Below are 114814 nucleotides of genomic sequence, written 5' to 3' on the forward strand. Positions count from 1 at the left end.
GTCTCGACCTGCACTGTCAAAAAGGGAGATACCATATTTTCACTGGCTGACAGGTATCAGGTCAGCGTGGAGGACTTGATGATGGCCAACCACAATATTGACCCGGAACAACTCGCGGTCGGTGAAGTGCTGATCATACCCGTCCGGGAAAATGAAACCGTGGCTATGGCCAATTCACCCTCACGAGGATTAATTCAAGCTGTAGTTTTGGGTTGGCCATTGGTCGGCAGAATCACTTCTGAATACGGGTGGAGAAAGTCGGGCTATCACCATGGGATCGATATCGCCAAAGAGATCGGCACCCCGATCAAAGCGGCAGATGACGGTACGGTGGTCTTCAGCGGAACCAAGTCGGTTTATGGCAAAACCGTTGTGATTCGGCACAGCGATGGCAAGGAGACCCTATACGCTCATGCGCAGAGCATTCTGGTCAGCAAAAACCAGAAGGTGCGTAAGGGGCAGACCATCGCATTGGTTGGCGTTACGGGCAGAACCACCGGTCCTCACTTGCATTTTGAAGTTAAAATAAATGGCAAGACCATCGACCCTATGAAATACCTGCAGTAAAAGACGCCCCCATAAGGGGGCTTTTTTTATGGGCAATTATAAGTTAGGCTATTACTAGTCACAACCGCCAGAGAGGTATTAGTCAGTATATGTATTATATGATGTACAGCAATGAGAATGGGGAGTGGATGGAAAACCCACATTACACCATGTTGGGGAGGAGCGGCAACAGTTGGGTGATCCCGGAGCGCAGCGAAATGATGCTTCTGCCCAAAGGATCTTCATTGGTGACCATTCCCGGTTTTTTCCCGGTCGGCTTAGGCACTGACAATCAGGTTATTTGCCTTAATAGTGACCCCTATTCTCCGGGCAAGCGGGCTGATGTTGTGGCCGCTCTGCTTCCTCAGGGTTTTACCCGCACACTGCTGCCGGCCTGCATTCCCCGTTCACAAGCGCAGCACGTTCCCCTGCTAGGATACACTGCAGTCGGCTTTAAGAGCGGCAAAGTATATGCGGCAGCGGTGCAGAACGACCGCCATCATTCCTGGCACCCGCGCTATTATAATACCGAAAAGCTCAGCAGCCGCATCTATCGCATGTTGAGGAGATTTCCCCGCAACCGCATCCTGAGGCAACTGGCCAAGTGTTCGCTGCAATATGGGTGTTTCACCGCCCAAAACCTTTTTTATCAGCGCTGGGAAGCGGGGATTCCTACCACCCCGGTCTGCAATGCCGATTGTCTGGGGTGCATTTCTGAAAAGCACGGTGAAGTTGATTCTCCACAGCACCGCCTCGATTTTATACCCACTTCCGAGGAGATCGTAGAACTGGCCGTCGATCATCTGCAAAACGCTCCTCAGGCTATCATCAGTTTTGGGCAGGGGTGCGAGGGTGAGCCCTCTCTGAACGCTGCTCTGCTGGCTCCGGCCATCGGGGAAATCCGCTCCCGGACCGAAAAGGGCACGATCAATATAAACACTCACGGAGGCAATTATCAACAGCTCATCAAAATGTTTGCTGCTGGCCTGGATGCCATCAGGGTGACCTTATTCTCTGTGGTGGAAGAACATTATCAATTGTACCACCGCCCCAGCAACTACAACCTGAGCCAGGTGGGCAATACTGTCAAAGCCGCCCTGGACCGCAATATACAGGTTTCGCTAAATCTGCTGGTTCTGCCCGGGTTTACCGATCATCCCCGGCAAATTGAAGCTTTGTTGAACTTTGTGAGGGAAAATCCTCTGCATATGATACAATTGCGCAATCTCAACATTGACCCCGCAGTGATCGATCGCAACCTGGGGTTCGAAAGCGGGGCTGTGGGCATTACCACCATGTTAGGAATTCTGCAAAAAGAAGCCCCACAGGTAAAACTAGGTTCATATACCCATGGAGTTAAAAGATAATGTCACGAAAGCGAGGTACATCCAGTGAGCATCCCCGGGCCGTATAAAAGTAAACAAGTGGGAGAGTTGCCTCCAGGTTCAAAGTTCTGGGGCAAGTTCCTGGTTAGTGAGAAGAACCAACGCAAGACCCGCAACGGCGGGGAATTAATTAATCTGCGCCTGGCTGACCAGACCGGATTTCTGGAGGTGGTGGTGTGGGACAATTGCCAGCTGCAAGGGGAGTTGCGCAAAGGGGTTGTGATCGGCATGCAAGCCGACACCAGCCTATATAACAACCGTCAGCAGATCACCGCCAGGCGCATCCGGATATTTGATGAAGACCCCGCTCCCTATATGCAGGTCGCTCCCGTACCACGTGAAACCTTGACTGAAGAACTGCTGCAACTGGTACAGTCAGTCACTGATCAACACCTTTCCAGGCTGCTTAAAACCATATTGACCCCGGAATGTATCAGCCAGTTGAGCACCACTCCAGCCGCCAAACGCATCCATCATAATTACCTGGGGGGGCTTTTGGAGCATACCCTGGCTGTAGCCCGGATGTGTGATAAAGCTGCTCAACAATATCAAGATTTAAACCGCGATCTCCTGATAACGGGAGCCATATTGCATGATATCGGCAAAATAAAGGAGTTCGAGCTGCAGGTCACCCCGGAATATACTGTGGAGGGAAAACTCCTGGGGCATATCGTGATCGGTTATCAACTGCTCGACCAGGCTATCGAAAAATTGCGCCGGGAGGGTCACGACTTTCCGCCCCTGTTGGAGAACATGGCTAAACACCTCATCCTCAGCCATCACGGCAGCCTGGAGTTTGGTTCACCAGTCAAACCACTCTTCCCTGAAGCCTTTTTACTGCATGTGATGGATAACCTGGATGCGAAAATGTTTGTATATTTCGAGAAAATGGTTTCAAAGGAAAACATAGAACAATTCGTTACCCCTTATGACAACTTTCACCAGCAGCAATTCTTTACCTACCGCTACCGCGCTAAAGATGAGGCAGGGCCGCAATGAGTGTTATTGCTGCTTGTGTTTTTAGATCAGAATTGATATAATCGTTTCTGCAGCTATTAGGGTTGCTACTATCGGTTACCCGAAACGAGGTGAAACCATGAAAGACAAAATTCATCCCCAGTTTGCGAAAACCACCGCTAGATGTGCTTGCGGAAATGAATTTGAAGTAGGCTCCACCAAGGCCAATATCAGAGTGGAGGTTTGCTCCAAGTGTCATCCTTTTTACACAGGCAATAAGAGTCGGGTGGTCGACACCACCGGCCGAGTGGATAAATTTAAGAAGAAATATGGTTTAGGATAATAGCAAGTAGCAGAGACGGAGTTCTCTGCACTTTTTTATGTCACATCAGAGCCAATTGAGGCTCTGATTCTGTTCTCAGCAAGGCCAGGTGGTATTAAAAATGGAAAGAAAATTCCCCTATGGAGGGATGGCGGTAATCGAAGGGGTAATGATGCGGGGTCCTGCCAAAACCTCTATTGCTGTACGCAAAAGCGATGGCAGCATAATATTGGACGAACAGCCCAATAGTGATTGGTCCAAACGCTTCCCCTTTCTCAAGTGGCCGTTTATCCGCGGCACCTTTGTTATGATCGAGTCGCTGGTAGTAGGCATGAAAATGCTCAATTACTCAGCTAATATGGCCTTGGATGAGGATGAGGAAGAACTGAGCTTCTGGGAGATCCTGATCACTATGGTGGTCGCTTTCGGATTAGCCATACTGCTATTCATGGTCTTGCCTACTGCCATCGTGCATTATCTGCACGGCTATCTGACCGGACCCTGGGTGCAGAACCTGGTTGAAGGCTTTATCCGCATTGCCTTTTTCTTCCTGTATGTGGCCGCCATAGCCAGGATGCCTGACATCACCAGGGTATTCATGTACCATGGTGCAGAGCATAAGACCATCTTTGCCTATGAAGCCGGTAAAGCGCTCACCCTGGATAATGTGAGACAGCATTCTACGCTGCATCCGCGTTGTGGCACTTCATTTCTGCTCATAGTTATGGTCATATCGATAGTGGTTTTCGCGCTTCTGGGCGAAGGCACTTTGTGGTATCGCATATGGTCGCGCCTGGCCGTCCTGCCGGTGGTGGCCGGTCTCGGTTACGAATTCTTAAAACTAAGCGGAAGATATTATGGACAGGGGTGGCTCAATTTTCTGATAGCCCCGGGATTATGGATGCAGCGCCTGACTACTCGTGAACCCGATGATGGTCAGATAGAAGTAGCTATCGCCGCCTTGCAGCGCTTGCTGGATGAGGATTGTCAAAGCTCGCTGCCTAAACCGCAGGTGGGCGGCGTGGTAGGATAAATATAGCATAGCTTTCTTCAGGAGGTATGAGTGTGCTTTCCAAGCTGGATAACCTGGAAGATAAATATAACCAACTAACTGAACTGCTCAGCTTGCCTGAGACCATTTCTGACCAGCAGAAATATCAGAAAATAGCCAAGGCTCATGCTGACCTTACCGAAATCGTCTCAGCTTATCGGCAGTATAAATCGGTTTGTTCCCAATTGGCGGAGGTCCAGGAGCTGCTTGGCGAAGAACACGATCAGGAATTTCAAGCCCTCTTGGAGAGTGAACTGGAAGAACTCAAAACAGCCCAGACCGAACTGGAAGATGCATTGAAAATCCTGCTACTCCCCAAGGATCCCAATGATGACAAGAGCGTTATCATGGAAATTCGGGCAGGAACTGGTGGAGAAGAGGCGGCTCTGTTTGCTAATGACCTGTTCCGTATGTACAGCCGTTTTGCCGAGGAACAGGGCTGGAAGATAGACATCATGGATTCGCATTATACCGACATCGGCGGCATTAAAGAACTAATTTTTGTAATTGATGGGCAGGGAGTGTACAGCAAACTGAAATATGAATCCGGAGTGCACCGCGTACAGCGGATACCTACCACAGAATCGGGGGGGCGCATCCATACTTCGGCCGCCACAGTGGCGGTTTTGCCCGAGGCTGAGGACGTAGAGGTGAACATTGATCCCGCCGAAATCAGAGTGGATGTGTACTGCTCCAGCGGACCGGGAGGCCAGTCGGTCAATACTACTCAGTCTGCGGTGCGCATTACCCACCTTCCTACCGGTTTGGTTGTGACCTGCCAGGATGAGAAGTCTCAGCACAAGAATAAGGCCAAGGCTCTAAGGGTTTTGCGCGCCCGGCTCAAAGAGATGCTGGAGGAAGAAAAGAACGCTGAATACGCCGGCACCCGCAAAAACCAGGTGGGAAGCGGAGACCGCAGCGAGCGTATCAGAACTTATAATTTTCCCCAGGGCAGAGTCACCGATCATCGTATCAACCTCACCCTGCACAAATTGGACATTATTTTACAAGGACAGCTCAAGGAGATCATTGAGGCCTTAGTCGCACACGACCAGGCTGAACGCTTGAAACAGGTGGAATAAGTGGCCCAGGAATGGACAATCCAGCAGCTATTATCTTGGACCACCCGGTATTTTCAGGACCGGGGCATCGCCGCAGCTCGTCTTGAGGCCGAGATTTTGTTGGCTTTGGCCCTGGGGGAAGACCGGGTTTTTTTGTATACTCATTTTGATGCCCCGGTAAACCAGGTGGAAAGGGAAAGGTTTCGCAGTTTCATCCAAAGACGGGCAGCTCATGAACCTCTGGCTTATATCACCGGCCAACGGGAATTCATGTCCCTGAGTTTTTGGGTCGGGCCGCAGGTTCTGATACCGCGGCCGGAGACGGAATTGCTGGTCGAGACCGCTATTGCCTGGTGTGGCGACCGGGATGTGCGCATATGTGATATGGGGACTGGCAGCGGGGCTATCGCGGTCAGCCTGGCCTATTATCTACAGCCCAGACAGGTGATTGGTGTTGATATTTCCACGGCCGCGCTGGAAATGGCCCGGCGCAATGCGGAGCGGCATGGGGTTAAGGTTGAATTGCACTGCAGCGACCTTTTCAATGACATTGACCCCTATTGGGACTTCGACCTCATCACCGCCAACCTGCCTTATATACCAGAAGAGGAATATATCACCCTACCGGAGGATGTTCGTGCCTATGAGCCCAGACAGGCACTGTTGGCAGGTGGGGACGGTCTCGATATTTACCGGCGGCTACTGCCACAGGCCATAAAACGCCTTAGGCGGGGAGGATGCCTTATGTTGGAAATAGGCGCAGGGCAGGGATCTGCTGCTGTCAAACTAACCCAGGAGTTCGGTTCCAGCCAGTTGGTGACTGACCTGGCCGGAAGGGACCGCCTGCTCATCATCAGAAAGGAAAACCAGCATGGAAACCAAGCGCTGGATAATTGATAAAGATTCTCCCCAGAAAGAGTTTATCGATGAGGCGGCTGCCCTGCTTAGCAGGGGAGAACTGGTGGCTTTTCCTACCGAAACAGTCTATGGCCTGGGGGCTTGTGCCTTTAACCCCGAAGCGGTAATGCAGATTTTCGAGGTAAAAGGTCGTCTGCCGCAGAGCCCGCTCTTAGTTCATGTCAGCAATCAGACTCAGGTCAAGACATTGGTTACCGCGATCCCGGCCCCAGCAAGACTATTGATGGAGCACTTTTGGCCCGGCCCCCTGGCCTTAATACTGCCAGCCTCGGCTCAGGTTCCCGGTGCGGTGCTGGGGGGCAAGACTACCGTGGGCCTGCGCATGCCAGCCCACCCGGTGGCCCTGGCTCTTATCGAAAAGGCCGGACCGATAGCCGCCCCCAGCGCCAATTTGAGCGGCCGGCCCAGTCCGGTTTCTGCCCAGCATGTACTGGATGACTTGGGAGGCATGATTGCTGCCATACTAGATGCAGGACCTACTGGAGCGGGGCTGGAATCAACTATTATCGACCTCAGCCTGGACAGGCCTGAAATACTGCGCCAGGGAGGGTTGCCGGTAGAAGAATTGGAAGCACTGCTGGGATGCGGATTGAAGGCTTGGTCCAGTGCTAAACCGGCTTATAAGACCGGGGACATGGAGATCATCCTGGGCGAAGATGGAGGGCTATGGATGAGCTTGATGACGGAAGCAGACCGGGATGAGACGGCAATAGTGCATTATGGAGAAATCCCTGCTCTGGGTATGGCACATAGTATCAAAACATATACATTGAATTTAGAGGGGCAGGGCCAAAACCTATTTGCCATAATCCGTGAAGCCGAAGCAAAGGGGTATAAAAAACTGATCTTTGCCCCGCTGCCGTCCGCTCTGAGTGGAGTTGGCCGCGCTTTGGCAGAACGCATCAGGCGCGCTGCAGGAAGACAATAATTTTACATAAGGAACGGTAGATTATGGCCGAGCAATTCGTCACCGTGGCTTTAATTGCGGTGGTGCTAGGAATGGATGCCTTCTCCCTGGCCCTGGGTTTAGGGCTAAAAGGGGTAAGCTATAGGTATGAAATCAAATTTTCCGCTATAGTGGGATTGTTTCATATTTTTATGCCGCTTATCGGTTTATATCTGGGAGTGGTGTCAGGCAGGTTTCTAGGTGTATGGGCGCAGCGCTTGGGTGCTGTAATACTGGTATATATTGGCATTAATTTTTTGCTTAAAGGATTGAAAGAAATCCGTCCCCAGAGTTATTCTTTTTCATCCGCAGCTATGCTGCGCAACCAGGCTGAGCTCAGCACTATGAATAACATGTGGTTGCTGTGCGGCTCGGTCAGTATGGATGCTCTGGCAGTTGGATTCGGCTTAGGGACCTTTCAGATGCCTCTTCTGGCCACGGTCCTGACCATGGGCTCTATCGCCGCGGTCATGACCTGGTTGGGGTTTCTGGGGGGGCGGATCTTAAATCTCTTGGTGGGCAGCTACGCCCAGATAATAGGCGGCCTGGTTTTGATCGCTTTGGCTGCCAAACTGTTATGGTTCTAGGGGTGATGAAATCGTGAAAATCCTACTGGTTTGTACCGGCAACACCTGCCGCAGTCCGATGGCAGCGGCAATGCTGCGGCAGATTCTTGAAGAAAGAGGAGCCGATTCAGAACAATACCAGATAATCACTGCCGGGCTGGGAGCGGGGACAGGCTGGCCAGCCTCTCCCGGGGCCATATATGCCATGCAGCTTGAAAACCTGGATATAAGTCATCATCGTTCCCAGGCCCTGAACCGTGATATGGTGAAATCGGCCGACATGGTTCTGACCATGACCGCCATGCAGCGTCAATGCCTGGTGGACAAGTATCCGGACCATATGTTGAAGATAAATACCCTGGCGCAAGTGGTCGGGGAGCAGGGTACAGATATCCTCGACCCCTTTGGACAAGATGCGGTAAAATATGTGGAGAGTGCCAGGGAAATCAAAAGGCTGTTGCTGAAGTTGGCCGACTTGGTGGTGGATATATAAACAGGAGATGATGTTATGCAAGTTGTAATAGGCAGCGACCACGCCGGGGTGGAGTTAAAGGCGGACTTGATAAAGATGCTTGCTAAGAGCGGAATCGAAACCCACGACTGTGGCGCCTACAGCAGTGATTCAGTAGACTACCCTGATATCGCCGAACTGGCAGCGCATCGAGTATTGGAATTGAACTGCTTCGGCATACTGATTTGTGGAAGCGGAATCGGCATTGCCATGGCCGCTAACAAGATACCTGGAATTCGGGCTGCCTTATGTCTGACCCCGGAGATGGCGAAGCTCTCCAGGGAGCATAATGATGCCAATATTGTAACCATGGGGGCGCGCCTGTTAAATGTTGAAACGGCGGAGGAGATTGTAAATACATTCTTGTATACTCAGTTTCAGGCAGGTAGACACCAGAGACGGGTAGAAAAAATACATCAATTGGAACAAAAATGCCGAGAGAGGAGCTAATCACAGTGGATTATATCGAAAAGTACGTCAAGGAGATTGACCCGGAGATCGCTGCAGCCATCTCTGCGGAGGAAAACCGGCAGGACCAGAAACTGGAACTGATCGCATCAGAAAATTTCGTTTCCCGGGCGGTAATGGCTGCTCAGGGATGCGTGATGACCAATAAATACGCTGAAGGCTATCCCGGCAAAAGATATTATGGCGGTTGTGAGTTTGTCGATGTGGCCGAGGAATTAGCCCGCGAAAGACTTAAAACCCTGTTCGGCTGTGAGCATGCCAATGTGCAGCCACACTCTGGTGCCCAGGCCAACACTGCGGTATATTTTGCGGCCTTAAAGCCAGGCGATACTGTTATGGGCATGAACCTTAGCCACGGTGGGCATTTGACTCATGGCAGCCCGGTGAACCTCTCCGGTAAATACTTCCGCTTCGTGGATTATGGCGTTTCACCACGAACTGAGACCATAGACTATGATCAGGTGCGGGAACTAGCCCAACAGCACCAGCCCAGAATGATCGTAGCCGGGGCCAGTGCCTATCCGCGCAAGCTGGATTTCGCCGCCTTTCGTGAGATTGCTGACGAGGTGGGAGCCTACCTGTTCGTGGATATGGCTCATATTGCGGGCCTGGTTGCCGCAGGCTTGCATCCCTCTCCGGTACCCTACGCCCATTTCGTCACCACCACTACCCACAAAACCCTGCGCGGTCCCCGCGGCGGTGTCATCTTATGTGGAAAAGAGTGGGCACAAAAGGTGGACAGCGCGGTTTTTCCCGGAATTCAAGGCGGCCCTTTGATGCATGTAATTGCAGCCAAAGCAGTATGTTTTAAGGAAGCTTTAAGCCAGGAATTCAAAAAATACCAGGAGCAGATCGTTACCAATGCCACTGTTCTGGCCGAGTCGCTCTCCGCTTACGGCCTGCGGCTGGTTTCGGGCGGCACTGACAACCACCTCATGTTGGTCGATGTCCGGCCCAAAAAACTGACCGGCAAAGCCGCACAGGCTATATTGGAAACGGTCAATATAACTGTCAACAAGAATACCATTCCCTTTGACCCTGAAAAGCCGATGGTTACCAGCGGTATTCGTGTCGGTACTCCGGCCGTCACCAGCCGGGGGATGGACCACGAAGATATGAAGCTGATTGCTCGGGCCATCGCCATAGCGCTGGAGAAACCCGAGGATGAGAAAACGCTGGACGAGGCTCGGAGTATTGTGGCTGGACTCTGTCAGAAGTATCCGCTCTATAAATAGCGGGGTCCGAGTCATATGGAAGCGAAAACACTTTCTCTGCCTAAACTGAATCAGCTTAAACCGACCCTTGAATCCACCGCTCTGAAATTGATGGAAGAAGCCGGAGAGTTGGCCCAGGTTATCGGCAAATTCCGGGGACTGTCCGGGGAGACGGTTCATCTCGATGAAGAAACCATAGTACGCGAGATTGCCAAAGAACTGTTGGATGTGGCTCAGACTGCGGTCACCATGATGTTTGTAATGGAGGAGCAATTCGATCTCAATATCGAATCTCTCTTGCAGGAACACTGGCAGAAGATGGAGCGTAAAGGTTACCTCTCGCCTTAGAGGTCGAAAAAAATAATAATCCCGAACATAAATATTGGGGAGGATTTTGTGATAGCAGTCTCGAAATAAATGGATACTTACTGACAGACAGTAACTGAAGATAGAAATACCAGGCCTTCTATTCGTAGATGTAAAGATCTGACCCAATCTGGATAAAATTAAAAATGAAAAAGGAATTTGCCTATTAATGACGAATAGAGAAAAAGGATGGTTCGTCTACTTAGGCAACTGAGGGAGAGCCAATGACAGACAAACCCAAGTATGCATGGGCTAGGAGTCTGAGCGATGCCATCAATCTGGCCACCACAGCAGCTGCTGCAGTAGGTATCTGCTTATTTGTAGGCTGGTGGCTTGACCAGCGCTTCGGTACCGAACCCTGGTTCGTAGCTCTGGGAGCCCTCTTGGGGGTGGCAACTGCCATCAAGTCTATGTGGGACAAAATGATGAAAAATACCAAACGCCGACAAGGATTAGACCGAAAAGATACACAGAGAGATAGAGAGAACTAAGGCGGTTATAGAACAAAAGAGATCTGCCTTACATGTGAGTTCCGCATTTCAAGAGAGAAATATAATTCCATTAATAGCATATCCACTAATTGTTAGTATTAGTTTTTGAACCTGGCTGATCAATCGAACGGCTTTCAAAAACTCGACAAATTTAATAAGGGAAGGGGGGAAATAAAGAATGTTATTTGGAATGTGGGATGGTGTCTATTTCCATCTCGGACCGATCCCGGTTGATCATCTGGTGGTAACCGAGTGGGCGATTATAGCCCTGGTCGGTATCATCTCCTTTATGGCTACCAGGAAAATGCAGTTGGTTCCAACTGGCCTGCAGAACGGTTTTGAAGCCATCATATTGTTCACCTATGATTTCTTCACACAATTGATGGATGAAGAGCATGTGGCCAAGAAGTGGGCACCTCTGCTTACTTCGTTCTTCCTGTTTATCCTGATCAGCAACTACAGCGGCCTAATACCCGGAGCAGCCCATGTACAAGGTTTCCAGCCGCCAACCAGTAACTGGAATGTTACCATGACCCTTGCTATAATCACCTTCTTTTCAGTTCATATCGCCGGGTTCTCCGAACATGGAGGACATTATCTTCACCACTTCGTTAGCCCAAGCCCACTGATGTTGCCATTGAATCTAGTTGAAGAAGTGGCCCACCCATTATCCCTGACAGTCCGTCTTTTCGGCAATATTTTTGGGGAAGAAATGGTTCTGGCTTTCCTGTTGTTCCTGGCACCATTTATAGTCCCAACCGCAATTATGGGTTTGAGCATGCTGCTAGGAGCAATCCAGGCAGTAGTCTTCACTCTGTTGTCAGCCAGTTACATAGGGGCGGCAGCAGGCAAAGGGCACTAAAAATAGCTCCGATGTAGATATCATTAGAGCTTGAAAGGAGGGAAAATGTAATGGATATGTTAGCATTAGGTGCTGGTCTTGCCGTATCAATCTCCGGTATCGGCGGTGGTATTGGTATGGGTATCGCCGGTGGCAAAGCGTTCGAAGCTATTGCACGGCAGCCCGAGGTAGGTGGAGACGTAAGAACTCTACTCTTCATCACCCTGGCCTTTATCGAAACCTTGACCATTTACGGTCTACTGATTGCATTCATGTTGGTTAGTAAAATTCAGTAATTATACGGTGGACTCAGATTTGCGGGCGATGGAGCTTCATTAATTGAATAATTTGGCTTCATCGCCCCAAAAACTATTTGCTCTAAGAGATTGGAGGTAGCACATCCGTGATTAGGAACAGAAGGTATACGTCATTGATCCTCCTTTTTGCCATGATTATGGTAATGGGATTTGCCACCTTCTGCATGGCCTCTAGTGAAGGACCGGCAGTGCCGGTTCCGGCACCGTCCGGAGCAACACCTGCCTTTGGGAACTGGTATGTGATCGGCTGGTCAGCAGTCAACTTTTTAATCCTGCTGGCTTTGATCTACAAATTCGGTTATGGTCCCATCAATGCCATGCTAGAAGAACGTTCGGCAACCATCGAAGGCTCCCTCAAACATGCTGAGGAAGTCAAGACCGAAGTAGAACAGATGCGCAAGGAAATGCAGGCCAACCTGCAGGATTCGCGTCGTGAATCCCAGGAGATCGTTGCCCGCGCCACCAAGGCGGCTGAAGACGTCAAGAACGAGATGATTGCTAAGGCGCAGGAAGATGCCACCAGCATTAAGAACAAGGCTCATGCCGAAATCGCAGCCGCAACCGAGCAAGCCAAGGCGCAGCTTAAGGACTCCGCAGTTGTACTGGCCATTTCTGCGGCTGAAAAGGTTTTAGGTCGGGCTATCAATGAAGACGACCACAAGCGCATGGTTAAAGATTTTGTCAATGAGGCGGGCGATCTATTATGTTAAATAAGAGCGTCGCTAGGCGCTATGCTGAAGCATTTTTCAGTATTGCCCGGGAGGCCGGCAAAGTTGATGAGTACCAGCAGGAATTGGAATTGGTGGTACGAACCGTCGATGAGTCCGAACTCTTACAAGAATATTTCGCTCATCTGCTTATCCCTGCCAAAGAGAAAAAAGAAGTGGCCAACAAGATTTTTTCCGGAGATATTTCCCAGGCCACACTCAATTTTATTTCCATCATAATCGACAAGAAGCGTGAAGCCTATTTGGCCTTAATAACTGAACAGTACACTGAAATGGCCGATGAGCAGAGGAATATACTTAAAGCCGAGATGTATTCGGCGCGCGAGATCCCGGAAAGCGATGTCCAGGATCTGGCCGAAAAACTCTCTGCCTCGACCGGTAAGACTGTGCAATTGAAGCCCATGGTTGATCCGAGTCTATTGGGGGGAATAAAGGTCCGAATTGGCGACCAGATAGTAGACGCGACGGTTGCCAAAAAGTTGGAAATGTTAAAGAACGCCATGAAACAAGCCAAGATAAGTTAAATCGATAGGGGTGACACATAAATGAGTATTAGACCGGAAGAGATTAGCGCGATTCTAAAACAGCAGATCGAGCGCTACCAATCCGAGGTCGAGGTCAGCAATGTGGGCTCTGTAATATTTGTCGGTGACGGTATCTCCCGTGTATACGGACTACAGGGTGCAATGGCTGGCGAGTTGTTGGAATTCCCGGGTGGAACCGTAGGTATGGTTCTAAACCTTGAAGAAGATAATGTCGGTGCAGTTTTATTAGGTGAATACGGACATATCAAAGAAGGCGACGTTGTAAAAGCTACCGGAAGAATAATGGAAGTGCCCGCCGGCAACGCCATGCTAGGCCGTGTAGTAAACGCTTTGGGACAGCCTATTGACGGCAAAGGTCCCATCGATCCCGACGCTTACAGACCGATTGAGAAGGTGGCCCACGGCGTGGTTACCCGCTCACCGGTTGACACTCCGATGCAGACCGGCCTCAAGGCTATCGACTCCATGGTTCCGATCGGCCGCGGGCAGCGCGAATTAATTATCGGTGACCGCCAGGTGGGTAAAACCGCTATAGCTCTGGATGCCATCATCAATCAGAGAACCAAGAAAGACATGATCTGCATCTATGTGGCCATCGGTCAGAAGCAGTCCAGTATAGCCGGCATCGCCGCCAAGTTCGAGGAAATGGGCGCTATGGATTACACCGTAATCGTAGCTGCGACCGCCGCTGAGCCGGCACCGTTGCTGTACATTGCCCCCTATGCCGGGGTTGCTATAGCCGAAGAATTTATGGAGGCCCAGGGCAAAGACGTTTTGATTATCTATGATGACCTGTCCAAGCACGCGGTGGCCTATCGCGAAATGTCATTGCTGCTTCGCCGTCCTCCCGGACGTGAAGCATATCCCGGCGACGTTTTCTACCTGCACTCCCGCTTGCTGGAGAGAGGTTGCAAACTGAACCAGTCCATGGGAGGCGGCTCGATTACCGCACTGCCGATCATTGAAACCCAGGCAGGCGACGTTTCAGCTTATATACCCACCAATGTTATTTCCATCACTGATGGCCAGATATATCTGGAAACTGACCTATTCTACGCTGGCCAGCGCCCGGCCATAAACGCCGGTCTGTCAGTCAGCCGAGTCGGCGGCGCCGCACAGACCAAGGCCATGAAATCAGTTGCCGGGCAGCTGCGTTTGGACCTGGCGCAATATCGTGAATTGGCTGCATTCGCGCAGTTCGGCTCCGACCTTGATAAAGCTACTCTATCGCGGTTGATACGCGGCGAGCGGGTTACCGAGGTATTAAAACAGGGTCAGTACAAACCAATGCCGATGGAAGAACAAGTTGTCTCCATCTATACTGGGGTAAATGGCTACCTGGATGAGCTGCCCAAAGACAGAGTTTTGGAATTCGAGGCGGATTTCCTGCAATATGTGCGCAGCAACTACAGCGATATTCTTTCATCAATCCGGGATTCCGGTAAAATCGAGAGCGCTATTGAGGAAAAACTGATCAAGGCGATAAATGAATTCAAGTCCACGTTTGCAGTTTAGGGTGGTGAAATAAATGGCAGGAGCAGGTATAAGAGAATTTAAGCGCAGGATCCGCAGTGTTAAAAACACACAGCAAATCACCAAGGCGATGAAAATGGTTTCTGCTGCCAAACTGCGCCGGGCTCAAGAAGCCGCCGAAGCTTCACGTCCCTACAACGAGACATTGAGAGACACCTTGGCCAGACTGGCAGCGGTCACTTTCGATGTACGTCATCCTCTCTTGGCCAAGCGGGAAGATGTCAAAAAAGTAGGCTATGTTGTCATCACCGCTGATCGGGGGCTTTGTGGCGCATACAACACCAACATAATACGCGCTGCTAATGCCGCCATTGAAGAGGATGAAAGAAAGGTCGAGAGTGGTATTGTAGCAGTAGGCAGAAAAGCCAGGGATTTCTATCGGAAACGTTCTGGTCTGGATGCCGAATTTATCAACCTGGGCGACAATATCTCCTACGCGGACGCAAGAGAAATCGGTCAGTATATAGTCAATGCCTACGAGAACGAAGAAGTTGATGAAGTATATCTAGTATATGCCAGATTTATCAATGTTCTTCGTCAGATTCCCACGGTAACTCAGTTGCTTCCCATCCAGCCTCCGGAAAAGGATGAGGAAGAAAAGGATATCGTGATTGACTATCTGTATGAACCGAGTGCCGATGAGATCCTTTTGGCCTTGCTGCCGCGGTATATTGGAAGCCAGATATTCAACGCATTACTTGAAAGTAAAGCCAGTGAGCACGGCGCTCGAATGACGGCAATGGGCAACGCCACCGAAAACGCGGGCGAAATCATTGATAGCCTTACCCTGGCCATGAATAAGGCCAGACAGGCTGCCATAACCGACGAAATACTGGATATTGTCGGCGGCGCCGAAGCTCTCAATAAAGGAGGAAAATAGAGGATGGCGAATGTAACATTTGGAGAGGTAACCCAGGTTATAGGCGCTGTTGTTGACGTTCGCTTTAAACCCGGTGAACTCCCTGACTTGATGAGTGCTATCACCATCAAAGCCTCAGAACAGGAGGCAAATTATAAGGGACCAGAACAGATAAATGTGACTATGGAAGCGATGCAGCACCTGGGCAATGACACGGTCAGATGCGTGGCCTTAAACCCCACTGACGGTGTTTCCCGGGGGATGAAAGCCGTCAACACTGGAGCTGCCATTAAGATACCGGTAGGCGACAATTGCCTGGGCAGAATACTCAATGTTTTAGGTGAACCGGTCGATGAAGCCGGCCCGGTGGAAGCCGCTGATTTCTGGGAAATCCACCGCAGGCCTCCGGAACTGGTAGACCAGCTTCCGGCCACAACTATACTTGAAACCGGCATTAAGGTCACCGACCTGGTCTGCCCCTATGCTAAAGGCGGTAAGATCGGTCTGTTCGGCGGTGCCGGAGTCGGTAAAACTGTTATTATCCAGGAACTTATACGCAATATAGCCTATGTCCATGGCGGATATTCGGTGTTCACCGGTGTTGGTGAAAGAACCCGCGAAGGCAATGACCTCTGGGGTGAGATGGTGGAATCAGGTGTTATTGAAAAATGCGCCCTGATATTCGGCCAGATGAACGAGCCTCCGGGAGCAAGACTTCGGGTTGGCTTGACCGGATTGACCGTTGCGGAGTATTTCCGTGATGTAGGCGGACAGGACGTGCTGATATTCATCGACAACATCTTCCGTTTCGCTCAGGCCGGTAACGAGGTGTCAGCTCTATTGGGCCGCATGCCTTCTGCGGTTGGTTATCAGCCTACCCTGGCAACTGACATGGGTAATCTGCAGGAGCGCATAACCACCACCCGCAAAGGTTCAATTACCTCTGCACAGGCGGTATATGTGCCAGCTGACGACTTAACCGACCCCGCGCCAGCTACTACCTTCGCTCACTTGGATGCAACCTTGGTTTTGGCCCGGTCCATTGCTGAAAAAGGCATCTACCCTGCGGTGGATCCCTTGGATTCAACCTCACGTATCTTGGACCCGCAGATATTGGGTGAAAAGCACTATTTCACCGCTCGCGGCGTTCAGCAGATACTGCAAAGGTACAAGGAATTACAGGATATAATCGCTATACTGGGTATGGACGAACTGAGTGACGAAGACAAGATCATCGTAGCTCGGGCAAGAAAACTTGAAAGGTTCCTGTCTCAGCCCTTCCACGTGGCAGAGCAGTTCACAGGTCAGCCCGGTATCTATGTGCCGGTTAAGGATACTGTGGCCTCCTTCGCTGAAGTGCTGGAAGGCAGGCATGACAATCTACCTGAAGCAGCCTTCCTGATGGTGGGGAGCGTTGAAGGAGCGGTGGAAAAAGCTAGAAGACTGGAGGGTTAGTCTATGGCAGACAACACCTACATGCTGGAGGTAGTGACGCCTGAACGCGTGCTTCAATCCAATGAGGTTTCTTTTACGGTCGTGCCCGCTATTGACGGTGAACTCGGGGTAATGAAAAACCACGCCCCCCTGGTGGCAGCTCTAAACATAGGGGTATTACGCTATGTGGACGCTGCCGGCAGTGAAAAACGCATTGCAATTAGCGGCGGCTTTATTGAAGTCCTGGATAACGAAGGCCGGATTCTGGCTGAAACTGCTGAGCACGGTCATGAAATTGATGTACTTCGTGCCAAAGCGGCCCGCGAAAGGGCTGAGAGAAGGCTGGAACAGCGTGCCGAGAACATTAATTATGTGCGTGCTGAACAGGCCTTAAAAAGGGCCATCGCCCGCTTGAAAGCGGCCGGAGCTTACTCTGACTAATACCAGTAAATGGCAACTGGTAAAAGCCGGAAGGCATTATTAAGTGCTTTCCGGCTTATTTTCTTAATATTCGCAGAAGATATTAGTGAGCATTTTGTATAAAATAAAATCATAAGCTATAGGGTTATAAATAGTTTTGAGGGTGCGCCATGAATGATGTGGTAAGGTTATTGATCATAATAGTCCTGGTCTATTACCTGGTGAAGGGCTTACTTTACCTGTTATTCTGGCAGGCCGCACTCAGGACTGAGGCACGTGGTCTCGAAATGAAGCGAAAACGCATGGAAGCACGCGAGCGCAAAAAACAAAGGCGGGCCCAGGAGAGAAATAAGGAAGAATAACTCATCCCCGTCTGTGGTTCGAAAAAAGGGGGTGTCAGGGTGTACAGGGCACTGCTCATCATAATTGGTCTAGTATTTATATTGACCTTGGCTTTTGCATTGTTGATATGGTATCAGCTGGGGAAATTTGCGGAAAAGGCCTTGGCGGCCAAAAAAAATCAGGAAGCCTACCTGGCTGAACTGAATGCCAAAGATCCCGACCATCCGGCTATTATCAGGACAGACCCAGGCTGGGATGACCCTGATGATGAGGACCGCTCCGGATGGATCTAAAACGATCCCAGTTTACCAAAAGGAAGCCCATAAGGCTTCCTTTTAAAATGAACCGGGACCAGAATCAGGAGATTTTGACGATGCTACAGGACATAATCACCATTAAGTATTCGTCTGCGGAAATAAAAAAGCAGCGGGAGCATATCGGCATGCTCTTAATGGACCGGTCATCATCGATCAGTAGCACGGATCTCGGTAAAATAAGTGTTGCAGACCTAAAAATGTTGTATGAACTGTATGAACAAATATTTTTTAAAGGTTGGATAAAACAACATTGGAAGGGTAAACTGCAGTTCGCCATCTCCCGCCAAATGACTAAAACTGCCGGAAAAACGGTGTGCTTCAAAAAATCTGCTGACAACTGTGACCTGGCGCTGGAAGTCAGGATAAGCCTCCCTATCATAGCCAATTATGGAACCATCGAAGGTCACGACCTGGTGGGGGGTATCAAAAGCGGCAGCAGGCTGGAAGCCTTGCAGCTTATTTTTGAACATGAGCTGGTTCATGTGGTAGAGTTTATATGTTTCGGCAGCTCGAACTGCAAAGGCAAGCGTTTCCAGGCTCTGGCAGAAAATCTTTTCGGACATCACAACAACTACCACCAACTGCCCACCAATAATGAAATCGTCCGCCATAGGCTCGGGTTGGCACCCGGCGTGTGGGTGGAATTTGATTATCAAGGTGCTGTGCTGAAGGGGATAATCTCTCACATCCGGAAGCGGGCCGGGGTAATGGTCGAGGACAAAAATGGGGCCTACCAGGACCGCCAGGGCAAGCGCTACAGCAAATACCTGGTGCCCCTGCAGCTTCTGCGTACGCTCAACAACTTGCAGAAATGAACCAGCGTGGAGTTGATGATAATGCAATACAAGTTGGATATACAGACCAGCGAACAGGCCCAAATGGTAGACATTACCCCGCGAATCAGGGAGTTGTTGAGTAAAGCGGGAGTCAGTGAGGGTGTTCTGCTGGTATACTGTCCCCATACCACGGCAGGGGTGACCATTAACGAAAATGCTGATCCCAATGTGGTCCGCGATCTATTGAATCGCCTGCAAGAGATGGTACCATTCAAACACCCTGCCGACCGTCATGCCGAGGGCAACTCCGCCGCCCATCTCAAAGCCAGCATGATGGGTTTTTCCCAGTTGATTCCGATAAATATGGGTCGCTTGATGTTGGGAACCTGGCAGGGGATATACCTGTGCGAATTTGATGGCCCCAGAAGGCGCACCTGCTACATACAGATACACTCCCAAGCCACTGTTTAATAGGGATCAGCACCGTCACAAGACGCAGAAGCGGCCCGGTTATGAATACCATTTCATAACCGGGCTGATCTTATTTGATAGAACCTGCTTGAAGCAGGCAGGGGTATGCAGTGCAATACAAATCTATGATGTTAATGCAGAATTTACCTGCACTCTGATAATCCTGCTGAGGGGAATAAATGCTCTCGACTGCGGCAAGAATCATCATAGCACAGCAAGCTTATGGCGGGGGGAGAAACATGAAAAAAATTCTGTTTTATGTGATTATTTTTATGGTTTGTGTGGCCTTCTTAGAACAACGCATCGATTATTATACCAGCGGAAGCCTGACTGCGCGTTCTCCAATTGCACTATCTTTTGCATCATTCGGTGCAATTTCCTTCGAATCTCGGCTGGATAGTTGGGCCAAAATAGATTCAGCAGCTTCTCCGCAGGAACTAGAACAGATCACCAAAACCATCCTGAATAACCTTGATTTGAATACTACCAGGGTTAGAAGTGAGGATTCTGCCCAGATTTCTCGCTGGGAATATCAAGTTGAACAGAAGAACGGCTGGCTTAAGCTGAATGTGGAAGCCGATTATCAAAAAGACCAGACTAGTATAGTCTTTGCTTATAGCAGTGTGGACCCAGAAGTTCGACTTGATGAATGGGTGCTTAAACTGGAAGCCCTGCCCGACTGGGATTGGCATCATTATTATCTTTACAAGGCTTATTTGCCAGGTACAGTCGATGCAGCAGGGAGACAAGAATTGGCGGAGAAGGTGATGGCCAAACTTGAGGCTAAAACCAAAGAGGTTTTTACTGATGAAAGGATCGAGACCCGGTCGGGTTACAGCAAAGCGCTCAGCCAGATGGCAGACCCGGTATGGGTGGGGAATCACCAGGTGAACGTACAGAGCGCAGTGCGCAGCCAAACTGATGGAAAGACGCTGTTGCTGGTAGGCAGCCCGTTGATTTTAGGAGATTATTAACATGGTAGGAAAGATTGTTTGATGAGTTGATTCGGAGGTTGAAGATGTGAAAATACTGGTGTCCGGGTCCACCCGGCTGCAAGGCCAAATAGCAGTGAGTGCTTCAAAAAACGCTATACTTCCCATATTAGCCGCCAGTATGCTCAGCAGTGGTACGGTTATCGTCCGTCAGGTCCCGGCCATACGTGATGTTCAGATTATTTCGGCCTTGATACACCAAATGGGTTTAAAAGTAGAGCATGAGCAGGATCGGTTGATAATTAACGGGTGCCCAAGCCATAATGTGCCGGATTATGAATTGTCCCGGCAAATCCGGGCTTCTTTTCTGTTAATGGGTCCGTTATTGGCAAGGCGCGGTCAGGTGCAGATCTCGCTGCCGGGGGGATGTGCTATAGGAACCCGTCCCATAGATCTGCACCTCAAAGGTTTCGAAGCTCTAGGGGCTAATATCACCATGACTGGTGGGTGTGTGATTGCCACCGCGCGCCGCCTCAAGGGAAACCACATCTATCTGGACTTCCCCAGTGTGGGCGCCACGGAAAACATAATGATGGCGGCAGCCTTGGCTCATGGTACTACCTATATTGAAAACGCCGCTCTGGAACCCGAAGTAGTTGACCTGGCCGGTTTTATCAACAGCATGGGCGGACATGTCAGTTCGGCTGGCAGCAATGTTATAAAAGTAGAAGGAGTCAATTCCCTGGGGGGAACTACCTATACTCCCATTCCTGACCGCATCGAAGCCGGCACCTATATGGTAGCGGCGGCAGCCTGCGGTGGCGACGTAATCATTAATAATGTCATCCCTGAACACATAAAGGCAACCACCGCTAAATTGCTCGAAACTGGTGCGCGCATTGATGAGCAGGCTGATGCGGTTCGCGTTTCGCGCTGGCAAGAGATCAGGCCGGTTTACATCAAAACTTTGCCTTACCCGGGTTTTCCTACAGATATGCAGGCCCAATTCATGGCCTATTTGTGTGCCGCCCGGGGCAGCAGCATAATTACCGAATCGGTTTTCGAGAACCGCTTTATGCATGTCAACCAGCTCCTGCGTATGGGCGCACAAATAACCACTGAGGGAAGGACCGCAGTAATAAGGGGCATACCGCAGTTGAGTGGCACCACCGTCAAGGCTACCGACCTACGAGCTGGAGCAGCTTTGCTAATAGCGGCCATGACTGCCAACGGTGAGACTATCATCGAAGAGAGTGAACACATAGATCGGGGATATGAGAATATAGTCAGCAAATTGAATAACCTGGGAGCAAAAATTTACCAGCTATAAGTTCTATTTTTTTAGCCCGGTCATAAGAATAGAATATGAGAGTATGTGGCCGCAGAATTAGAAATAAAAGGCTTATTTTTTTTGCCTTGATAGTCGCGCTTTTGTTAAGCTCCATTATTTTTTTTCAGAAAACCAGGACGCCTGATATAGAGGAAGAACCCCGCATCACACTTTACCTCTCTGCTCAACAACGTGTGGTCGAATTAGGCCTGGAGGAGTATCTAACCGGGACAGTAGCAGCAGAGATGCCGGCCGGATTTGGGGTGGAGGCCCTTAAAGCCCAGGCGGTATGCGCACGTACTTATGCTATACGGAAAATAATCGAAGGGCGCAGCTATCCCGGCGGAGCGCAGCTGTCCGATGATATCAACAGCTGCCAGGCCTATGTCTCTCCACAGGAGTTTGCCCGTCGCAACCCCTCTCATTATCGCGAACTATGGTCCAAAATAGAGACTGCCGTAAAAGAGACCCGGGGAATGGTAATGGTTTACCGCGGAGAGCCTATTGATGCCCTGTATCATTCCACCTGTGGCGGTAAAACCGAAAGCGCAGTAGCCACAACCGGCAGGGAGATAGCTTACCTGCGTTCGGTTGATTGCGGCTATTGCCAGGCATCCCGCTATTATCAATCGCAACAGGTTTTCAGCCCGCAAGACCTGGCTCCCCTCTTCAAATCAAGCTCCCCAGGCCAGAAAATCAACCTCAAAGTGCTGGCCCGCACCGGATCGGGGCGGGTTTCCCGCCTGGAAATAAACGGCCAGTCCTTCTACGCTGAAACCATGCGCCGCACCCTCAACCTGCCTTCCACCTGGTGGGAGTTGTCTAACCAAAATGGCGACCTGATCATTAACAGCCGCGGATACGGGCATGGACTGGGATTATGCCAGTATGGGGCTGGGGGTATGGCGTCTCAAGGCAAAAGTTTTGAAAAAATATTAAAGCACTATTATCAAGACATCCAGCTCTTGACATTAAAGTATTGACCGACTGTATTTTTTTACCCTCAGTCCTTTGTTCTCGACCTCTTGACTTGTGAATATACTTTAACAATTCTCTAGTCGGGAGGTTTGACATGCAAAACTACATTAGGAAGCGAGCGGTCAAGATAGCACAATACATTCTCCAAACTTCCAGCACAGTCCGACAAGCAGCAGAGGTATTCGGAATCTCGAAAAGCACGGTGCATAAGGACGTAGCTGAGAGACTACCGCGGATTGACGAAAAGCTGGCTGATCAAGTGAAAGGGGTTCTTGACAAAAACAAGGCTGAAAGGCATATCCGTGGTGGAGAAGCCACCCGGCAGAAATACGCCTCCTCGCACCTTAACGGCTGATTCTCCTGTAAAATCATAGCAATCCCCGAAGATAACAGTTAAAATGTTTATAATTGATTATTATTTGCCGTAGGAGGGTATTGCTTTTCATGTGGTTTGCCGGAGAAGATATAGGAATCGATCTGGGTACTGCCAGTGTTCTGGTTTTTAAAAAGGGCAAAGGGATTGTACTCCACGAACCGTCAGTAGTTGCCATCGACAGAAACACCAACCGCATTATCGCCGTCGGAGAAGAGGCGCGCCAGATGCTGGGCAGGACGCCTGGTCATATCGTTGCTATCCGGCCTTTGAAAGATGGGGTCATCGCCGATTACGATACAACCGAAAAGATGTTGGCCTATTTTATTCGCAAGGTGATTGGCCGCAGGCTGTTTTTTAAACCCCGGGTAATCGTGTGCATACCTACCGGGGCCACGGATGTTGAGGAACGTGCTGCCAGCCAGGCCACTCTGGCCGCAGGGGCTAAGCAAGCCTATATAGTCGAAGAGCCGCTGGCTGCCGCTCTGGGAGCGGGGGTAAATATAGCGGATGCCACCGGGAATATGGTGGTAGACATCGGGGGAGGCACTTCAGATATTGCCGTTCTTTCCCTGGGCGGGATCGTTTGCGATACTTCGCTTCGGGTCGGAGGGGACAAGTTCGATGAGGCCATCATCCGTTTTGTGAGACGGGAACATAACCTGTTGATCGGTGACCGCACCGCCGAAGACATCAAGATTGAGGTGGGGACTGCATATGTAACCCCGCAAAATCAGGACCGGTCTGTGGAAGTGCGGGGCCGAGACCTCTTGACCGGCCTCCCCAAAAACATCACCATCACTTCAAAGGAATGTTACCGGGCTTTACAGGAGCCTATCGACACCATTGTTGACGGGGTTAAAAAGGTTCTGGAAATAACTCCACCGGAACTGGCAGCCGATATTGTCAATAACGGCATCGTTATGACCGGCGGGGGTTCGCTCCTGAATGGCCTGGATGAACTCCTTACCCGGGAGACCAATCTCCCCGTACATGTAGCCGAAGATGCCATATCCTGTGTGGCCAGAGGCACTGGTAAGGCCTTAGAAGAAATGGCCGCCCTTATAAGAACCAAAAGGGGCCGTGGCCCTAAACGGTTAATGTAGTAAAGTATATCCCCTCACATGCCGATACATTATTAAAGTATGTTGTTACATGCAGTATTGGAGCGGGGGGATGGTTTTTTGGTCAAGGGTATTTACAGTGCAGCTTCAGGGATGATGCTGCAGCTTGCCAAACAGGACGTGGTTGCCAACAATATTGCCAACAGCAATACCAACAGCTTTAAACGCCAGTTAGCCGTCAGCTCTGCCTATCCGGTAATGCAGATTTCGAGGCTGGAGGGAAACCGAGCTGAAGCTTTAGGCATTTTGGGCAGCGGTGCCTTGTTGGGCGGAATATACACCGATTTCAGCTCTGGCAGCATGATACAGACTGGCAATGAGGCCGATTTAGCATTGGCAGCAGAGGTGTTTTTTGTGGTCGAGACCCCGCAAGGGGAGCGTTTTACCCGTAATGGCAGCTTCAAAGTAAATTTTGACGGACTGCTTTCCACCAACCAGGGTTATCCGCTGTTGGACGAGAATGGGGATTATATATATGTGGAACCCGGCTTTGCGGTAGACCGCCAGGGTAATGTTGCCGTGGATGGCATCACGGTACACAAATTGCAGCTAGTGACATTTGATGAAATTGGCGATCTGGTCAAGGATGGGGAAAACCTATATACCACCGACGGTAATTATAAAGAGGCCGCTGACCCTCAGTTGATGCAGGGATTCCTGGAACAGTCCAATGTCAAGGCAGTTGAGGAAATGGTGACTCTGCTGGAAGCGGTGCGGGTCTACGAAATGCTGCAGAAGGTAGTCCAGGCTGAGGATGAATTGACACAGGTGGCCATCGATAAAGTGGGAGCATTAGGATAACAGCAGTACCGGACCCCGCCCTAAGGGCGGGTTTTTCTATTTATGAACTCATGCAGGAATAAACCGACTTTTCTCTAAATACTTAATTGGGCAAGATTAAGATGGTGAATGAAGCATGACAAAACGTGAAATTAGTATACTGGGTTGCAAGCTCCATACAATCAGCATGGCACAATGCCTGGACATTATCGGTTCACATATTACCAAACGCCAGAGCATGCACGTCATAACCCTCAATGCGGAAATGGTCTATCAAGCCAGAAGCGACCCGGAACTGTTAAGAGTGATCAATCAATCCGATCTGGTCACCCCGGATGGCATCGGAGTGGTATGGGGGGCACGTTATTTGGGGCATACAGTGCCGGAGCGGGTAACGGGAATAGATCTGATGTATAGTCTGGCGGAAAGAGCAGCCGGGCAGGGATGGGGAATATATCTGCTGGGAGCAGCCCCCGGGGTAGCCCGTGAGGCGGCAAGGCAGTTGCAGCAGCGCTGGCCGTCTCTTATCGTAACAGGCTATCATGACGGCTATTTCACCGCCGAACAGATACCGCCAATCTTGGACCAGATCAATACCAGTAGTGCCGAGATATTGTTTGTGGCTCTAGGTGCTCCCAAACAAGAGTATTGGATTAAAGAGCACCGCCAACAGTTGCAGGTACCGGTTATGATAGGAGTGGGCGGCAGTCTGGATGTGATCGCCGGAACCAAAAAAAGGGCTCCGCAGTTTTTTATCAGGTTCAACCTGGAATGGCTGTACCGCCTGCTCACGGAACCGAGCCGCTTAAGGCGGCAATTGGTCCTGCCCCTTTTCGTAATCACTATCCTTCTGGAAGGATTCAAAGCTAAAAAATAATGATCCATTACTACACAAAGGATGATTGGTGTGGAACAGCAGACTATATTTGCTCTGGACATCGGAACACGTAAAATCATGGGCGTGGTCATGCAGAAGCAGGGCGACTGTCTAGAGGTCCTGGACAGCGAAATGATCGAACATAGCACCCGGGCGATGATGGACGGCCAAATCCATGATGTGGATGCGGTTGCACGCACCATCCGCAGAATCACCGACACCCTGGCAGAGAGGCTGCAGATCCCGCTGACATCCGCCGCAGTAGCAGCGGCCGGGCGTACCCTGCAAACATCGAGGGGCACGGCGGCTGCCAAGCGCGGATTACTGCAAGAGATTAGCGCTGATGAAGTACTGGCCTTAGAGATCGAAGCGGTGCAGCAAGCCCGCATTGCACTCTTGCAGGAACAGGCCGATCACGATGGGGCTATGCAATATTTTTGTGCCGGCTACAGCGTGGTCTACTACCGCCTTGAGGACCAGTCAATTCAGAATCTGGTGGGACAGGTGGGGGGATATATGGAACTTGAAGTTATCGCCACCTTCTTGCCGCGGGTGGTGGTGGACAGCCTGTTCTCAGCTCTGAAACGCTCTGGTTTGGAGTTGTTGAGCATGACCTTGGAGCCCATAGCAGCACTGTCGGTTGCTATTCCTCCCGGGTTGCGCCTGCTGAACCTGGCCCTGGTGGATATCGGCGCTGGTACATCTGACATCGCCATTATCAAGGGAGGCAATATCAACGCTTATGCCATGGTGCCGATGGGAGGAGATGAACTCACCGAGACCCTGGCTGCTCATTACCTGCTGGATTTCCACCATGCCGAAGAGGTCAAGCGCAAACTGGTATTTGAGGAGACCGTACAGGTTGAAGATATATTGAAGAATAAGTATACAGTAGAAAGCCAGATCATGCAGGATGCGCTCCAACCCATGACCAACGAGATAGCCTTGCAGGTGGCGAGCCAGATTTTAAATCTCAACCAGAAAGCCCCTGATGCTGTAGTGTGTATTGGTGGGGGAAGTCTCACCCCCAACCTGATCCAGACTCTAGCCGATTACCTGGAATTGCCCCGCAACCGCGTGGGAATACGCACTGCCGAAGGCTTTGAAGCCATACGCTGCCAACAGCCAGACCTGCAGGGGCCCCAGGGAGTGACGCCGCTGGGCATCGCCTATCATTCCTTCCTTTTCCCGCCTCTGCCGTTTATCAACGTAACCTTGAATCAAGCCCAGCTCATGCTGTGGAACGTAGGAGAACTGACTGTCGGCAATGCTTTGCTCAGTTCGGGATCATCATTGGCCAGTATTTACGGTCGGCCTGGTTTGGGCAAAACTATGACCATCAACGGCCGCGTCCGGTCTTTTCCGGGTACGCTAGGGACCGCTCCGTTGATCAAGGTCAACGGTGAAGAGGCTGCCCTGGACACCCTGCTGCAGAATGGTGATAAGATAGAATTTGTACCCGGTTCTAGCGGTGTGGATGCCCGGGTTTTTGTAAAAGATCTATTCGACCTGGAAGCCGGACAGGTGACAGTCAACGGAAAGCTATTGCGGCTCAAGCCTTATCTACGGGTCAATGGACAGGAGGCCGACCCTGATATGGAAATACCCGACCGCGCCCTGGTCGATTATCAGCAGTCCAACTCACTGAAGCACATCCTGCAGGAATATGGGGTCGCCGAGCATCAAATGCAGCCTCGCACTTTCCATTTTGTAGTGGATGATGAACCTGGACAGCTGTACTGGATGCCTCTCCAGGCTGAAATCGACGGACGGACGGCCCATCTGGATGATGAGGTTCCCTGGGGGGGCCAGGTCAACTTCAGCCTTCTACCGACCCAACCCACTTTGCAGGAGGCCTTGCAACATACCGATGCTTTGCGTCTGCCAGTCTATGTCAATGATCAGCCAGTGATAATAAACGCTCAGGGTGCAGGCGTATTTTTGGACGGTCAGCCGGTGCCCTTGACCCATGAACTAGTCGAGGGCAGCATCATAACCCTGGACCACAGCGCCAGCAATGCGATTTTAAGCGATATATTCCAGGTTTACGAACTCAAGCCCAATTTATTGGCCAGGCTGGTTTTGAAAGTTAATGGCGATGAAGCCGGCTTCACTACTCCCATTAAGGCCGGTGACCATATCCAGGTATACTGGGAGGAATAAAAGCAACAGAGAGAGTTATTCCCCTCACTTCACCCGATAGGAGATCTGTGCCGCCAGGTTGCCCAATAGACGCATAGGGATTATACGAGCCAGCCAAGCAGTCAGTGGCCCGAATTTACGGTAGAGCAGATTAAACAAAAGATACGATTTTCGTTGCGCTCTATGTTGTGGCATACGGCGTAAGATATTGCGAAATGAATAAAACTCCCTGTAAATCCACAAGTAGCCCTGATACAGTTCGGAAGCTGTCATCCCATGGGGCTGGAATACCACATGGGCGGTATTGTAATTGGACAGTTCATCGTCGGTGATACGACCGGCATCCAACATTCGTGTATATAATTCTGTGCCCGGGTAAGGGGTGAGAATATGCGAAGTCAGGGTTTCGATTTTGTTCTTGACCAGCCAGTCAAGGGTTCGGGCAAAAACATCCCCTTTATCCCCGTCCAAGCCAAAGACCATGCTGGCATTGAGCATGATCCCCCGCCGGTGGATGTCATTAGCCAGCCTTTCATAATTTTCGAAGTGATTGTCCTTGTTTACCCCCTGCAGAGAAGAATTATTAATGGACTCAAAGCCGATAAAAAGGCTTTGACAGCCAGCCTCGGCCATCAGATCCAGCAAGTCAGGATGGTCAGCTATTTTGGTTGTCACTGCGGCACTCCATTTCAGATTCATACCTCGCAATTCATGAAGGAGTTTTCGGGTGTAAGACGGTACGCCGATAAAATTATCATCAACAAACAGCACATGCCGGGTGTCTAGAGCAGCGATATCGCTTAATACAGCCTCGATCGGACGGCGAACATAAATACGATTTTGACAACTATTGTAGCAAAAATCACAGCGGTTGGGACAGCCGCGACTGGTGAGGACAACATTGCTGTAAAGATAGCGGTCTTTATCGATCCGCTGGTAGGCCGGGGAAACGATCTCATCCCCACGGAAATCTTGCATATCATGGTAAACCTGCTGCAGTTTGCCATGTTCCGCGTCTTTGATCAACCGCGCCCATACCCGCTCGGCAGGGCCAATACAAATAGCATCGAAATATCTGCTGCAATTCTGGGGACTGCAGGTGACGTGGATACCGCCTGCCACAACCGGAATACCCGACCGACGGAAGGTAGCCGCGATCTCCACAGCCCTGGGCAGGACATCCAAAGTGATGGTAATGCCCACCATCTTCGCATCCCTATGATCACCTATTTCCTCCAGATTTTCATTGATAATGATGACTTCATGGCCCGCAGGGGTGAGACTCACCAAAGTGAACAGTGCCAGGGAGGGAGACATCCGGGTTTTAAGGTCGGTATCCATGGGCCGCTTATTCATTTTTGGCTGAATCAGTATGATTTTCATATCCTATCCCAACGACAAACCAGTACATAACCCAGGTCCGCTAGCACCACCGTTGTCCAGTGGATCACGATGAATAGGGTGAATTTTTCGATAATACCATTCGCATCGCTCAATATCATAAGGTATAATACGGCAATCGCAGCCAGGGTGAGTATGGTGGCGATTGCCAGGCATTGGATAAGGACGTCCGCATGATACTCATCATAGGGATGTCTGCGCAACAGCAGCATCATTACAACTAATATCGATATAGCGATGAGACCATAGGCGATGTAAGCATGAGAACCGGAAGCCAGAAAACCGCTCCAGGCGGTCCAAAAGTACTGGTCAGCCGCTGCCCGGTTGTAATACAACAGACTATTGAACTCTATATGGCCGGAAGTAAAAATAAATATAAACCCATAAAAGGCTGTAAAAATGCTAAGCCCCAAGGCGTTTACGACCGGGTTCTTAAGTAAATGCTTCATTTCCTATCCTCCTCCTTGAATAGAAATAGATCTTCAATGGATACCCCGAAATACTGAGCCAAATCGTAAGCCAGCCAGATGGAAGGATCGAACTTGCCCACTTCTATGGCATTGATGGCTTGGCGAGAAACGCCGACTCTTTCTCCCAGTTCTTTTTGGGTCAGCCCCTGCCCTTCCCGAAGCCGCTTAACCAGGTTTTGCACGTTATGGCCTCCCTTTTGGTGTAAGGTTTACCTTACGCCAAGCTTAACAAGATAGCCCCGCGGTGTCAAGTAAACCTGACACGATTCCATATCTTCCTGCCTATAAGCACGTTCAACATGAAGGGAGATGCTTTTCTCCTGCAAAGCTTGTTTAAGCAAATAGCTCGCTTTGGAATAAAGCCTGCAAAATAGCAGACTATAATCGACAATTGCATCAACCTGGTATTCATCAGCCATACGAAGAATATCATTGATACGACCCTGCTTATCGAAAAAACCGGCGCAGTTAGTTTGCATATAAGGGCGCGCCAAGGCCAGGACCTGATTTTTAAAGATCGGTTCCGCTTTCATCAAACACTTTTTCATAATAGTGGGAAACCGCTACAAGACTCTTCAAATAGCTCTCCTTTGGGTAGTTCTAGGCCTGGTTATGCTATAAAACCGCATAAACGGCAACAATAGATTTATCCCACTGTGAACATTTTAGGGAATGGTGATTTGCATTTGGGTTTTGGTGTGTTATTATAAAAATATCTAAAGGTCAATAATAGTCAAAGGGGTAGAAGGCGTTGAAAAGAAGCATCAGCGACCGTATTGAACAGTATATTAAAGTACTGATCAGCCGCAGCGATGCGCAGCAGATAGAGATACAGAGGGCTGAACTGGCTGAAACCTTTTCCTGCGTGCCCTCTCAGGTGACTTATGTATTGTCGACCCGGTTTAACGGTAAGGATGGTTATATAACCGAAAGCAGACGGGGGGGCAAGGGGTTTGTGCGCATCACCCGCATCAGTTCGTCTTCGCCGGACTGCACTCGTCTGCAGAACGACCTGGAGGAAATGATCGCTCATATGCTGGAAGAGCAGCACTTGCAGGAATCAGAGGCTCAATTGATTAATTATCTGCTCTCGGCCTTGTCTGAAGATCTTGACGAGGAACAGCGGCATTTGGTTCTGTCCAGGATGGTCAAGGCTATAGCCCGATATAACAGCCTGCACAGTAAATAGGGGGAATTTGACTATGAATTGTGATGAATGTAAACATAACCTGGCTACGGTACATTTGACCGAGATGTATAACGGACAGAAGAACGAGATGCATCTCTGTGCCTCTTGTGCCGCCAAAAAGGGGGCTATGATGTTTGATCCCAGTCAGTTCAACATGCCCAACCTTTTGGGGGGATTTCTGAGTGGACCCCAGGCGGTGCAGGGTTTCGCCAATACCACGCCGATGGCTGCCTGCAAAACCTGCGGAATCAGCTTTTTGGACATACGCAATACGGGCAAATTAGGCTGTCCGGACTGCTATCAAGCTTTTGCTGAAGAGCTGGAGTCTTCCTTGAAGAGGATACACGGCAACAGCCAGCATACTGGCAAAATACCGTTGCGCAGCGGGGAGAATACTCGGGTGAAGCGGCGCATCGAAGAATTGAAAGAACAGCTGCAGTCTGCCATCATGGCTGAGGACTACGAAAAAGCTGCGGAAATCAGGGATATGATGAAAGAAATTGAAAAAAAGCTGGATTAGAGGTGATACCCAGATGGGAATCGATCCTTTGTTGTACAGTACCCATGTAGGTTGGATGGAAACTAAAGCCGGAATTGACGCGGATGTAGTCATCAGCAGCCGGGTCAGGCTGGCTAGGAATATCGATAACATCCCTTTTCCCCATCTATTGAATGAAAACAGTGGGAAAGGCGTTATCGAGCTGATCACAAAGGCTTGTGAGCAGAGCGGTTACGAGCCGCTGCGGGCAATGCAGCTGGTGACCTTTGACCAACTCTCCGAACTGGACCGGATGATACTGATGGAAAAGCATCTGATCAGCCCTCAGCATGCTCGTTTTAACAGCAGTCATCGCGGGCTGATGGTCAACTCTGACGGGGCTCTGTCAATTATGATCAATGAAGAGGACCACCTGCGCATTCAGGGCTTGCTGCCCGGCCTCGCCCTGGAGGAATGCAGTCGTCAGGTGCAGACACTGGATGATGAACTGGAAAAACAATTGACCTGGGCTTTCGATGCCCAGCGTGGTTATCTCACTGCCTGCCCTACCAATGTAGGAACCGGAATGCGGGCTTCGGTGATGCTGCACCTGCCGGGAATGGCGATGACCGCCCAGATCAACCGCATCTTTCACAACATTGGACAACTGGGCATGACAGTCAGAGGCCTGTATGGAGAAGGTACCGAAGTTCTGGGGAATTTTTATCAGCTTTCCAATCAAGTAACCCTGGGGCTCAGTGAAGAAGAAATCTGCCATAACCTCTTCCTGATGACCAGGCAGATCATTGAGCAGGAGCGTATGGTGAGGGAGAGTCTCAAGCAGGGCATGATATATCAGCTCCATGACAGAATCGGCCGTGCTTACGGGCTTTTAAGCCATGCCCGCATTATGAGCTCCAACGAGGCCTTGACCTTGTTGTCCGATTTGCGCCTGGGGGTGGACCTGGGGCTTATCACCCACATTCAGGCCAGTGCCATCAACGAACTCATTGTGGCTATCCGTCCGGCTCACTTACAAAAAAGAGCCGGGCAAGATATGGATGCCTTTGGGCGCGATATTAAGAGGGCTGAAATCATTAAAGAGATCTTATTTCGAAAAAATACTCAGTCTTAAGGCTGATAAAAGGAGGACTAGTGATGTTCAGGAAATTTACGCAACGTGCCCGCAACGCGGTGCTGCATGCCCAGGAAGAAGCCAAACAGATGAATCACCCCGCCATCGGCACCGAACATATATTGTTAGGTCTGCTGCGAGAGGGTGAAGGAGTTGGAGCCAAAGCCTTACTCAGTCTGGGTATGGACTTGGATAAATTACGAGAAGAAGTTACGAAAGTGATGGGAGAGAGCAGTACTGCGCGTGAGCAGCAGGCCGGAGATCTGCCCATCACTCCGCGGGCGAAAAAGGTATTCAACCTGGCCTTTGACGAGGCAAGGTTGCAGGGGGTCAACTATGTAGGCACCGAACACCTCTTGCTGGCTCTGCTGCGGGAGGAAGAAGGAGTGGCCGGACAGGTTTTGATATCCATGTCGCTAAAGCTGGATGAGGTCAGGGAACAGGTGATTATCCTTTTAGGTGGCGAGACTACTTCCAACCAGGGCGGGCCGTCTTACAATGAACAACCCCCCAGCCCGGTTCCACCGCAGGCCAAAAGAAAGGGCAAGAGCAAGACCCCGACTCTGGACCAATTTAGCCGGGACCTGACCCACGATGCCGGTGAAGGCCGTCTCGATCCGGTAATCGGCCGCAACCAGGAGATAGAAAGGGTTATCCAGGTTCTATCCCGCCGAACCAAGAACAATCCAGTCTTGATCGGAGATCCCGGGGTGGGCAAGACTGCTATAGTAGAGGGCTTGGCTCAGCGCATCATCGAGAACCGGGTGCCGGAGATCCTGGGTAACAAGAGAGTTGTGACCCTGGACCTGTCCTCAATGATTGCCGGCACTAAATACCGCGGAGAATTTGAGGATCGCCTCACCAAAATCATCACCGAGATCAAGAGTGCTGGGGATATTATTGTTTTCATCGATGAACTGCACACTATCGTGGGGGCCGGAGCTGCGGAAGGTGCCATCGACGCTGCCAACATATTGAAGCCTTCGCTGGCCCGGGGAGAATTCCAATGCGTGGGTGCCACCACCTTGGATGAGTACCGCAAACACATCGAGAAGGATGCCGCTTTGGAGAGGCGCTTCCAGCCCATACTGGTGGATGAGCCCAGCCAGGAGGAGAGCATTGAGATACTAAAAGGTCTGCGCGACCGTTACGAAGCTCATCATGGGGTGAAAATCAGCGACGAGGCCATAGAGGCTGCAGTACGCTTGTCGGCTCGCTACATCACCGATCGCTTCCTTCCCGACAAGGCTATCGATTTGATCGATGAAGCCTCTTCTAAGGTAAGGCTGATAAATTACATCGTGCCGCCGGAACTTAAGGATAAGGAAGCCCGGTTGGAAGAATTGATTAAGGAGAAAGAGGAAGCCATCAACGCGCAGGAATATGAGAAAGCCGCTTTCATGCGCGATGAAGAGCAGCGCCTTAAAACTGAAATAGAAAACGATCGCAAGGAATGGGTCAATCAGCGCAACCTTACGGTCGGTTCAGTGGGTGAAGAAGAGATTGCCAGCATCGTTTCCAACTGGACCGGGGTGCCGGTGAGCAAACTGGCTGCCGAGGAGAGCGAGCGGCTGGTGCATTTGGAAGAGGTCCTGCATCAGCGGGTGATTGGCCAGGATGAAGCCGTTGAGGCCATTTCCCGAGCGGTAAGACGCTCCCGGGCCGGATTGAAGAACCCCAAGCGGCCTACCGGTTCGTTTGTCTTCTTAGGACCGACCGGGGTGGGCAAGACGGAATTGGCCCGGGCACTGGCGGAGGCCATGTTCGGCACCGAAGAGGCCATGATCAGGCTGGATATGTCAGAATATATGGAGAAACATGCGGTTTCTAGGATGATCGGCTCCCCGCCCGGCTATGTGGGCTACGATGAAGGCGGACAGCTCACTGAAAAGGTGCGTCGCAAGCCGTATTCAGTCATACTCTTGGACGAAATCGAAAAGGCTCACCCGGATGTTTTCAACATTCTGCTGCAGGTCCTTGAAGATGGGCGCCTTACCGACGGACAGGGCCGCACCGTGGACTTTCGCAACACTATTCTTATCATGACCTCCAATGTGGGGGCACAGATGATCAAGAGTGGCAATAAGGTAGGGTTTAGCACTGCTATTGATGAAGCTGAAAACTATAACCGCATGAAAGACCGTATTATGGAGCAGCTTAAACACACTTTCCGCCCCGAGTTCATCAACCGGGTCGACGAGTTAATAGTGTTTTCAAGCCTATCCGAAGAAGAATTGCGGCAAATCGTAGAACTGCTCCTAAAGGACTTCTTTAAGCGGGTGGAGGAGAACGGATATCAGATGCAGATCAGCGATGAAGCCAAAACCATTATTATGAAAGAAGGCTTCGACCCTGCTTATGGAGCCCGCCCTTTGAAAAGGGCTTTGCAGAGGCTTATTGAAGACACCGTTTCCGAGGAGATCCTGAAAAAGACGGTAGAGCCCGGGGATACCATTCTCATCGACGCCGAAGACGGCCGTATAGTGGTCAAAAAGCTATAAATATTGTGGCCGGGGAGCATGGTTTTCCCGGCCTATACATAAAAATAGCGCCTGCTGCAGCGTCCCTCTTTATACTGGTACGAATTGGTATATAATATTTCTGTAAGGAGCGTTCGTACTTTGAAAATATCAAACCTTTATATATGCAGCAATTGCGCCTATGAAAACAGCAAATGGCTGGGGAAGTGCCCATCCTGCGGGATGTGGAATACTCTGCAGGAAGAGATCCGCACCAATAAGCCAGTCTCTTTGGCCAGAACCGGCGTGGAGGCAGTTTCTCTGCAGGACATTCCCCTGGAAGAGGTCAGGAGGACCGGCAGCGGGATCGGTGAGTTGGACCGGGTACTGGGAGGCGGCATGGTGCCGGGTTCGGTGATATTGCTGGGTGGCAACCCTGGCATCGGCAAATCCACTCTGCTTTTGCAGGTGGCTCAGGCTATCGCCCGACAGGGGGAGAAGGTGCTCTATCTGTGTGGAGAAGAATCCTTGCAGCAGATCAGGCTCAGGGCTATACGCCTGGGGGTGGACAGCCCGGCTATTTTCCTGGTGGCAGAACAGAACATCGAGCTCCTGGCAGGATACATTGAGAAGATAAAACCTTCCACAGTAATAATAGATTCTGTACAGGCGGTATACTGCAATGAGGTTTCATCCATACCGGGCAGTATAGTGCAACTGCGGGAATGCACCGCCCGCATCACTGAAATCGCCAAGAGGCGCGGCATAACCTTTTTTCTGATCGGCCATGTGACAAAAGAAGGAGTAATCGCCGGACCCAAGGTGTTGGAACATATGGTGGATGTGGTGCTGTCCTTTGAAGGGGAGAAGAGTTTCTCTTTCAGGATACTGCGAGGGGTGAAAAACCGCTTTGGTTCTACAGACGAGGTTGGCCTTCTGGAAATGGGTGCGGACGGTTTAAGTGAGGTCTTGGATCCTGCCAGCATATTCCTCAGTGCTGAGGCGGTGCTAACCTCAGGGACGGCTATCACCACCAGCGTAGAGGGCAGCCGGCCTTTATTGATCGAGGTGCAGGCCCTGGTTAGCGCCTCCGGGCCTGGTTATCCCAAACGCATGGCGGCTGGCATCGACCAGAATCGATTGGCCCTGATCACGGCAGTACTGGAGAAACGCCTGGGGTTCCATCTATCCGCTTGTGATGTGTTTCTCAAAATTACCGGCGGGGTTTTTCTGCGAGATCCATCGATAGATTTCGGCATTGCCGCAGCCATAATATCCAGCCATCTGGATTTGGTTATACCGGCACATACCGTTTTTATAGGGGAATTGGGGCTTTCCGGGCAGATTCGGCCAGTGCCCTGCCTGGAACTGCGTTTGAAAGAGATCGCCAAAATGGGTTACTCCCGGGTGGTGATCCCCAAACAGGGGCGGATACCGGCAATGGCTGATCTGAGTTGCATTGAAGTGCAGACCATAGAAGAGATCCTGGAGCTGATAAGGGAAGGATGATGGGGTTGGAAGACATTTATCAAGGAGCGTTCAAGAAATACCTGGAGATGCTGGCGCCGGGGACGGTGTTTCGCATCGGGGTGGAAAACATCCTCCAGGCCAACACCGGAGGGCTGATCGTGATGGGAGATTCTCCCGAATTGATGGCCATCGTTAACGGTGGATTCCATATTGACTGCGAATACAGCCCGGCTCGCATCTACGAGTTGGCCAAAATGGATGGTGCCATTATTACTAATCATGATGCCTCCCGGATACTTAAGGCCAATGTACAGCTTTCTCCTGATTCCGCTCTGCCCTCCAATGAGACCGGCATTCGCCACCGCACTGCGCAGCGGGTGGCCCGGCAGACCGGCGAATTGGTGGTAGCCATCTCCCAGCGGCGCAAGCAGGTTACCCTTTATCAGGGCAACATCACCTTCCGCCTGCGCGACCTGAACTCCATCCTGGTCAAGGCTAACCAAGCCTTGCAGACCCTGGAGAAACACCGTAATGTTCTGGGGCGGGAACTGCACCGCTTAAGCGGTCTGGAATTTGAAGATATGGTAACCGTTACTGAAGTATGCGAGGTCTTGAAACGCGCTATAAAGGTCTTGCGCATCGCGCGGGAGATCGAGTGTTACATCGTGGAATTGGGCGTGGAAGGACGATTGGTAAAAATGCAATTGGATGAGATGGTGGCCAATGTTGCCGAAGAGGCGGTTTACATCGTACAGGATTACTACCATCATCTGGGCAAATCTCCCCGCGACATTGTGGCCGATTTGCGCAGAGCTTTTGAGGAAGATCTCTCCGATACCCTGTATATAGCGCGTGTCCTGGGGTTGGGCAGCGCCAGCAGCCATCTTGAGCAGCAGGTGGCACCGCGCGGCTACCGCATGCTGCAACGCCTGCCGCGCATCCCCGGTTCGGTCATAGCCAACCTGGTCGAGCGTTTCGAACTATTATCCAATATATTGCGGGCTACCATTGCCGAACTGGATGATGTTGAAGGCATCGGCGAGGTGCGGGCGCGCTACATCAAAAGCGGCTTGAAGCGCATGCAGGAACAGCTCTTAATGGAATACATGGTATAAAAAGCGGCCCGGAGGCATGGGGACGGTTCTTTTGCCTTGTTTTTCAACGAAAAACAAGGCAAAAGAACCGTCAGACTGTGTGAAAACTAGTCCGCAGAAAAAGGAAAAAAACATATAAAAGTCGAATGATAGGGTGATAGCGAGGTGGAATAATGGCCTACATTAAGGGCGAAGACCGCATGCAGATCACCCTTTTTCCTGAAGCGGTCGATGACTATATATCAACTGATAATCCAGTTAGGGTAATTGAAGCATTCGTTAATTCGTTGTACATGAAGGACCTCGGGTTCCAAAAAGCGGAGCCGAAAAATACTGGTAGACCTCCATATGATCCTAGGGACTTGTTAAAGCTCTACTTGTATGGTTATCTAAATCGGGTTAGATCATCTCGGAGGCTAGAGACCGAAGCCGGTCGGAATCTTGAGTTGTTATGGTTATTACGGAAGCTAAAACCCGACTTTAAGACAATAGCTGATTTTAGGAAAGATAACCCCAAAGCCCTAAAAGGAGTCTTCAAACAGTTCACCCTGTTATGCAAAGACTGGGACTTGTATGGCAAAGAGGTCATAGCTATCGATGGTTCCAAGTTCCGAGCCAGCAATTCCAAGCGCAATAATTACAACCAAAAGAAGTTACAAAGACACTTAAAATATATTGACGAAAAAATTAACGGCTACTTTAATGAATTAGATAGCAACGACCAGGACGAAGCCGATATCCATATCCCCAGTGCTGAAGAGATCCAGAGGCGCATAGAAGAACTAGAAAGCCGTAAAGGTAAATATACCGCCATGAAACAGCATATGGAGCAAACCGGGGCTACAGAAGTATCGACCACTGATCCAGATGCTCGGCTAATGGCTGTTAATAATAACGGAGTAGAAGTCAGCTACAATGTACAAACGGCGGTAGACCAAAAGCATAAGCTAGTGGTAGACAGTGAAGTCATAAACAATCCAGCTGACCAAGGGCAGCTAAGCAATATGGCTAAGCAGGCCAAAGAAGTATTGGAAGTAGACCAAATTAAAGTATTGGCCGATAAAGGATACTACTCAACCAATGATCTAATCGAATGCGAGAAAAACCACATAGAGACCTATGTAGCCAAGCAGAGATTTACCGGTAATATAGCCAACACCGACTTTCAAGCTGACAAATTCCAATATGACCAAGAGCAAGACGTTTACCTATGCCCCGCAAAAGAGATTCTCTATCCAGGCAGAATAAGAGAAGTCAACGGAGTAAAATATCGAACCTACAAAAACTACCGGGCCTGTAAGGGCTGCCCCTTAAAGGATCAATGCACCAAAGCCCAGAAGGGCCGAACAATTAGCCGCAACCTAGCCCAGCCATTACTGGATGAAATAGACCGCCGGACCAAGGAAAATCGAAAACTGTATGTACAAAGGCAAATGATCGTAGAACACCCATATGGAACCGTAAAAAGGGGCTTGGGTTATAGTTACTTTTTAACCAGGGGATTAGTGTCTGTAAATACGGAAAACAAGTTACATATGTTGGCCTACAACATGCGAAGAGTAATCAATATTCTGGGAGTTGAAGAAATAGTAAAAAGGCTGGCCTCAGCATAAACTGCACCAGCCTGTTTTTTATCAAAATATCACTAGTAATACTAAATGACCAGTAAAACCTATCACGTAGTTTTGGGATCTCATCGAAAGTTCTCACACGGTCTGCCGTCCCCATGCCTCCGCCTCGGTCTAGGTCATATTAAATACCCCCAGGGTGTTGGCCTTTTTATATTCCTTGAGAAAAACATCGTACATATTGAGGTTGAGGGTGTTGCACAGAGCGGCGGAGTAGAAGAAGAGCTTGCCCAGTTCGGTAGTGATAACATCTTCGCAGTTGGCACAGAGTGAACCGCGCAGGTGGTTGTCGAGGTATCCTTTTAAATCGTCGAAGGATTCGATACAGTCTGGTAGATTCAATTTGTTAGCCTCAATAGAAACACATCCACAATCAGTAACGGATTTGATGAGAGCCCGGTTTACCCGACATGAAGACTCGGAAAGCTTGGAGAGGATATCGCATATGCTGCGGTGTCTGATCAACAAATCCCCCACAACATTCTGGAATTCATCACAAATCAAGTCCTTCACAATGAGACTTGCCCCCTTCTGTTTGTGATTTGTTTAATTATAGACCGACTCTAAAATGTATGTCAATGCGGCCAAATCAAAGCCTGCGGGGCTTTAAGCTAGAAGAAATTTCTAACTGCCGTATAAATCACCTCCTGGCATATCAGAATAAGAATATGGAGGTGAAGAATATGTATAGAAAACCAAAAATTAACACCGCCACCTTAATTGCCGCACTTTTGGCAGTCATTTGGACGGTTCAGCTGGCTGGCCTGTGGAACCGGGGCTCGGGTCTTTGACAGTTGAATAGTAGAAAAAGGTTAGAGAAGCCCGAAAAGGGCTAATTTTTTCCTGACTTTTGCAAAATAGAGGAAGAAGAAAGCTCTCCGCGCCCCTAGATGATAGGCAATTGAGAGCTTTTCTTTTAATTGTAGGATTGTATATCTAAGCTTTGCGGATGTCTTTCAGTTTACCATACGGTAAGATTTCAGGAAGTTGTAAAGTACTTAGGATTGCCGAAAAGTCTTCATTTGATTGGTTCTTTAGATAATATGAGCTGTTGCTTTTTGCATCATCAATAACAGTAAGATTAGCACTTCGAAGAGCATCTTGGATCTTTTCGGTAGACAACTCAAGTTTTTCTTTTCTGAGTTTGTATTCTAGATACCGCTGGATTACCAAAGCCAGGTAGCACATTACGAAATGGCCGCGAATACTCGATTCTGTCCAAACAAAGATGGGTCTGGCCTCTAAATTGCTTTTCATAACCCTGAAGCTCTCCTCAATCTTCCAAAGGCCTTGATAGATCCCTATCACCTGCGCCGCTGACAGGCTTTTGTCCGAGCTTTGAATTCCATAATATCCATCGAATTGTGCATCCATTTCAACCTGATTTTCGTTGAATGAAACGTGATCGTCATCAAAAATGGCCAGTTGCACATACTTTTTGCCACCCTTTTTCATTTCTGCTTTGAGACTGGATTTGGAGTCCACAAGGCGCCGGGACTTCTCTATCAATCGTTCGCGGTCTCTACGGTCTTTCTCAGCACGTTTAGCTGACCAAGTTATCACCATATTGTCATCGAGCAAGACTTTTTCGCCATTAATCTTAACACTGTTCTGAAAATTGCAGACCTTCCATTTAAATTGCGGGCTCTCCACAGTGTAGCCCTCGTCCCCAAGAACTAGGTTCTTAATTGCTTTACTTGCAGATCGGATTTTGTATGCCATGACATAATCAAAACCTTTTGACCTGAGGTAGGCCAGGTTCTGTTTAGAATTTAGCCCACGATCAGCGGTTATTATAATCTTCTTTATGCCATAGGTTTCCCGTAAGTATTCCATAACTGGCACCAGCGTCTTAAAATCATTGGTATTTCCGGGGAACAGTTCATAGCTAATTGGGATGCCCTCATCGTCAATTAAGAGCCCCATTACGACTTGGACCTGATTTACTTTGTTGTCTTTAGAATAACCGAACTTCTTAAGTTCATCGGCTCTGACTGACTCAAAGTAATAAGTGGTAACATCGTAGAAAGCAACTCCAAGGTTGCGTGTCATTTTAAGTGATAGCTGCTTGTTCAAGTGCCTTTCCAGAGATTTCTTTTCATTGGCAAGAAAAGAAAGACTCCGGTATATTTGTTCTAAATTCATTTCCTTGGAGTTGATAAAGAACTCCTTTTGTTCAAAGCTCTTTTTCTTTGATGCCGGTTTTAGCAGCCGGAAGTAAACGAGCATAGATGTCGTATCTTTGACTTTGAACTTAAGGTTGGAATCACGCTTCTGGCGATAATCGAAGAAGTAATCAAGTTTCAATTCATCCCAGATACTCTCGTATACCTTAACGCCGTAATTACGAATAGGAAAGCCTTTAGCAGCGTCGTTATCAGATCCTTCCAGGTAATGCTGGATATCTTTAAATATTGCTTCTTGTTTAAGACTCTCGTTGAAAGCCCTGGACTCCCGGCATTCTCTGCGCAAACGATTCAGAATTCCAGGCTCCTGCGCTTCCAATTCGTCTGCACGCCCTAATACCTTAAGTACCCTGGTCTTGGGCTTCTTATTAACTGGATCCCGATAAGACTCCACGATTCTCACATATTTGATCCCTCGGCTGTTATATACCTGTAGACTGCTCATGCCTGCACCCCTCGTATGAACCAAGTATAGTATAACCATATTATAACATACATACGTTAGATATACAGTAGAGGGATATAAAAAATACCCGATAAATACTAATATTACAGCATTTACACGGGTATTCTTTTCAGCTTATCTGCAAAAGTCAGGAAAAATTAACACCGCCACCTTAATTGCCGCACTTTTGGCAGTCATTTGGACGGTTCAGCTGGCTGGCCTGTGGAACCGGGGCTCGGGTCTTTGACAGTTGAATAGTAGAAAAAGGTTAGAGAAGCCCGAAAAGGGCTAATTTTTTTGTCAATTGTTACACTTTTGTATTGAGTACTTTTGAGTAATGTGTCATAATATAGGGGATGGGAGGTGTTTTCTATGCGGCTAAAAATCTCTAGGTCAAAAAATGCTGCTTCGCTTTATGTCATAAAGTCCACCTATGTCAATGGCGTTCATTCTTCCAAGATTGTTGAAAAGCTTGGTACATATGATGAACTTAAGAAAAAATTGGGCGGGCAAGACCCGATCGAGTGGGCCAAGGAGTATATTGCCAAACTTAACGAGGAGGAAAAGCTTAACAAACGCGATGTCCTAGTTAAGTATTCCCCGATCAAGACTATTGATAAAGGCCAGCAGCGCTTATTCAACGGCGGATACCTCTTTTTGCAGAAGATATATCACGAACTGAAGCTTGATAAAATGTGCAGAGCTATCTCTAAGAAGTACAAGTTTTCTTACGACCTGGACTCCATCCTATCCAGACTTATCTACGCCAGGATTATCTACCCTTCCTCTAAGCTTTCTACATTCCAACTTTCCTCAAGGTTCATAGAACAGCCATCGTTTGATCTCCACCAAATCTACCGTGCGTTGGAGATAATTGCCAAAGAGGCTGACTCTATCCAGGCGTCTCTTTATTCCAACAGCCTGGCTGTGTCAGAGCGGAACACGCGGGTGCTGTACTATGACTGCACCAATTACTTCTTCGAAATTGAGCAGGAGTCAGGCATCAAGCAATACGGCTACTCCAAAGAGCACCGCCCTAACCCCATTGTCCAGATGGGGCTTTTCATGGATGGGGATGGGGTGCCTTTAGCCGTATATATTGGCAAAGGCAATACTAACGAGCAACTGACGCTAAAACCGCTGGAGAAGAAAATACTGTCTGACTTTAACTGCTCCAAGTTCATCGTCTGCACCGATGCAGGGCTCGCTTCCAATAGTAACCGTCAATTCAACAACCAGGGCGAGCGAGCTTTCATCACTACGCAGTCGGTCAAGAAGCTGAAGAAACACCTAAGAGAATGGGCATTAAGCCCTGAGGGCTGGCGCCTCCCGGGCGATACCTCCGTATACAGTCTGGACAAGCTTGATGAAAACAAAGACATGGAAAAGACTTTTTACAAGGAGCGTTGGATTGTGGAGGATGGGCTGGAGCAGAAGCTTATTGTGTCTTTTTCGCTCAAGTACCAAGATTATCAACGCAAGGTCAGGAACGCCCAAATTGAGCGTGCTCGCAAAGTCCTTAACACGAATTTGGGGAAACTTACGAAGGTGAACCAAAACGACTACAAACGTTTTATCAAGAAAACCAGCATTACCCCTGAGGGTGAGGTTGCCAGCAAGGCGGTATATGAAATCGATAACTCTGTCATCCAGAAAGAGGAGGCTTTTGATGGTTTCTACGCGGTTTGCACTAACCTTGACGGCGACGCCGCTGCTATCCTTGCGGTAAATAGGAGGCGCTGGCAGATTGAGGAGTGCTTCAGGATCATGAAAAGCGAGTTTAAGGCTAGACCGGTATACCTTAGCCGCGATGACAGGATAATGGCGCATTTTATTATATGTTTTATCGCGCTGGTGATCTACCGACTCTTGAAGAAGACGTTAGGTGAGCAATACACCTGCAGTGAGATCGTTCAGGGGCTGCGTGACATGAATTTCTATGAGGTCAAAGGGGAGGGTTTCGTCCCCACCTATATGAGAACGGACTTCACGGATAATCTTCATGATGTGTTTGGCTTCCGTACTGACTACCAGATTCTCCCCATGCGACAGATGAAAAAAATTTTTAAAGCTACTAAGTCTTAGACAAATAGTACTCACTTTTTACTAACACGTGAAAAGCTCGCAACCCCCTTGTTTTAGGAGTTTACGAGCTTTTTTCTCTTCACTAAGTGTCAAAGACGGGATTATAGACCGACTCTAAAATGTATGTCAATGCGGCCAAATCAAAGCCTGCGGGGCTTTAAGCTAGAAGAAATTTCTAACTGCCGTATAAATCACCTCCTGGCATATCAGAATAAGAATATGGAGGTGAAGAATATGTATAGAAAACCAAAAATTAACACCGCCACCTTAATTGCCGCACTTTTGGCAGTCATTTGGACGGTTCAGCTGGCTGGCCTGTGGAACCGGGGCTCTACTCTGCAGGTGACTGCATTGTCAGCAGGCGGGGTATTGGTCTCATACCTGATGTTAAATCGCTTGGTAGGTTATTTCCGCAAAGCCATTCAAAAGTTCAATGAAATGCTGGAGACAACCTCTATCGATATCCTGATGGGCGGTGTTGCCGGTCTTATGCTGGGCATTATGGTTGGTGTAATGAGTACTTATCCATTGTCCATGTTGAGAGGCTGGGGTAATTACCTGATTATTGCTGTATTTCTGGGATGCGGTGCCCTGGGGGTCAAAATTGGTACCAGCCGGGCCAGCGAGTTGATGAGCTTCTTGCCCGGAAGGGTCGCATCGGCAGCCTTGCCTCTGGTAGAGACTCCGGAGGCGAAAGTTCTGGATACCAGCGCCATCATCGACGGACGTATCTACGATGTCTGCCAAAGCAATTTTCTGGATGGCAGACTGGTGGTCCCCACTTTCGTCATTGAAGAGCTGCAGCACATAGCCGATTCGTCAGACAATCTGCGCCGCAACAAAGGCAGGCGAGGCTTGGAATTATTGTCGAAAATGCAGAAACACGCACAGATAAAAATTGATATAATTGAAGCAGACATTCCCGAGGAAAGAGATGTCGATGCCAAGCTGGTCAAACTGTGCAAACGCATTAATGCCAGTATAGTAACCAATGATTTCAACCTCAATAAGGTTTCGGAATTGCAGGGCATCAAGGTGTTAAATATTAACGAGCTGGCCAACGCGGTTAAGATGATCGTCTACCCCGGGGAAAATATGCATATCAGCATAATCAAAGAAGGCAAGGAGTCTGGCCAGGGGGTGGGATATCTGGAGGACGGCACCATGGTGGTAGTGGAAGATGCTCAGAATGACATCGGACGCGACCTTGACGTGGTGGTCACCAGTGTGTTCCAGACTGCGGCGGGACGGATGATCTTCACCCGCAAGAGCAGGGAAGAACATCAGCATCAGACTCATCAGGTGGAGAATCAGCTTCAGTCAGTACGAGAGGTGAATTTATATGGATAACAACCTGCGGGTTGTTATAGCAGCAGCAGGGGTTGGACGCAGGATGGGCGGGGAGATCAACAAACAATACCGGCCGCTTTTATCCCGGCCGGTATTAGCTTATTCCATAGATGTATTTGAGGCTCTTGCTTATGTGGACGAGATCGTGGTAGTCGCCCATCCCGATGAAGTAAACTATTGCCAGTCTGAGGTCATTGAGAAATATGGTTACCGCAAGGTGAGCAGGGTCATACCCGGCGGAGCCGAGAGGCAGGATTCGGTTTGGGCAGGGTTAAAGAGTCTGGGGCCTGATACCGATTATGTGGCCGTGCATGACGGCGCGCGCCCTTTAGTGACCCGGAATTTGATCGACCGCCTGCTGGCAGCTGCCTCTGAGTGGGGGGCTGCCATTCCCGGAGTGATGGCTCGGGACACGTTGAAAATGGTCGACCGGGATGGATTTGTGGGGCATACTATGGACCGCTCGGTGGTAGCCATGATTCAGACCCCACAAATATTCCAGTATCAGGAATTATTGAAGGCTTATGATTGCGCTTACCAGGACGATCTATTAGGAACCGACGATGCCAGTCTTTTTGAAATATACATCGGACGGGTCAAGGTGGTTCCCGGAGAAGTCAACAACATCAAGATGACTACTGCGGAGGACCTGCTGATCGCTGAAGCCCTGTTGCGGATGATCCGGGTCTGACCATTGGAGGAGGATAACATGCGCATCGGTACCGGCTACGATGTCCATCGCCTGGTAACAGGGCGCCAGCTCATTCTGGGCGGGGTGAACATTCCTCACCAGACCGGACTTTTAGGGCACTCAGATGCTGATGTGCTTTTGCATGCCATCTGCGATGCGCTATTAGGCGCTGCCGCACTGGGTGACATCGGGCATCATTTTCCCCACGAGGATACAACTTACAAAGATATCAAGAGCATACTGCTTCTGGCCAAAGTGGGTCAAAAGATTAACATGGCAGGATACCGGGTTATTAATATAGATGCCACCGTAGTAGCGGAAAAACCGCGCCTTTCCTGCTATATTGCGGAGATGAGGGCGAATATCGCCGCTAGCCTGGGAATAGATCCCGGTCAGGTTAACGTTAAGGCTACCACTACTGAAGGGCTGGGGTTCGAAGGCCAGGAACTGGGCATATCTGCGCAGGCGGTGGCATTGCTGGGTGAGCTATAATAATTACCCCCGTTGCGAGGCAAGATATTAAAAAATGCCAGGGGGGATTATATGCATAAAGGGAAAGCGGCGATATTTCTATCGCTGTTATTGCTTTGCAGTGTCATTTTGATAGGTATACTCGGTAATCGGCCGGTAGTAATGACCAGTGACGATCCCCGGGTGGTGATAACTCTGGGCCAGGACTTAACCCCCGGACAGCGCCAGGAAGTGGAGGGCTATTTCAAGGAATGGCAGGGAGACAAACCGGCCCGCTTAATCACCGTCAGCAATGAAGAGGAGCACCACTACCTGGACGGGGTGGTAGATTCGAAACTAATCGGCAGCAAGGCCATTTCCAGCGCCTACTGTGAATTGCTGGCCAGCGGGCAGGGCATCGAAGTCAAGACCAAAAACATCGAAGCCATAACCCCTTTCATGTATGCCAATGCCCTGGCTACAGCCGGAATCGAGGATGCCCGGGTTTTAGCCGCTGCTCCCCTTAAGGTCTCCGGTACCGCAGCCTTGACCGGGATGCTTAAAGCTTTTGAAGAGGCCAAAGGAGAACCTCTGTCTGAGAAGGGCAAACAAACCGCTCATGAAGAGGTAGCACGGATCTCGGAGTTGGGACAGAAGCTGGGCAAGGGCAATGCCGAAACTTTGATTTTTGAGGTCAAACGCGAAGTGGTAGGGAAAGACATCACCGACCCGGAAGAGATACGTAAGGTTATATTGAAGGTCAGCGCCGATTTGCATGTGGAGCTTGCAGAAGCCGATGTAGAACGACTGGTTCAATTGATGCTCAAAGTGCAGAGTCTGGACTTGAATATCAACCAGCTCTCCAACCAACTGCAGAACCTGCATCGGGATGTTTCCGAAGTGCGGAGCACCGGCCGGGTATTATGGAATCTGGTACAAGCATGGCTGGATAAAATACGCTCCGGTTTCAATGGACTGGGGAGCTTTTTAGGCAGATAAATGGTATGAATATAAACCGCTTTTAGGAGGGAGAATTTTGCATCAAATTAAGGTGCGTTTTGCACCCAGTCCCACTGGACCGCTTCACATCGGAGGAGCACGTTCGGCGTTGTTTAATTACCTCTTTGCCCGGCATTATGGCGGAGTATTTTTGTTGCGCATAGAGGACACCGATCTGGACCGTTCCAGACCGGAGTATGAGGATGAAATAATAACCTCACTGCGCTGGCTCGGCCTGGATTGGGACGAAGGGGTGGCAAGTGCAGGGGAAAACGGTCCGTATCGCCAGACCGAAAGGCGTTCCATATATGAGCAGTATACCCGTGCCCTGCTGGAGCAGGGGGATGCGTATTACTGTTTTTGCAGCGAAGAGGCCCTGGAGGAAGAGAGACAGGCTCTTATGAGCAAAGGTGAAACCCCGCGTTATTTGGGACACTGCCGCCACCTCAGCGAGGAAGAGCGTGCTGCTTGCCTGGCCCGCGGAATCAAACCGGTGGTGCGTTTCCGGGTGCCTCCCCGGCAAATATATATGGTCGATGATCTGGTCAGAGGCCGGGTCAGTTTTGAGAGTGACGAGATGGGGGATTTTATCATCGTCAAGTCTGACGGACTGCCAACTTATAATTTTGCAGTGGTGGTGGATGATGCGCTCATGGGGGTGACCCATGTGATACGCGCCGAGGAACACCTCTCCAATACTCCCAGGCAGCTCATGATCTATGAGGCTTTGCGTTTCAAACGCCCGGAATTCGCGCATATTTCACTGATTCTGGGCAGTGACCGTCAGAAGATGAGCAAGCGCCACGGGGCTACCTCGTTAATGCAGTATCGGGAAATGGGTTATCTTCCCGAGGCCTTGATCAATTTCCTCAGCCTTTTGGGCTGGTCCCCGGAAGGAGAGGAGCAGATCCTGGATGTGGAGCAGATCATCAGAGCCTTCACCCTGGAACGAGTGGCTAAAAGCCCGGCGGTTTTCGACCTGGACAAACTGAACTGGATGAACGGGCAGTATATCCGTAAGCTGGATATACAGGACCTGGCGGCAAGGGTCAGGCCCTACCTGATCAACTCTCCTTACCAGGCCCAGACCGAGGCCCTGAGTGCGGAGCAATACCTGCTGCTGATAGCCATGCTGAAAGACCGCCTGGTATGCTTGCAGGATATAGTCAAAGAAGCTGCGGTGGTCTTCGAACCGCTGAGTTATTCGAGTGAAGCTGTGGAGGTATTAAAAGGGGAAAACACCTCAGTAGTGCTACAGCATTTCATAGATTCACTGTCCCCGGAGATGCAACCGGATGTCATAAAACAGCAGTTAAAAACCATAACCAAAACCAATAAGTTAAAACCCAAGGATGTGTTCATGCCCTTGCGCTGCGCCCTGAGCGGTCAGGTGCACGGTCCCGAACTACCCAGTCTGATTGCCCTGTGGGGGCGGGAAGAGACTCTGCGCAGAGTACAGCACAGCCTGGCCATGTTGACAGGTAAATAGAGGAAAGCAACATTTCGGGACTTCGGTTGACATAAAATTTAGTCCTGCATATAATTTAGGTAATTACAATTATAAATGCTGGGAATGGGAGAAGTAGAGCCTCGATCGCTGCCAGAGAGAAAAGGTCACCGGCTGAGAGCCTTTTTACAGTATGAAGTTGCTCGAATATGCACCCGGGAGCAGATACGCTGAAATCACAGTAGGCATATCCGGTTAGAAACCGTTAGCATGAAGAGTGGGGCACTGATCGCCCAACAGGAGTGGAACCGCGGAAGCAAGCCTTTCGTCTCTATGCAGACGAAAGGTTTTTTATTTTTAAGGAGGGGAAAATATGTTTGCCATGTTGCGTCAAGAGGTGCAGGTGGTATTTGACAGGGACCCGGCGGCCAGAAGCGTTGTAGAGATATTATTTTGTTATCCGGGCTTTCATGCTATCATCCACCACCGCATCGCCCATTTTTTCTACCGTCATCGCCTGTTTTTTGTAGCTCGGATGATCTCTCACATCAACCGCTTCCTGACCGGGATCGAGATCCATCCCGGGGCTAAGATCGGCACCGGCTTATTCATCGATCACGGCAGCGGGGTGGTGATTGGCGAAACTACCGAGATCGGCAATAATGTCACTTTGTATCAAGGCGTTACCCTGGGAGGCACCGGGAAGGAAAAGGGCAAGCGCCATCCCACTATCGGCGACAATGTCACTATCAGTACAGGGGCCAAAGTACTGGGGAATATTAAAATTGGCAATAATGTCAAAATCGGCGGGGGTTCGGTAGTGTTAAAAGATGTCCCCGATAACTGCACCGTGGTCGGCGTTCCAGGCAGAATAGTGGTGCGCGACGGTGCCAAGGTGGATCAGGTCGATCTGGAACACAATGCCCTGCCCGATCCGGTGGCAGATATGTTTACCATTATGCAGGAAAGAATAGACCTGCTGGAGAAGAGATTAGCTGAGATGGAGAAAGGAGAACTCCCCGATGCGCCTTTACAACACGCTAGGCGGGCAAAAGGAAGACTTGCAAACTCTGGAACCGCATAAGGTCAAGATGTATGTATGCGGCCCCACCACTTACAATTTCATTCACCTGGGCAATGCCAGGCCCTTGGTGGTTTTTGACACGGTTAGGCGCTACCTGGCTTACCGTGGTTATCAAGTCACTTATGTGCAGAATTTTACCGATGTTGATGACAAAATAATCAACCGAGCCCGTGAGGAAGGCAGCGACCCGCTGGAATTGGCCCTTCGCTTTATACAGGCATATTATGAAGATGCCGACGCCCTGAACATTAGGCGGGCTGACGTACATCCTCAGGTCAGCCAGCACATGCCGGAAATCATCGCTGCGGTGCAGGGCCTGGAAGAAAGAGGCTTTGCCTACGAAATCGATGGAGATGTTTTTTTCCGGGTAGCCGCCTTTAAGGATTACGGCAAGCTCTCAGGACGTCTTTTGGAGGATATGCTGGCGGGAGCCAGAGTGGAAGTGGATGAGCGCAAGGAGAATGCGGTGGATTTCGCCCTGTGGAAACAGGCCAAAGCCGGGGAACCCGCCTGGGATAGCCCTTGGGGGCCCGGACGTCCTGGATGGCACATCGAGTGTTCGGTGATGTCCACCAAGTACCTGGGTGAAAGCTTCGATATACACGGTGGAGGCAGCGACCTGATCTTTCCCCATCACGAAAACGAGATCGCTCAGGCCGAGGCCCTAACCGGCAAGCCTTTTGTGCGCTACTGGATGCATAATGGCTTTATAACTGTCAATAATGAGAAAATGTCCAAATCCCTGGGGAACTTCTTCATTCTGCGGGATATACTGGCTCAGTATCCGGCTGATGTGGTGCGTTTCTATCTTATCAGCACCCATTACCGCAGCCCTCTGGATTTTGACGACGGCAAGCTGGAAGAAGCTCGCAAAGCTTTGGGCAGGCTAAAGACCACCTTGCGATTAGCCGAGGAATTCATGGCTGGTGCTTCCTCCGAAGGCATGGCCAGCTTAGGCCAGGAACCGTTTATCCAGGCGCTTGAGGAGCAACGGAATGAATTTATCAAAGCCATGGATGATGATTTCAACACTGCCAAAGCCATCGGCAACCTTTTCGAGATGTCTCACTTGATCAACAGCTTTGTGGCCGGGGCTGATAAAAGCGATCCCCTTAAGCAGACTCTGCTGCGGGAGGCGTATCAGGTCTACACCGCTTTAGGCGATGTTCTGGGTATATTCATCCAGCCCCAGCATGAAAAGGCGGTGGCCACGGAACAGGTGCTGCAAATTTTGGCCGAACTACGCCATCAGGCCAGACAAGACAAGGATTACCAACTGGCCGATCAGATACGGGATTTCTTTGCCAGTATTGAAGTAAAGGTGGAAGACACCCCGTCAAAGAGCCGCTTCCATTTTGAGCAACCTCCGCAACTGCAGACTCTGGTGGATGAACTTATCAGGCTGCGCACCGCTTTTAAGCAAGGCAAAGCCTTTGACAAAGCGGATATGATCCGTGACCGGCTCCAAGAAGCCGGGGTAATCCTTGAAGACACCCGGGAAGGAGTTCGCTGGAAGCTTGCTGATGCCTGATGCCATGGATGAAAAGGAATTAAGACAGTATTCAGCGGTGGTCCTGGCTTTTGTCGGTGATGCCGTGTTTGAACTGCTGGTGCGTTCGCGGCTGGTGAGTCATGGGCAGCGCAAAGTCAAAGCACTGCACCAGGATACGGTAGCACGGGTGAAGGCCGCCAGCCAGGCTAAAATGATACAGGGGCTGGAACCTCTGCTTACCGAAGTGGAAAGAGATGTCTTCCGGCGGGGCCGGAATGCCAAGACCAACCCGCCGCGCAACACCGAGGTATCCGATTACCGCCTCAGCACAGGTTTTGAGGCGGTTTTAGGATACCTTTATTTAAAAGGCGATATGGAGCGTCTGCAGTACCTGGCTGATATGGCGCTGGGCAGCACAGACCAGCTGTTTTAAGGCTTGTGACAGAAGGGGAACAATAGGACCACAGACCTTTCAACCGGCCTTACTTATACTATTTAATGGAGAGGAAAGATCAGGTTGATTATAGTAAAACCAAAGGTGTTAGTACCCTCGGATGCTTTCAGGGGCGAGATTATGAAAAAACTGGAGCGATACGCCCGGGTCTGTTACAAATCCGAACAGCAGATGACCCCGGATGGCGACCCCCAGTTCCTCAAACGGATTCTGATGAGCGGGCACGAGTCTATTGTGGAACATGAAAAAGTGACAGTGATGTTCATAATCGACCGCGGGGTTTCCCATGAACTGGTCAGACACCGAGTCGGTGCGGCCTATTCCCAGGAGAGCACCCGCTATTGCCGCTATAGCCATAGCAAATTCGGCAGCGAAATCACGCTAATCGAGCCGTTTTTCTTCAAGGAGAACGAAGCAGCCTATAAATTGTGGTATGAATCCTGTGCCCTGGCAGAGAGGAACTATATGGCCCTATTAGAGATGGGACGCTCTGCACAGGAAGCCCGCTCTATTCTGCCCAATTCCCTCAAGACGGAGATAGTGGTTACATATAATATTCGCGAGTGGAGGCATTTCTTCCGTCTGCGTTGCGATGCTGCCGCCCATCCCCAAATGCGTCAGGTGAGCATTCCGCTGTTGTTACATTTCCAGACCCATCTGCCGGTTCTCTTCGAAGATATCGCCTATGATAGCAGATTCCCGGCAGGGCACTATGCCGACCTAGTGGAGAGTGACGAATTGTTCCAGGTCTGATATAGTCAGCCAGGCCATCGGGGCATTATTCCCAGGCGCCCTTTTCGGGTTAAGGATTGGCTGGCATGAAATTGAATCATCCGGGTATCATGGTAAAAGAGGGGGCGGCCAATGAAAGAAAAGCTGGTGGGAATCAACAGCATAATGGAAGCCTTGAAAGGGCGCCGCAAAATTCACAAGATATATGTTCAGGAAGGCCGGCAGGGCAAACGCCTTACTGATCTTCTCAATTTGGCCCAGGTAAAAGGGGTTTTTGTACAAACCGTGGAAAAAAGGCGCCTGGACCATATGTATACCCTGGGTAACCATCAGGGCATAATCGCCAATGTAGACCAGTATCCTTATGCCAGCGTGGAGGACATGCTCAACCTGGCTGCCGACAATGGTGAGAAGCCATTGCTGTTGGTATTGGATGGTATGGAAGATGCCCGCAATCTGGGGGCGGTGATTCGCACCGCTGAATGTGTGGGAGTGCATGGCATTATCATTCCCCGCCATAACTCAGCCGAGATCAACGAATACGCGGTACGCAGTTCAGCTGGAGCGGTGGAACATATGCTCATAGCCCGCGAGACCAATTTGGTCAACACCCTGAAACATCTCAAAAATCAGGGCATGTGGGTGATTGGGGCCGAGGCAGATGCCCATGCTTATTATTACCAGACTGACATACCCCTGCCGGCAGTGGTGGTGGTAGGGGGAGAAGGACGGGGCATGCGCCGTCTGGTTAGGGAGCAGTGTGACTTGTTGCTCAAAATCCCCATGTTCGGCTCCATAAACTCATTAAATGCCTCGGTGGCCGCTGCCCTGATCCTATATGAGATAGTGCGCCAGCGGGAGGCGACCCCGATAAAAGGGCAATAAACCTGCCAAAATTTTATGGAATTATATGTAAAATGCCGTTATTAACAGTATTGACGATAACATAGGGACTAGCTATAATAGAACTGACGCGTCATTAGATAAAGTTATCACAAATGCGGGTGCTCACAACTATTAATGGAGGCGATAGGATGCCTAATTCCGTCGCTGCAAAGAAGTATTTTCTAACCTATGCCGAAATGCTTGATGAAGACATTGTGGAATTGGCTCAGCAAGGGGAACAATTTGCAGTCGAATTCCTGGTGGACAAGTATAAGAATTTCGTGCGAGCCAAGGCCCGGTCCTATTTCCTGATTGGAGCCGATAAGGAAGACATTATTCAGGAAGGCATGATCGGCCTTTTCAAAGCTATCCGGGATTACAAATTGGATAAACTTACTTCATTCCGGGCTTTTGCCGAATTATGTATCACCCGCCAGATTATCACAGCGATAAAGACGGCAACTAGACAGAAGCACATTCCTCTCAATTCCTATGTATCATTGAATAAACCGGTCTATGATGAGGAATCCGATCGCACCCTGATAGACATCCTATCTACCACGCGGATTACCAATCCCGAGGAGATTATTATCAGCAGGGAAGAATTCATATTTATAGAGAAAAAAATGGGTGAAATCTTGAGTTCCCTGGAATGGAAGGTATTGATGGCCTATTTGGAAGGAAAGTCCTACCAGGAGATTGCGGTCGATCTGAAAAGACATGTCAAGTCGATCGACAATGCCCTGCAAAGGGTGAAACGCAAGCTAGAGAAATATTTGGAGGACCGGGGAGAACTATAACCTGTCACCCCTTTCTGCTTTTCACGACACAAAATAAAACCTCATAAAGGTTTCACGTGAAACTATTGACTTTGCTTGGCCTAGCGTATACAATATTATTTGCTGAGCCGAGCTAGCTCAAGGGTAGAGCAGCTGATTTGTAATCAGCAGGTTGCGGGTTCAAATCCTGTGCTCGGCTCCAAGAATCAACTTGGAGGGATACCCAAGCGGCCAAAGGGGGCAGACTGTAAATCTGTTGGCTCAGCCTTCGAAGGTTCGAATCCTTCTCCCTCCACCATAAATGACGCGGGATGGAGCAGTTGGTAGCTCGTCGGGCTCATAACCCGAAGGTTGCCGGTTCAAGTCCGGCTCCCGCAACCATAACAATGTTTTCCCGTAAGGGAATTGAACTCGGGAGTCCCCGCAGGGGGCAACCATAAAAGTGTTTTCCCGTGAGGGAATTGAAATCGGTAGTCCTCGCAGAGGGCTACTTGCCCTTATAGCTCAGTCGGCAGAGCGCATCCTTGGTAAGGATGAGGTCACCGGTTCAAGTCCGGTTAAGGGCTCCATCCGGCGGCGTAGCTCAGCTGGCTAGAGCATACGGTTCATACCCGTAGTGTCAGGGGTTCAAATCCCTTCGCCGCTACCATATGCGAATCGGAGTGAGAGTTTTCTCTCACTTCTTTTATTTTACTTACTGATTGGGTAAAATATTGTTGGCTGGTTTAATATGCTATAACCCAAACTGAAAGGGGAAAGGTGAGAGAACAGATGGCAAAGGCTAAATACGAAAGGACGAAACCCCATCTAAACATCGGGACCATCGGACACATCGACCATGGCAAGACCACCTTGACGGCGGCGATAACTCTGGTCTTATCCAAAGTCGGGGGCGCGAAGGCGACGTCGTATGCTGAAATAGACAAAGCCCCGGAAGAAAAAGAAAGAGGTATCACCATCAACACCTCCCATGTGGAATATCAGACCGAGAACCGGCACTATGCCCATGTGGACTGCCCGGGTCATGCCGACTACATCAAAAATATGATCACCGGCGCGGCGCAGATGGACGGAGCCATCCTGGTGGTATCCGGTGCTGACGGCCCCATGCCGCAGACCAGAGAGCACATCCTGTTGTCCAGACAGGTAGAAGTGCCCTACATCGTGGTATTCGTAAACAAGGTCGACATGGTGGATGACGAAGAACTGTTGGAACTGGTCGACATGGAAGTGCGTGAACTGTTGAGCTTCTATGAATTCCCTGGAGACGACCTGCCGGTAGTGAGAGGTTCAGCCTTAAAAGCCTTAGAATGCGGATGCGGGAGCCGTGACTGCGAGTGGTGCGGACGCATTTGGGAACTGATGGACTCAGTAGACAGCTACATCCCCTTACCGGAGAGAGCGGTAGACAAACCGTTCCTGATGCCCATAGAAGACGTATTCACCATCACCGGACGCGGTACGGTGACCACCGGCAGAGTAGAACGCGGACAGGTCAAAGTAGGTGATGAGGTAGAGATCGTAGGGATGCGGGAGCAGACCAGAAAGACCGTATGCACCGGAGTTGAGATGTTCAGGAAGCTTTTAGACTATGCTGAGGCGGGGGACAACATAGGCACCCTGTTAAGAGGTGTGGACCGCAAAGAAGTGGAAAGAGGCATGGTATTGGCCAAGCCTAATAGCATCAAACCATTGACCAATTTCAATGCCGAAGTATATGTACTGACCAAAGAAGAGGGCGGAAGGCACACCCCGTTCTTCGGCGGCTATCGCCCCCAGTTTTACTTCAGGACCACTGACGTGACCGGCATCATCCAGCTGCCCGAGGGAGTGGAGATGGTAATGCCCGGAGACAACGTGCAGATGTCTATCGAACTGATCACTCCCATCGCTATCGAGCAGGGACTGCGCTTCGCTATCCGTGAAGGCGGCAGGACCGTGGGCGCCGGCGTGGTCACTTCCATCAGTTAAGCTAGAGCACTAACATAAACGCTGTTAAGAGCAGGGGTTCATCCCCTGCTGTCATTTCTAACCAAAAGCAGGTATCATTGACACCCCGCTTGCGTTGTGATAGAGTATTCTAGGATTTTTGTGTACCAGGATGGAGGTGTCAAAGCATGAGAGTCGGTATTACCATAGCCTGCACCGAGTGCAAGCAGCGCAATTATACAACCACCAAGAATAAAAAGAAACACACCGAGAAGGTCGAAGTGAGAAAGTACTGCAGATTCTGCAATACCCATACCGTCCATAAGGAAATTAAGTAGATCAGGATGTGAAAGTTTTGACTAAGAACAACAATCCTGCCAAAAAGGATGACAATGTCAAAGGCAGATGGGACCAGATCAAAGGTTTCATGCAAGGTGTATGGTATGAGCTGAAAAAGGTGCACTGGCCCAGCCGCCAGCAACTCTTGGCCTATACCGGCGTAGTGCTGGTATCGGTAGCCTTCGTAGCCATACTTATCTGGATCTTCGACATGGGATTGTCATTTGCCCTGGACAGATTATTTAAAGCCTTTGCTTAAAGGAGGTAGTTCCCATGACCACGCCTAAAATCGAATCCGAATTGCCGGAAGAAATCGGAACTGCCGCTGAAGCTGTCCCTGAGACCCGGGGAGAATGGTTTGTGGTCCATACCTATTCTGGATATGAAAATAAAATCAAGGTGGACCTGGCTAAAAGAGTAGAATCCATGAACATGCAGGATAAGATCTTTGACGTCTTGATCCCGGAGGAGAAAGAGGTCGAATATAAGGGCGGCAAGCGCAAGGTCACCAGCAAGCGGGTGTTCCCCGGATATGTCCTGGTGAATATGATCATGAGCGAGGATTCCTGGTATGTGGTACGCCATACCCCAGGAGTAACTGGATTCGTGGGCAGCGGCAGCAAACCCATCCCCCTGCGTGAAGACGAGATCAACAAAATCTTGCGTCAAATGGGCCTGATCGAGAGCAAACCCAAATTTATCGATATAGAGATCGGTGAGAACATCCGGGTGCGCACTGGTCCGTTTGCCAATTTCGAGGGCGTTGTCAAAGAATTGCTCCCGGATAGAGGCAAAGTCAGGGTCAATATTTCCATGTTTGGCCGGGAAACCCCTGTCGAACTGGATTATGAACAAATTGAAAAACTATAAGGAGGAGGTGAAAAGTTGGCTAAAAAGGTAATTGGCAAGATATCATTACAGATCAGCGCCGGAAAAGCCACCCCGGCTCCGCCGGTCGGGCCTGCACTAGGCCAGTACGGTGTGAACATCATGGGATTTTGCAAAGACTACAACGCCAGGACTGCTGATAAGACAGGTTACATCATACCCGTGGAGATCACCGTTTTCGAAGACCGCTCCTTTACCTTCGTATTAAAGTCGCCACCGGCCTCAGACCTCTTGAAAAAGGCTGCCGGTGTTGACAAAGGCTCCGGCGAGCCCAACCAGAAGAAGGTCGGCAAAGTGCCCCGGGCCAAGATCATAGAGATCGCTGAGACCAAAAAGGACGATCTGAACGCGGCTGACCTGGACTCGGCTATACGCATGATCGAAGGTACCGCTCGCAGCATGGGATTGGAAATAGTCGACTGATAGACAATGTGGGAGGATTAAATCCGCACTAACCACAAGGAGGTATACCTTAATGAAAAGAGGCAAATCCTATCAGGACTCTGCCCAACAGATTGACAGAACACAATTGTACGAACCGGCTCAGGCTTTGCAGATAGTCAAAGATATCGCCAAGGCCAAATTTGACGAGACCGTAGAAGTTCACATCAAATTAGGGGTGGACCCCCGCCACGCAGATCAGCAGGTCAGAGGTACGGTCAGCCTGCCCCACGGAACCGGGAAAACCCGTAAAGTGTTGGTATTTGCTAAAGGAGAAAAGGCTAAGGAAGCCGAGAATGCCGGGGCTGACTTTGTCGGCGCTGAAGACCTGGCTGAAAAGATTCAGGGCGGCTGGTTCGATTTCGATGTAGCCGTGGCTACGCCGGATATGATGGCGGTTGTGGGCAAATTAGGCAAAATATTGGGCCCGCGTGGTCTGATGCCTAACCCCAAATCAGGCACTGTCACCTTTGACATCGACCGCACTATCAAAGAACTCAAGGCAGGACGCATCGAATACCGGGTGGACAAAACCTCCATTATCCATGCCCCGATAGGCAGGGTGTCTTTCGATGTTGATAAGCTGCAGGAAAACCTCACGGTGTTTTCCGAAGCCTTGATCAAGGCTCGTCCAGCAGCAGCTAAGGGTCAGTATATGCGTTCGGTCACGGTATGCTCGACCATGGGTCCAGGGGTTAAAATCAATCCGCTGGTATTGGCTGCCATGAGCAAATAGCCAAATAAACATAAAACTGCAAATCAAAACTGTAGACAGCCGGTGGGAAACCTTAAAGAACGCCGTTCGCCAGCCGAGGTTATGATCGAATAGATTTTTATCGACTATTGGATAACCTCTGCACAGGCTGCAGAGGTTTTTGATTTGTAGGCCAAATCACGAAAAGGGGGTGAAGTATAGTGCCGAAACTAGAAGAAAAACAAAAAGTGGTTCAACAATTGCAAGAAAGGATCGATAAAGCCGGGCTGATCATTTTCACCGACTATCGCGGCTTGAATGTGGAAGAAATGACCACTTTGAGGAATCGATTGCGCATTCCCGGAGTCGAATACCGGGTGGTCAAAAATACTATGATGGAATTCGCCCTAGAAAACTGCGGATACAATGAGATCGTCAACCAGATCGACGGGCCTAATGCGGTTCTATTCAGCGATGATGACCTGGTGACTCCCGCTAAGACCATCTATGAGTTCATCAAAGAACGAAAGAAACTGGAGGTTAAGGTCGGAATCGTACAGGGTCAAGTGGTAGCCTCAGACCGTATCAAGGCTTTAGCTGATCTGCCGCCCAAGGAAGTATTGCTGGCTCAAGTGGTGGGGACCATGCAGGCTCCTATCACCAGCCTGGTTTATGTGCTTAACGCCAACATAACCGGATTAGCCAGGGCTATTGATCAGATTCGCGAACAGAAAGCGGCCGGCTAACCGATGGCATATATGTTTAAATAATAAAAGAGAAAACAGGAGGTTTGTTTACATGAGTAAAGTACAAGAAGTTATCGATATCGTCAAAGGTCTTACGGTTTTGGAGCTTTCCGAACTGGTCAAGGCTCTGGAAGAAGAATTTGGCGTAAGCGCCGCTGCCCCTATGGCTGTTGCCGCTGCGCCCGCTGCTGCAGCTGAGCCCGAAGAAGAACAGACCGAGTTCGATGTCATCCTGACCTCTTCCGGCGAGAAGAAAGTCAATGTCATCAAAGTAGTCCGCGAGCTCACCAGCCTGGGCCTTAAAGAGGCCAAGGACCTGGTCGACGGAGCTCCTAACCCCATCAAAGAGAAAGTCACCAAACAGGAAGCTGCTGACATTAAAGCCAAGATCGAAGAAGCCGGCGGATCTGTGGAAATTAAATAGTGCTGGGCAAGTAAAAGAGGTGCTGCTGACGGCAGCACCTTTTTTTATTAGGAAATTCGTAATAAGATTATATTAACCCTGCTGGCTGCAGCAATATATTATAGAAAGGTTAAATAATGGGAAGGGTTAACAACGGGGATAGGGGGATGATTTAATATGAGGCCTAGTCTGCTTTTTATGATCCTGGTTTTTTTCTTGGTCTGTCCTGCACAGGCATCAGCTGCCGAATACGAATGGACCCTGACCTGGCAAAACGACCAGGTACTCACTGAGACCATTGTCACCGACCGTCCAGATCTGATCAGTCCAGCGGGCGGATGGGAAAAGACCTCACAGACTGACACCTACAGCCGCCAGACCCAGGGCTGGACGACTTACAATCAGCTTCCCGACCGTCTGCCTATCGTGGCCAAAACCAAGGATTACCTGGCGGTCAAAATCACCAGAATTAATTTGGAATCGACAACCTATCAGGAAGGCACCACCTTTTACGATTTGACCCGGGATGGTTGGGGACAGGTCAAAATCGAAGTTCCCGGCTTAATAATGAAGGCTAAGCCGGCAGTTAAATCGCAATGGTCACAAGGCTTCACGGCCACTTGGAAAACGGCACCTCAGGCCGAGACTGAAGAGTATCGCTTCGCCATGATTGCCATAACCATCGAGATCTTGCCTTCCATCATCAGTCTGCTGGTTATCGGCTGGGGTCTGGTGTGGATGGCCTACAGGCGGCAGGTCAAGCGTATGGAGCGGCTTATCGATGCCCGCTATTCATTGGATAATATCGTGTTAACTGAGATTCCCACCGTAGAGCAAGCCGAAGCAAATTTAAAAGATAATAATGAAGAGACAAAAAATTAATATAAAATCCTTGACCTCCGGCATTTCATGTGCTAACATTAGTAATTGCCATTTAGTATAAACTAAATGGCTTCATGGTATAAATGCTTGGGGTAGTTTCGTATAAAGCGAGGTTTTAGATTAGGCCTTGCTTTTCACTCTTTTCGGATTAAAAAAAAGGGGTGAACACTGGATGGCAAAAGTTGAACAGTATGGTCGAGTCCAGCGGCTTAGTTACTCGAGGATCGACGAACCGATTGAGCTTCCCAACCTGATACAGGTGCAGCTCAGTTCTTACCGCTGGTTCATCGAAAAGGGTCTGCGGGAAGCTTTACAGGAAGTATTCCCCATATCTGATTTCACCGGCAATTTGGAATTAGGCTTTATCGATTACAGCCTGGGTGAACCCAAATACGAGGTTCATGAATGCAAAGAAAGGGATGTTAGCTATCAAGCCCCCTTGAAGCTGAAGGTGCGGCTTACAGATAAAGAGAACGGGGAGATCAAGGAATCTGAGGTCTACATGGGCGATCTTCCCCTCATGACCGACAAAGGAACCTTCATTATTAATGGAGCAGAACGTGTTGTGGTCAGTCAGCTGGTTAAATCCCCCGGGGTATATTTTAATGACCGGGTAGACGTGGCCGGCAACAAGTTGTATGGTGCTACAATTATCCCCAACCGTGGCGCCTGGTTCGAATTGGAGATGGACAGTGCCGGGGTCATCTATACCCGCATCGACAAGACCCGTAAAATACCGGTGACGGTTCTCTTAAGATGCATCGGCTTTGAGACCAATGATGCCATTCTCAGTCTGTACGACCAGGAAGAGATCCTTGCCAAAACCCTGGACAAGGATACCACCACCAATAAAAAAGAAGCTTTAATTGAATTCTACCGTCGCCTCCGCCCCGGAGAAATGGCTACGGAAGATGCCGCGGAACAGCTTTTGAACAACCTCTTCTTCGATCCGCGACGTTATGACATGGCCCAGGTGGGACGCTACAAGGTCAATAAGAAACTGGGTCTGGATATTCCGGTGGAAACCAGGCATCTAACCGTAAAAGATATTACTGCTACCATCGGCTACCTGATCCGCCTCATTCTGGGCGAAGGCAAGACCGATGTTATAGATCACCTCGGCAACCGCCGCTTGAGGTCTATCGGTGAACTGCTGCAGAATCAGTTCCGCACTGGCCTGGTGCGCATGGAGCGCGTGGTGCGTGAACGCATGAGCATACACGATGTGGAAAGTCTGACCCCGCAGGTCTTAATCAACATCCGCCCCATTACCGCTGCCGTCAAGGAATTCTTTGGCAGTTCGCAGTTATCGCAGTTTATGGACCAGACCAACCCCTTGGCCGAACTCACCCATAAGAGGCGCTTAAGCGCTCTGGGGCCAGGCGGTCTGACCCGTGAGCGGGCCGGATTCCAGGTCCGTGACGTGCACCATTCCCACTACGGCAGAATCTGCCCGATCGAGACCCCTGAAGGTCCCAACATCGGACTGATCGGCTCCCTGGCCACGTTCGGGCGGGTCAATGACTTCGGTTTTATCGAGACCCCCTACCGTAAGGTAGACAAAGAGAGTGGCCGGGTATTGGAAGAGATAAACTTCCTATCTGCCGACGAAGAGGAAGAATTCGTGGTAGCTCAGGCTAACTCCCCCCTGGATGAAAATGGCTATTTTAAGGGGGAACGGGTGGAAGCCCGCTTCGCTGAGGAAATCCTTGAGGTGCCGGTAAACCGCGTAGACTATATGGACGTTTCTCCCAAACAGGTTTTCAGTGTGGCTACCTCGCTGATTCCCTTTTTGGAAAATGACGACGCCAACCGTGCCCTGATGGGAGCTAACATGCAGCGTCAGGCCGTGCCCTTGATACGCACCCAGGCACCCATAGTAGGCACGGGACTGGAATACAAGGCCGCCAAGGATTCGGGTGCGGTGGTCTTATCCAAAAAGGCCGGACGGGTGCGTAAGGTCAGTGCCGACCGCATCGTCATCGACAATGACGATGGAGGCATAGAAGTCCATAACCTGCTTAAATTTGTGCGCTCCAATCAAGGCACCTGCTATAATCAGCGGCCCATTGTGAGGACCGGTGACATAGTGGAGGCCAACGAGATTATTGCTGACGGGCCCAGCACCTGCAACGGTGAGCTGGCCTTGGGGCGCAACGTCCTGGTGGCCTTCATGCCCTGGGAAGGGTATAACTACGAGGACGCCATCCTCATCTCCGAAAGATTAGTCAAAGAAGATGTATTTACATCCATTCACATAGAGGAATACGAGTGTGAGGCCCGTGACACCAAACTGGGACCTGAGGAGATCACTCGGGACATCCCCAATGTATCTGAAGACATGTTGAAGAACCTGGATGACCAGGGGGTAATCCGGGTGGGGGCTGAAGTGCGTGCCGATGATATCCTGGTGGGCAAGGTCACTCCTAAAGGGGAGACCGAGCTGACCCCGGAAGAGCGACTGCTGCGCGCTATATTTGGCGAAAAGGCTCGCGAGGTCCGAGACTCCTCGCTGCGCGTGCCGCACGGTGAGGCCGGTAAAGTTGTAGCGGTGAAACGCTTCTCCAGAGAAAACGGCGATGAACTGCCCCCAGGCGTAAACCAACTGGTCAGGGTATACATTGCCCAGAAGCGCAAGATTTCAGAAGGTGATAAGATGGCAGGGCGGCACGGTAACAAAGGGGTTATCTCCAGAATCCTGCCTGAAGAGGATATGCCTTTTCTGGAAGATGGCACTCCGGTGCAGATCGTGCTAAATCCCCTGGGGGTTCCCTCGCGTATGAACATCGGCCAAATTCTGGAATGCCATATGGGCTGGGCCGCCAAGGCTCTGGGCATGAATATCGCCACCCCGGTTTTTGATGGAGCCGATGAGGAAGACATATTCACCAAATTGAGAGAGGCCGGGCTTCCGGCCAATGGCAAAGCGGTGCTTTATGACGGACGCACCGGGGAGCCTTTTGACCATGAGATAACCGTGGGCTATGTTTACATGCTGAAACTGGCCCATCTGGTAGATGACAAGATCCATGCCCGTTCCATCGGTCCCTATTCCCTGGTTACGCAGCAGCCTTTGGGAGGCAAAGCCCAGTTCGGCGGGCAGCGTTTCGGGGAGATGGAGGTATGGGCATTAGAAGCCTATGGGGCTTCCTATACCCTGCAGGAGATCCTGACCGTCAAATCAGACGATGTGGTAGGTCGTTTAAAGACCTACGAATCCATCGTCAAAGGCGATAATATACCCGAGCCGGGTGTACCCGAAGGCTTTAAGGTATTGATTAAGGAACTGCAGAGTTTGGCCCTGGACGTTCGTATCCTCTCCGAAGATGATCAGGAGATCACTATCAAGGATATCGACTACGAGGTCAATGAAAAGGAAAAAGCCCGCGAACTGGGTTTAGAATTGCCTGAAACCACCGTGGCCCGTTCCGCACAGAGCGGCAGTGAATATATAGAAGTGGATGCTGCCGGGGAGCCGGATGCCGATGACAGTGCCGATCAAACCGACGAAGACCTTTTAGACCCTGAAAATTTGGATGAAGAGGTATTGAACCAGGATATTTTGGACGATGAAGTCCTGGATGTGGATGCCCTGGATGAGGGCGAAGAACCGGAAGAATATCTCGATTAAAGTTGTTCTATAAAGGCTCGTTGACAGTGCTGTAACTGCTGGAAAGGAGAGTCTGCCTTGTTAGATGTCAATAACTTTGAGCGGATTAAAATTGCCCTGGCTTCACCCGAACAGATCCGTTCCTGGAGCAGTGGGGAGGTCAAAAAACCTGAGACCATAAACTACCGCACCTTAAGACCTGAAAAAGAAGGGCTGTTCTGTGAGAAGATCTTTGGCCCCGTAAAAGATTGGGAATGCCATTGCGGCAAATACAAAAGGGTCCGTCATCGCGGCATAGTCTGCGACCGTTGTGGTGTGGAAGTGACCACCTCCAAGGTGCGGCGGGAGCGCATGGGGCACATTGAACTAGCCGCCCCGGTGTCACACATCTGGTACCTCAAGGGCATACCCAGCCGTATGGGCCTGTTATTGGACATGTCCCCCAAAGTTTTGGAAAAAGTCATTTATTTTGTTAATTACATCGTAATCCACCCCGGCGACACCCCCTTGTTGAGAAAACAGTTGCTCAATGAGAAGGACTACCGTGAAAACCGGGAGCGTTACGGAGATACCTTCAAAGCTGGTATCGGCGCTGAAGCCATAAAAGTGCTGTTGAGTGAGATAGAACTGGAGAGCATGTCAGAGGAACTGAAAGAAGAGATAGCCACCACCACCGGGCAGCGCAAAGGACGGGCCATCAAGCGCCTGGAAGTAGTGGAGTCTTTCCGCCTTTCAGGTAATGATCCGGAATGGATGATAATGGATGTTTTACCAGTCATTCCGCCGGAGTTGCGTCCCATGGTACAACTCGACGGGGGGCGTTTTGCCACCTCTGATTTAAACGACCTGTACCGCCGGGTGATCAACCGCAACAACCGTCTAAAACGCCTTTTGGACCTGGGTGCACCAGATATCATCGTGCGCAATGAGAAACGCATGTTGCAGGAAGCTGTAGACGCTCTGGTAGATAACGGCCGTCGCGGTCGTCCCGTCACCGGGCCTGGAAACCGTCCCCTGAAATCCCTTAGCGATATGCTAAAGGGCAAACAGGGCCGATTCCGGCAAAATCTCCTCGGCAAAAGGGTGGACTATTCGGGTCGCTCAGTTATAGTGGTCGGTCCCAATCTCAAGATGCACCAGTGCGGTCTGCCCAAAGAGATGGCTTTGGAGCTGTTTAAGCCCTTTGTCATGAAAAAGCTGGTCGACCGCGGCATCTCTTCCAACATAAAGAGCGCCAAGAAAATGGTGGAACGCGGGAGAGAAGAGGTCTGGGATATCTTAGATGATGTAATCAAAGAACATCCGGTGCTGTTAAACCGCGCCCCCACCCTACACCGTCTCGGCATACAGGCTTTTGAGCCGGTCCTGGTGGAAGGCCGCGCCCTGCAGCTTCATCCGTTAGTATGCACAGCTTATAATGCTGACTTCGACGGTGACCAGATGGCGGTGCACGTGCCCTTGAGCGCTGAAGCCCAGACTGAGGCCAGGTTGTTGATGCTGGCCAGCAACAACATCCTCAATCCCAAGGATGGCAAGCCGGTGTGCACCCCCACCCAGGATATGGTCATCGGCATGTTCTACCTGACCTATATGAGCCAGGAAGAGCTGAACCGCCCCGCGGATACACTGCGCTCTTTTTCCAGTCCTGAAGAAGCCCTTATGGCCTACGAACTGGGTCAAATTGAGCTGCGCGAAAAAATCCGTGTCAAGATGTCCTTCACTATCAATGACGAACACCATTATAACGAGATTGTGGAGACCTCTGTAGGCCGAGTCATATTCAATGAAGTCATGCCTGACAGCATTGGCTTTCACAATGAAGTGGTAGACAAAAAGAAACTGGGCAACATTGTTTATGAATGTTATCAGCGTGAAGGCAATGCCCGCACCGCTGAGATGCTTGACGGCATCAAACGCCTGGGCTACAGGTACAGTACCAAGGCCGGCATTAGCGTAGGGGTCACCGATTTTGAAACCCCTGAAGCCAAAGGGCGCATCCTGGCTGAAGCCGAGCAGGTGGTGGACAGTATCGAAGAAGACTTCTTGTTTGGCCTGATCACCGAAGATGAACGCCACAGCCAGGTGGTGGAGATATGGAACCAGGCTACCGATGATGTCACCGATGCCCTCAAAGCGTCGCTGCCCGAAGACAACCCGGTCTATATGATGGCTGTCTCCGGAGCCCGCGGTAATTTTCAGCAGATCCGCCAATTGGCAGGCATGAGGGGGCTGATGGCTGACCCTTCAGGCAAGATCATCGACCTGCCCATCAAGGCTAACTTCCGTGAGGGTTTGACAGTTCTAGAATACTTCATTTCCACCCACGGGGCCCGTAAAGGCCTGGCTGACACCGCCTTGCGCACCGCTGACTCCGGATATCTGACCCGTAGACTGGTGGACGTATCTCAGGATGTAATTGTCAGGGAAGATGACTGTGAGTCCGTGGAAGGCATCTATGTGGAGAAGATCACGGAAGGTTCACAGCTTATTGAGCCTCTCCATCAGCGCATTATCGGCCGGGTATCGGTAGACAGCATTCATCATCCGATAACCGGAGAGGTTATGGTGCATGAAAATGAAATGATCAATGATGATGTAGGCAACGCTATTGAGAAAGCCGGTATTGACCGGGTAAAAATAAGAAGCGTTTTAACCTGCAAGACCAAACACGGGGTGTGCAAGAAATGTTACGGCCGCAACCTGGCCACCGGCTACGATGTCGAGATTGGCGAAGCGGTCGGCATCCTAGCTGCGCAGTCCATTGGCGAGCCCGGTACACAGTTGACCATGCGTACCTTCCACACTGGAGGTGTGGCCGGCGAAGACATCACCCGTGGTCTGCCCCGTGTTGAGGAACTTTTTGAGGTACGCAAACCTAAAGGTCAGGCGGTGGTGGCCGAAGCTACCGGCAGGGTCAAACTGTCGGAGAACAAAGGCCGCCGGGAAGTTATTATTTTGGGCGATGAGGAGGAACAGCTAGGGTCTTACCTGGTGCATTACGGTTCCCGGCTCAAGGTCGCGGAAGGTGATTGGGTAGAACTGGGTGATGCCCTGACCGAGGGTCCTTTAAATCCCCATGACATCCTCAAGACCAAGGGCATGCAGGATGTGCAGCGTTATATCCTGCAGGAAGTGCAGAAGGTGTACCGTTCCCAGGGGGTTGACATCAGCGACAAACACATCGAGATCATGATCCGGCAAATGCTGAAGAAGGTCAAGATCGAGTACTCGGGAGACACCTCCATGCTGCCCGGGGCCTTTGTGGATGTTTCCAGCTTTGAAGAAGAGAACCGCCGGGTCATTGAGCAAGGAGGCCTTCCTGCGGTATGCTCGCCCATGCTCTTAGGTATAACCAAAGCTTCGCTGAATACTGATTCCTTCTTGTCGGCGGCCTCTTTCCAGGAGACCACTAAGGTGTTGACCGAAGCTGCTATCAAGGGCAAGATCGATTACTTGATCGGTTTGAAGGAGAATGTCATCATCGGCAAGCTGATACCAGCCGGCACTGGTTACTCCATTTACCGCAATATTAAGGTATCAGAACAAGCGGCACCGGATGCGGCACCTTTGCAGGAAGAGCCGGTTTTACAATAAGAAAACGCACTATCTGGCGGTCCCCAAATTAATCATGGTTGTAATTGACTGGGGGACCACCAGGTGCTAAAATATTTAAGTGCGTGGCAAATAAGCTCGAATAATCTAGCTCGCCTATTTTCTGATGTTCGGAGGTTTATCTGTTGCCACTGAATGATCTAAAACAATCAACTCGGGTGATCGGCGCCAAACAGGTTAAAAAAGCCATAACCCGGGGAATAGTAAGCAAGGTATACATTGCCTGTGATGCCGAGCCCCATGTGGTTGAACCCATTAAACAACTGTGCCACCAGCACCAGGTAGACATTGAAATGGTGAACAGCAAGAAGACCCTGGGGGAAGCCTGTGGCATTGATGTGGGTTCAGCAACCGTGGCATTGCTTGACAATAACATGGGGAAGGAGGTGCAATAGTGCCAACCATCAATCAATTGATAAGAAAAGGGCGCGAGAAAATGGAAAAGAAGTCTACTGCGCCCGCGTTAAAGAGCTGCCCCCAGAAGCGCGGGGTATGCACGCGTGTTTACACCACCACGCCGAAAAAGCCGAACTCTGCATTGCGTAAGATCGCCAGGGTGCGCCTTTCCAACGGTATTGAGGTGACCGCTTATATCCCCGGCATCGGCCATAACCTGCAGGAACACTCCGTGGTCTTGATCAGAGGCGGTCGTGTAAAAGACCTGCCAGGGGTAAGATATCATATCATTCGAGGAACCTTGGACGCTGCCGGTGTTCAGAACCGCAACCGGGGCAGATCCAAATACGGCACCAAACGGCCTAAGAAAAAATAGGAGGGAGGCGCGATATGCCAAGAAAGGGACCCGTACCCAAAAGAGATGTTCTGCCCGATCCCATTTATCATAGCAAGTATTTCACCAAGCTGGTCAATCAGATCATGTGGGACGGCAAAAAAAGCTTAGCGGAGAAAATCTGCTATTCGGCTTTTGACATAGTTGCTAAAAAAACCGGCAAAGACCCCATGGATGCCTTCGAAATCGCCATGAAGAACATCACCCCGATTCTCGAAGTGCGCGCCCGCCGGGTCGGTGGTGCCAACTATCAGGTGCCGGTTGAAGTTAGGCCGGAAAGAAGGCAAACCCTGGCCATTCGCTGGCTGGTTGGTTATGCTCGCAAGCGCGGTGAAAAAACCATGGCGCAACGCCTGGCCGGTGAAATCGTCGATGCCTACAATAGCACCGGCGCATCAGTTAAAAAGAAAGAGGATACGCATAAGATGGCCGAGGCCAACCGGGCCTTTGCCCATTACCGTTGGTAATCCGCTTGTGCTGGGAATGTCATGACTGAGAAGTCAGATTTAGCCGCAATTAGAAATATTGGTATCATGGCCCATATAGATGCCGGCAAGACCACCACCACCGAAAGGATCCTTTTCTATTCAGGAAGGGTTCATCGTATGGGAGAAGTCGACAAAGGCACCGCTACTATGGACTGGATGAGCCAGGAGCAGGAAAGGGGTATAACCATCACCTCTGCTGCTACTACCTGTGCCTGGAAAGATACGGTTATTAATATTATCGACACGCCCGGGCATGTGGACTTTACTGTTGAGGTAGAACGTTCCTTGCGCATACTCGACGGAGCCATTGGGATATTCTGTGCCGTGGCCGGGGTGCAACCGCAGTCGGAGACAGTGTGGCGGCAGGCTGACAGATACGGCACCCCCCGAATCGCCTATATCAATAAGATGGACCGGATCGGGGCTGATTTTTATAGAGCGGTCAACATGATCCGCAACGGCCTGGGCAGCGAACCGGTCCTGCTCCATCTCCCCATCGGGGCAGAGGATCTTTTCTCCGGTGTCATCGATCTCATCCGGCTCAAGGCCTACATATATGAGGAAGACAGCGGAGAACATTTCCTGGTTAAAGAACTTACCGACGAACAGATGGAAGAAGCCCTGGAATATCGCCAAGAGTTGTTGGAAAAACTAGCTGAGTTCGATGACGGCATCCTGGAGAAATACCTGGATAGTGATGAAATCAGTGTTGAGGAAATACAGCACGCGCTGCGCGTGCTCACCATTCAGAACAAGATCGTGCCGGTATTATGCGGCTCATCGTTTAAAAACAAAGGGGTTCAGATGCTCCTGGACGCGGTGGTCGATTACCTGCCTTCACCACTCGACATCCCCCCAGTCAAGGGTGTCAATCCCAAGTCGGGTGAGGAAATTATCCGCCAGGCCGATGTTGCCGGGCCGCTATGCGCCCTGGCTTTTAAAGTAGCGGTGGATCCGTATGTGGGCAAACTGACCTATTTCAGGATTTATTCCGGCAAGGCGAAAGTCGGCAGCACCATTATGAACAGCGGCAAGAATCGCCGCGAACGCATCACCAAGATCCTTAAGATGCATGCCAACCATCGCGAGGAGATCCAGGAAGCTTTTGCCGGTGATATTGTGGCCGGGGTAGGCTTAAAGGACACTGTGACCGGAGATACACTGTGCAGCGAGCATGACAGCATTATCCTGGAGGCTATTCAATTTCCAGAACCGGTGGTAGACGTGGCCATCGAAGCCAAAACCAAGGCTGACCAGGATAAAATCGGTGAAAGCCTGCGCCGCCTGGCTGAAGAGGATCCTACCTTCAGAACCCGTGTGGATGCAGAAAGTGGTCAGACCATCATCTCCGGAATGGGAGAATTGCACCTGGAGATCATCGTAGACCGACTCTTGAGGGAATTCAAGGTCAATGCCAATGTTGGCAAACCTCAGGTTTCATATAAGGAGACGGTCAAGAAGAAACATGGCGCTGAAGCCCGTTTCGATAAGCAAGCTGGCGGACGTGGCCAATTCGCGCATGTTATTTTGGATATCGCACCTCGGGCTGAAGGTCAGGGGGTGTTGTTTGTGGATAAATCCAATCAAGAACATATACCCAAAGAGTTCGTACCCGCCATTGAAAGTGGGGTGTTAGAAGGTCTACAGGCCGGGATTTTAGCAGGTTATCCAGTCGATGATGTGGAGGTCACCCTTAAGGGCGGTACTTATCACGAAGTTGATTCGACTGAGCAGGCATTTAAAGTTGCTGCAGTGATGGCTCTTAAAGACGCCCTCCAGGCGGCCGAACCTGTTCTGTTGGAACCGATAATGGACATCGAAATTGTCAGCCCGGAAGAATATGTAGGAGATATCATTTCAGATCTCAATGCTCGCCGGGGTAGGGTGATGGGTTTTGAAGAGAACCGTCACAGCAAGATCATCAACGGCGAAGTTCCGTTGGCGGAGACCTTCGGCTACGCAACCGCCCTGCGTTCTGCAAGTCAGGGCCGGGCTAGTTTCTCTATGCAGATTAAGAACTTTGCGGAGGTGCCCGCATCAAAGGCCAGAGAGATCATGGCTAAAAGGTATGGCATACCCCTACAGGATTTGTAAAACAGGAAAGGAAAGGTGAGAGAACAGATGGCAAAGGCTAAATACGAAAGGACGAAACCCCATCTAAACATCGGGACCATCGGACACATCGACCATGGCAAGACCACCTTGACGGCGGCGATAACTCTGGTCTTATCCAAAGTCGGGGGCGCGAAGGCGACGTCGTATGCTGAAATAGACAAAGCCCCGGAAGAAAAAGAAAGAGGTATCACCATCAACACCTCCCATGTGGAATATCAGACCGAGAACCGGCACTATGCCCATGTGGACTGCCCGGGTCATGCCGACTACATCAAAAATATGATCACCGGCGCGGCGCAGATGGACGGAGCCATCCTGGTGGTATCCGGTGCTGACGGCCCCATGCCGCAGACCAGAGAGCACATCCTGTTGTCCAGACAGGTAGAAGTGCCCTACATCGTGGTATTCGTAAACAAGGTCGACATGGTGGATGACGAAGAACTGTTGGAACTGGTCGACATGGAAGTGCGTGAACTGTTGAGCTTCTATGAATTCCCTGGAGACGACCTGCCGGTAGTGAGAGGTTCAGCCTTAAAAGCCTTAGAATGCGGATGCGGGAGCCGTGACTGCGAGTGGTGCGGACGCATTTGGGAACTGATGGACTCAGTAGACAGCTACATCCCCTTACCGGAGAGAGCGGTAGACAAACCGTTCCTGATGCCCATAGAAGACGTATTCACCATCACCGGACGCGGTACGGTGACCACCGGCAGAGTAGAACGCGGACAGGTCAAAGTAGGTGATGAGGTAGAGATCGTAGGGATGCGGGAGCAGACCAGAAAGACCGTATGCACCGGAGTTGAGATGTTCAGGAAGCTTTTAGACTATGCTGAGGCGGGGGACAACATAGGCACCCTGTTAAGAGGTGTGGACCGCAAAGAAGTGGAAAGAGGCATGGTATTGGCCAAGCCTAATAGCATCAAACCATTGACCAATTTCAATGCCGAAGTATATGTACTGACCAAAGAAGAGGGCGGAAGGCACACCCCGTTCTTCGGCGGCTATCGCCCCCAGTTTTACTTCAGGACCACTGACGTGACCGGCATCATCCAGCTGCCCGAGGGAGTGGAGATGGTAATGCCCGGGGACAACGTGCAGATGTCTATCGAACTGATCACTCCCATCGCTATCGAGCAGGGACTGCGCTTCGCCATCCGTGAAGGCGGCAGGACCGTGGGCGCCGGCGTGGTCACTTCCATCAGTTAAGCTAGAGCAACGAATGTCTTGGTTGGGAAGGTTTTTATCCTTCCCAACTGGACACCCGGATGCGTGTACAAAGCTAAGGAGGTTTAACAAAGCGTGAATGGGCAAAAAGTAAGGATTAGACTAAAGGCATTTGATCACAAGCTTCTGGACCAGTCCTCACAGAAGATCGTGGACACTGCCAAGAAGAATGGCTCCAGTGTTTCTGGGCCCATCCCTCTGCCTACGGAAAAGAGCATTTATACCATTTTGAGGTCTCCCCATGTTAACAAGGATTCCAGGGAGCAGTTTGAGATGAGAACTCACAAGCGCCTGATCGATATCCTGGACCCCAACCCCAAAACCATAGATGCCCTGATGCATCTGGACCTGCCCTCCGGGGTGGATATTGAAATCAAATTATAAGACTATCGCTGCTTACAGGACCAGTGGTAAAAAAAGGTTGTGGAGGCAGCAGCCAGCTAAGAGAAGTGAAGTTGGAAACCACGTCCAACCTATCACTCAGAAAAGACCAACAAGGAGGTACAAAACATGGCTGGAAATCTGAATAAAGCTATACTTGGCGTAAAAGTCGGCATGGCCCAGATCTTTGATGAAGAGGGCAAGGCGGTGCCGGTTACTGTGGTAGAAGCCGGGCCTTGTACAGTATTACAGAAGAAAACCGAGAACCTAGATGGTTATAACGCGATTCAGGTAGGTTTTTACAACCTGAAAGAGAAACTGGCCAACAAGCCCATTAAAGGGCATTTTAAGAAGGCTAATGTGAAGCCCTTGCGGTTTATCCGCGAGTTTCGCATTGACAATGTAGACCAATACGAGGTTGGTCAGGACATTCAGGCGGATGTGTTTGCCAGCGGCGAATTGGTTGATGTAGTGGGGACCTCCAAGGGCAAAGGCTTCGCCGGCGGGGTGAAGCGCCACAACTTTGCGCGGGGATCCATGGGGCACGGTTCCAAATACCACCGGCGTCCCGGTTCACTAGCAGCCAAAGGGCCGGCACGTGTTTTTAAAGGAAGAAAGTTACCCGGTAGATTAGGCGGGTCCAGAGTAACCGTCCAAGGCCTGAAGGTAGTAAAAGTCTATCCGGAGAGAAATTTGATTTTGATCAGGGGATCGATTCCAGGGCCCAAGAGAGGCCTTGTAACCATAAAGAATTCGGTCAAGGCATAAAGGCCGGCAAAGGAGGGTAATCAAGTGCCTAAAGTAGCCATGTATAATATGAGCGGGGCCCAGGTTGGAGAGCTTGAATTAAATGACCAGGTATTTGGCATCACTCCCAATCAAACGGTTCTGCATCAATTTATAAAAATGCAGTTGAACAACCGTAGGGTTGGTACTGCTTCAACCAAAACGAGGGCTGAGGTCCGTGGCGGAGGCAGAAAGCCGTGGAGACAAAAAGGAACCGGACGCGCCCGCTCAGGCAGCAGCCGCAACCCCTTATGGAGAACCGGTGGGGTCACCTTCGGTCCCAGGCCCAGGGATTATTCCTATACCATGCCCCGTAAAGTCAGAAGGCTGGCTATGAAGTCAGCGTTGAGCAGCAAGGTTCTGGACAATAACCTGATCGTGTTGGATGATCTGAAATTCGATCTTCCCAAGACCAAAGCTATGCTACAGACCCTGGAATCCCTGCAGGTATATAAAAAGGCCCTGGTGGTAATAGCCGATGTAGATCAGAACGTCATCAAGTCGGTTCGCAACATCCCGGGAGTGAAACCGCTGCCGGTAGATTACATGAACGTATACGACCTGATGAACTATGATGTCCTGCTCATCACCAAGGATGCCGTTGCCAGGGTAGAGGAGGTATTTGCGTAAGATGAGAGACTATCGAGATATAATCATCAAGCCGATCGTCACCGAGAAATCAATGGGACTTTTGGCTGACAATAAATATACATTCGTTGTTGATAAGAAGGCCAATAAGACTGAGATCAAGAACGCCATAGAGAACATTTTCAATGTCAGGGTGGAAAAGGTTTACACCATGATCGTGAAGGGCAAACCGAAGCGTCAAGGCCGCACCAGCGGATATACCCCGGATCGCAAAAAGGCCATCGTGATCTTGAAATCGGGCCAGAAGATTAAGCTGTTTGAAGGTATGTAAGCCGCCTAATGACGTTGCAAGGAGGGACACCAGATGGGCATTAAAAAATTCAGGCCTACCACACCCAGCAGAAGACAGATGACAGTGATGACTTTTGAAGAAATCACTAAGACCGAACCCGAAAAAAGCCTTACCGTTCCCCTGAAAAGCACTGGCGGACGCAATGCCAAAGGGCGCATGACGGTCAGACATCGGGGCGGAGGACATAAGCGTTTGTATCGCATTATTGATTTCAAACGCAACAAAGACCAGGTTCCGGCCAAAGTAGCGGCCATCGAGTATGATCCCAACCGCTCAGCCAATATCGCTCTGCTGCATTACCAGGATGGCAGCAAAGCCTATATCATCGCACCCCAGAATTTGCATGTGGGGGACACCATCGTATCCGGCACCGGTTCCGACATAAAAGTCGGTAATGCCATGGCATTAAAAGATATCCCGGTGGGTTCACTGATCCATAATATCGAACTCAGACCCGGCAAAGGCGGCCAGTTGGTGCGCTCGGCAGGAACCGTAGCCCAGCTCATGGCTAAGGAAGGCGCTTATGCTCATGTGCGTCTGCCTTCCGGAGAAGTGCGCCTGATACATGTCAATTGCCGTGCCACCATAGGGCAGATCGGCAATCTGGAACACGAAAACATGACTATCGGTAAAGCTGGTCGCGCCAGATGGATGGGCATCAGGCCGACTGTCAGAGGATCGGTTATGAACCCGGTGGATCACCCCCATGGCGGCGGCGAAGGCCGGGCCCCCATCGGGCGCAAATACCCGGTTTCACCGTGGGGCAAGATAGCGATTGGCGGCAAGACCCGCAAGAAAAAACCTTCTGACAAGATGATCGTCAAGAAGAGGAAATAAAGGAGGTCTTTAGATGGCTAGGTCACTCAAAAAAGGACCTTATTGCGAAGAAAAGCTTCTGGCAAAGGTTGAACAAATGAACGAATCTGGTAAAAAAACCGTTATTAAAACCTGGTCACGGCGCTCCACCATATTCCCGCAAATGATAGGGCATACCCTGGCGGTGCATGATGGTAAAAGGCACGTGCCAATATACATCACCGAAGATATGGTTGGCATGAAATTGGGTGAATTCGCACCTACCAGGACTTATCGGGGTCATGCCGGCAAATCCGAAAAAACGAGCAGATCCAGGTAGAAAGGAGGCAAATCAGGATGGAAGCAAAAGCTATTGCACGCTATTTAAGAATATCTCCTTTTAAAGCGCGTCAGGTTGCTGATCTGGTCAGGGGAAAAAATGTCAAAGAAGCCGTCGGCATCTTGAAGTACGCCAACAAAAGATCCGCTCCCTTGATTAATAAAGTCTTGAAATCCGCCGTAGCTAACGCAGAGCACAACTATGACATGGACTCAGACGATCTGTATGTATCCGCCATTTTCGTAGATGAGGGGCCCACCATGAAGAGAATGCACCCCAGGGCCTATGGCCGAGCCGATGTTAGACGCCATAGAACCAGCCATGTAACGGTGGTTTTGAAGGAAAGGGAGGTTAAATAGTGGGTCAAAAGGTACATCCAAAAGGATTTAGAATCGGCATTATTCGCGATTGGGACTCCAACTGGTTCGCTGATCGCGACTATACCGAACTGCTCCATGAAGATTATAAAATCCGCAACTACATCAAGGATAGGTTTTATACTGCGGGTATTTCCAAGGTGGAGATCCAAAGGACTGGAAACCGGGTCAGAGTGACTATCCATACGGCCAAACCGGGTATCATCATCGGACGTGGCGGTCAGGAAGTGGAGAGTCTTAAGGCTGAGCTGATAAAAATGACCAAGAAGAATGTCAATATAAACATTCAGGAAATAAAGCGCCCCGAGCTGGATGCACAGATCGTGGCTGAAAATGTCGCTCAACAGTTGGAAAAGAGAATCTCTTTCCGCCGTGCCATGAAGCAGACTGTAGGACGCACCATGAGGGCCAACGCGGTTGGCATCAAAATCGCCATCGCCGGCCGCTTAGGCGGAGCGGAGATAGCTCGCACGGAGTGGTATTCGGAGGGCAAAGTGCCTCTGCATACCTTAAGAGCGGACGTGGACTACGGCTTTGCCGAAGCCAACACCACTTATGGCAAGATTGGCATCAAGGTGTGGCTGAACCGCGGAGAGATCATGCCTGAGGCTAAACAACGCCCCAAACAGGCTAGAGTGGAGGAGGCCGAAAGATAATGCTAACCCCAAAAAGAGTCAAGTATAGAAAGCAGCACCGTCCCAGCCTGAAAGGCAAGGCCCATAAAGGCCATGAAATCACCTACGGTGAATACGCCCTGCAGGCTTTGGAACCGGCCTGGATAACCAACCGGCAAATCGAAGCAGCCCGTATCGCTATTAACCGTTATGTCAGAAGAGGCGGCAAATTGTGGATCAAGATATTCCCCGACCGCCCACTGACGGTAAAACCCGCTGAAACCCGCATGGGCAAAGGTAAAGGTTCTCCGGAGCACTGGGTAGCAGTAGTGAAACCGGGTCGTATCATGTTCGAACTGTCCGGAGTGACAGAAGAAGTTGCCAGGGAGGCCATGCGCTTGGCGATGCATAAGCTTCCCATAAAGTGCAGGTTCGTAAAAAGAGAAGAAATGGGTGGTGAGGTTAGTGAAAACTAGCAAAATCAGAGAACTAACCGACGATGAATTGAGACAGAAGGTCAATGATCATAAAGATGAGTTGTTTAATCTAAGGTTCCAACTTGCCACCGGACAGCTGGATAACCCCATGCGGATCAATGATGTCAAGAAGAACATCGCCAGATGCAAGACAATTTTAAGGCAGCGGGAACTGGCCAAGGGGAATAGTTAAAAGGAGGTCAAACGGTGACTGAAAACCAGCATAACAGAAAAGTCAGGGTTGGAACTGTCAGCAGTGACAAGATGAATAAAACCATCACCGTTCGCGTGGAAACTGTTAAACAGCATCCCCTGTACAAGAAGACTATCAAGACCAGTAAGAAATACAAAGCCCATGATGAAGACAATACTGCCAGAACTGGTGATGTGGTAAAAATCATGGAAACCCGGCCCCTGAGCAAGGATAAGAGATGGAAATTAATCGAAATCATTCACCGCGCCGAGACCTTACAATAGGTTTAGGCTTAAAAGGGAGGTTAAACCGTGATTCAACAAGAAACGATGCTGCAGGTGGGCGACAACACCGGCGCCAAAAAGGTATTGTGCATTAAGGTCCTGGGCGGATCTACCCGCAGGTATGCCACGGTTGGTGATATCATCATGGTCGCGGTCAAGGAGGCATCTCCCGGCGGCGTAGTAAAGAAGGGCGATGTAGTCAAGGCGGTGGTAGTTCGCACTAAAAAGGAAATCAGAAGGCCGGACGGCTCCTATATCGCTTTTTCGGAGAATGCCGCTGTGATAATAGATGATAATAACAATCCTAAAGGCACCCGTATTTTTGGGCCCGTAGCCAGAGAACTGCGCGATCGCAACTTTATGAAGATCGTTTCTCTGGCCCCGGAAGTCCTTTAGAGGTGGAGGTGTAGAAGCATGAACATCAAAAAGGGCGACAATGTCCTGGTCGTAACCGGGAAAGATGCCGGCAAGAAAGGCAAAGTCATCCGGGTCCTGCCCAAGAACAATAAAGTAGTGGTTGAAGGCCTGAATAAAGTGAAAAGGCATCAGAAACCGAGTCGCACTGTACCGCAAGGCGGAATATTAAACATCGAGGCCCCTATGAATGCCTCCAATGTTATGCTCATCTGCGGAAAATGCAACAAACCTACTCGTGTCGGCAAAGCCGTTCTGGAGACAGAGAGAGCGAGAAAGTGCAAGAAGTGCGGAGAAATACTAGACTAAATTCTCCAGGAAGGGAGGCTAGCTAAAGCATGGCTAGGTTATATGAGCAATACAAGCAAGAAATAGTGCCCAAGTTAATGGAAAAATTTCAATACAAGAACATCATGCAGGTGCCTAAGATAGACCGGGTCATCCTCAATATCGGCTCCGGGGAAGCAGTTCAGAATCCCAAAGCCTTAGACGGTGCGGTCAGTGATCTCACCATCATCAGTGGCCAGAGGCCGGTCATCACCAGGGCTAAGAAATCCATTGCCGGCTTCAAACTGCGCGAAGGCATGGCTATCGGCTGCAAGGTCACCCTGCGCGGGGAACGGATGTATGATTTCCTGGATCGGCTGATCAATTTGGCCCTGCCCCGGGTCAGAGACTTCCGCGGGGTATCTCCGCAGGCCTTTGACGGTCGCGGCAACTATTCGCTGGGGATAAAGGAACAGACCATCTTCCCGGAGATTGAGTACGACAAAATCGACAAGGTCAGGGGAATGGAAGTGGTTATCGTCACCACTGCCAAGAATGACGAAGAAGCCAGAGAATTATTGAGAAGTATGGGTATGCCTTTCAGATAAGGAGGTAGGCGATCAATGGCTAAAAAGGCTCTCATTGCCAAACAGCAGCGCAATCAGAAGTTTGAGGTCCGTACTTATAACCGGTGCAAAATCTGCGGTCGCCCCCGGGCGTATATGCGCAAATTCGGGATGTGCCGCATCTGCTTCCGTGAACTAGCACACAAAGGTGAACTGCCAGGGGTTACGAAGGCGAGCTGGTAAGTTGTAATAAAGGAGGTATTTAATATGGTCATGACTGATCCAGTAGCCGACTTCCTGACCAGGATTCGCAATGGCAATATGGTCATGCATGAAACCGTTGAGATCCCCTCTTCCAAGATAAAGCTGGCCATTGCCGGTATTATGAAGGAAGAAGGTTACATCAGGGATTACGAATATATCAAAGATGGCAAACAGGGCGTTATCAGGATATACCTGAAATACGGCCCCAATAAAGAAAAAGTCATTACCGGCATCAAAAGGATAAGCAAACCCGGACTGAGGGTGTATGTAAAAAGGGATGAGATCCCCAAAGTCCTGGGCGGATTGGGAACTGCAGTAATATCGACTTCGCAGGGTCTGATGAGCGATAAAAAAGCTCGCAAAATTGGAATCGGCGGGGAAGTCCTATGCTATATCTGGTAGCCGAAGGAGGGGTGAAGAATGTCTAGAATTGGTAAAAAACCTATTGAATTACCCGCAGGGGTGAGTGTTCAAATAGACGCCGGAAAAATCACCGTAACCGGCCCCAAAGGCACCTTGAGTCAGGATATCCCCGGGGAGATCACCATCAGTCAGGAAGGCAGCACCCTTTTGGTGACCAGACCGAACGACAACAAGCAAAACCGCGCCTTTCATGGCCTGGTTCGGGCTCTGGTAGCCAATATGGTACAGGGTGTAAGCGGCGGATTTGAACGGAAATTGGAACTGGTCGGGGTAGGTTACAGGGCGCAGCTGCAGGGCAAAAAGCTGGTCATCAACATCGGCTTCTCCCATCCGGTTGAGGTCGAGCCGCCCGAGGGCATCGAGTTTGAAGTTCCGGCTGTGACCAGGATCACAGTAAAAGGCATCGACAAACAGCTGGTAGGTAATACCGCTGCTCATATCCGGGCCATCAGGAAACCTGAGCCGTACAAAGGCAAAGGCATCAAATATGAGAACGAAGTTGTCAGGCGCAAAGCCGGCAAGTCTGGATCCAGATAAGCGGGAAGGGAGTGACAAAGGTTGTTTAAGAAGTCCAGCAAGAAAAGCCTCAGGGATAAGAAACATAAGCGCATTCGCCGCAAAGTGGCTGGTACCAGCACGGCCCCCCGCTTGTGTGTTTATAAAAGTCTCAGCCACATCTATGCACAGATCATAGATGACAGCAAGGGGATCACCATGGTATCGGCTTCCACCCTGGAAGCGGATCTCAAGGATCTGCCCTCCCGGACAAATGCAGCCGCTGCCAAAGAGGTGGGGGCGGCCATCGCCCGCAAAGCCCGGGAAAAAGGAATTACTACTGTAGTCTTCGACCGCAACGGCTTCAAGTACCATGGCGGGGTAGCCGCCCTGGCTGATGCTGCCCGAGAAGGCGGTCTAGAGTTTTAAGACCAGCGATCAAGCTAGGAGGGAAAGGATGAACGAAAGAGAACAAGCCGCTCCTGAACTGATAGAAAAGGTTGTCAATATCAGGCGCGTGGCCAAGGTGGTAAAAGGTGGCCGCAGGTTCAGCTTTAGCGCCCTGGTGGTTGTCGGTGATGGTGCTGGTAAAGTGGGCACCGGCAAAGGCAAGGCCACCGAAGTGCCGGAGGCTATCCGTAAAGCGATTGAAAATGCCAAGAAGAACATGATCGAAATACCCTTGATCGACGAACGCACCATACCCCATCCTATACTGGGCAGATTCGGCGCCGGACAGGTCATGCTGAAACCAGCCTCAGCCGGTACCGGAGTCATCGCCGGCGGACCGGTGCGTGCAGTCTTAGAATCGGCAGGGATCAAGGATATACTCACCAAATCGTTGGGTTCTTCCAACTCCAACAATATGGTCCATGCCACCATGGAAGGGCTTAAGAATCTTAAGAAGGCCGAAGTAGTAGCCCGCCAGCGGGGCAAAAGCGTTGATGAGATTTTGGGTTAGGGAGGAATAAGTTGTGGCTAATATGATTAAGATTACCTGGACTAAGAGCTTCATCGGATGTCCCGAAACCCAGAGACTGACCATCAAGAGCCTGGGGCTAAGAAAGCTGAACCAGAGTGTGATAAGACAGGATAGCCCGGAACTGCGCGGCCAGATCAACAAAGTGCAGCACCTGGTTTCTGTGGAAGAAGTAGAGCAATAACAGGGAGGTTTTATAGTGAAACTACATGAACTGAAATCTCCATCCGGCGCCAATAAACGGACCAAACGGATCGGCCGGGGAATCGGCTCCGGTCATGGCAAGACATCCACCAAAGGCCATAAAGGGCAGAAGGCCCGGGCTGGCGGAGGGGTCAGACCTGGCTTCGAGGGTGGACAGATGCCGCTGCAGAGGCGGATTCCCAAACGGGGATTTACCAATATATTTGCAACCCGGTACGCAATAGTTAATGTACAGGATTTGAATGTTTTTAGCGATGGCACCGAGGTAACTCCAGAACTCCTCAAAGAGGCTGGCATCGTCAAAGCCATGCACGATGGAGTCAAAGTATTGGGTAACGGTGTCCTGGAACGCAAGTTGATTCTAAAGGTTCATAAAGTGAGTCGTCAGGCGGAAGAAAAAGTCACCGCACAGGGTGGTAGAGTTGAGGTGATCTGATGCTGGGGTCATTGCAAAAAGCGGTTAAGGTGGGGGACTTAAGGCAGAAGCTCCTCTTCACTCTTATGATGTTCCTAGTTTTCAGAATAGGGGCGCACATTCCGGTGCCGGGTATAGATGCCGATGCGGTGCAGAAGTTTTTGAGCGGACAGCTGTTCAATTTCTTCGACATTATCTCCGGAGGTGCTTTTAAACGCTTCAGTATCTTTGCCATGAGCATTACCCCGTATATCAACTCGTCAATCATTATGTCGCTCTTGACGGTGGTTGTGCCCAAGCTGGAGCGGTTGCAGAAAGAAGGCGAGGAAGGGCGTAAGGTCATCGCCCAGTATACCAGGTACGGTACAGTTGTGTTGGCCTTCATCCAGGCTATGGGCATGGCAGTGGCTTTAGGGCGTAACGGTGCAGTGACAAATGCTGGCTTCTTTAGTTATCTGTTCATTGCCATATGCCTGACTGCGGGTACTGCCTTACTGATGTGGATAGGTGAGATGATTACTGAAAAGGGCATCGGCAATGGCATCTCTTTAATAATCTTCGCTGGGATCGTATCGCGCATCCCCAGCCAGATATCAGGGGTTGGACAGGAATTAGCCGGCGGCATAATCGGAGCTTTTAACGTGGTATTGTTCATAGTCTTGGCTTTAGCCATTATCGTGGCTATCATCGCCGTCAACGAAGGACAGCGCAGATTGCCGGTGCAATATGCCAAAAGGGTGGTAGGACGGAAACTATATGGCGGACAGAGCACATTTCTACCCCTGAAGGTCAATACCGCTGGTGTCATCCCGATCATTTTTGCCTTATCTTTATTGATGTTCCCGGCAACTATTGGGTCTTGGATGAATCCCGCTTCAGGTTTCAACAGCTTCCTGAATAATTACTTTCATCAGGGCAGCGCGCTGTATAACCTGTTTTATGCTTTGCTGATTGTGTTTTTTACCTTTTTCTATGTTTCAATAATTTTCAATCCTGCCGATGTGGCTGATAACATTAAAAAATACGGCGGGTTCGTGCCCGGCATCAGACCGGGGAGACCAACCGCGGAATATATCGACCGGGTCCTCACCAGACTGACCCTGGCAGGCGGTGTTTTCCTGGCTTTGATAGCAGTTCTGCCCAATTTCATAGTATATGCCACCGGGGTCAGCAGCCTGGCTTTTGGCGGTACATCACTTTTGATCATGGTCGGTGTGGCTCTGGATACCATGAAACAAGTGGAATCCAACCTGCTGCTGCGCAGTTATGAAGGCTTTGTGAAATAGGAGGCGACAAACATGAATCTTATATTAATGGGGCCTCCAGGGGCCGGCAAAGGAACGCAGGCCGATATGATCAAGGCTTCCTACCCAGTTCCGCATATATCCACCGGGGATATGTTCAGAGAAGCCGTACAGCAAGGGACTGCCATGGGCCTGAAGGCCAAATCCTACATGGAACAAGGCCAACTGGTACCTGATGAAGTGACCATCGGCATCGTTGAAGAGCGTTTGGCTCAGCCGGACTGTAGGCAAGGCTTTCTATTAGATGGTTTTCCCCGCACTATAGTGCAGGCTGAGGCCCTGGATGAGGTGATGAAAAAGCTGGGTGGCAGGATCGAAGCGGCTATCAACATAGCCGTGCCCGATGAGGTTTTGATCCAGCGCACTACCGGACGGGTGAGTTGCGCTGCCTGCAAGACTGTATATCATACCGTTTTCAGTCCCCCGGTTCAGGCAGGTATCTGCGACAAATGCGGTGGGGAGCTAGTTCAGCGCAGTGATGACCAGGAACAGACCGCCAGGCGGAGGCTGGAGGTTTACCATCAACAGACCAGCCCACTTTTAGGCTATTATCAGCAGCAGGGTATTCTGCACAACATAGATGGAGACCGTGCCCCTCTGCAAGTATTTGCAGATGTCCAGAATGTTTTGGACGGTTTATAGAGGGTCCGCACCCTCAGCCTGGAGCAGAACTCTGGCACAGAGCCTCTTGCTGAGCACGGAACCATACCGATCAAACGGGGGTGGACGGTAATTATAGAAGATATCCTGGGAAAAGTGGTTTACTCTAAAACCGGCCGAGATAAGGGCCGCATGTTTATCGTCGTTGGGGTTGTGAGTGACCGGTTTGTAACCCTGGCCGACGGGAGCTTACGGAAGATCGAGAATCCCAAGGTGAAGAATATTAAACATGTTCAGGTTACCGATATGAGCGCTGATGAAATCGTTGCAGTCATCAACAACGGCGAGGTTCCTGGAAACCACATGTTGCGCAAATACCTGAAAAACGTTAGGATGGCAGGGTTAGTTAATGGGAAGGAGGTCTGGTAAATGGCTAAGGAGGATGTAATCGAGATTGAGGGCAAGGTGATCGAGCCACTGCCTAACGCCATGTTCAAGGTGGAACTGGAAAATGGCCATAAAGTCCTCGCCCATATTTCGGGTAAAATGAGAATGAATTTTATCAGAATATTACCGGGGGACAGGGTGATGGTAGAACTCTCCCCATACGATTTGAACCGCGGCAGAATAACTTATCGTTTTAAGTAGGCACAGTCAAACGAGGAGGTAGACATCTTGAAGGTAAAACCGTCAGTCAAGCCCATGTGCGAGAAATGCAAGATTATCAAACGCAAGGGGCGGGTCATGGTGATCTGTGAGAACCCTAAGCATAAACAGGTTCAAGGCTAAATAATCGGAGGTGAAAAGATTTGGCGAGAATAGCTGGTGTAGACTTACCGCGGGACAAGAGAGTGGAAGTGTCGCTAACATATATTTTTGGTATTGGCCGGCCTTCATCCCGGGAGATCCTGGCCCAAGCAGGTATAAATCCTGATACCCGGGTGAAAGATTTAACCGAGGAAGAAGTTTCCAGGCTGAGAGAGATTATTGAGAAAAGCTATATTGTGGAAGGTGACTTAAGACGCCAGGTCAGCATGGATATCAAGCGGTTGATGGATCTGGGTTGTTACCGGGGTATCCGCCATCGGCGCGGATTGCCGGTCAGAGGTCAGAATACCAAGACAAATGCACGCACCCGCAAAGGACCCAAGCGGACCGCGGGTGGCAGGAAGAAATAGTGGGAAAAGGAGGATTCATAATTGGCCAGAAGAACAACCACCAGGGTTAAACGGCGTGAGAAGAAGAACATTGAACATGGCATCGCTCACATCAAGTCGACCTTTAACAATACCATCATTTCCATCACTGACCGGCACGGTAATGCCATATCCTGGTCCAGCGCCGGCACGGTAGGTTTTAAGGGCTCTCGCAAGAGCACACCCTTCGCCGCCCAGCAGGCTGCCGAGACCGCTGCCCGGGCCGCCATGGAGCACGGTCTCAAGGAAGTGGAATGTTATGTGAAAGGCCCCGGAGCAGGACGTGAAGCCGCGATTCGCTCCCTGCAGGCTGCGGGTCTGGAAGTAAGTGTGATCAAAGACGTAACCCCCATACCCCACAACGGGTGTAGGCCGCCTAAAAGAAGAAGAGTATAAGGAGGTAGTGGCATAAGTGGGAAGATACATTGATTCCGTTTGCCGCCAGTGTCGCCGGGAAGGTGAAAAATTGTTCCTCAAAGGAGACCGGTGCTATTCAGAAAAGTGCGCTGTGGAGAGAAAACCGTATGCACCGGGAGCACATGGCCAGAACCGGAGACAGAAGCCCTCTGAATACGGGCTGCAGCTGCGTGAAAAACAGAAAACCCGTAGGATTTATGGGGTTTTGGAAAAACAATTCAGCAACTATTTTAAAAAGGCTGACCGCCAACAGGGCATAACCGGTGAGAATCTGCTGGTGCTCTTAGAGAGGCGTCTGGATAATGTGGTCTACCGGCTGGGTTTTGCTTCTTCCAGAGCGGAAGCCCGACAGCTGGTCACACACGGTCATTTTACTATCAATGGCAAAAAGGCCTCTATTCCCTCCATGCTGGTTCGGGTCAACGATGTTATTCAGGTGAAGCCCGGCAGCAGGGAGTCCGTCAAGTTCCAGGAGATGAAGGAACAGGCTGCTTATAAGACCCCACCGGAGTGGCTGAGCGTGGATGTGGAAAATCTGTCCGGCACAGTTCTGGCTTATCCCATCCGGGATCAGATTGATACCCAGGTACACGAACAGCTCATCGTAGAACTCTACTCTAGATAATTAACCTCTAGAAAGGAGGGTCTGTTCTAATGCTGGAGATGGAAAAACCGCGCATTGAGTGTGTAGATAAGGACCCTGAGAAAAACTATGGCAAATTCGTAATTGAACCTTTAGAACGTGGCTATGGAACCACTCTGGGCAATTCGCTGCGCCGCGTCCTCTTGTCGTCACTGCCGGGGGCAGCGGTTACTTCGATCAAATTGGACGGAGTTCTGCACGAATTTTCCACCATACCGAATGTGGTCGAGGATACCACTGAGATCATCCTCAACATCAAAAAACTAGTATTAAAATATGACAGCCAGGACCGTAAGATACTGCGCATTGAAAAAGAAGGCAAAATGGATCTCAAGGCTGGCGATATCACTCCTGATGGCGAAGTTGAAATTTTAAATCCAGATCTGCATATTGCGACCCTCGACGAAGGGGCCAAGATAAACATGGAACTAACTGTGGAACGTGGTCGCGGCTATGTCAGCGCTGATCAGCAGCCTATCAAAGGCGACGATATCGTGGGTTTGATCCCGATCGACTCTATCTACACCCCGGTGACCAAGGTTAATTATACGGTCGATATGGCTCGAGTGGGCAAACGGACCGACTACGACAGCCTGACTCTGGAAGTGTGGACCAATGGCAGTATCAGCCCGGAAGAGGGCATCAGCTTGTCTGCGCAGATCATGATTGAGTATCTTAAACTATTCACCGAAATAGATGATACTTATGCTGAAGTGGAAATCCTGGTGGAAAAAGAAGAAGAAAAGAAAGACAAGGTCCTGGAGATGTCCATCGAGGAACTGGAACTGTCGGTTAGAGCCTCCAATGGACTGAAACGGGCCAATATTAATACCGTCGGGGATTTGATTGAAAAAACCCGCGAAGAAATGAGCAAGATCAGAAACCTGGGGCAAAAATCCCTGGAAGAGATCGAAAGAAAACTCAAAGAACTTGACCTGTCCTTCAAGAAAACTGAGGACTAGAAAGGAGGAGCCCCAGTGGCTTACCGTAGATTAGGGCTTTTGAGCCATCAAAGAAAAGCCTTGCTGAGAAACGCTGTGACCTCTCTTTTAGAGAGTGAAAAAATAACCACTACCGAGACCAGAGCCAAAGAGATCCAGCGTATCGCTGACAAGATGATTACCCTGAGCAAGGCGGGCGACCTGCATGCACGCCGCCAGGCCCATAGCTATCTGACCAAAGACCCGGTGGTTAAGAAGTTGTTCACCGAACTGGCCGAACGCTATAAGGAACGCCAGGGAGGTTATACCCGTATTATCAAGATGGGTTACCGTCAGGGAGACGGCGCCCCCATGGCAATTATCGAGTTGGTACAGTAAGCTGTGCCCAAATAGGCTATAAACAGGGGCGGGGATCGGCAATGGCCATCCCCGGCACGACCCCGACAGATGCTTAATTGACCGAAAGATGAGGAATCAATCCGGTCAGGGCAGAGTTGGGGTTTTTCGCAGATGGAGAACTGCTCATGCAGCGCATTAGAATGGTTATTCAATATGACGGCAGCCGCTACCACGGTTTTCAGTTTCAGACTAATGCTCACACTGTGCAGGCTGCCTTGCAGGATGCCATTTTCAATCTTACCGGAGAGCGAAAGTCTCTATTATTCGCCAGCCGCACTGATGCCGGAGTGCATGCCTTGGGTCAAGTTATCGCCTTTGATACCGTTGCCAGCATTCCCCTGGATCGTTGGGCACTGGCCATGAACAGTGTTTTACCTGAAGACATACAGGTGTTACATAGTCAGCTGGCCGCACCGGACTTTCATCCCCGTTTCCAGGCGGTGTGTAAACACTACACCTATAAAATTTATCGCAGCCTGCAGGGTTCGGTTTTTCAGCGCCACTATGCCTGGTGCAACAGCGAAGCCCTCGATGTCGAATCCATGCAAGAGGCTTGTGAATTTTTATTGGGACCGCACAACTTCAGATCCTTCTGTGCCAGCGGTTCCTCGGCCAAGACCTTCACCAGGACTATGAGTCGCTGCGAAATTCAAGAGGAGGGTGATTACCTCTGCTTATATCTGAGTGCCGATGGATTTCTTTATAATATGGTGCGAATCATAATGGGAACCCTGGTAGATATAGGACGGGGCCGGCTGGAACCGGGCCAAATGGCTTCCATATTAGCCCGGCAGGACAGGAAATGTGCGGGGCCGACCGCCCCTCCGCAAGGTCTGTATTTGGTAAGAGTAGATTATTGAGCCTCAGGTGCAAAAAGACCTAAAAAGGCTTGGGAGAGCCACGCTATTCTTGACAATGCCAGGAATTTTTGGCTATATTAAAAAGGTAGTCTCTATAAGTCTGACTGGCTTCTGCCCCGTTGACAGGCTGGCTTACAAGACACATCTCTGTGAATGAATGGATTGCAACACACAGGAGGGAAAATCGTGAAAACGTATATGGCAAAGCCTGCGGAAATAGACCGCAAGTGGTATATTATAGATGCGAGCGGTCAGGTACTGGGGCGGCTTGCTTCAGAAGTAGCCTTGATGCTTAAAGGCAAACACAAGCCCACCTACACTCCCCACGTCGACACCGGGGATTACATCATTATCATCAACGCCGATAAGATCCAGCTTACCGGCGACAAATTGCAGCAGAAGAAATATCGCTATTATACCGGTTATCCCGGCGGCCTCAAAGAGGTCGACTATCAGACTATGCTGCGGAAGAGGCCTGAAAAGGCTATCGAAATTGCGGTCAAAGGCATGCTTCCTCACAACCGTCTGGGCAGAAAAATGTTCAAGAAACTCAAGGTTTACCGGGGAGATCAGCATCCCCATCAGGCCCAGAAACCTGAATACCGCGAACTGAGAGGGTAAGGAGGAAACAACATGGATAAGGTACAATACTGGGGAACCGGAAGAAGAAAGAAAGCAATTGCCCGGGTCAGATTGGTACCGGGTGATGGGACCATTCAGATAAACAACCGGACCTTCGAAGAATACTTTCCCAATAAGACCAGCCGTTTAGTGGTGCAACAGCCCCTGGTGCTAACCGAAATGTCCGGGCGATTCAATGTAATCTGCCGGGTACAGGGCGGCGGCGTCCACGGCCAGGCCGGCGCGGTGCAATTAGGAATTGCCCGGGCACTGGTGAGGGCCAACCCTGACCTCAGGTCGCCCCTGAGAAGAAAGGGCTTTTTAACCCGCGACCCGCGCATGAAAGAACGGAAAAAATACGGCTTGCACAAAGCCCGCAAAGCACCGCAGTACTCCAAACGCTAAAACAGCTCAATCAAACCTCCCCAATAGGGGAGGTTTTTTGTCCCCCCCAATGACACAGGGGGACGCGAGCGACCGAGCAAGGTCGTGACATATAGTGGGTGAGAAGCCCACCGAGAAAGGACTAGCCAACCACTCGTAGCCAGCCTTGGAGCGCAACTGGCAACAGAAGCGTTTAAGCGTAGGCAGGCGAGGTAATGGGCCGAAAGCCAGAGGCTGAAGGGAATGAGCCCCGAAATGTGTGTGGATGAGGAGGCCGATGCCGTACGTCCAGCAGAAGGCAACACCTCAGCGGTCGATAGGGCGAGAACGCTGAGGCTCCTCCGGGGTCAGAGACCTTGGCACGTTACACATTGTTAAGTCACGGTAACTCGGGAGACCCTGACAGTTCTTCCGCAGGGGAGTATGGCCGACAAGCAATACAAAGCAAGGGAGCCAAAAGTCTGTCAGGGAGTCGGATTGCTGCATAGTACTGATGAACAGGGTAATGCCTGGGGAGGAAAGGCGGCAACGTATTATAGCCCTTAGTCAAGGAAACATTGTCCTACTGGAGAGGAGAAGACAGTGGAAACGCAACTGGCAAGGATAGCCGAACGAGCAAGAGAAAATCCCAAGTACAAATTCATGACCCTAATCCATCTCATCAACGAGGATACGCTAAGTGCTGCACATAACCAGATGGCAGCACGAAAAGCACCAGGAGTGGATGGGGTAACCAGAAAAGACTACGGCGAAAACCTGGAAGAAAACATCAAAAACCTGGTGTCAAGAATGAAGAAACAAGCCTACAAACCGCAAGAGGTCAGGCGGGTTCGCATCCCCAAGCCAGGAACAGACAAAACGCGTCCGCTCGGAATACCCGCCTATGAAGACAAACTTGTACAGGCAGTAGCAGCACAGATACTAAACGCCATCTATGAACAGGACTTCATGGGTTTCTCCTATGGATTTCGACCCAAGCGGAGTGCGCACGATGCATTAAAGCACCTTAACAAGCTCATAGAGGATCATCGAGTAAACTACATCGTGGACGCTGACATCAAGGGATTCTTTGACCATGTGGATCACAAATGGGTAATGGAATTTCTAAAGGAACGCATAGCAGACACGAACATGCTACGACTCATCTACCGATTCCTCAGAGCAGGGGTGATAGAAGCCGGGGTAAGATATGATACCCCCGAGGGAACTCCCCAGGGCGGGGTAATATCACCAATACTGGCAAATGTGTACTTACACTATGTATTGGATCTATGGTTTCAGAAAGTAGTGCGAAAGCATTGCCGTGGTTCGGCCCATATGGTAAGGTACGCAGACGACTTTGTATGCTGTTTTGAATTTGAGGAAGACGCCCGAAGATTCTACGTCGCACTAGAGAAGAGACTGGCGAAATTCAACCTCGAGCTGGCCGCTGACAAAAGCCAGATCATAGCATTCGGAAAGAAGGCGGAGGCAGAGGCTAAAGCAAACGGGCTGCCCAAACCCGGGACTTTCGACTTTCTAGGTTTCACACACTATTGCGGAAAGAGCAGGCATGGTAAATTTCGTGTAAAGCGGAAAACCTGTCGCAAGAAATTCAAAATTAGTGTAGCCAAGGCAAAGGAATGGATAAAGTCACATCGACACATTCCGGTGCCGGATATTATGGAGGTGCTGAAGAGGAAGCTGCAGGGCTACTATCAGTACTATGCAGTGACGGATAACAGCGACGCGCTCTATCGGTACAAGGAACAGATAGAGAGACTCCTATTCAAGTGGCTAAACCGACGAAGTCAGAGGAAGAGTTTTGGATGGGACAAATTCCAGAAAATGCTAAGAAAGTACCCACTACCAAGGCCAAAGATAGCTGTAAACATATTTGACATGAGGTGGGAAATCTCTAGCTGAGAAGGCAAATGATAATACGAAGAGCCGTATGCGTTAATAGCGCACGTACGGTTCTGTGAGGGGTAAGGGTACAATCGTATGGAAATTAAGTACGGTTGAGCTAGTGAGACACTGCCAACCGAAAGGGGCAGAAACTGAGTAGGCTCAACCTAACCTTAATCATCTGGCGAGAGGCCCTGCCTACTCGACTTTCACTGTGTCATTTTCTGATTCATCCGTGAATCGCCTGTCAATAACAAAAATAATGTATGGTTTGGCACCTCAACCGTCCTGATGCCTGGTGCCATGGCCATGGAGAAAAAAACCACCTGAATGCTTAACGTGCTTGGTCTGTTCATGGCAGGATATGTGTCGCCCTACTAGATTGCAGAATTGGAGCATATATAAGAAATAGCAACATTTTCAGAAACAGGGGTGGACACGTGTTCAAAACAGGGGTGTATTTTATCCCCATGAAGATATATCAAGCTGTCGTCATTTCGGTATTTTCCACATTACTGATCGCTGCTATATGGATGGGGCTGCCGACACAGGCTGAATATATACCGGCATATGCGTTGAACAGCAAAGTGGTGGTCATCGACCCTGGCCACGGAGGCTGTGATCCTGGAGCCACCCGAGGGGCTTATGTAGAAAAAGAGGTAACCCTGCAGGTAAGCCAGCTTTTGGCTCAGCGTTTGAGCGAAGCCGGGGCTATGGTGGTCATGCTGCGCACCGATGATAGCGACCTGGTGGATGATGGGTTTAAAGGCACTATCGCAGCCCGCAAACGGGAAGACCTGAAACGCCGGGCACAGAGAGCCAATGAGGTCAAAGCCGATCTGTATGTAAGCATCCATACCAATGCCGATTCCAGCCCGCGCTGGTCTGGAGCCCAGGTGTTCTACAACTCTTCCAGCCAGCCCAGCAAACTGGCGGCAGTCATGATTCAGGAGGAAATAACCAAACAGTTGGGGAATACTAAACGCAAAGCTTTGCCAGGGGATTACTTTATTCTGCGCAATACAAAAATGCCGGCTGTTATTGTAGAGGTGGGCTTTATTTCCAACCCCCAGGAAGCCAGCCTCCTAGCTGATCCCGATTACCAGGCCCGTATGGCCCAGGCTATCTTTGCCGGAATTGCTCAGGCCCAGCTGAGGACATATAATGCCGAAATAGAAAACTATCCGGGTTGGTAACCCGGCCTTTAAAGGAGTGAGTACGATGCTGACCTATGCCGCCCTGTCACCCCATCCTCCTCTGATCGTGCCCTACATAGGCGCTGACCGACTCGGCGAGGTACAACATACTGTCACCGCCATGAAGGCGATGGCAGCACGTATCGCTGAAAGCCGACCTGATACGCTGGTGTTCTTCACCCCTCATGGCAATATTTTTGCGGATGCTATCTCCGCGCTGGTAGAACCGCAATTATCTGGGGATTTTAGCAATTTCGGCAGCCGTGTCCAGGGACAAGCCTGTTTCAATGATCTAGAACTGCTGAACGAAATCGGGCGCCGCTGCAGTGATGCCAATATACCTATGATGGCTGTAGACGAAAAGCTGGCATCTAAATACCGATTCCAAATTACCTTAGACCATGGTATTCTGGTGCCATTGCATTACCTGCAAGAAGCAGGCTGCGGGGATGCCCGAATAATCGCTCTCAGTGTGGCTTACCTGCCACTTTCTGATTTGTATCAGGTTGGACTTCTCATCCGTGAGGCTGCGGCGGCGCTGAACCGCCGGGTAGCCGTTGTAGCATCAGGTGATATGTCCCATCACCTCACCAATGATGGTCCCTATGCCTTCCATGCTGAAGGCCCACAGTTCGACAATTTAATGAAACAGCTGTTGTCTTCAGGGGACGTAAACGGCATTTTAGAGATTCCAGAAGAACTGAGGGAAGCCGCCGGTGAATGCGGCTACCGCTCAGTGGTCATGATGTTGGGAGCCCTTGATGGCATGAGTTTTGAACCCCAAGTATTCAGTTATGAGGGACCCTTTGGGGTAGGCTACCTGGTGGCCGGGTTTACGCCCGGCAGCGACAGACGCCCCAGCGTACTGGAACACATCAGACAGCGGGAGAGCCAGGCCATAAAGGCACGGCGCCAGGCGGAGACTATGCCGGTGCGATGGGCGCGTATGGTACTGGAGGAATACGTTCGTAATGGCAAACGTCCTCTGCTGCCGGATGATATGAGGGATTTGGAAGAAAGCCGGGCCGGAGCCTTCGTATCATTGAAGAAAAAAGGTCAGTTACGTGGTTGTATCGGAACCATAACCGCAGTGCGCCCCAACCTGGCCGAGGAAATCGCCGCCAACGCCATTAGCGCTGGAACCCAGGATTACCGCTTCGAGCCCCTTGAACCTCAGGAATTGGACGAGCTTATTTACTCGGTAGATATTCTGGGCAAACCCGAAGCGGCCACCCGCGATCAGCTTGATCCCAAGAACTATGGGGTAATCGTAAGCTCAGGGGGCAAACGGGGTTTGTTGCTGCCTGACCTGGAAGGCGTAGATACCGTGGAACAGCAGCTGCAGATAGCACTGCAAAAGGCTGGTATCACCGACCGAGAGCCTTATAGCATCGAGCGTTTCAAGGTAACCCGCTATACCTGAACAGCTTCATCAGCACAGCAGGGGGAATGTTCGGATGTTCATGCCCAATCAGACCATGTTCAGCCGGCCACTCGAGGACTCGAGTGTGCAATGTCTGCTATGTCCGCACCAGTGCAGAGTCAAACCGGGTAAAGCCGGAATCTGCCGGGTGCGCAGCAATCAAGCCGGCAGTCTGGTGACCTCCAATTATGGCCAGGTGGCTTCGCTGGCCCTGGACCCAATCGAAAAAAAGCCGCTCTACCACTTTTACCCGGGTAGCATGATTTTATCTGCGGGAACTTACGGCTGTAATCTCTCTTGCAGCTTCTGCCAGAACTACGCATTGGCTCATCAAACCCCACAGACCCAATATGTGCCTCCGGAAACCATGGTGGAAATTGCGGAGCGCAGTCGGGAAAGCGGATCCATCGGTTTGGCTTTTACTTACAACGAGCCCTCGGTGTGGTATGAATACATCTGGGACTGCGCACGACTGCTCAAAGAACGGGGGCAAAAGGTGGTTCTGGTTACCAATGGCTATATCGAAGCCCTTCCCCTGGAGCAGCTGCTGCCCTATATCGACGCACTCAACATCGATGTCAAAGCCTTTCAAAATGATTTTTACAAAAAACTGTGCAAAGGCACCCTGGAACCGGTGAAAAAGTCTGTGGAAATGGCTGCCCGCCACTGCCATGTGGAGATTACCACCTTAATAATCCCCGAGGACAATGACCAGACAGAGGATATTGAAGCCCTGGCCGGCTGGCTGGCCTCCATACGACCAGAGATTCCGCTGCATCTTTCACGCTATCACCCGGCCTATTACTACGACCGGCCGCCCACTCCGGAATCAACGCTGATAGCAGCGCAACAGGCCGCCCTCCGTCATCTGCCCTTTGTCTATTTGGGCAATATCGGGGGGAGCAATGACACTTTATGTTTGAATTGCCATAGACCACTCATCAGGCGCACTTACTACCGTACCGAAAGGGTGCATTTCAATCGAGGCCGCTGCAATTCTTGCGGATCTCGCGCCAATTATATAATAGGCTGAGTAACATGTGAAATGGGAAACTGCTGGTTGGAAGAGTTTGTCGCTACCCCTGAAAATAGCATTACAGGGGAGATGTTCTCGGTAAGGATGTACAGCGGCATTAAGCCTTTATGGGTAATGCAGGAATTGAAGTTACTGCTGAACTTACAACACAAATGCTATGCAAATCATAACCGTATTGCCTGCATGCAAGAGAGGGAAGAACCAAGAGCCCTTCCCTCCCTTTTTATATGAAAGCCCCAGGTAATCCTAGGGCTATCAAGCTTTGTAAAAGTTCACAATGTATGATATGACACCCCTATAAGGATTGTTACATTATTCGGAGCTAAATATTCGGGCAGATCGTAAAAAAAGCTATTATAGTGAGAAATTCGGACGAAAAACAGATGATTCAAGTACTATCAGAAGGTTTTCATAAAACTGGTATCAATAAAGAGAAATGAATTCAGGGTATTCATCGGTGTGGAATACCAACCTATACGAAAAGGAGTGATTCCATGGACAATAAATGGACCTTCTATTGTGTTAAATCGTGAAGCACCTGTCAGAAGGCGAAAGCGTGGCTTTCGCAGCACGAAATCGAATTCGATTACCGCGATCTGTTATCAGAACCGCCCACTTTGGCAGAGTTGCGCCGGCTGGCTAGAATAGCCGGAATAAAGGTAAAGGATTTGGTCAATACCAAAAGCCAGGCATATCGGAAGATTCAACCCGACCTGGATGCTTTGGATGAAAACGGCATCGCCGCTCTTATTAAGGAAAACCCTCGTATCATGGTGCGTCCTGTTCTGGTCAGCAATCCCCACATCGAACTGGGCTTCAAAGAAGCTCGCTATCAGGCATTACTGGGGCAGCACTGAAGCTGACTTTAGCAGTGCATAGTGGGGGCCGACACCTTTTCAGCGGATTCGATACCAGGCAGTGGTGAATTCTCACTTGAGCAGCGCATAACGGTGCCGCCGCCCCGGTTTAAACCTGAGGCCCAGGGCGGTGGTATCCTCAGAACAGGTCCTAAAACCGGAAAGTTTCAATTCGTCACAGGGGTGCGAAGTGAATAAGTATACAGTATAAGCATAGGCAAAGGGTTGAGCAAAATGAAATCCGTGCGCTATACTGTTAAACGACAAGAGAAATAATTGCGTGGCAATGACGCCAGGTGACCATGAGTCGCTGGAGGCGTCTTTTTTTGCGGGCATGGTAAGCCCGCCACGGAGGATGAAATATGAATAGCGACTATGGCTATCTGGTCCTGGAAAATGGCACCACTTTTAAGGGGAATTTGATGGGTACGGGTCCATGCTCTGGTGAAGTAGTTTTCAACACCAGCATGGTAGGCTATGAACAGATTCTGACTGATCCCTCCTACGCCGGGCAGATTGTGGTCATGACCTATCCCCTGATCGGCAACTACGGTTTCAACCCCGGGAATATGGAGTCGCAACACTGCTGGCTGCAAGGCCTGGTGGTCAACCAATTATGCAGTGAATCCAATCATTACCAACAGGAACTGTCACTGCAACAATACCTTGGCGACAACAAGATACTGTGTTTGAGCGGCATTGACACCAGGGCTTTGACTAGAATCTTACGATTGCGGGGAACCATGGGCGGAATAATTACCTCCAGTCTGGATGATCAAACCGTCCTGCACGGGGAGGCCAGTCGGATGACCCCTCCTCCGGGAGGTTATGTAGGCCAGGTTACCTGCCGGGAGATGACTATTATTGGGTCGGGACTGCGGCGGGTAGTTGTAATTGACTACGGGGTCAAGAGGAGTATCATTACCTCCCTAGTGGAGAGAAAGTGTCAGGTGATAGTGGTGCCAGCCCAGGCCTCAGCCCGATCCATACTGGATCTGGCCCCTGATGGAATTGTTTTATCCAATGGCCCCGGTGATCCGGTAGACTGTGGATTCGCTATCGCCACCATTCGCAAACTCCTCGGAAGTGTACCCATATTCGGAATCTGTCTGGGCCATCAGCTCCTCAGTCTGGCTCTGGGGGGAAGAACGACCAAAATGGCTTTCGGCCACCGCGGGGCCAATCAACCTGTCAAAGATCTGCGCAGCGGCAGGGTTTATATAACCTCGCAGAATCACGGCTATACCGTGGAGCCGGATTCCATACGCGATAAAGCGGTGGATATAGTATTTACCAACCTCAATGATAATACCGTGGAAGGTCTGATGCACCGGGAACTCCCCGCCATGTCTGTCCAGTTTCATCCCGAAGCCGCCCCGGGACCACACGATACCAAATTCCTTATGGACGACTTCGTAGCACAGATTGACAAGTATAAACGCGATGAACAGACAACACCTATCTGGCATATTGGTTGATAAATCATTCATTACGGGCAATGAGGCCCCCTGTCCCAGATGACAGGGGGCCTGCTTATTTGAACCAACAGGGAGCAAAGGCGCTGACATCCTTAGCGGGTCCAGTACTTTTCCATGAAAGGAGGTGTATAAGGTGAAGAAGATTGAGGCCATTATCAGGCCCGGCAAGCTGGAAGAATTGAAAGCGGTTCTAAACCAGATGGAAGTGCGCGGCATGACAGTGTATAAAGTTATGGGCCGGGGGCTGCAGAAAAACGTCAGACAGTATTACCGTGGGCAGGAGGTATCGGTGGACCTCTTCCCCAAAGTAAAGGTTGAGGTTATCTGCCGGGACCACTGGCAGGAGCGGATTGTCACCGCCATAATGGAAACCTGCCGTACCGGAGCCATCGGTGACGGGAAAATCTTTATCTACCCTGTGGAAGAAATCATCCGGATCAGCAGCGCTGAGCGCGGCGACGCTGCTCTATAAGCAGCAAATTCAGGTCAAAGGGGGCCTGCGCAACTATTTCCGGCTGTTCACAGCCGATTCAGGAGGTTATACTATGCGAAAAATACATTTGCCAATAGGCGCAGCAGCCCTGACATGCACCGTTTTAGCAACCAGGCCGGTCATGGCCGCTGAAGCAATCAGTCTGGACACGGGCGATACCAGCTTCATTCTCATATGCTCTGCTCTGGTTCTGCTAATGACACCGGGATTGGCCATGTTCTATGGCGGCATGGTACAGAGCAAGAACATACTCAGTATTCTGATGCAGTGTCTGGCTGCTATGGCCCTGGTATCGGTGCAATGGATATTTATAGGCTATACGCTCGCTTTTGGTCCTGACCATGTCACTTTGATTGGTGGTTTGGATTTTATCGGTTTTAACAACATCGGTGTGGAGGCTCTGTCCCCGGAAGTTCCCATACCCCATCTGGCCTTTGCCGGATTCCAACTGATGTTTGCTGTGATCACCGCTGCTCTTATTACTGGAGCCTTTGCGGAGAGGATGAGATTCTCCGTTTTTGTGATCTTTGTACTGCTTTGGACCACCCTGGTATATGACCCCCTGGCCCACTGGGTATGGGGAGGCGGCTGGCTGAGCAAACTGGGCATTATGGATTTTGCCGGGGGTACAGTGGTGCATATCAGTTCTGGTGTGTCAGGCCTGGTGGCTGCGCTGATGCTGGGTAAGCGGTGTGGTCGCACCACGGAGGCCATCCGCCCCCATAATATGCCCCTCACCGTTCTGGGCGCCGGGCTGTTATGGTTCGGCTGGTTTGGTTTTAATGCCGGCAGTGCGCTGTCAGCCAATGGGGTGGCAGCCCTGGCTTTTCTGGTAACCAATACCTGTGCGGCCGCCGGAGCATTGTCTTGGGTAGCCGCGGAATGGCTCCATCACGGCAAACCTACGGTTTTTGGGGCAGTCAGTGGGGCGGTGGCCGGTTTGGTAGCCATAACCCCGGCAGCTGGGTTTGTCAGTCCCCTGTCGGCGATAGTCATGGGCCTGGTGGCCGGTCCCCTATGCTATCTGGCGGTAAGCAAAATCAAGGATCGGTTCGGGTATGATGATGCCCTGGATGCCTTTGGCATTCACGGGGTGGGCGGTACTTGGGGCGCTGTGGCTACCGGGATTTTTTCCTCCCAGGCTGTAAACCCGGCAGCTATGGATGGACTGCTGGCGGGGCGTCCCGAACAAGTGCTGGTGCAGATCACCGGAGTTATATTTACCTATGTTTTCGCCGCCCTGCTCACTTATCTGATTCTCAGGCTGATCGGTCAATTCACCTTGCTGCGAGTAAGCCGGGAGGAAGAAGAAGCCGGGCTGGATGTATCTTTGCACGGCGAGGATGGCTACAGCTATGCCGATATGAACCGGGAAGGCAATGCGGCAGCAATTTAATCGTATATTAAATTTTGCAAAACCGGACTGTTATATGGTCCGGTTTTGACTGTGGTTTATAAACGGTAACCTCATACAGGTAGTCTGTTGTTAAAGACATCCATTACCAGTACTGCGATAATAAGGTTCAACTCTCATAACAGCGGGTGCCTGAGACGGGCCGCTATGGGCATGCGACGTCCGCTTCCAAAAGCCTTGCTGGTAACCTTAAGGCCTGGGGCAGCCTGGCGGCGTTTATACTCATTGCGGTCCACGCCTGCCACTATCTGTTTTACCATGGCCTCGTCAAAACCCCGGGAGACAATCCCACTGGCGGACTCACCCTGTTCTATGTAGAAATGCAGAATCTGATCTAAAATTTCATATGGCGGCAGGGTATCCTGATCGGTTTGATCGAAGCGCAGTTCTGCGGAAGGGGCTTTGGTCAGAACCCGGGCCGGTATCAGCTCAGTATGACGGTTGCAGAACCTGGACAGTTCATAAACCATGGTTTTGGGTACATCGGCCAAAACGCTCAATCCTCCGCTCATATCCCCGTACAGTGTGCAATAACCCATGGCTATTTCACTCTTGTTGCCGGTGGAGAGCACCAGATGACCCAGCTTGTTGGAAAACGCCATCAGATAGTTGCCCCGGATGCGGGCCTGTATGTTTTCTTCGGTGGTGTCATAAGGACCGCCGATATGAGGACTTAAGGTATCTAGATAGGACTGCAGCACACCGCTGATGGGGATAGTGTGAATGGCTATACCCAGATTTTGCGCCAGTGCCAGCGCATCTTCCAGGCTGGCAGGTGAAGAATACTGCGAAGGCATAGCCAGGCCCAGGACATTGCTCTGTCCCAGGGCCGCCACCGCCAGGCAGGCCGTGAGACTGGAATCAATCCCACCTGAAAGCCCGAGGATGGCCTTTTTAAAACCTGATTTGTGCACATAATCCCGCAGTCCGAGAACCAGAGCCTTGTAAATGGAGGGTATTTCTTCTTCGGGCATGTAGCGCAAGGTGCGTCCGGCAGTGTGTACATCGAAGGTCACCAGATCCGCTTCAAACCCAGCTGCAAAGGCCAACACCTCGCCGAATCCATCCACGGCCAGGGAATGGCCGTCGAATATCAACTCATCGTTGCCGCCCACCTGATTGACATAGATGAAGGGTATACCGTGTTTTCGGGCATGACCGCTGATCAAATCATAGCGCAGGGATTCTTTTCCGGCATGATAAGGCGAGGCCGAGAGGTTGATCAAAACCGTGGCTCCTGCGTCAGCCAGTTTAGAGATGGGATCAGAGCGGTAGGGGAGCCGGGAAGGCCAAAAGTCCAGGTCATTCCAGGCATCTTCACATATGTTGATCCCCAGACGCTCCCCTTTGAAATTGACTGGCAGATTGTGAAGCGCCGGTTCGAAGTAGCGGGTCTCATCAAATACGTCATAACTGGGCAGGAGACTCTTGTGACGTTCAGCCAGAATATCCCCATGATAGATCAAAACCGCGGAATTGTACAAGGCTTTGCCAGGTTCGGGGGAATTCGTGGGGACGCCTATGAGTATGCCCAAGCCAGCATATCTTTCTGAACATGCCACCACCTGGTCCAGATAACGCCGGGTATCCTCCACAAACCAGGAGCGTTCCATAAGGTCCTGGGGCGGGTAGCCGATAATAGCCAGTTCGGGAAAAACAATCAGGTCACTTTGATCCTGGTGAGCCCGGGCGATGGCCTGCGTTATTACCTGGAAATTGCCTTCCAGATCCCCAACCGTAGGATTGATTTGTGCCATGGTTATTTTCATTGTTGACACCCCTTAAGGTTATGTTGCAGGTATGCCGGGTCTATATTCTTCACCTTAAGTCAGGATCAGCCGCAATTTTATAATAGCAAAATCATCATATTATGTGCGGGCGGCAGTTAAGTATACACGCTCTGCCCGTCAACATCCCCAGTGTGGCGGCATAACCTGTAATAGGCAATGAAGCCGTCAAAGGACGGCCTGGCATTGCTTTTTCAATTAATAATAGGAGGTAGTTATATGTGTGGCATCGCAGGATGGATCGGATGGGATGATGGAAACAAATACAAACAGCCTATAGTGGATAAGATTAATGTTTATGAATTTTCGCGGCGGCAATCACACAGCTGTCCCTGATGCGGTCAGGGTATATGCAACCGGGCTGTATACATGGATTCAGGTACACAGGCAAGTATACAATATATAAGCCCTTTGCCCATTGTAAAGCCTTTTCAAAGGGTATAGAATTCATTTCAGGACAGCGAACAGGTCATAATTCAATAGCAATGACGGGCAATGGCGTCCCAGGTATGTTGCACAAGAAGAAATGCGAATCATACGTAATGAGGCGCTTTTTTTATGCCCTGGTCTCTTACGAAAACCAACAAAGGCAGGTGGTGCGATTGAGCGGCAAGATAATAGTGGCCAGTGCGGTCGCCGCTGAACGCAAGCTCCTAACCGACATGCTCCGCCGGGCAGGTTTTCAGGTAATGGCCGAAACTACCGATATAGGCCACACCTTGAGGCGAATCCGATCCCTGTACTGCGATTTGATAATAATCGATCAGGATCTGGACGGCGCCAAGGGCTCCAAGCTGGCTGATATCATCACCCAGGACCGACTGGCAGCGGTGATTCTGTTGTCAGACAATGAAGTATCCCGCCTGAATCGACCAGGTCACTACCTAATCAAACCGATCAGCAGCGAAAAGGTCATACCGGCGGTAGAAGCGGCGTTGTGGTACTGGAAGCGGGAGAGCGAACTGCGGGAGCGGATAAGGAAGTTGGAGGAAAGACTGGAAAGCCGGATCGTGATGGATAAAGTCAAAGGCCTACTGATGGATATCAACGGCTATACCGAGAGTGAAGCCCATCACTTTATCCAGAAGGAAGCCATGAACCATAGCCTCAGCTTGAGGCAGGCAGCCTTGTTGATCGCGGAGCGCTTGATAGATGCCAGGCGCAAATCTTAAAAGGAGTGATTGTCCATGAATAATGCCAAAAATGCCAGTGTAATTGAAAAAGTAAAAAATAATGGCGTAAGATTCATTCGCCTGCAATTCACTGATGTGACCGGGGTCTTGAAGAATGTCTCCATTCCGGCCAGTCAGTTGGAGAAGGCATTAAACGGGGAATTAATGTTTGACGGATCTTCCATTGAAGGCTTCGCCCGCATTGAAGAATCCGATATGTATCTGATCCCCGATCCCGACACCTTCGCAGTGATGCCGTGGAGGCCGGCCAGCGGAGCGGTAGCGCGTCTAATCTGTGACGTCTACACCCCGGAACCGCATAAACTGCCGTTTTTGGGCGACCCGCGCTCCAATCTCAAAAGGATTGTAAAACAAGCCGAAGAGATGGGCTATGTGATGAACGCCGGACCGGAATGTGAATTCTTCCTTTTCACTGTAGATGAAGAAGGTAATCCTTTGATTCATACTCAGGACGAGGCTGGTTACTTCGATTTGGCCCCCGTGGATTTGGGTGAGGATGCCCGCCGCGATATGGTTACCACCCTGGAAGACATGGGATTTGAGATTGAGGCCTCCCATCATGAAGTAGCCCCAGGGCAGCATGAGATCGATTTTCAGTATGGGCCGGCATTAAGAGTAGCCGACGATATCGCCACTTTTAAGCTGGTGGTGAGGACCATCGCTCAACGCCATGGACTGCACGCCACTTTTATGGCCAAACCTATCGCTGGTATTAACGGTTCAGGGATGCATACCCACCAATCCCTCTCCAGTCTGGAGGGCAAGAATGTTTTCTATAATGCTGAAAAACCCAACAAATTAAGCGATATCGCCCGCTGGTATATGGGAGGCATAATAAAACACGCCCGGGGTATAACCGCCATAACCAACCCCACCGTTAACTCCTACAAGAGGCTGGTTCCCGGTTATGAAGCTCCAGTATATGTAGCCTGGTCAGAACAGAACCGCAGTGCCTTGATCAGGATTCCCGCCAAGCGCGGCCAATCCACCCGCATCGAGGTGCGGCACCCCGACCCCACCTGCAACCCTTACCTGGCTCTGGCAGTTATGCTGGCCGCGGGTCTGGAAGGTATCAAAGAGAAAGTTGAGCCTCCCGCCCCGATAGATGCCAATATTTACCGTATGAGCAAAGCGGAACGTGAAAAATTGGGGATAGCCAGCCTTCCCGGGTCACTGGCCGAAGCACTCATAGCCATGGACGAGGATGAACTGGTTAAGAATGCTCTGGGACCGCATATCTATACCAAATATGTGGAAAGCAAGTGGGCGGAATGGGAACGGTTCTGCCTGGAGGTCCACCCCTGGGAGACCAGAGAATACCTGCGCAAGTTCTAAAGTCAGTTTACTTGTGGAGAGGAGGGAGCCCGATGCTAAGACGGGAAGGAGACATAAGAATACCGAGCGGCTGCGCTATTGCAGCCATTATGAACCGCAAGGGTGAACGCTTCAATGGTCAACAGATCCTGGCTTCCATAGCCGCCATGCACCAGCGTTCCAACGGCCTGGGTGGCGGATTTGCGGCCTACGGGATTTATCCGGAATACCGGGACTACTTCGCCCTGCATATATTTTACGATGATGACGGTGCCCGGCAGATATGCGAGCGCTACCTGCAACACCACTTTCGGATAAAACACCAGGAACCGGTGCCGGTGCGCCAAAGCCGCAGAATTGCCGGCGCCCCGCTGATATGGCGCTACTTTGCCCGGCCCCGGGAAGATAAGTTTTACCGGGAGCACATCGGGGAGGAGGAGTTCGTAGCCCGGGTGGTGATGACTATCAATGCCGATTTGCGCGGGGCTTTCGTAGCCTCCAGCGGCAAAAATATGGCCGCCTTCAAAGGGGTGGGCTATCCCGAGGACATCGGAGAATACTACCGTATCGAGGAGTATCAGGCTTATATATGGACCGCTCACGGACGCTTTCCCACCAACACCCCGGGGTGGTGGGGCGGAGCCCATCCCTTCACCTTATTGGACTGGTCGGTAGTGCACAACGGGGAGATTTCGTCCTACAGCACCAACCGGCGCTTTTTAGAAATGTACGGCTACAAGATTTCCCTGCAGACGGACACCGAGGTCATAGCCTATGCCTTTGACTTCCTGATGCGCCGTCAGGGCTTGTGCCTGAACGATGTTGTGGATGTGGTGGCCTCCCCGTTCTGGTCCCAGCTTGAAGAGGAAAAGCAGGCTCGCCTGCGGCGCAAATACAGCGGGCTGCTGCTCAACGGTCCCTTTTCAATTATAGTGGCTACCAACAATGGGCTGGTGGCATTAAATGACCGCATAAAACTGCGCCCCTTGGTGGCAGCATTGCAGGATGAATTCCTTTATGTGGCCAGTGAGGAGGCGGCTATCCGGGTAGTGGCTCAGCGATTAGACCGGGTCTGGTCCCCCGGGGGAGGAGAACCCATTGTTGGGCTTCTCCACGACAAGAAAGGCCTGTTGGATGTGGCCCCGTCTGCAATACAGGCAGCCCAATCAGCCTGAAGGCAGGTGAAGGAATATGAGCTTGAGTATGCTGACCCCCGCGTTTACCGTGGAACGAAATCAGGACCGCTGCATAGGCTGCGGAGTGTGTGTCAAGCAGTGTGGCAATAGTGTGCATCATAAGGATGAAGACGGATTTATGTGGGTGATTGATAAGAACTGTGTAGGCTGCCACCGCTGCGCGGTATTATGCCCCACTCAGGCCCTGGCTATTAAGGAATTTCCTGCGGCTTTGCGACCCAACAGTTACTGGTCAACATCCAGCCTGCGTGAAATCTATGCCCAGGCCGAAACTGGCGGGGTGCTTTTGACCGGCATGGGTAATCCCAGACCCTTCCGCAGTTATTTTGACCATTTGCTGCTCAATGCCAGCCAGGTCACCAATCCTTCCATTGATCCGCTGCGGGAACCGATGGAACTGGGCACCTATCTGGGCAGTCAGGTATCGAGCCTGGGGGAACGGGAAAAACCGCTCTTGAAGCTCGATATGCCGATTATGTTTTCGGCCATGTCCTATGGCGCGGTAAGCTTGAACGTGCAGAAATCACTGGCCCGGGCCGCCCGGGAGAAAGGCACTTTCTGGAACACTGGCGAGGGCGGGCTGCACAGCGATCTTCAGGAATATGCCGCATCTACCATTGTGCAGGTGGCTTCGGGACGCTTCGGGGTCAATCCGGATTACCTCAATCAGGCTGCCGCAGTGGAGATCAAGATCGGTCAGGGCGCCAAACCAGGTATCGGCGGACATCTGCCCGGAGAGAAGGTCTCGGCGGATGTGGCCCGTACCCGGATGATACCGGCCTGGTCTGATGCCATATCACCTGCTCCGCACCATGACGTTTATTCCATAGAAGACCTGGCTCAGCTGATTGAAACCTTAAAAGTGGCTACCAATTTTGAGAAACCTATCTCGGTGAAAGTGGCCGCCGTGCATAATATATCCGCCATAGCCTCAGGAATGGTCAGGGCCGGAGCAGATATAGTCGCCATTGACGGTTTTCGCGGGGCCACCGGTGCGGCCCCCATGCGCATCCGCGACAACATCGGCATACCGATAGAAATTGCCATTGCCCAGGTGGATCAGCGCATGCGTGACGAAGGCATACGGGACCAGGCTTCATTGGTAGCTGCCGGCGGCATCCGCAACAGCGCCGACGTGGTAAAAATCCTCGCTTTAGGGGCGGATGCGGTTTACATCGGCACCGCTGCCCTGATAGCCCTGGGATGCCATTTATGCCATACTTGCTTCACCGGTCGCTGCAACTGGGGCATAGCCACTACCGAGGCGCAATTGAGCAAGCGGCTCAACCCGGAGCTGGGAGCCGTTAGAGCCGCTAATCTGCTTCAGGCCTGGGAACATGAGATCAAAGAGATGATGGGTGGAATGGGCATTAATGCTGTCGACAGTCTCAGGGGGAACCGCCTCATGCTGAAAGGCATCGGCCTGGAGCAGCATGAACTGGATCTCTTGGGAATAACCGCAGCCGGATATTAGGGGGAATCAGCATGAAGATACAGAGCAACTCGGAATACTGCCTGGGATGCGGGCTGTGCAGGATATACTGCGCTGCCGCTCATGACGGATATAATGGCAGTGTTATCCGGGCTTTCAAAAAAGGCACCCCCCAGGCCCGGGCAGGTTTAATCGAGCACCAGCAGCAATCCTGGATCAATACCTGCAGGCATTGCCAGGATGCCCCCTGCATTAATGCCTGCATCACCGGGGCTTTGCAGAAAAATAATGAGGGTATAGTTTTCATTGACGGACAACGTTGTGTGGGCTGTCTCACCTGTGTGATGGTGTGCCCCTTCGGACATATTCAGCCCTCACTGGATTTTTCCCGGGCGGTCAAATGTGACCTGTGCCGGGATCTGGCTGAGGCGCCGGTGTGTGTTTCGCACTGCCCCAACGGCGCCCTGCGGCTGATAGAGGAGGTGTAGCAAAGGTGAAATACCTTATCATTGGCAGCTGTATTGCAGCGGCGGGTGCGGTGGAAGGCATCCGCAGTATCGACCCGGAAGGTGAGATCACAGTAATTGACGGGGAACAGCGCGGCTGCTACAGCCGCCCCCTGATAAGTTATTATCTGACTGGCAGAAGAACCTCCAGCCAACTGGATTACCGTCCGGCTGATTTCTTTGCCCAACAGCGGGTGAGAATAATACCAGGTCGGGCCGCCAGCATAGATGTGATCTGCAAACAAGTCCTTCTGCAGGATGGCACCGGTCTGGAGTATGACCGACTCTTGCTGGCAACCGGGGCCAGTCCGGTTATACCCCCCATACCTGGCATAACGCAGTCCTGGGTTAATACATTTTATACCTGGCAGGATGCCGAGGAAATTTCCGCCCAAACCGCTGCGAAAGGCACGGCAGTAGTCCTGGGCAGCGGGCTGATTGGCTTAAAGGCCGCCGAAGCCCTTCATCATATGGGTATGAAAGTAGTTATGGTAGAAAAACAGAGCCACATACTGCCCCGTCTGCTCTCCCCCCGGAGTGCGGCCGCAGTTGGCGGGCATTTGCAAAGACACGGTTTAAAGGTTGTTACCGGCCATGAGGTGGTTGCGGTCGGGAACCACGAGGTGGCAGTGGACGATGGAAGCTCAATCGCTGCCGATCTGTTGATTATTGCGGTGGGAACCCGGCCCAACCAGGATCTGGCCCGCGAAGCCGGGCTGCAAACCGACCGGGGTATAATCGTCGACTGCCACCTGCGAACATCCGATCCCCATATCTGGGCAGCCGGAGATGTTATCGAAAGCCGCCATATAGTACGCGGCACAGATGAAGTAATGGCCCTCTTACCGCTGGCCCACCGGGAAGGATTTATAGCGGGGCTGAATATGGCCGGCAGCAGGACCCGGTATCCCGGCGGAATATTTCTCAACGCGGTTCACATCCTGGGCATGCATATCATAACTGCGGGCGACCCTGAAACAACGGGTAGTATATTGCGATGGCAAGAGGGGGAACGCTGCCTGGAGCTCACTATGCAGGGCCAAAACCTACACAGGTACATTGCCATCAATATACCCGGGATCAGCGGACCACTTACGGCTTTGATAGAGCGGCAGGTCAAGATCCCGGAAAGCGAGTGGTTCAAATTTTTAAGAAATCCAGCCATAGCAAACCTACCCGCCGCCTACTGGGCAGAAGTGAGGAGGTGGCAAGATGATGGCAGTCTTCGATGCGGTTGAATACAACCACCACACCCTGCTTGAAGCCATGAACCAGAGCCCGGATGAGGAAATCGAAGTATTGAATCTCAATGGACAACGCTACTTGGGTTGTGGCTGGAAGAACCACAAGAGCCTGATACTGCATGGCACCGTGGGCAACAATCTGGGAGCCTTTTGCGAAGGACCCACAATCCTGCTCTATGGCAACGGGCAGGAAGGAGTTGGCAACACTATGAGCGCGGGGGAGATCATTGTACACGGGCGGGTGGGCGATATCGCCGGATACAGCATGCGCGGCGGGTCGTTGTACATCCGCGACGATGCCGGCTACCGCCTGGGCATACACATGAAAGCCTATCAGGATAAGAGCCCGCTCATAGTGGTCGGGGGGCGATCTGGTGCCTTTTTGGGCGAATACATGGCTGGGGGTACTATTATAATCCTGGGGTTAAACGACCCGGGCTTTAGTCCGATCGGACCTTATTGCGGCACCGGCATGTATGCCGGGGAGATCTGGCTGCGCGGGGAGGTCCCCTCTAACCATGTGGCTGACAACATCAAGGCTGAGGTTTTCCAGGAAAAAGCCCGGCTGGAGGTCATAATGCCTCATTTGCAGCGCTTTGCCGCCTGCTTTGGATATGACATGTCAATAATTTTAGATAAACCTTTTACGCGGCTGACGGTAGTCGATAAACGTATCTTTTCCCGTTTGTATACCGGATTTGCCGGATAGAGCGACTGGTATAGACATAATTCATTGAATGAGCGAGGAGGGCTGATATGGAATTTGTAAAAATGCACGGGCTGGGCAATGATTTTATTGTGGTCGAGGCCGCATCCTTTGAAGACGCGGCCCGCTATCAAGCGGCGAGTGCCGTCTTATGTGAACGCCACTTCGGCATCGGCGCCGACGGCATCCTGGTAACCGGTCCTGACGCCCGGGGTGATATCTTTATGCGCATATTTAACCCCGACGGTTCTGAAGCCGAGATGTGCGGCAACGGCATCCGTTGTATAGCCCGATACGCTCGCCAGTTCGGGCATGTGGACAGAGACGCCTTTATGATCAGGACCAGGGCCGGGCTTCGCCCGGTTCAGTTGACCGACACTGAGGCAGTGAGGGTAGATATGGGCCGTCCTGTGCTGCAACGTTCTGACATCCCGGTACAGGGTGAAGGCGACAGCCTGGATATACCGGTCAAAGCTGCTGGAGAGTGGTTTAAGGTCAATGCCGTATCCATGGGAAATCCCCATGCAGTAATATTTACCCCTGACGCCGATGTTATTCCCCTGGCGACATGGGGAGCAGCTTTGGAAAGACACCCCATCTTTCCAGCTGCCACCAATGTGGAGTTTGTGGAAATCAGAAGCCGATCTGAACTGATTGTCAGGGTATGGGAGCGAGGTGCCGGAATCACTCTGGCCTGCGGCACCGGCGCCTGTGCTGCCGTGGTGGCATCTCACCTGCAGGGTCATACCGGGCGGGAAGTTCTGGTGCATCTGCCCGGGGGAGACCTTTTGATAGAGTGGAGCCGGGATGATGGCCATGTGTATATGACCGGCCCGGCCCGCGAGGTATTCAGGGGTAGAATCAGCAGTGACCGGGAAAGCCCGGGTATGTGATAGACCAGGGGCTATTGAGGTCGAAGATTTTATATGCTGGAAAAGAATGAGGAGGAGATACCGCCATGCAAGAAAATCAAGCTATGCAAAACCTGCCCCCTTATCTGTTTGCGCGCATTGAAAAGAAGGTGGAGGAAGCCCGTATGCAGGGCATTGATGTTATAAACCTGGGCATTGGTGATCCCGACCAGCCCACCCCGCAACATATTATAGATGTTATGGCCAGGTCGATTCATGAACCGGCCAACCATCAATACCCCAGCTCTGTAGGTCTTTTGCGCTATCGAGAGGCGGTGGCCGGCTGGTATAAAAGGCGCTTCAATGTGGACCTTAATCCCGCTACTGAAGTGATTTCATTGCTGGGTTCCAAAGAAGGCATTGCCCATATTTCTTTCGCATACCTGGATAAGGGAGACATCAACCTGGTGCCCGACCCCGGCTACCCGGTTTATGCAATCGGCACCCAACTGGCCGGGGGGATATCATACATCATGCCCTTAACTGAGGAAAACCAATACAAACCAGTTCTGGAGGATATACCCGAAAACGTGGCCCGCCAGGCTAAGCTCATGTTTATTAATTATCCTAACAACCCTACCGGTGCAGTTGCTGATACCGGCTATTACATGAAAGTGGTAGAGTTTGCCAAAGCCTTTGACATCCTCGTCTGTCACGATGCGGCTTATTCGGAACTGGCCTATGACGGTTACCAGTCTCCCAGCTTCCTGCAGGTGCCGGGGGCCAAAACGGTGGGGGTGGAATTCCACTCCCTTTCCAAGACCTACAATATGACCGGCTGGCGCATAGGCTGGATGGCCGGTAACCACGACGCCGTGGAAGTTATGGGCCGTTTCAAATCCAATGTGGATTCGGGTGTCTTCCAGGCTGTGCAGTATGCCGGTATATCTGCACTGGAAGGACCTCAGCAGACGGTAGCGGAACTGCAGCACATGTACCAACAGCGCCGCGACGCTGCCGCTGCGGGCATGCAATCCCTGGGCTGGAGTTTTACTAAACCTTTGGGAGGCTTCTATATGTGGGTCAAAGTACCGAGAGGCTATACATCAGCCCAATACTGTGAAATGATTTTGGAGAAAGCTCACGTGATCCTCACCCCGGGCAATGGCTACGGGCAGTATGGGGAAGGATATTTTCGCATCGCCCTGACTGTAGACACTGCCCGTATTACCGAGGCCATGAGGCGCATCAAGGCTGCACTGTAAACAGTAATCAGGAGTTTATAAATGGGGACCCTATGAATGGAATATTCATAGGGTCTTTTATTATGGGGCATGCATGCGGCCTGGAAGTAGCTGGATATAAGTCGCATTCATACCACGGGAAAGGGCGGAAAGTCGGACTAAAGGCTTATGGCAGCCAGACCACGACGTCAGTTGGCAGTTTAAATAGCTGTTGTAAAAATATACAGGCGGATGTATAATTATAAAAGTTTTCATCTCCATGTTATTTATATTTCAAGGAGGCCTGAAGGCATTGCATAAGGTTGGCATAGTGGGCGACGGATACACCGCCGCGGAACTGTTGAGAATATTGGCCCTGCATCCCGCCGTTGAAGTAACTGTGGTGCTGTCCACCGAAAATGTGGGACGACGAATAGATGAGATATACCCGCATCTCACCGGTATGTGTGACTTGAGCTGTGAGGAGAGCCACATAAAGAACCTCTTGGGGCGCTGTGAGGCCGTGTTTTTGGCGCTGCCTCACGGGGTGTCGATGAATCTGGCTCCGGATCTGCTCGCTGCGGGGATTAAAGTTATCGATCTGGGTGCCGACTTCCGACTCAAGGATGCTGCCCTGTACGAGAATTACTATGAACTCAGCCATGCCCAGCCTGGACTCCTGGAAGAGGCAGTTTACGGTCTTCCTGAGCTGTATCGTCACAAAATCAAAACCGCCCGGCTGATAGCCAACCCGGGTTGTTTCCCCACCAGCGCCATAGTGCCCCTGGCACCATTGCTAAAAGCCGGACTGGTGGAGAGTGAAGGCCTGGTGGTGGATTCCAAGAGCGGAGTGTCGGGAGCGGGGCGCACCTTGAAGCAAAGCAGCCACTTCTGCGAAGTCAATGAGGGCTTTAAAGCCTACGGGGTGGGGACTCACCGCCACGGTCCAGAGATTGCCCAGGAATTGAGCTTTGCCGCCGGATGTGAGGTGGAGATGGTTTTCACCCCCCACCTGGTCCCCATGAACCGCGGCATATTGAGCACCTGCTACGCCAGGCTGCGAGCGGGGATCAAACCTCAGGCGATAAGGGACACTTTGGAGGATTTCTACCGAAAAGAGCGCTTCATCAAGGTATTGCCCAAAGATACGGTTCCAAATACCAAGTGGGTCTATGGGAGCAATTACATACACCTGGGTATGCATGTGAATCCCCAGAGCCGCCGGGTGATTGTGATTTCGGCCATTGACAATTTGAACCGCGGGGCTTCCGGGCAGGCGGTGCAAAATCTCAACCTCATGCTGGGTCAGCCCGAGCATGAAGCTATAGCCGGGGTCGGGGTTTATCCTTGATAACAGGTTGGATCAGTTAAAACGGAGGGAATAAACATGAAGGTTATAGAAGGAGGCGTCACCGCACCGCAAGGCTTTTTAGCCCAGGGGGTGATGGCCGAGATAAAATATAAGAACCGGCGGGATGTGGCCGTGATCTATTCGGCCCTGCCCTGCCAGGCAGCGGCGGTATATACCACCAACCTGGTGCATGCGGCCTGTATTGATATGTGCAGAAAGCATTTGGAGAACGGGCAGGCTCAGGCTTTGGTGGTTAACAGCGGCAATGCCAATGCCTGCACCGGCGAACAGGGGTTAAATGACAGCATAGCGGTTGCGGCTTACGCCGCCGAGCTGTTGAAACTCGATCCCCACGACGTTTTGGTAGCCCACACCGGAGTAATCGGCGTGCAGCTGCCCCTGGAGCGGGTGCAAGCCGGGGTCAAGGCGGCTGTAGCGGGGCTGTCGCCGGAAGGTTCGGCCAATGCGGCTGCGGCCATCATGACCACCGATTTGGTGAAAAAGGAGATCGCGGTGCAGTTTGAGCTGCACGGTAAAACCATAACCATCGGGGCCATTGCCAAAGGTTCGGGGATGATCCATCCCAACATGGCCACCATGCTGGCCTTTATCACCACTGATGCCAATATTGACAGCCGCTGTCTCGCCCTGGCTTTGAAACAGTCAGCTGACCTTTCCTATAACATGATCAGTGTGGACCGGGACACCTCGACCAATGACATGGCAGTTGTTCTGGCCAACGGGCTGGCTGCCAACCCGCAGATCAACGATGCCAGTGGTTCCGATTACCAGGTTTTTGCGACTGCTCTTAACTACCTCAATACCGCCCTGGCCAAAAAGATCGCCCGGGATGGCGAAGGGGCCAACCACCTGGTTGAAGTGCAGGTGCTTGGAGCCGCAGACCTGACCACTGCCAGAACTATTGCCCGCTCCATCACCGGCTCCAATTTAACCAAGGCCGCCATCTTTGGCCATGACGCCAACTGGGGCCGCATTCTGGCCGCCGCCGGATATTCCGGGGCCGAATTTGATCCCCAGCGGGTGGATATCTACCTGGGACGGGAGAAGATGGCTGAGAACGGCATGGGCCTCAAATTCGATGAGAATAAAGCCCGCCAGGAACTGGAGAAGGAGAACGTAACCATTATCTTGGATTTGAAATCCGGTCAGGCTTCAGCCACCGCCTGGGGATGCGACCTTTCCTATGATTATGTGAAGATAAATGCTGATTACCGCACTTGATGACATTTACTGCACGTATTCCCAGAGATGGGCATAGATTAGATACTGGCGGATTAATAAAGTCACCCTAAGGAGGAGAAAGAGATGCATCTGTCAGCACTGGAGAAAGCTGAGATCCTGGTGGAGGCATTACCATATATTAAGGATTTTTACGGGCGCACGGTGGTGATCAAATACGGCGGCGCAGCCATGGTGGAATGTGAACTAAAGCAGAAAATCATGCAGGACATCGTTTTGATGAAGTATGTGGGAATGAACCCCATCGTGGTTCATGGCGGCGGTCCAGAGATAACCACTATGCTCAAGCGCCTGGGCATCAAGAGTGAATTTGTCAATGGCCTCAGGGTAACCGACCGTCCCACCATGGAGGTGGTGGAGATGGTGCTGGGTGGCAAGGTCAACAAGGAAATCGTGGCCGGCATCAACGCCAATGGCGGCCAGGCCATCGGCATCTCGGGCAAGGACGGCAGCCTCATCAAAGCCCGTGCGGTGGGCGACTCTGCCCAAATGGGCTTTGTGGGTGAGGTGGTGCAGATCAATCCCGGAGTGATTGAGACCCTGATCGCCAACAATTATATCCCGGTAATAGCCCCAATAGGCATTGACGATAATCAGGACAGCTATAATATCAACGCCGATCTGGTGGCTTCAGCAATAGCCGCTGCCATGAAAGCTGATAAACTGGTATTATTGACCGATGTGCCCGGACTGTTAAAAGACGCCCATGATCCCTCGACCTTAATCTCGGTTTTGCGTCTCAGCGATATTGAGGGCTATATAGCCGACGGCACCATTGCCGGGGGAATGATTCCCAAAGTGGACTGCTGCCGGGAAGCGGTTCGGGCCGGGGTGGGGCGCACCCATATCATCGATGGCCGGGTGCCGCACGCCATACTACTGGAGATATTCACCAACGAAGGCATCGGCACCATGGTGGTCAACGAATAGGCTTAGGGTGAATGAAAAATTGGGAGGCATGGTTATGAGCAATCTCGATATAGCTGCTGCAGGGCAGCAGTACATAATGAATACCTACGGGCGCTATCCGCTAAGTTTCGTGCGCGGGCAGGGCAGCCTGTTGTGGGATGCCGACGGCAAGGCCTACCTGGACTTCGTTGGAGGTATTGCGGTATGCATTCTGGGACATTGTCATCCCCAACTGGTAAAAACCCTGCACCAACAGGCCGAAACCCTGTGGCATATCTCCAACCTGTACTGGATTGAACCGCAGGTGAAAGCAGCTGCCAGACTTGTTCAAGGCTCGGGGCTGGACAAGGTATTCTTCTGCAACAGCGGGGCTGAGGCCAATGAAGCCGCGATCAAGCTGGCCCGCAAATATTTCTACCGCCAGGGCCAGCCGGACAGGAACCATATTATCACCTTTCTGCAGTCCTTCCATGGACGCACCCTGGCCGCGGTGACCGCCACCGGACAGCTTAAATACCAGGAAGGCTTTAAACCCCTGCCAGCTGGCTTTCATTACGCTGAATTCAACAATCTGATGTCGGTGAAAACTATCATAGACGATCAAACTGCAGCGATCCTGGTTGAACCGGTACAGGGCGAGGGCGGCATCAGGCCGGCTGACCCGCAATTCCTTCAGGGCTTGCGTGAGCTCTGCGACCAGGCCGGCATCCTGCTCATATTCGATGAGGTGCAGTGCGGCATGGGCCGTACCGGCAGTCTGTTTGCCTACCAGCATTACGGCATCAAGCCCGATATAGTGACTATTGCCAAAGGATTGGGAGGAGGATTCCCCATTGGCGCCATGCTCAGCAGCGATAAAGCTGCCAGCGGGTTCGCGCCAGGCGACCATGCTTCCACTTTCGGGGGCAATCCCCTGGGAACCGCGGTGGCAGAACAGGTTTTAAGCATAATCGATGATCCCGCTTTTCTACAGCGGGTTGAAACTGCCGGGCAAA

At 50.8% G+C, this 114814-nt stretch carries 130 protein-coding genes, 5 tRNA genes, 1 pseudogene and 2 other annotated features (2 of these 138 running past the window's edge); of the genes and pseudogenes, 129 read left to right on the forward strand and 7 right to left on the reverse strand.

Features of this window, described 5'->3' with window-relative positions; all coding sequences use genetic code 11:
- From AC15IQ_RS04065 to AC15IQ_RS04230, 34 genes are all read left to right on the forward strand, one after another.
- Positions 1 to 567, forward strand: the 3' portion of a protein-coding gene (locus AC15IQ_RS04065) for a M23 family metallopeptidase (RefSeq protein ID WP_483177403.1). 288 nt of this gene lie to the left of the window's left edge; the window shows 567 of its 855 coding nt (coding positions 289-855); the start codon falls outside the window, past its left edge; the stop codon is at positions 565 to 567.
- 98 nt (positions 568 to 665) lie between these two features.
- Positions 666 to 1913 (forward strand): radical SAM family protein, encoded by a 1248-nt coding sequence (locus tag AC15IQ_RS04070; RefSeq protein WP_483177404.1) that lies wholly within the window; start codon positions 666 to 668, stop codon positions 1911 to 1913.
- Between the two features lie 24 nt (positions 1914 to 1937).
- Complete coding sequence (locus tag AC15IQ_RS04075) at positions 1938 to 2930, forward strand: 3'-5' exoribonuclease YhaM family protein (RefSeq protein WP_483177405.1); 993 nt, start codon at positions 1938 to 1940, stop codon at positions 2928 to 2930.
- A gap of 97 nt (positions 2931 to 3027) precedes the next feature.
- Positions 3028 to 3231: a 50S ribosomal protein L31 gene (gene rpmE, locus AC15IQ_RS04080; RefSeq protein ID WP_483177406.1), complete on the forward strand. Its 204-nt coding sequence runs from the start codon at positions 3028 to 3030 to the stop codon at positions 3229 to 3231.
- Between the two features lie 100 nt (positions 3232 to 3331).
- Positions 3332 to 4243, forward strand: coding sequence for a DUF1385 domain-containing protein (locus tag AC15IQ_RS04085; protein ID WP_483177407.1), 912 nt, complete (start codon positions 3332 to 3334; stop codon positions 4241 to 4243).
- Between the two features lie 32 nt (positions 4244 to 4275).
- Positions 4276 to 5343, forward strand: a complete 1068-nt coding sequence (prfA, locus tag AC15IQ_RS04090) for a peptide chain release factor 1 (RefSeq protein WP_483177408.1) — start codon at positions 4276 to 4278, stop codon at positions 5341 to 5343.
- Positions 5344 to 6219 carry a peptide chain release factor N(5)-glutamine methyltransferase gene (gene prmC / locus AC15IQ_RS04095; RefSeq protein WP_483177409.1) on the forward strand — a complete coding sequence of 292 codons (876 nt, stop codon included), beginning with the start codon at positions 5344 to 5346 and terminating at the stop codon, positions 6217 to 6219. It abuts the gene before it with no gap.
- Positions 6194 to 7168 (forward strand): L-threonylcarbamoyladenylate synthase, encoded by a 975-nt coding sequence (locus AC15IQ_RS04100; protein WP_483177410.1) that lies wholly within the window; start codon positions 6194 to 6196, stop codon positions 7166 to 7168. Before prmC ends, AC15IQ_RS04100 begins: the two co-directional genes overlap by 26 nt.
- 23 nt (positions 7169 to 7191) lie before the next feature.
- On the forward strand, positions 7192 to 7773 hold the full coding sequence (locus AC15IQ_RS04105) for a manganese efflux pump MntP (RefSeq protein WP_483177411.1): 582 nt from the start codon (positions 7192 to 7194) through the stop codon (positions 7771 to 7773).
- A gap of 13 nt (positions 7774 to 7786) precedes the next feature.
- Positions 7787 to 8245, forward strand: a complete 459-nt coding sequence (locus AC15IQ_RS04110; protein ID WP_483177412.1) for a low molecular weight protein arginine phosphatase — start codon at positions 7787 to 7789, stop codon at positions 8243 to 8245.
- A gap of 15 nt (positions 8246 to 8260) precedes the next feature.
- Entirely contained in the window at positions 8261 to 8713 is a 453-nt protein-coding gene (gene rpiB, locus AC15IQ_RS04115) for a ribose 5-phosphate isomerase B (protein WP_483177413.1), read from the forward strand.
- Positions 8714 to 8718: 5 nt separating this feature from the next.
- Positions 8719 to 9966 carry a serine hydroxymethyltransferase gene (locus AC15IQ_RS04120; protein WP_483177414.1) on the forward strand — a complete coding sequence of 416 codons (1248 nt, stop codon included), beginning with the start codon at positions 8719 to 8721 and terminating at the stop codon, positions 9964 to 9966.
- A gap of 15 nt (positions 9967 to 9981) precedes the next feature.
- Positions 9982 to 10293, forward strand: a complete 312-nt coding sequence (locus AC15IQ_RS04125) for a MazG-like family protein (protein ID WP_483177415.1) — start codon at positions 9982 to 9984, stop codon at positions 10291 to 10293.
- 242 nt (positions 10294 to 10535) lie between these two features.
- Positions 10536 to 10802 carry an AtpZ/AtpI family protein gene (locus AC15IQ_RS04130; RefSeq protein ID WP_483177416.1) on the forward strand — a complete coding sequence of 89 codons (267 nt, stop codon included), beginning with the start codon at positions 10536 to 10538 and terminating at the stop codon, positions 10800 to 10802.
- A gap of 178 nt (positions 10803 to 10980) precedes the next feature.
- Complete coding sequence (gene atpB, locus AC15IQ_RS04135) at positions 10981 to 11664, forward strand: F0F1 ATP synthase subunit A (RefSeq protein ID WP_483177417.1); 684 nt, start codon at positions 10981 to 10983, stop codon at positions 11662 to 11664.
- A 50-nt stretch (positions 11665 to 11714) separates the two neighbouring features.
- Complete coding sequence (gene atpE / locus AC15IQ_RS04140; protein ID WP_481041701.1) at positions 11715 to 11939, forward strand: ATP synthase F0 subunit C; 225 nt, start codon at positions 11715 to 11717, stop codon at positions 11937 to 11939.
- A 107-nt stretch (positions 11940 to 12046) separates the two neighbouring features.
- Positions 12047 to 12670, forward strand: a complete 624-nt coding sequence (gene atpF / locus AC15IQ_RS04145; RefSeq protein WP_483177418.1) for a F0F1 ATP synthase subunit B — start codon at positions 12047 to 12049, stop codon at positions 12668 to 12670.
- Positions 12664 to 13212, forward strand: a complete 549-nt coding sequence (locus AC15IQ_RS04150) for a F0F1 ATP synthase subunit delta (protein ID WP_483177419.1) — start codon at positions 12664 to 12666, stop codon at positions 13210 to 13212. Before atpF ends, AC15IQ_RS04150 begins: the two co-directional genes overlap by 7 nt.
- A gap of 21 nt (positions 13213 to 13233) precedes the next feature.
- Positions 13234 to 14748 carry a F0F1 ATP synthase subunit alpha gene (atpA, locus tag AC15IQ_RS04155; protein ID WP_483177420.1) on the forward strand — a complete coding sequence of 505 codons (1515 nt, stop codon included), beginning with the start codon at positions 13234 to 13236 and terminating at the stop codon, positions 14746 to 14748.
- 13 nt (positions 14749 to 14761) lie between these two features.
- Positions 14762 to 15646, forward strand: a complete 885-nt coding sequence (atpG, locus tag AC15IQ_RS04160) for an ATP synthase F1 subunit gamma (RefSeq protein WP_483177421.1) — start codon at positions 14762 to 14764, stop codon at positions 15644 to 15646.
- A 3-nt stretch (positions 15647 to 15649) separates the two neighbouring features.
- Entirely contained in the window at positions 15650 to 17080 is a 1431-nt protein-coding gene (atpD, locus tag AC15IQ_RS04165) for a F0F1 ATP synthase subunit beta (RefSeq protein ID WP_483177422.1), read from the forward strand.
- 3 nt (positions 17081 to 17083) lie between these two features.
- The gene (locus AC15IQ_RS04170; protein WP_483177423.1) at positions 17084 to 17500 is read left to right on the forward strand and encodes a F0F1 ATP synthase subunit epsilon; all 417 of its coding nucleotides are present in this window, start codon (positions 17084 to 17086) and stop codon (positions 17498 to 17500) included.
- Between the two features lie 149 nt (positions 17501 to 17649).
- Entirely contained in the window at positions 17650 to 17841 is a 192-nt protein-coding gene (locus tag AC15IQ_RS04175; RefSeq protein ID WP_483177424.1) for a hypothetical protein, read from the forward strand.
- Between the two features lie 39 nt (positions 17842 to 17880).
- Positions 17881 to 18114 carry a hypothetical protein gene (locus tag AC15IQ_RS04180; protein ID WP_483177425.1) on the forward strand — a complete coding sequence of 78 codons (234 nt, stop codon included), beginning with the start codon at positions 17881 to 17883 and terminating at the stop codon, positions 18112 to 18114.
- Positions 18115 to 18194: 80 nt separating this feature from the next.
- Complete coding sequence (locus AC15IQ_RS04185; RefSeq protein WP_483177426.1) at positions 18195 to 18953, forward strand: hypothetical protein; 759 nt, start codon at positions 18195 to 18197, stop codon at positions 18951 to 18953.
- Between the two features lie 21 nt (positions 18954 to 18974).
- Positions 18975 to 19385 (forward strand): secondary thiamine-phosphate synthase enzyme YjbQ, encoded by a 411-nt coding sequence (locus tag AC15IQ_RS04190; protein ID WP_483177427.1) that lies wholly within the window; start codon positions 18975 to 18977, stop codon positions 19383 to 19385.
- Positions 19386 to 19624: 239 nt separating this feature from the next.
- Positions 19625 to 20359 (forward strand): YwmB family TATA-box binding protein, encoded by a 735-nt coding sequence (locus AC15IQ_RS04195; protein WP_483177428.1) that lies wholly within the window; start codon positions 19625 to 19627, stop codon positions 20357 to 20359.
- A 46-nt stretch (positions 20360 to 20405) separates the two neighbouring features.
- Entirely contained in the window at positions 20406 to 21647 is a 1242-nt protein-coding gene (gene murA / locus AC15IQ_RS04200; protein ID WP_483177429.1) for a UDP-N-acetylglucosamine 1-carboxyvinyltransferase, read from the forward strand.
- A gap of 86 nt (positions 21648 to 21733) precedes the next feature.
- Positions 21734 to 22630: a stage II sporulation protein D gene (gene spoIID, locus AC15IQ_RS04205; RefSeq protein ID WP_483177430.1), complete on the forward strand. Its 897-nt coding sequence runs from the start codon at positions 21734 to 21736 to the stop codon at positions 22628 to 22630.
- Positions 22631 to 22719: 89 nt separating this feature from the next.
- Positions 22720 to 22980: a sporulation transcriptional regulator SpoIIID gene (spoIIID, locus tag AC15IQ_RS04210; protein ID WP_483177431.1), complete on the forward strand. Its 261-nt coding sequence runs from the start codon at positions 22720 to 22722 to the stop codon at positions 22978 to 22980.
- 89 nt (positions 22981 to 23069) lie between these two features.
- On the forward strand, positions 23070 to 24104 hold the full coding sequence (gene mreB / locus AC15IQ_RS04215; protein WP_483177432.1) for a rod shape-determining protein MreB: 1035 nt from the start codon (positions 23070 to 23072) through the stop codon (positions 24102 to 24104).
- Positions 24105 to 24182: 78 nt separating this feature from the next.
- On the forward strand, positions 24183 to 24923 hold the full coding sequence (locus tag AC15IQ_RS04220; RefSeq protein ID WP_483177433.1) for a flagellar hook-basal body protein: 741 nt from the start codon (positions 24183 to 24185) through the stop codon (positions 24921 to 24923).
- 115 nt (positions 24924 to 25038) lie between these two features.
- Positions 25039 to 25779 carry a WecB/TagA/CpsF family glycosyltransferase gene (locus tag AC15IQ_RS04225; protein WP_483177434.1) on the forward strand — a complete coding sequence of 247 codons (741 nt, stop codon included), beginning with the start codon at positions 25039 to 25041 and terminating at the stop codon, positions 25777 to 25779.
- Positions 25780 to 25809: 30 nt separating this feature from the next.
- Positions 25810 to 27942 (forward strand): cell division FtsA domain-containing protein, encoded by a 2133-nt coding sequence (locus AC15IQ_RS04230; protein ID WP_483177435.1) that lies wholly within the window; start codon positions 25810 to 25812, stop codon positions 27940 to 27942.
- A gap of 24 nt (positions 27943 to 27966) precedes the next feature.
- Here AC15IQ_RS04230 and AC15IQ_RS04235 read toward each other — a convergent pair whose 3' ends face one another.
- Genes AC15IQ_RS04235 through AC15IQ_RS04250 form a run of 4 tightly spaced genes read right to left on the reverse strand, consistent with a single transcriptional unit; the run spans position 27967 to position 30340 of the window.
- A complete protein-coding gene (locus tag AC15IQ_RS04235; RefSeq protein WP_483177436.1) occupies positions 27967 to 29304 on the reverse strand; it encodes a B12-binding domain-containing radical SAM protein in 1338 nt (445 codons plus the stop codon).
- Entirely contained in the window at positions 29301 to 29771 is a 471-nt protein-coding gene (locus AC15IQ_RS04240) for a hypothetical protein (RefSeq protein WP_483177437.1), read from the reverse strand. Before AC15IQ_RS04240 ends, AC15IQ_RS04235 begins: the two co-directional genes overlap by 4 nt.
- On the reverse strand, positions 29768 to 29974 hold the full coding sequence (locus AC15IQ_RS04245) for a helix-turn-helix transcriptional regulator (protein WP_483177438.1): 207 nt from the start codon (positions 29972 to 29974) through the stop codon (positions 29768 to 29770). Before AC15IQ_RS04245 ends, AC15IQ_RS04240 begins: the two co-directional genes overlap by 4 nt.
- 27 nt (positions 29975 to 30001) lie before the next feature.
- A complete protein-coding gene (locus AC15IQ_RS04250; RefSeq protein WP_483177439.1) occupies positions 30002 to 30340 on the reverse strand; it encodes a 2-hydroxyacyl-CoA dehydratase family protein in 339 nt (112 codons plus the stop codon).
- A gap of 203 nt (positions 30341 to 30543) precedes the next feature.
- Between AC15IQ_RS04250 and AC15IQ_RS04255 the strand changes: the two genes are divergently transcribed.
- The 7 genes from AC15IQ_RS04255 (at position 30544) to AC15IQ_RS04285 (ending at position 39230) form a co-directional block, all read left to right on the forward strand.
- Positions 30544 to 30981, forward strand: coding sequence for a CtsR family transcriptional regulator (locus AC15IQ_RS04255; RefSeq protein ID WP_483177440.1), 438 nt, complete (start codon positions 30544 to 30546; stop codon positions 30979 to 30981).
- Positions 30982 to 30994: 13 nt separating this feature from the next.
- Positions 30995 to 31501: a UvrB/UvrC motif-containing protein gene (locus AC15IQ_RS04260; protein WP_483177441.1), complete on the forward strand. Its 507-nt coding sequence runs from the start codon at positions 30995 to 30997 to the stop codon at positions 31499 to 31501.
- A gap of 13 nt (positions 31502 to 31514) precedes the next feature.
- On the forward strand, positions 31515 to 32594 hold the full coding sequence (locus tag AC15IQ_RS04265; protein ID WP_483177442.1) for a protein arginine kinase: 1080 nt from the start codon (positions 31515 to 31517) through the stop codon (positions 32592 to 32594).
- A gap of 23 nt (positions 32595 to 32617) precedes the next feature.
- The gene (locus AC15IQ_RS04270; RefSeq protein WP_483177443.1) at positions 32618 to 35095 is read left to right on the forward strand and encodes an ATP-dependent Clp protease ATP-binding subunit; all 2478 of its coding nucleotides are present in this window, start codon (positions 32618 to 32620) and stop codon (positions 35093 to 35095) included.
- Positions 35096 to 35215: 120 nt separating this feature from the next.
- Positions 35216 to 36562, forward strand: coding sequence for a DNA repair protein RadA (radA, locus tag AC15IQ_RS04275; protein ID WP_483177444.1), 1347 nt, complete (start codon positions 35216 to 35218; stop codon positions 36560 to 36562).
- Positions 36562 to 37638 carry a DNA integrity scanning diadenylate cyclase DisA gene (gene disA, locus AC15IQ_RS04280; protein WP_483177753.1) on the forward strand — a complete coding sequence of 359 codons (1077 nt, stop codon included), beginning with the start codon at positions 36562 to 36564 and terminating at the stop codon, positions 37636 to 37638. Before radA ends, disA begins: the two co-directional genes overlap by 1 nt.
- 152 nt (positions 37639 to 37790) lie before the next feature.
- Positions 37791 to 39230: an IS1182 family transposase gene (locus AC15IQ_RS04285; protein ID WP_483177445.1), complete on the forward strand. Its 1440-nt coding sequence runs from the start codon at positions 37791 to 37793 to the stop codon at positions 39228 to 39230.
- 129 nt (positions 39231 to 39359) lie between these two features.
- Here AC15IQ_RS04285 and AC15IQ_RS04290 read toward each other — a convergent pair whose 3' ends face one another.
- Together AC15IQ_RS04290 and AC15IQ_RS04295 are read right to left on the reverse strand one after the other, a co-directional pair.
- The gene (locus AC15IQ_RS04290) at positions 39360 to 39758 is read right to left on the reverse strand and encodes a nucleoside triphosphate pyrophosphohydrolase family protein (protein ID WP_483177446.1); all 399 of its coding nucleotides are present in this window, start codon (positions 39756 to 39758) and stop codon (positions 39360 to 39362) included.
- Between the two features lie 423 nt (positions 39759 to 40181).
- The gene (locus AC15IQ_RS04295; RefSeq protein ID WP_483176844.1) at positions 40182 to 41876 is read right to left on the reverse strand and encodes an IS1634 family transposase; all 1695 of its coding nucleotides are present in this window, start codon (positions 41874 to 41876) and stop codon (positions 40182 to 40184) included.
- Positions 41877 to 42248: 372 nt separating this feature from the next.
- Between AC15IQ_RS04295 and AC15IQ_RS04300 the strand changes: the two genes are divergently transcribed.
- The 75 genes and pseudogenes from AC15IQ_RS04300 (at position 42249) to AC15IQ_RS04670 (ending at position 98829) form a co-directional block, all read left to right on the forward strand.
- The gene (locus tag AC15IQ_RS04300) at positions 42249 to 43961 is read left to right on the forward strand and encodes an IS1634 family transposase (RefSeq protein ID WP_483177447.1); all 1713 of its coding nucleotides are present in this window, start codon (positions 42249 to 42251) and stop codon (positions 43959 to 43961) included.
- 234 nt (positions 43962 to 44195) lie between these two features.
- Positions 44196 to 45311 carry a PIN/TRAM domain-containing protein gene (locus AC15IQ_RS04305; RefSeq protein ID WP_483177448.1) on the forward strand — a complete coding sequence of 372 codons (1116 nt, stop codon included), beginning with the start codon at positions 44196 to 44198 and terminating at the stop codon, positions 45309 to 45311.
- Positions 45304 to 46002: a 2-C-methyl-D-erythritol 4-phosphate cytidylyltransferase gene (gene ispD, locus AC15IQ_RS04310; RefSeq protein ID WP_483177449.1), complete on the forward strand. Its 699-nt coding sequence runs from the start codon at positions 45304 to 45306 to the stop codon at positions 46000 to 46002. Before AC15IQ_RS04305 ends, ispD begins: the two co-directional genes overlap by 8 nt.
- Positions 46003 to 46020: 18 nt before the next feature.
- Entirely contained in the window at positions 46021 to 46494 is a 474-nt protein-coding gene (gene ispF / locus AC15IQ_RS04315; protein ID WP_483177450.1) for a 2-C-methyl-D-erythritol 2,4-cyclodiphosphate synthase, read from the forward strand.
- Positions 46495 to 46545: 51 nt separating this feature from the next.
- On the forward strand, positions 46546 to 47451 hold the full coding sequence (locus AC15IQ_RS04320) for a DUF1002 domain-containing protein (RefSeq protein WP_483177451.1): 906 nt from the start codon (positions 46546 to 46548) through the stop codon (positions 47449 to 47451).
- 37 nt (positions 47452 to 47488) lie between these two features.
- Positions 47489 to 48940 (forward strand): glutamate--tRNA ligase, encoded by a 1452-nt coding sequence (gene gltX / locus AC15IQ_RS04325; RefSeq protein ID WP_483177452.1) that lies wholly within the window; start codon positions 47489 to 47491, stop codon positions 48938 to 48940.
- A gap of 71 nt (positions 48941 to 49011) precedes the next feature.
- Positions 49012 to 49234, forward strand: a binding site (T-box leader).
- Positions 49235 to 49271: 37 nt separating this feature from the next.
- Entirely contained in the window at positions 49272 to 49982 is a 711-nt protein-coding gene (gene cysE, locus AC15IQ_RS04330) for a serine O-acetyltransferase (protein WP_483177453.1), read from the forward strand.
- Positions 49921 to 51513, forward strand: a complete 1593-nt coding sequence (gene cysS, locus AC15IQ_RS04335) for a cysteine--tRNA ligase (RefSeq protein ID WP_483177454.1) — start codon at positions 49921 to 49923, stop codon at positions 51511 to 51513. Before cysE ends, cysS begins: the two co-directional genes overlap by 62 nt.
- A complete protein-coding gene (locus AC15IQ_RS04340) occupies positions 51506 to 51907 on the forward strand; it encodes a Mini-ribonuclease 3 (RefSeq protein WP_483177455.1) in 402 nt (133 codons plus the stop codon). The genes cysS and AC15IQ_RS04340 overlap by 8 nt, the downstream gene beginning before the upstream one ends.
- A 141-nt stretch (positions 51908 to 52048) precedes the next feature.
- On the forward strand, positions 52049 to 52681 hold the full coding sequence (gene thyX / locus AC15IQ_RS04345; protein ID WP_483177456.1) for an FAD-dependent thymidylate synthase: 633 nt from the start codon (positions 52049 to 52051) through the stop codon (positions 52679 to 52681).
- Between the two features lie 111 nt (positions 52682 to 52792).
- On the forward strand, positions 52793 to 53545 hold the full coding sequence (rlmB, locus tag AC15IQ_RS04350; protein WP_483177457.1) for a 23S rRNA (guanosine(2251)-2'-O)-methyltransferase RlmB: 753 nt from the start codon (positions 52793 to 52795) through the stop codon (positions 53543 to 53545).
- Positions 53546 to 53694: 149 nt separating this feature from the next.
- On the forward strand, positions 53695 to 54345 hold the full coding sequence (gene sigH, locus AC15IQ_RS04355; RefSeq protein ID WP_483177458.1) for an RNA polymerase sporulation sigma factor SigH: 651 nt from the start codon (positions 53695 to 53697) through the stop codon (positions 54343 to 54345).
- 106 nt (positions 54346 to 54451) lie between these two features.
- A tRNA-Thr gene (locus AC15IQ_RS04360) sits at positions 54452 to 54526 on the forward strand.
- Between the two features lie 11 nt (positions 54527 to 54537).
- Positions 54538 to 54622 (forward strand) — tRNA-Tyr (locus AC15IQ_RS04365).
- Positions 54623 to 54629: 7 nt separating this feature from the next.
- Positions 54630 to 54705, forward strand: a tRNA-Met gene (locus AC15IQ_RS04370).
- Positions 54706 to 54817: 112 nt separating this feature from the next.
- Positions 54818 to 54893: transfer RNA gene (locus AC15IQ_RS04375), tRNA-Thr, on the forward strand.
- A gap of 3 nt (positions 54894 to 54896) precedes the next feature.
- Positions 54897 to 54973: transfer RNA gene (locus AC15IQ_RS04380), tRNA-Met, on the forward strand.
- Positions 54974 to 55095: 122 nt separating this feature from the next.
- On the forward strand, positions 55096 to 56295 hold the full coding sequence (tuf, locus tag AC15IQ_RS04385; RefSeq protein ID WP_483177459.1) for an elongation factor Tu: 1200 nt from the start codon (positions 55096 to 55098) through the stop codon (positions 56293 to 56295).
- A 146-nt stretch (positions 56296 to 56441) separates the two neighbouring features.
- On the forward strand, positions 56442 to 56591 hold the full coding sequence (gene rpmG / locus AC15IQ_RS04390) for a 50S ribosomal protein L33 (protein ID WP_483177460.1): 150 nt from the start codon (positions 56442 to 56444) through the stop codon (positions 56589 to 56591).
- Positions 56592 to 56599: 8 nt separating this feature from the next.
- Positions 56600 to 56851: a preprotein translocase subunit SecE gene (gene secE, locus AC15IQ_RS04395; protein WP_483177461.1), complete on the forward strand. Its 252-nt coding sequence runs from the start codon at positions 56600 to 56602 to the stop codon at positions 56849 to 56851.
- Between the two features lie 14 nt (positions 56852 to 56865).
- Positions 56866 to 57462, forward strand: coding sequence for a transcription termination/antitermination protein NusG (gene nusG / locus AC15IQ_RS04400; protein ID WP_483177462.1), 597 nt, complete (start codon positions 56866 to 56868; stop codon positions 57460 to 57462).
- A gap of 15 nt (positions 57463 to 57477) precedes the next feature.
- Complete coding sequence (gene rplK, locus AC15IQ_RS04405) at positions 57478 to 57903, forward strand: 50S ribosomal protein L11 (RefSeq protein ID WP_483177463.1); 426 nt, start codon at positions 57478 to 57480, stop codon at positions 57901 to 57903.
- A gap of 52 nt (positions 57904 to 57955) precedes the next feature.
- Positions 57956 to 58657: a 50S ribosomal protein L1 gene (gene rplA / locus AC15IQ_RS04410; protein WP_483177464.1), complete on the forward strand. Its 702-nt coding sequence runs from the start codon at positions 57956 to 57958 to the stop codon at positions 58655 to 58657.
- Positions 58658 to 58668: 11 nt separating this feature from the next.
- Positions 58669 to 58808: a sequence feature (ribosomal protein L10 leader region), on the forward strand.
- Between the two features lie 28 nt (positions 58809 to 58836).
- Positions 58837 to 59361 carry a 50S ribosomal protein L10 gene (rplJ, locus tag AC15IQ_RS04415; RefSeq protein ID WP_483177465.1) on the forward strand — a complete coding sequence of 175 codons (525 nt, stop codon included), beginning with the start codon at positions 58837 to 58839 and terminating at the stop codon, positions 59359 to 59361.
- 52 nt (positions 59362 to 59413) lie between these two features.
- Complete coding sequence (gene rplL / locus AC15IQ_RS04420) at positions 59414 to 59785, forward strand: 50S ribosomal protein L7/L12 (RefSeq protein ID WP_483177466.1); 372 nt, start codon at positions 59414 to 59416, stop codon at positions 59783 to 59785.
- A 156-nt stretch (positions 59786 to 59941) separates the two neighbouring features.
- Positions 59942 to 60646: a hypothetical protein gene (locus tag AC15IQ_RS04425; protein ID WP_483177467.1), complete on the forward strand. Its 705-nt coding sequence runs from the start codon at positions 59942 to 59944 to the stop codon at positions 60644 to 60646.
- Between the two features lie 172 nt (positions 60647 to 60818).
- Positions 60819 to 64277, forward strand: a complete 3459-nt coding sequence (rpoB, locus tag AC15IQ_RS04430; RefSeq protein ID WP_483177468.1) for a DNA-directed RNA polymerase subunit beta — start codon at positions 60819 to 60821, stop codon at positions 64275 to 64277.
- Between the two features lie 57 nt (positions 64278 to 64334).
- Positions 64335 to 67850 (forward strand): DNA-directed RNA polymerase subunit beta', encoded by a 3516-nt coding sequence (gene rpoC, locus AC15IQ_RS04435; RefSeq protein WP_483177469.1) that lies wholly within the window; start codon positions 64335 to 64337, stop codon positions 67848 to 67850.
- A 143-nt stretch (positions 67851 to 67993) separates the two neighbouring features.
- Positions 67994 to 68263 (forward strand): L7Ae/L30e/S12e/Gadd45 family ribosomal protein, encoded by a 270-nt coding sequence (locus tag AC15IQ_RS04440; RefSeq protein WP_483177470.1) that lies wholly within the window; start codon positions 67994 to 67996, stop codon positions 68261 to 68263.
- Complete coding sequence (gene rpsL / locus AC15IQ_RS04445) at positions 68263 to 68640, forward strand: 30S ribosomal protein S12 (protein ID WP_483177471.1); 378 nt, start codon at positions 68263 to 68265, stop codon at positions 68638 to 68640. The genes AC15IQ_RS04440 and rpsL overlap by 1 nt, the downstream gene beginning before the upstream one ends.
- Positions 68641 to 68654: 14 nt before the next feature.
- Entirely contained in the window at positions 68655 to 69125 is a 471-nt protein-coding gene (gene rpsG / locus AC15IQ_RS04450; RefSeq protein ID WP_483177472.1) for a 30S ribosomal protein S7, read from the forward strand.
- A 21-nt stretch (positions 69126 to 69146) separates the two neighbouring features.
- Positions 69147 to 71240, forward strand: coding sequence for an elongation factor G (fusA, locus tag AC15IQ_RS04455; protein WP_483177473.1), 2094 nt, complete (start codon positions 69147 to 69149; stop codon positions 71238 to 71240).
- Positions 71241 to 71267: 27 nt separating this feature from the next.
- On the forward strand, positions 71268 to 72467 hold the full coding sequence (gene tuf, locus AC15IQ_RS04460) for an elongation factor Tu (RefSeq protein ID WP_483177459.1): 1200 nt from the start codon (positions 71268 to 71270) through the stop codon (positions 72465 to 72467).
- A 93-nt stretch (positions 72468 to 72560) separates the two neighbouring features.
- Positions 72561 to 72869 (forward strand): 30S ribosomal protein S10, encoded by a 309-nt coding sequence (rpsJ, locus tag AC15IQ_RS04465; RefSeq protein WP_483177474.1) that lies wholly within the window; start codon positions 72561 to 72563, stop codon positions 72867 to 72869.
- 138 nt (positions 72870 to 73007) lie between these two features.
- Positions 73008 to 73634: a 50S ribosomal protein L3 gene (rplC, locus tag AC15IQ_RS04470; protein WP_483177754.1), complete on the forward strand. Its 627-nt coding sequence runs from the start codon at positions 73008 to 73010 to the stop codon at positions 73632 to 73634.
- A gap of 24 nt (positions 73635 to 73658) precedes the next feature.
- Positions 73659 to 74282 (forward strand): 50S ribosomal protein L4, encoded by a 624-nt coding sequence (rplD, locus tag AC15IQ_RS04475; RefSeq protein ID WP_483177475.1) that lies wholly within the window; start codon positions 73659 to 73661, stop codon positions 74280 to 74282.
- 1 nt (position 74283) lies between these two features.
- A complete protein-coding gene (gene rplW, locus AC15IQ_RS04480; protein ID WP_483177476.1) occupies positions 74284 to 74571 on the forward strand; it encodes a 50S ribosomal protein L23 in 288 nt (95 codons plus the stop codon).
- 33 nt (positions 74572 to 74604) lie between these two features.
- Positions 74605 to 75429 carry a 50S ribosomal protein L2 gene (gene rplB / locus AC15IQ_RS04485; RefSeq protein WP_483177477.1) on the forward strand — a complete coding sequence of 275 codons (825 nt, stop codon included), beginning with the start codon at positions 74605 to 74607 and terminating at the stop codon, positions 75427 to 75429.
- Positions 75430 to 75442: 13 nt separating this feature from the next.
- Complete coding sequence (rpsS, locus tag AC15IQ_RS04490) at positions 75443 to 75727, forward strand: 30S ribosomal protein S19 (RefSeq protein WP_483177478.1); 285 nt, start codon at positions 75443 to 75445, stop codon at positions 75725 to 75727.
- Positions 75728 to 75744: 17 nt separating this feature from the next.
- A complete protein-coding gene (gene rplV, locus AC15IQ_RS04495; protein ID WP_483177479.1) occupies positions 75745 to 76086 on the forward strand; it encodes a 50S ribosomal protein L22 in 342 nt (113 codons plus the stop codon).
- Positions 76086 to 76760 (forward strand): 30S ribosomal protein S3, encoded by a 675-nt coding sequence (rpsC, locus tag AC15IQ_RS04500; RefSeq protein ID WP_483177480.1) that lies wholly within the window; start codon positions 76086 to 76088, stop codon positions 76758 to 76760. The genes rplV and rpsC overlap by 1 nt, the downstream gene beginning before the upstream one ends.
- Positions 76760 to 77194 (forward strand): 50S ribosomal protein L16, encoded by a 435-nt coding sequence (rplP, locus tag AC15IQ_RS04505; protein ID WP_483177481.1) that lies wholly within the window; start codon positions 76760 to 76762, stop codon positions 77192 to 77194. The genes rpsC and rplP overlap by 1 nt, the downstream gene beginning before the upstream one ends.
- Positions 77184 to 77387 carry a 50S ribosomal protein L29 gene (rpmC, locus tag AC15IQ_RS04510; protein ID WP_483177482.1) on the forward strand — a complete coding sequence of 68 codons (204 nt, stop codon included), beginning with the start codon at positions 77184 to 77186 and terminating at the stop codon, positions 77385 to 77387. Before rplP ends, rpmC begins: the two co-directional genes overlap by 11 nt.
- A gap of 14 nt (positions 77388 to 77401) precedes the next feature.
- Positions 77402 to 77671, forward strand: a complete 270-nt coding sequence (rpsQ, locus tag AC15IQ_RS04515; protein ID WP_483177483.1) for a 30S ribosomal protein S17 — start codon at positions 77402 to 77404, stop codon at positions 77669 to 77671.
- Positions 77672 to 77698: 27 nt separating this feature from the next.
- Positions 77699 to 78067, forward strand: a complete 369-nt coding sequence (gene rplN / locus AC15IQ_RS04520) for a 50S ribosomal protein L14 (protein WP_483177484.1) — start codon at positions 77699 to 77701, stop codon at positions 78065 to 78067.
- 18 nt (positions 78068 to 78085) lie between these two features.
- Entirely contained in the window at positions 78086 to 78394 is a 309-nt protein-coding gene (gene rplX, locus AC15IQ_RS04525; protein ID WP_483177485.1) for a 50S ribosomal protein L24, read from the forward strand.
- 29 nt (positions 78395 to 78423) lie between these two features.
- Complete coding sequence (gene rplE, locus AC15IQ_RS04530; protein ID WP_483177486.1) at positions 78424 to 78960, forward strand: 50S ribosomal protein L5; 537 nt, start codon at positions 78424 to 78426, stop codon at positions 78958 to 78960.
- Positions 78961 to 78975: 15 nt separating this feature from the next.
- Positions 78976 to 79161 (forward strand): type Z 30S ribosomal protein S14, encoded by a 186-nt coding sequence (locus tag AC15IQ_RS04535; RefSeq protein WP_483177487.1) that lies wholly within the window; start codon positions 78976 to 78978, stop codon positions 79159 to 79161.
- A gap of 24 nt (positions 79162 to 79185) precedes the next feature.
- The gene (gene rpsH, locus AC15IQ_RS04540) at positions 79186 to 79584 is read left to right on the forward strand and encodes a 30S ribosomal protein S8 (protein WP_483177488.1); all 399 of its coding nucleotides are present in this window, start codon (positions 79186 to 79188) and stop codon (positions 79582 to 79584) included.
- Between the two features lie 18 nt (positions 79585 to 79602).
- Positions 79603 to 80142, forward strand: a complete 540-nt coding sequence (gene rplF / locus AC15IQ_RS04545; RefSeq protein WP_483177489.1) for a 50S ribosomal protein L6 — start codon at positions 79603 to 79605, stop codon at positions 80140 to 80142.
- A 21-nt stretch (positions 80143 to 80163) separates the two neighbouring features.
- Complete coding sequence (rplR, locus tag AC15IQ_RS04550) at positions 80164 to 80529, forward strand: 50S ribosomal protein L18 (RefSeq protein ID WP_483177490.1); 366 nt, start codon at positions 80164 to 80166, stop codon at positions 80527 to 80529.
- Positions 80530 to 80557: 28 nt separating this feature from the next.
- The gene (rpsE, locus tag AC15IQ_RS04555; RefSeq protein WP_483177491.1) at positions 80558 to 81061 is read left to right on the forward strand and encodes a 30S ribosomal protein S5; all 504 of its coding nucleotides are present in this window, start codon (positions 80558 to 80560) and stop codon (positions 81059 to 81061) included.
- 22 nt (positions 81062 to 81083) lie between these two features.
- Entirely contained in the window at positions 81084 to 81263 is a 180-nt protein-coding gene (gene rpmD / locus AC15IQ_RS04560) for a 50S ribosomal protein L30 (protein WP_483177756.1), read from the forward strand.
- 15 nt (positions 81264 to 81278) lie between these two features.
- The gene (gene rplO / locus AC15IQ_RS04565; protein WP_483177492.1) at positions 81279 to 81719 is read left to right on the forward strand and encodes a 50S ribosomal protein L15; all 441 of its coding nucleotides are present in this window, start codon (positions 81279 to 81281) and stop codon (positions 81717 to 81719) included.
- Positions 81719 to 82984, forward strand: coding sequence for a preprotein translocase subunit SecY (gene secY / locus AC15IQ_RS04570; protein WP_483177493.1), 1266 nt, complete (start codon positions 81719 to 81721; stop codon positions 82982 to 82984). The genes rplO and secY overlap by 1 nt, the downstream gene beginning before the upstream one ends.
- 12 nt (positions 82985 to 82996) lie before the next feature.
- Positions 82997 to 83644, forward strand: a complete 648-nt coding sequence (locus AC15IQ_RS04575; protein WP_483177494.1) for an adenylate kinase — start codon at positions 82997 to 82999, stop codon at positions 83642 to 83644.
- A 150-nt stretch (positions 83645 to 83794) separates the two neighbouring features.
- Positions 83795 to 84031, forward strand: a complete 237-nt coding sequence (locus tag AC15IQ_RS04580; protein WP_483177495.1) for an RNA-binding protein — start codon at positions 83795 to 83797, stop codon at positions 84029 to 84031.
- Entirely contained in the window at positions 84032 to 84250 is a 219-nt protein-coding gene (gene infA / locus AC15IQ_RS04585) for a translation initiation factor IF-1 (RefSeq protein WP_483177496.1), read from the forward strand. It begins immediately after the preceding gene.
- A 27-nt stretch (positions 84251 to 84277) separates the two neighbouring features.
- Positions 84278 to 84391: a 50S ribosomal protein L36 gene (rpmJ, locus tag AC15IQ_RS04590; RefSeq protein WP_481041545.1), complete on the forward strand. Its 114-nt coding sequence runs from the start codon at positions 84278 to 84280 to the stop codon at positions 84389 to 84391.
- Between the two features lie 20 nt (positions 84392 to 84411).
- A complete protein-coding gene (rpsM, locus tag AC15IQ_RS04595) occupies positions 84412 to 84780 on the forward strand; it encodes a 30S ribosomal protein S13 (RefSeq protein WP_483177497.1) in 369 nt (122 codons plus the stop codon).
- 21 nt (positions 84781 to 84801) lie between these two features.
- Entirely contained in the window at positions 84802 to 85194 is a 393-nt protein-coding gene (gene rpsK, locus AC15IQ_RS04600; protein WP_483177498.1) for a 30S ribosomal protein S11, read from the forward strand.
- Positions 85195 to 85210: 16 nt separating this feature from the next.
- On the forward strand, positions 85211 to 85840 hold the full coding sequence (gene rpsD / locus AC15IQ_RS04605; protein ID WP_483177499.1) for a 30S ribosomal protein S4: 630 nt from the start codon (positions 85211 to 85213) through the stop codon (positions 85838 to 85840).
- 29 nt (positions 85841 to 85869) lie between these two features.
- Positions 85870 to 86820 (forward strand): DNA-directed RNA polymerase subunit alpha, encoded by a 951-nt coding sequence (locus AC15IQ_RS04610; RefSeq protein ID WP_483177500.1) that lies wholly within the window; start codon positions 85870 to 85872, stop codon positions 86818 to 86820.
- Between the two features lie 15 nt (positions 86821 to 86835).
- A complete protein-coding gene (rplQ, locus tag AC15IQ_RS04615; RefSeq protein ID WP_483177501.1) occupies positions 86836 to 87177 on the forward strand; it encodes a 50S ribosomal protein L17 in 342 nt (113 codons plus the stop codon).
- Positions 87178 to 87323: 146 nt separating this feature from the next.
- Positions 87324 to 88058, forward strand: a complete 735-nt coding sequence (gene truA, locus AC15IQ_RS04620) for a tRNA pseudouridine(38-40) synthase TruA (RefSeq protein WP_483177502.1) — start codon at positions 87324 to 87326, stop codon at positions 88056 to 88058.
- Between the two features lie 153 nt (positions 88059 to 88211).
- Entirely contained in the window at positions 88212 to 88679 is a 468-nt protein-coding gene (rplM, locus tag AC15IQ_RS04625) for a 50S ribosomal protein L13 (RefSeq protein WP_483177503.1), read from the forward strand.
- 12 nt (positions 88680 to 88691) lie between these two features.
- The gene (gene rpsI / locus AC15IQ_RS04630) at positions 88692 to 89084 is read left to right on the forward strand and encodes a 30S ribosomal protein S9 (protein WP_483177504.1); all 393 of its coding nucleotides are present in this window, start codon (positions 88692 to 88694) and stop codon (positions 89082 to 89084) included.
- A 561-nt stretch (positions 89085 to 89645) separates the two neighbouring features.
- A complete protein-coding gene (ltrA, locus tag AC15IQ_RS04635) occupies positions 89646 to 90968 on the forward strand; it encodes a group II intron reverse transcriptase/maturase (RefSeq protein WP_483177505.1) in 1323 nt (440 codons plus the stop codon).
- Between the two features lie 452 nt (positions 90969 to 91420).
- Entirely contained in the window at positions 91421 to 92146 is a 726-nt protein-coding gene (gene cwlD / locus AC15IQ_RS04640; RefSeq protein WP_483177506.1) for an N-acetylmuramoyl-L-alanine amidase CwlD, read from the forward strand.
- Between the two features lie 25 nt (positions 92147 to 92171).
- Positions 92172 to 93569: an AmmeMemoRadiSam system protein A gene (gene amrA / locus AC15IQ_RS04645; protein ID WP_483177507.1), complete on the forward strand. Its 1398-nt coding sequence runs from the start codon at positions 92172 to 92174 to the stop codon at positions 93567 to 93569.
- Positions 93570 to 93603: 34 nt separating this feature from the next.
- Positions 93604 to 94602 (forward strand): AmmeMemoRadiSam system radical SAM enzyme, encoded by a 999-nt coding sequence (amrS, locus tag AC15IQ_RS04650; protein ID WP_483177508.1) that lies wholly within the window; start codon positions 93604 to 93606, stop codon positions 94600 to 94602.
- A 548-nt stretch (positions 94603 to 95150) separates the two neighbouring features.
- A pseudogene (locus AC15IQ_RS04655) lies at positions 95151 to 95462 on the forward strand (arsenate reductase family protein); the annotation flags it as partial.
- A gap of 362 nt (positions 95463 to 95824) precedes the next feature.
- A complete protein-coding gene (locus AC15IQ_RS04660) occupies positions 95825 to 96940 on the forward strand; it encodes a carbamoyl phosphate synthase small subunit (protein ID WP_483177509.1) in 1116 nt (371 codons plus the stop codon).
- A gap of 133 nt (positions 96941 to 97073) precedes the next feature.
- The gene (locus AC15IQ_RS04665; protein WP_483177510.1) at positions 97074 to 97412 is read left to right on the forward strand and encodes a P-II family nitrogen regulator; all 339 of its coding nucleotides are present in this window, start codon (positions 97074 to 97076) and stop codon (positions 97410 to 97412) included.
- Positions 97413 to 97485: 73 nt separating this feature from the next.
- Positions 97486 to 98829, forward strand: a complete 1344-nt coding sequence (locus AC15IQ_RS04670) for an ammonium transporter (RefSeq protein ID WP_483177511.1) — start codon at positions 97486 to 97488, stop codon at positions 98827 to 98829.
- Between the two features lie 134 nt (positions 98830 to 98963).
- Here the strand turns inward: AC15IQ_RS04670 and AC15IQ_RS04675 are convergent, their stop codons facing one another.
- Positions 98964 to 100616 carry an NAD+ synthase gene (locus AC15IQ_RS04675; RefSeq protein WP_483177512.1) on the reverse strand — a complete coding sequence of 551 codons (1653 nt, stop codon included), beginning with the start codon at positions 100614 to 100616 and terminating at the stop codon, positions 98964 to 98966.
- A 560-nt stretch (positions 100617 to 101176) separates the two neighbouring features.
- On the opposite strand from AC15IQ_RS04675, the gene AC15IQ_RS04680 reads away from it, so the two are divergent.
- From AC15IQ_RS04680 to AC15IQ_RS04740, 13 genes are all read left to right on the forward strand, one after another.
- A complete protein-coding gene (locus tag AC15IQ_RS04680; RefSeq protein ID WP_483177513.1) occupies positions 101177 to 101806 on the forward strand; it encodes an ANTAR domain-containing response regulator in 630 nt (209 codons plus the stop codon).
- A 15-nt stretch (positions 101807 to 101821) separates the two neighbouring features.
- Positions 101822 to 103162: a type I glutamate--ammonia ligase gene (gene glnA / locus AC15IQ_RS04685; protein ID WP_483177514.1), complete on the forward strand. Its 1341-nt coding sequence runs from the start codon at positions 101822 to 101824 to the stop codon at positions 103160 to 103162.
- A gap of 32 nt (positions 103163 to 103194) precedes the next feature.
- On the forward strand, positions 103195 to 104316 hold the full coding sequence (locus tag AC15IQ_RS04690; protein WP_483177515.1) for a class II glutamine amidotransferase: 1122 nt from the start codon (positions 103195 to 103197) through the stop codon (positions 104314 to 104316).
- Positions 104317 to 104332: 16 nt separating this feature from the next.
- Entirely contained in the window at positions 104333 to 105811 is a 1479-nt protein-coding gene (locus AC15IQ_RS04695) for a glutamate synthase-related protein (RefSeq protein WP_483177516.1), read from the forward strand.
- Between the two features lie 11 nt (positions 105812 to 105822).
- On the forward strand, positions 105823 to 106257 hold the full coding sequence (locus tag AC15IQ_RS04700) for a 4Fe-4S dicluster domain-containing protein (protein ID WP_483177517.1): 435 nt from the start codon (positions 105823 to 105825) through the stop codon (positions 106255 to 106257).
- Positions 106258 to 106262: 5 nt separating this feature from the next.
- Positions 106263 to 107513 (forward strand): NAD(P)/FAD-dependent oxidoreductase, encoded by a 1251-nt coding sequence (locus AC15IQ_RS04705; RefSeq protein ID WP_483177518.1) that lies wholly within the window; start codon positions 106263 to 106265, stop codon positions 107511 to 107513.
- The gene (locus AC15IQ_RS04710) at positions 107488 to 108228 is read left to right on the forward strand and encodes a GltB/FmdC/FwdC-like GXGXG domain-containing protein (RefSeq protein ID WP_483177519.1); all 741 of its coding nucleotides are present in this window, start codon (positions 107488 to 107490) and stop codon (positions 108226 to 108228) included. Before AC15IQ_RS04705 ends, AC15IQ_RS04710 begins: the two co-directional genes overlap by 26 nt.
- Positions 108229 to 108275: 47 nt before the next feature.
- The gene (gene dapF, locus AC15IQ_RS04715; protein WP_483177520.1) at positions 108276 to 109118 is read left to right on the forward strand and encodes a diaminopimelate epimerase; all 843 of its coding nucleotides are present in this window, start codon (positions 108276 to 108278) and stop codon (positions 109116 to 109118) included.
- 65 nt (positions 109119 to 109183) lie between these two features.
- Positions 109184 to 110341 (forward strand): LL-diaminopimelate aminotransferase, encoded by a 1158-nt coding sequence (locus AC15IQ_RS04720; protein WP_483177521.1) that lies wholly within the window; start codon positions 109184 to 109186, stop codon positions 110339 to 110341.
- Between the two features lie 271 nt (positions 110342 to 110612).
- A complete protein-coding gene (argC, locus tag AC15IQ_RS04725) occupies positions 110613 to 111650 on the forward strand; it encodes an N-acetyl-gamma-glutamyl-phosphate reductase (protein ID WP_483177522.1) in 1038 nt (345 codons plus the stop codon).
- 36 nt (positions 111651 to 111686) lie between these two features.
- Positions 111687 to 112892: a bifunctional glutamate N-acetyltransferase/amino-acid acetyltransferase ArgJ gene (argJ, locus tag AC15IQ_RS04730; protein WP_483177523.1), complete on the forward strand. Its 1206-nt coding sequence runs from the start codon at positions 111687 to 111689 to the stop codon at positions 112890 to 112892.
- A gap of 84 nt (positions 112893 to 112976) precedes the next feature.
- Positions 112977 to 113840, forward strand: coding sequence for an acetylglutamate kinase (argB, locus tag AC15IQ_RS04735; RefSeq protein ID WP_483177524.1), 864 nt, complete (start codon positions 112977 to 112979; stop codon positions 113838 to 113840).
- Positions 113841 to 113874: 34 nt separating this feature from the next.
- A protein-coding gene (locus AC15IQ_RS04740) for an acetylornithine transaminase (protein ID WP_483177525.1) crosses the window boundary here: on the forward strand, positions 113875 to 114814 show its 5' portion. It continues 254 nt past the right edge of the window; only the first 940 of its 1194 coding nucleotides appear in the window; its start codon is at positions 113875 to 113877; its stop codon lies off the right edge, out of view.

Origin of the sequence: Syntrophomonas sp. DTU019 (assembly GCA_913757435.1) — a bacterium.
Lineage (GTDB): Bacteria > Bacillota > Syntrophomonadia > Syntrophomonadales > Syntrophomonadaceae > DTU019.

Excerpts from the sequence above, each read along its gene's own strand:
- AC15IQ_RS04070 (WP_483177404.1), top strand. The coding sequence starts at position 666 with ATGATGTACAGCAATGAGAATGGGGAGTGGATGGAAAACCCACATTAC.
- rpmE (WP_483177406.1), top strand. The coding sequence starts at position 3,028 with ATGAAAGACAAAATTCATCCCCAGTTTGCGAAAACCACCGCTAGATGT.
- AC15IQ_RS04085 (WP_483177407.1), top strand. The coding sequence starts at position 3,332 with ATGGAAAGAAAATTCCCCTATGGAGGGATGGCGGTAATCGAAGGGGTA.
- AC15IQ_RS04100 (WP_483177410.1), top strand. The coding sequence starts at position 6,194 with ATGGAAACCAAGCGCTGGATAATTGATAAAGATTCTCCCCAGAAAGAG.
- AC15IQ_RS04105 (WP_483177411.1), top strand. The coding sequence starts at position 7,192 with ATGGCCGAGCAATTCGTCACCGTGGCTTTAATTGCGGTGGTGCTAGGA.
- rpiB (WP_483177413.1), top strand. The coding sequence starts at position 8,261 with ATGCAAGTTGTAATAGGCAGCGACCACGCCGGGGTGGAGTTAAAGGCG.
- AC15IQ_RS04125 (WP_483177415.1), top strand. The coding sequence starts at position 9,982 with ATGGAAGCGAAAACACTTTCTCTGCCTAAACTGAATCAGCTTAAACCG.
- AC15IQ_RS04130 (WP_483177416.1), top strand. The coding sequence starts at position 10,536 with ATGACAGACAAACCCAAGTATGCATGGGCTAGGAGTCTGAGCGATGCC.
- atpB (WP_483177417.1), top strand. The coding sequence starts at position 10,981 with ATGTTATTTGGAATGTGGGATGGTGTCTATTTCCATCTCGGACCGATC.
- atpE (WP_481041701.1), top strand. The coding sequence starts at position 11,715 with ATGGATATGTTAGCATTAGGTGCTGGTCTTGCCGTATCAATCTCCGGT.
- AC15IQ_RS04150 (WP_483177419.1), top strand. The coding sequence starts at position 12,664 with ATGTTAAATAAGAGCGTCGCTAGGCGCTATGCTGAAGCATTTTTCAGT.
- atpA (WP_483177420.1), top strand. The coding sequence starts at position 13,234 with ATGAGTATTAGACCGGAAGAGATTAGCGCGATTCTAAAACAGCAGATC.
- atpG (WP_483177421.1), top strand. The coding sequence starts at position 14,762 with ATGGCAGGAGCAGGTATAAGAGAATTTAAGCGCAGGATCCGCAGTGTT.
- atpD (WP_483177422.1), top strand. The coding sequence starts at position 15,650 with ATGGCGAATGTAACATTTGGAGAGGTAACCCAGGTTATAGGCGCTGTT.
- AC15IQ_RS04170 (WP_483177423.1), top strand. The coding sequence starts at position 17,084 with ATGGCAGACAACACCTACATGCTGGAGGTAGTGACGCCTGAACGCGTG.
- AC15IQ_RS04175 (WP_483177424.1), top strand. The coding sequence starts at position 17,650 with ATGAATGATGTGGTAAGGTTATTGATCATAATAGTCCTGGTCTATTAC.
- AC15IQ_RS04185 (WP_483177426.1), top strand. The coding sequence starts at position 18,195 with ATGCTACAGGACATAATCACCATTAAGTATTCGTCTGCGGAAATAAAA.
- AC15IQ_RS04190 (WP_483177427.1), top strand. The coding sequence starts at position 18,975 with ATGCAATACAAGTTGGATATACAGACCAGCGAACAGGCCCAAATGGTA.
- AC15IQ_RS04195 (WP_483177428.1), top strand. The coding sequence starts at position 19,625 with ATGAAAAAAATTCTGTTTTATGTGATTATTTTTATGGTTTGTGTGGCC.
- spoIIID (WP_483177431.1), top strand. The coding sequence starts at position 22,720 with ATGCAAAACTACATTAGGAAGCGAGCGGTCAAGATAGCACAATACATT.
- mreB (WP_483177432.1), top strand. The coding sequence starts at position 23,070 with ATGTGGTTTGCCGGAGAAGATATAGGAATCGATCTGGGTACTGCCAGT.
- AC15IQ_RS04225 (WP_483177434.1), top strand. The coding sequence starts at position 25,039 with ATGACAAAACGTGAAATTAGTATACTGGGTTGCAAGCTCCATACAATC.
- AC15IQ_RS04235 (WP_483177436.1), bottom strand. The coding sequence starts at position 29,304 with ATGAAAATCATACTGATTCAGCCAAAAATGAATAAGCGGCCCATGGAT.
- AC15IQ_RS04240 (WP_483177437.1), bottom strand. The coding sequence starts at position 29,771 with ATGAAGCATTTACTTAAGAACCCGGTCGTAAACGCCTTGGGGCTTAGC.
- AC15IQ_RS04250 (WP_483177439.1), bottom strand. The coding sequence starts at position 30,340 with ATGAAAAAGTGTTTGATGAAAGCGGAACCGATCTTTAAAAATCAGGTC.
- AC15IQ_RS04260 (WP_483177441.1), top strand. The coding sequence starts at position 30,995 with ATGAATTGTGATGAATGTAAACATAACCTGGCTACGGTACATTTGACC.
- AC15IQ_RS04265 (WP_483177442.1), top strand. The coding sequence starts at position 31,515 with ATGGGAATCGATCCTTTGTTGTACAGTACCCATGTAGGTTGGATGGAA.
- AC15IQ_RS04270 (WP_483177443.1), top strand. The coding sequence starts at position 32,618 with ATGTTCAGGAAATTTACGCAACGTGCCCGCAACGCGGTGCTGCATGCC.
- disA (WP_483177753.1), top strand. The coding sequence starts at position 36,562 with ATGGGGTTGGAAGACATTTATCAAGGAGCGTTCAAGAAATACCTGGAG.
- AC15IQ_RS04285 (WP_483177445.1), top strand. The coding sequence starts at position 37,791 with ATGGCCTACATTAAGGGCGAAGACCGCATGCAGATCACCCTTTTTCCT.
- AC15IQ_RS04295 (WP_483176844.1), bottom strand. The coding sequence starts at position 41,876 with ATGAGCAGTCTACAGGTATATAACAGCCGAGGGATCAAATATGTGAGA.
- AC15IQ_RS04300 (WP_483177447.1), top strand. The coding sequence starts at position 42,249 with ATGCGGCTAAAAATCTCTAGGTCAAAAAATGCTGCTTCGCTTTATGTC.
- AC15IQ_RS04305 (WP_483177448.1), top strand. The coding sequence starts at position 44,196 with ATGTATAGAAAACCAAAAATTAACACCGCCACCTTAATTGCCGCACTT.
- ispD (WP_483177449.1), top strand. The coding sequence starts at position 45,304 with ATGGATAACAACCTGCGGGTTGTTATAGCAGCAGCAGGGGTTGGACGC.
- ispF (WP_483177450.1), top strand. The coding sequence starts at position 46,021 with ATGCGCATCGGTACCGGCTACGATGTCCATCGCCTGGTAACAGGGCGC.
- AC15IQ_RS04320 (WP_483177451.1), top strand. The coding sequence starts at position 46,546 with ATGCATAAAGGGAAAGCGGCGATATTTCTATCGCTGTTATTGCTTTGC.
- cysE (WP_483177453.1), top strand. The coding sequence starts at position 49,272 with ATGTTTGCCATGTTGCGTCAAGAGGTGCAGGTGGTATTTGACAGGGAC.
- cysS (WP_483177454.1), top strand. The coding sequence starts at position 49,921 with ATGCGCCTTTACAACACGCTAGGCGGGCAAAAGGAAGACTTGCAAACT.
- AC15IQ_RS04340 (WP_483177455.1), top strand. The coding sequence starts at position 51,506 with ATGCCTGATGCCATGGATGAAAAGGAATTAAGACAGTATTCAGCGGTG.
- thyX (WP_483177456.1), top strand. The coding sequence starts at position 52,049 with ATGAAAAAACTGGAGCGATACGCCCGGGTCTGTTACAAATCCGAACAG.
- rlmB (WP_483177457.1), top strand. The coding sequence starts at position 52,793 with ATGAAAGAAAAGCTGGTGGGAATCAACAGCATAATGGAAGCCTTGAAA.
- sigH (WP_483177458.1), top strand. The coding sequence starts at position 53,695 with ATGCCTAATTCCGTCGCTGCAAAGAAGTATTTTCTAACCTATGCCGAA.
- tuf (WP_483177459.1), top strand. The coding sequence starts at position 55,096 with ATGGCAAAGGCTAAATACGAAAGGACGAAACCCCATCTAAACATCGGG.
- rpmG (WP_483177460.1), top strand. The coding sequence starts at position 56,442 with ATGAGAGTCGGTATTACCATAGCCTGCACCGAGTGCAAGCAGCGCAAT.
- nusG (WP_483177462.1), top strand. The coding sequence starts at position 56,866 with ATGACCACGCCTAAAATCGAATCCGAATTGCCGGAAGAAATCGGAACT.
- rplA (WP_483177464.1), top strand. The coding sequence starts at position 57,956 with ATGAAAAGAGGCAAATCCTATCAGGACTCTGCCCAACAGATTGACAGA.
- rplL (WP_483177466.1), top strand. The coding sequence starts at position 59,414 with ATGAGTAAAGTACAAGAAGTTATCGATATCGTCAAAGGTCTTACGGTT.
- AC15IQ_RS04425 (WP_483177467.1), top strand. The coding sequence starts at position 59,942 with ATGAGGCCTAGTCTGCTTTTTATGATCCTGGTTTTTTTCTTGGTCTGT.
- rpoB (WP_483177468.1), top strand. The coding sequence starts at position 60,819 with ATGGCAAAAGTTGAACAGTATGGTCGAGTCCAGCGGCTTAGTTACTCG.
- rpsG (WP_483177472.1), top strand. The coding sequence starts at position 68,655 with ATGCCAAGAAAGGGACCCGTACCCAAAAGAGATGTTCTGCCCGATCCC.
- fusA (WP_483177473.1), top strand. The coding sequence starts at position 69,147 with ATGACTGAGAAGTCAGATTTAGCCGCAATTAGAAATATTGGTATCATG.
- tuf (WP_483177459.1), top strand. The coding sequence starts at position 71,268 with ATGGCAAAGGCTAAATACGAAAGGACGAAACCCCATCTAAACATCGGG.
- rplW (WP_483177476.1), top strand. The coding sequence starts at position 74,284 with ATGAGAGACTATCGAGATATAATCATCAAGCCGATCGTCACCGAGAAA.
- rplB (WP_483177477.1), top strand. The coding sequence starts at position 74,605 with ATGGGCATTAAAAAATTCAGGCCTACCACACCCAGCAGAAGACAGATG.
- rpsS (WP_483177478.1), top strand. The coding sequence starts at position 75,443 with ATGGCTAGGTCACTCAAAAAAGGACCTTATTGCGAAGAAAAGCTTCTG.
- rplV (WP_483177479.1), top strand. The coding sequence starts at position 75,745 with ATGGAAGCAAAAGCTATTGCACGCTATTTAAGAATATCTCCTTTTAAA.
- rplP (WP_483177481.1), top strand. The coding sequence starts at position 76,760 with ATGCTAACCCCAAAAAGAGTCAAGTATAGAAAGCAGCACCGTCCCAGC.
- rplX (WP_483177485.1), top strand. The coding sequence starts at position 78,086 with ATGAACATCAAAAAGGGCGACAATGTCCTGGTCGTAACCGGGAAAGAT.
- rplE (WP_483177486.1), top strand. The coding sequence starts at position 78,424 with ATGGCTAGGTTATATGAGCAATACAAGCAAGAAATAGTGCCCAAGTTA.
- AC15IQ_RS04535 (WP_483177487.1), top strand. The coding sequence starts at position 78,976 with ATGGCTAAAAAGGCTCTCATTGCCAAACAGCAGCGCAATCAGAAGTTT.
- rpsH (WP_483177488.1), top strand. The coding sequence starts at position 79,186 with ATGGTCATGACTGATCCAGTAGCCGACTTCCTGACCAGGATTCGCAAT.
- rplF (WP_483177489.1), top strand. The coding sequence starts at position 79,603 with ATGTCTAGAATTGGTAAAAAACCTATTGAATTACCCGCAGGGGTGAGT.
- rpsE (WP_483177491.1), top strand. The coding sequence starts at position 80,558 with ATGAACGAAAGAGAACAAGCCGCTCCTGAACTGATAGAAAAGGTTGTC.
- rpmD (WP_483177756.1), top strand. The coding sequence starts at position 81,084 with ATGATTAAGATTACCTGGACTAAGAGCTTCATCGGATGTCCCGAAACC.
- secY (WP_483177493.1), top strand. The coding sequence starts at position 81,719 with ATGCTGGGGTCATTGCAAAAAGCGGTTAAGGTGGGGGACTTAAGGCAG.
- AC15IQ_RS04575 (WP_483177494.1), top strand. The coding sequence starts at position 82,997 with ATGAATCTTATATTAATGGGGCCTCCAGGGGCCGGCAAAGGAACGCAG.
- AC15IQ_RS04580 (WP_483177495.1), top strand. The coding sequence starts at position 83,795 with ATGTTTATCGTCGTTGGGGTTGTGAGTGACCGGTTTGTAACCCTGGCC.
- infA (WP_483177496.1), top strand. The coding sequence starts at position 84,032 with ATGGCTAAGGAGGATGTAATCGAGATTGAGGGCAAGGTGATCGAGCCA.
- AC15IQ_RS04610 (WP_483177500.1), top strand. The coding sequence starts at position 85,870 with ATGCTGGAGATGGAAAAACCGCGCATTGAGTGTGTAGATAAGGACCCT.
- truA (WP_483177502.1), top strand. The coding sequence starts at position 87,324 with ATGCAGCGCATTAGAATGGTTATTCAATATGACGGCAGCCGCTACCAC.
- rplM (WP_483177503.1), top strand. The coding sequence starts at position 88,212 with ATGAATGGATTGCAACACACAGGAGGGAAAATCGTGAAAACGTATATG.
- rpsI (WP_483177504.1), top strand. The coding sequence starts at position 88,692 with ATGGATAAGGTACAATACTGGGGAACCGGAAGAAGAAAGAAAGCAATT.
- cwlD (WP_483177506.1), top strand. The coding sequence starts at position 91,421 with ATGAAGATATATCAAGCTGTCGTCATTTCGGTATTTTCCACATTACTG.
- amrA (WP_483177507.1), top strand. The coding sequence starts at position 92,172 with ATGCTGACCTATGCCGCCCTGTCACCCCATCCTCCTCTGATCGTGCCC.
- amrS (WP_483177508.1), top strand. The coding sequence starts at position 93,604 with ATGTTCATGCCCAATCAGACCATGTTCAGCCGGCCACTCGAGGACTCG.
- AC15IQ_RS04660 (WP_483177509.1), top strand. The coding sequence starts at position 95,825 with ATGAATAGCGACTATGGCTATCTGGTCCTGGAAAATGGCACCACTTTT.
- AC15IQ_RS04670 (WP_483177511.1), top strand. The coding sequence starts at position 97,486 with ATGCGAAAAATACATTTGCCAATAGGCGCAGCAGCCCTGACATGCACC.
- AC15IQ_RS04675 (WP_483177512.1), bottom strand. The coding sequence starts at position 100,616 with ATGAAAATAACCATGGCACAAATCAATCCTACGGTTGGGGATCTGGAA.
- AC15IQ_RS04680 (WP_483177513.1), top strand. The coding sequence starts at position 101,177 with ATGAGGCGCTTTTTTTATGCCCTGGTCTCTTACGAAAACCAACAAAGG.
- glnA (WP_483177514.1), top strand. The coding sequence starts at position 101,822 with ATGAATAATGCCAAAAATGCCAGTGTAATTGAAAAAGTAAAAAATAAT.
- AC15IQ_RS04690 (WP_483177515.1), top strand. The coding sequence starts at position 103,195 with ATGCTAAGACGGGAAGGAGACATAAGAATACCGAGCGGCTGCGCTATT.
- AC15IQ_RS04695 (WP_483177516.1), top strand. The coding sequence starts at position 104,333 with ATGAGCTTGAGTATGCTGACCCCCGCGTTTACCGTGGAACGAAATCAG.
- AC15IQ_RS04700 (WP_483177517.1), top strand. The coding sequence starts at position 105,823 with ATGAAGATACAGAGCAACTCGGAATACTGCCTGGGATGCGGGCTGTGC.
- AC15IQ_RS04710 (WP_483177519.1), top strand. The coding sequence starts at position 107,488 with ATGATGGCAGTCTTCGATGCGGTTGAATACAACCACCACACCCTGCTT.
- dapF (WP_483177520.1), top strand. The coding sequence starts at position 108,276 with ATGGAATTTGTAAAAATGCACGGGCTGGGCAATGATTTTATTGTGGTC.
- AC15IQ_RS04720 (WP_483177521.1), top strand. The coding sequence starts at position 109,184 with ATGCAAGAAAATCAAGCTATGCAAAACCTGCCCCCTTATCTGTTTGCG.
- argJ (WP_483177523.1), top strand. The coding sequence starts at position 111,687 with ATGAAGGTTATAGAAGGAGGCGTCACCGCACCGCAAGGCTTTTTAGCC.
- argB (WP_483177524.1), top strand. The coding sequence starts at position 112,977 with ATGCATCTGTCAGCACTGGAGAAAGCTGAGATCCTGGTGGAGGCATTA.